The sequence below is a fragment of the Kribbella sp. VKM Ac-2569 genome (assembly GCF_004216905.1).
Taxonomy (GTDB): Bacteria; Actinomycetota; Actinomycetes; order Propionibacteriales; family Kribbellaceae; genus Kribbella.
The window spans coordinates 1-115343 of record NZ_SGXJ01000005.1 but is presented as its reverse complement, the minus strand read 5'-3'; the positions used below and the strand labels follow the sequence as shown (position 1 = coordinate 115343).

General features: G+C 68.5%; 110 protein-coding genes, 1 tRNA gene and 1 pseudogene (1 of these 112 running past the window's edge). 39 read left to right on the top strand and 73 right to left on the bottom strand.

Going from position 1 to position 115343, the window contains the following annotated elements; genetic code table 11:
* On the top strand, positions 1-848 hold the 3' portion of the coding sequence (locus EV649_RS31580; protein ID WP_241998920.1) for a hypothetical protein. Its footprint begins 73 nt before the window's first position; the window shows 848 of its 921 coding nt (coding positions 74-921); its start codon lies beyond the left edge, outside the window; its stop codon occupies positions 846-848.
* Entirely contained in the window at positions 845-1750 is a 906-nt protein-coding gene (locus tag EV649_RS31575) for an endonuclease/exonuclease/phosphatase family protein (protein WP_130387313.1), read from the top strand. The genes EV649_RS31580 and EV649_RS31575 overlap by 4 nt, the downstream gene beginning before the upstream one ends.
* On the opposite strand, the gene prmC is transcribed toward EV649_RS31575, so the two are convergent.
* The 13 genes from prmC to EV649_RS31510 form a co-directional block, all read right to left on the bottom strand.
* Positions 1683-2510, bottom strand: coding sequence for a peptide chain release factor N(5)-glutamine methyltransferase (gene prmC / locus EV649_RS31570; RefSeq protein WP_130387312.1), 828 nt, complete (start codon positions 2508-2510; stop codon positions 1683-1685). The genes EV649_RS31575 and prmC overlap by 68 nt on opposite strands.
* On the bottom strand, positions 2507-3583 hold the full coding sequence (gene prfA, locus EV649_RS31565; protein WP_130387311.1) for a peptide chain release factor 1: 1077 nt from the start codon (positions 3581-3583) through the stop codon (positions 2507-2509). The genes prmC and prfA overlap by 4 nt, the downstream gene beginning before the upstream one ends.
* Before the next feature lie 90 nt (positions 3584-3673).
* The gene (gene rpmE, locus EV649_RS31560) at positions 3674-3880 is read right to left on the bottom strand and encodes a 50S ribosomal protein L31 (protein ID WP_130387310.1); all 207 of its coding nucleotides are present in this window, start codon (positions 3878-3880) and stop codon (positions 3674-3676) included.
* Positions 3881-4003: 123 nt separating this feature from the next.
* Positions 4004-6166, bottom strand: a complete 2163-nt coding sequence (gene rho / locus EV649_RS31555) for a transcription termination factor Rho (protein WP_198682800.1) — start codon at positions 6164-6166, stop codon at positions 4004-4006.
* Between the two features lie 324 nt (positions 6167-6490).
* Positions 6491-7435 (bottom strand): homoserine kinase, encoded by a 945-nt coding sequence (gene thrB, locus EV649_RS31550; protein ID WP_130387308.1) that lies wholly within the window; start codon positions 7433-7435, stop codon positions 6491-6493.
* Positions 7436-7440: 5 nt separating this feature from the next.
* Positions 7441-8517 (bottom strand): threonine synthase, encoded by a 1077-nt coding sequence (thrC, locus tag EV649_RS31545; RefSeq protein ID WP_130387307.1) that lies wholly within the window; start codon positions 8515-8517, stop codon positions 7441-7443.
* Positions 8518-8523: 6 nt separating this feature from the next.
* Entirely contained in the window at positions 8524-9831 is a 1308-nt protein-coding gene (locus EV649_RS31540; protein WP_130387306.1) for a homoserine dehydrogenase, read from the bottom strand.
* Complete coding sequence (gene lysA / locus EV649_RS31535; protein WP_130387305.1) at positions 9828-11234, bottom strand: diaminopimelate decarboxylase; 1407 nt, start codon at positions 11232-11234, stop codon at positions 9828-9830. Before lysA ends, EV649_RS31540 begins: the two co-directional genes overlap by 4 nt.
* Entirely contained in the window at positions 11231-12889 is a 1659-nt protein-coding gene (argS, locus tag EV649_RS31530) for an arginine--tRNA ligase (protein ID WP_130387304.1), read from the bottom strand. The genes lysA and argS overlap by 4 nt, the downstream gene beginning before the upstream one ends.
* Before the next feature lie 63 nt (positions 12890-12952).
* Positions 12953-13366 (bottom strand): type II toxin-antitoxin system VapC family toxin, encoded by a 414-nt coding sequence (locus tag EV649_RS31525; protein ID WP_130387303.1) that lies wholly within the window; start codon positions 13364-13366, stop codon positions 12953-12955.
* Positions 13366-13611 (bottom strand): plasmid stabilization protein, encoded by a 246-nt coding sequence (locus tag EV649_RS31520; protein ID WP_241998918.1) that lies wholly within the window; start codon positions 13609-13611, stop codon positions 13366-13368. Before EV649_RS31520 ends, EV649_RS31525 begins: the two co-directional genes overlap by 1 nt.
* A 41-nt stretch (positions 13612-13652) precedes the next feature.
* On the bottom strand, positions 13653-14183 hold the full coding sequence (locus EV649_RS31515) for a hypothetical protein (RefSeq protein ID WP_130387301.1): 531 nt from the start codon (positions 14181-14183) through the stop codon (positions 13653-13655).
* Positions 14184-14228: 45 nt separating this feature from the next.
* Positions 14229-14414, bottom strand: coding sequence for a PspC domain-containing protein (locus EV649_RS31510; protein WP_130387300.1), 186 nt, complete (start codon positions 14412-14414; stop codon positions 14229-14231).
* A 195-nt stretch (positions 14415-14609) separates the two neighbouring features.
* Here EV649_RS31510 and EV649_RS31505 point away from each other — a divergent pair.
* Positions 14610-14681 (top strand) — tRNA-Arg (locus tag EV649_RS31505).
* A gap of 861 nt (positions 14682-15542) precedes the next feature.
* Here EV649_RS31505 and EV649_RS31500 read toward each other — a convergent pair.
* Positions 15543-16076 (bottom strand): helix-turn-helix domain-containing protein, encoded by a 534-nt coding sequence (locus EV649_RS31500; RefSeq protein ID WP_130387299.1) that lies wholly within the window; start codon positions 16074-16076, stop codon positions 15543-15545.
* A 99-nt stretch (positions 16077-16175) separates the two neighbouring features.
* On the opposite strand from EV649_RS31500, the gene EV649_RS31495 reads away from it, so the two are divergent.
* From EV649_RS31495 to EV649_RS31485, 3 genes are read left to right on the top strand one after another with little or no spacing between them, the layout of a single operon-like run.
* A complete protein-coding gene (locus tag EV649_RS31495; protein WP_198682799.1) occupies positions 16176-17687 on the top strand; it encodes a serine hydrolase domain-containing protein in 1512 nt (503 codons plus the stop codon).
* 43 nt (positions 17688-17730) lie between these two features.
* Positions 17731-19095, top strand: coding sequence for a hypothetical protein (locus EV649_RS31490; RefSeq protein ID WP_130387297.1), 1365 nt, complete (start codon positions 17731-17733; stop codon positions 19093-19095).
* Positions 19092-23015, top strand: coding sequence for a hypothetical protein (locus EV649_RS31485; protein ID WP_130387296.1), 3924 nt, complete (start codon positions 19092-19094; stop codon positions 23013-23015). The genes EV649_RS31490 and EV649_RS31485 overlap by 4 nt, the downstream gene beginning before the upstream one ends.
* On the opposite strand, the gene EV649_RS31480 is transcribed toward EV649_RS31485, so the two are convergent.
* The 12 genes from EV649_RS31480 to EV649_RS31425 all read right to left on the bottom strand — a co-directional run bounded on the left by EV649_RS31480 (position 23002) and on the right by EV649_RS31425 (position 35234).
* Positions 23002-23385: a VOC family protein gene (locus EV649_RS31480; RefSeq protein ID WP_130387295.1), complete on the bottom strand. Its 384-nt coding sequence runs from the start codon at positions 23383-23385 to the stop codon at positions 23002-23004. The two genes, EV649_RS31485 and EV649_RS31480, sit on opposite strands and share 14 nt — an antisense overlap.
* A complete protein-coding gene (locus EV649_RS31475; RefSeq protein WP_130387294.1) occupies positions 23382-24011 on the bottom strand; it encodes a maleylpyruvate isomerase family mycothiol-dependent enzyme in 630 nt (209 codons plus the stop codon). The genes EV649_RS31480 and EV649_RS31475 overlap by 4 nt, the downstream gene beginning before the upstream one ends.
* Positions 24012-24029: 18 nt before the next feature.
* Positions 24030-25217: a sigma-70 family RNA polymerase sigma factor gene (locus EV649_RS31470; RefSeq protein WP_130387293.1), complete on the bottom strand. Its 1188-nt coding sequence runs from the start codon at positions 25215-25217 to the stop codon at positions 24030-24032.
* Positions 25214-25558 carry a YciI family protein gene (locus EV649_RS31465; RefSeq protein ID WP_130387292.1) on the bottom strand — a complete coding sequence of 115 codons (345 nt, stop codon included), beginning with the start codon at positions 25556-25558 and terminating at the stop codon, positions 25214-25216. The genes EV649_RS31470 and EV649_RS31465 overlap by 4 nt, the downstream gene beginning before the upstream one ends.
* A 76-nt stretch (positions 25559-25634) precedes the next feature.
* Complete coding sequence (locus tag EV649_RS31460) at positions 25635-26564, bottom strand: DUF1177 domain-containing protein (protein WP_130387291.1); 930 nt, start codon at positions 26562-26564, stop codon at positions 25635-25637.
* Between the two features lie 44 nt (positions 26565-26608).
* Positions 26609-28210, bottom strand: coding sequence for an OPT/YSL family transporter (locus EV649_RS31455; RefSeq protein WP_130387290.1), 1602 nt, complete (start codon positions 28208-28210; stop codon positions 26609-26611).
* Complete coding sequence (locus tag EV649_RS31450; protein WP_130387289.1) at positions 28207-28875, bottom strand: AroM family protein; 669 nt, start codon at positions 28873-28875, stop codon at positions 28207-28209. The genes EV649_RS31455 and EV649_RS31450 overlap by 4 nt, the downstream gene beginning before the upstream one ends.
* Positions 28872-30536 (bottom strand): ABC transporter ATP-binding protein, encoded by a 1665-nt coding sequence (locus EV649_RS31445; protein ID WP_130387288.1) that lies wholly within the window; start codon positions 30534-30536, stop codon positions 28872-28874. The genes EV649_RS31450 and EV649_RS31445 overlap by 4 nt, the downstream gene beginning before the upstream one ends.
* The gene (locus tag EV649_RS31440; protein WP_130387287.1) at positions 30529-31794 is read right to left on the bottom strand and encodes a M20 family metallopeptidase; all 1266 of its coding nucleotides are present in this window, start codon (positions 31792-31794) and stop codon (positions 30529-30531) included. The genes EV649_RS31445 and EV649_RS31440 overlap by 8 nt, the downstream gene beginning before the upstream one ends.
* Complete coding sequence (locus EV649_RS31435) at positions 31791-33362, bottom strand: ABC transporter substrate-binding protein (RefSeq protein ID WP_130387286.1); 1572 nt, start codon at positions 33360-33362, stop codon at positions 31791-31793. Before EV649_RS31435 ends, EV649_RS31440 begins: the two co-directional genes overlap by 4 nt.
* Before the next feature lie 14 nt (positions 33363-33376).
* Positions 33377-34234, bottom strand: a complete 858-nt coding sequence (locus EV649_RS31430; protein ID WP_130387285.1) for an ABC transporter permease — start codon at positions 34232-34234, stop codon at positions 33377-33379.
* Positions 34227-35234 (bottom strand): ABC transporter permease, encoded by a 1008-nt coding sequence (locus tag EV649_RS31425; RefSeq protein WP_130387284.1) that lies wholly within the window; start codon positions 35232-35234, stop codon positions 34227-34229. The genes EV649_RS31430 and EV649_RS31425 overlap by 8 nt, the downstream gene beginning before the upstream one ends.
* Before the next feature lie 98 nt (positions 35235-35332).
* Here EV649_RS31425 and EV649_RS31420 point away from each other — a divergent pair, with 98 nt between their 5' ends.
* The 11 genes from EV649_RS31420 to EV649_RS31370 all read left to right on the top strand — a co-directional run bounded on the left by EV649_RS31420 (position 35333) and on the right by EV649_RS31370 (position 45119).
* Positions 35333-36139, top strand: a complete 807-nt coding sequence (locus tag EV649_RS31420; protein ID WP_198682798.1) for an IclR family transcriptional regulator — start codon at positions 35333-35335, stop codon at positions 36137-36139.
* Positions 36140-36156: 17 nt separating this feature from the next.
* Positions 36157-36870, top strand: coding sequence for a dipeptidase PepE (pepE, locus tag EV649_RS31415; RefSeq protein ID WP_130387283.1), 714 nt, complete (start codon positions 36157-36159; stop codon positions 36868-36870).
* Between the two features lie 73 nt (positions 36871-36943).
* Positions 36944-37321 (top strand): VOC family protein, encoded by a 378-nt coding sequence (locus tag EV649_RS31410; RefSeq protein ID WP_130387282.1) that lies wholly within the window; start codon positions 36944-36946, stop codon positions 37319-37321.
* A gap of 69 nt (positions 37322-37390) precedes the next feature.
* Complete coding sequence (gene zwf / locus EV649_RS31405) at positions 37391-38887, top strand: glucose-6-phosphate dehydrogenase (RefSeq protein WP_130387281.1); 1497 nt, start codon at positions 37391-37393, stop codon at positions 38885-38887.
* Positions 38888-38970: 83 nt separating this feature from the next.
* On the top strand, positions 38971-39204 hold the full coding sequence (locus tag EV649_RS31400) for a hypothetical protein (RefSeq protein ID WP_130387280.1): 234 nt from the start codon (positions 38971-38973) through the stop codon (positions 39202-39204).
* Between the two features lie 2 nt (positions 39205-39206).
* On the top strand, positions 39207-40949 hold the full coding sequence (gene frdA / locus EV649_RS31395) for a fumarate reductase (quinol) flavoprotein subunit (RefSeq protein ID WP_130387279.1): 1743 nt from the start codon (positions 39207-39209) through the stop codon (positions 40947-40949).
* A 2-nt stretch (positions 40950-40951) separates the two neighbouring features.
* On the top strand, positions 40952-41713 hold the full coding sequence (locus EV649_RS31390; protein ID WP_130387278.1) for a succinate dehydrogenase/fumarate reductase iron-sulfur subunit: 762 nt from the start codon (positions 40952-40954) through the stop codon (positions 41711-41713).
* The gene (locus EV649_RS31385) at positions 41710-42090 is read left to right on the top strand and encodes a fumarate reductase subunit C (protein WP_130387277.1); all 381 of its coding nucleotides are present in this window, start codon (positions 41710-41712) and stop codon (positions 42088-42090) included. Before EV649_RS31390 ends, EV649_RS31385 begins: the two co-directional genes overlap by 4 nt.
* Positions 42087-42440, top strand: a complete 354-nt coding sequence (gene frdD / locus EV649_RS31380; protein WP_130387276.1) for a fumarate reductase subunit FrdD — start codon at positions 42087-42089, stop codon at positions 42438-42440. The genes EV649_RS31385 and frdD overlap by 4 nt, the downstream gene beginning before the upstream one ends.
* A 15-nt stretch (positions 42441-42455) precedes the next feature.
* A complete protein-coding gene (gene cobF / locus EV649_RS31375; protein ID WP_130387275.1) occupies positions 42456-43223 on the top strand; it encodes a precorrin-6A synthase (deacetylating) in 768 nt (255 codons plus the stop codon).
* Positions 43224-43559: 336 nt separating this feature from the next.
* On the top strand, positions 43560-45119 hold the full coding sequence (locus EV649_RS31370) for a carboxylesterase family protein (protein WP_198682797.1): 1560 nt from the start codon (positions 43560-43562) through the stop codon (positions 45117-45119).
* On the opposite strand, the gene EV649_RS31365 is transcribed toward EV649_RS31370, so the two are convergent.
* From EV649_RS31365 to EV649_RS31355, 3 genes are all read right to left on the bottom strand, one after another.
* The gene (locus tag EV649_RS31365; RefSeq protein ID WP_241999019.1) at positions 45061-45687 is read right to left on the bottom strand and encodes a TMEM175 family protein; all 627 of its coding nucleotides are present in this window, start codon (positions 45685-45687) and stop codon (positions 45061-45063) included. The two genes, EV649_RS31370 and EV649_RS31365, sit on opposite strands and share 59 nt — an antisense overlap.
* A 23-nt stretch (positions 45688-45710) precedes the next feature.
* Positions 45711-47126: an MFS transporter gene (locus tag EV649_RS31360; RefSeq protein WP_241998917.1), complete on the bottom strand. Its 1416-nt coding sequence runs from the start codon at positions 47124-47126 to the stop codon at positions 45711-45713.
* Positions 47127-47233: 107 nt separating this feature from the next.
* Entirely contained in the window at positions 47234-47716 is a 483-nt protein-coding gene (locus tag EV649_RS31355; RefSeq protein ID WP_130387273.1) for a MarR family transcriptional regulator, read from the bottom strand.
* A gap of 149 nt (positions 47717-47865) precedes the next feature.
* On the opposite strand from EV649_RS31355, the gene EV649_RS31350 reads away from it, so the two are divergent.
* The 9 genes from EV649_RS31350 (at position 47866) to EV649_RS31310 (ending at position 56215) form a co-directional block, all read left to right on the top strand.
* Positions 47866-49038 carry an MFS transporter gene (locus EV649_RS31350; protein WP_130387272.1) on the top strand — a complete coding sequence of 391 codons (1173 nt, stop codon included), beginning with the start codon at positions 47866-47868 and terminating at the stop codon, positions 49036-49038.
* 10 nt (positions 49039-49048) lie between these two features.
* Complete coding sequence (locus tag EV649_RS42075; protein ID WP_277875718.1) at positions 49049-50146, top strand: precorrin-3B synthase; 1098 nt, start codon at positions 49049-49051, stop codon at positions 50144-50146.
* Positions 50143-50772 (top strand): precorrin-8X methylmutase, encoded by a 630-nt coding sequence (locus EV649_RS31340; protein WP_130387270.1) that lies wholly within the window; start codon positions 50143-50145, stop codon positions 50770-50772. Before EV649_RS42075 ends, EV649_RS31340 begins: the two co-directional genes overlap by 4 nt.
* On the top strand, positions 50769-52295 hold the full coding sequence (locus EV649_RS31335) for a precorrin-2 C(20)-methyltransferase (RefSeq protein ID WP_130387269.1): 1527 nt from the start codon (positions 50769-50771) through the stop codon (positions 52293-52295). The genes EV649_RS31340 and EV649_RS31335 overlap by 4 nt, the downstream gene beginning before the upstream one ends.
* A 78-nt stretch (positions 52296-52373) precedes the next feature.
* Complete coding sequence (locus EV649_RS31330; protein ID WP_130387268.1) at positions 52374-53063, top strand: hypothetical protein; 690 nt, start codon at positions 52374-52376, stop codon at positions 53061-53063.
* Positions 53064-53135: 72 nt separating this feature from the next.
* Positions 53136-53765: a hypothetical protein gene (locus tag EV649_RS31325; RefSeq protein ID WP_130387267.1), complete on the top strand. Its 630-nt coding sequence runs from the start codon at positions 53136-53138 to the stop codon at positions 53763-53765.
* A 52-nt stretch (positions 53766-53817) separates the two neighbouring features.
* A complete protein-coding gene (locus EV649_RS31320) occupies positions 53818-55008 on the top strand; it encodes a N(5)-(carboxyethyl)ornithine synthase (RefSeq protein ID WP_130387266.1) in 1191 nt (396 codons plus the stop codon).
* A gap of 39 nt (positions 55009-55047) precedes the next feature.
* On the top strand, positions 55048-55722 hold the full coding sequence (locus tag EV649_RS31315) for an SDR family oxidoreductase (protein WP_130387265.1): 675 nt from the start codon (positions 55048-55050) through the stop codon (positions 55720-55722).
* 10 nt (positions 55723-55732) lie between these two features.
* Positions 55733-56215, top strand: coding sequence for a 2,4'-dihydroxyacetophenone dioxygenase family protein (locus EV649_RS31310; protein ID WP_130387264.1), 483 nt, complete (start codon positions 55733-55735; stop codon positions 56213-56215).
* Here the strand turns inward: EV649_RS31310 and EV649_RS31305 are convergent.
* Positions 56205-57083 (bottom strand): LysR family transcriptional regulator, encoded by an 879-nt coding sequence (locus EV649_RS31305; protein ID WP_130387263.1) that lies wholly within the window; start codon positions 57081-57083, stop codon positions 56205-56207. The two genes, EV649_RS31310 and EV649_RS31305, sit on opposite strands and share 11 nt — an antisense overlap.
* A gap of 53 nt (positions 57084-57136) precedes the next feature.
* Here EV649_RS31305 and EV649_RS31300 point away from each other — a divergent pair, with 53 nt between their 5' ends.
* On the top strand, positions 57137-58189 hold the full coding sequence (locus EV649_RS31300; protein WP_130387262.1) for an FAD-dependent oxidoreductase: 1053 nt from the start codon (positions 57137-57139) through the stop codon (positions 58187-58189).
* Here the strand turns inward: EV649_RS31300 and EV649_RS31295 are convergent.
* From EV649_RS31295 to EV649_RS31285, 3 genes are all read right to left on the bottom strand, one after another.
* Positions 58170-59372, bottom strand: coding sequence for an MFS transporter (locus EV649_RS31295; protein ID WP_130387261.1), 1203 nt, complete (start codon positions 59370-59372; stop codon positions 58170-58172). The genes EV649_RS31300 and EV649_RS31295 overlap by 20 nt on opposite strands.
* 63 nt (positions 59373-59435) lie before the next feature.
* A complete protein-coding gene (locus tag EV649_RS31290; RefSeq protein WP_130387260.1) occupies positions 59436-60491 on the bottom strand; it encodes a DUF5937 family protein in 1056 nt (351 codons plus the stop codon).
* On the bottom strand, positions 60492-60965 hold the full coding sequence (locus tag EV649_RS31285) for a GyrI-like domain-containing protein (protein WP_130387259.1): 474 nt from the start codon (positions 60963-60965) through the stop codon (positions 60492-60494). It abuts the gene before it with no gap.
* Positions 60966-61049: 84 nt separating this feature from the next.
* Between EV649_RS31285 and EV649_RS31280 the strand changes: the two genes are divergently transcribed.
* On the top strand, positions 61050-62330 hold the full coding sequence (locus tag EV649_RS31280) for a glycoside hydrolase domain-containing protein (protein ID WP_130387258.1): 1281 nt from the start codon (positions 61050-61052) through the stop codon (positions 62328-62330).
* Positions 62331-62333: 3 nt separating this feature from the next.
* Here EV649_RS31280 and EV649_RS31275 read toward each other — a convergent pair whose 3' ends face one another.
* A complete protein-coding gene (locus EV649_RS31275; RefSeq protein WP_157996356.1) occupies positions 62334-62705 on the bottom strand; it encodes a cupin domain-containing protein in 372 nt (123 codons plus the stop codon).
* Positions 62706-62767: 62 nt separating this feature from the next.
* On the opposite strand from EV649_RS31275, the gene EV649_RS31270 reads away from it, so the two are divergent.
* Positions 62768-63232 (top strand): MarR family transcriptional regulator, encoded by a 465-nt coding sequence (locus tag EV649_RS31270; protein WP_130387256.1) that lies wholly within the window; start codon positions 62768-62770, stop codon positions 63230-63232.
* Here EV649_RS31270 and EV649_RS31265 read toward each other — a convergent pair whose 3' ends face one another.
* The 8 genes from EV649_RS31265 to EV649_RS31230 all read right to left on the bottom strand — a co-directional run bounded on the left by EV649_RS31265 (position 63233) and on the right by EV649_RS31230 (position 71740).
* Entirely contained in the window at positions 63233-64501 is a 1269-nt protein-coding gene (locus tag EV649_RS31265; RefSeq protein ID WP_206751594.1) for a serine hydrolase domain-containing protein, read from the bottom strand.
* A gap of 73 nt (positions 64502-64574) precedes the next feature.
* Positions 64575-67391 (bottom strand): DEAD/DEAH box helicase, encoded by a 2817-nt coding sequence (locus EV649_RS31260; protein WP_130387255.1) that lies wholly within the window; start codon positions 67389-67391, stop codon positions 64575-64577.
* A gap of 10 nt (positions 67392-67401) precedes the next feature.
* Positions 67402-68295 carry an alpha/beta hydrolase gene (locus EV649_RS31255; protein WP_130387254.1) on the bottom strand — a complete coding sequence of 298 codons (894 nt, stop codon included), beginning with the start codon at positions 68293-68295 and terminating at the stop codon, positions 67402-67404.
* Between the two features lie 111 nt (positions 68296-68406).
* The gene (locus EV649_RS31250; RefSeq protein WP_130387253.1) at positions 68407-69246 is read right to left on the bottom strand and encodes a chitosanase; all 840 of its coding nucleotides are present in this window, start codon (positions 69244-69246) and stop codon (positions 68407-68409) included.
* Between the two features lie 99 nt (positions 69247-69345).
* Entirely contained in the window at positions 69346-70218 is an 873-nt protein-coding gene (locus EV649_RS31245) for a YegS/Rv2252/BmrU family lipid kinase (protein ID WP_130387252.1), read from the bottom strand.
* Between the two features lie 118 nt (positions 70219-70336).
* Positions 70337-71161 carry a twin-arginine translocase subunit TatC gene (gene tatC / locus EV649_RS31240; RefSeq protein WP_241998916.1) on the bottom strand — a complete coding sequence of 275 codons (825 nt, stop codon included), beginning with the start codon at positions 71159-71161 and terminating at the stop codon, positions 70337-70339.
* A gap of 22 nt (positions 71162-71183) precedes the next feature.
* Positions 71184-71486 (bottom strand): twin-arginine translocase TatA/TatE family subunit, encoded by a 303-nt coding sequence (locus tag EV649_RS31235; RefSeq protein WP_130387251.1) that lies wholly within the window; start codon positions 71484-71486, stop codon positions 71184-71186.
* Positions 71487-71548: 62 nt separating this feature from the next.
* A complete protein-coding gene (locus EV649_RS31230; protein ID WP_130387250.1) occupies positions 71549-71740 on the bottom strand; it encodes a hypothetical protein in 192 nt (63 codons plus the stop codon).
* A 197-nt stretch (positions 71741-71937) separates the two neighbouring features.
* On the opposite strand from EV649_RS31230, the gene EV649_RS31225 reads away from it, so the two are divergent.
* Positions 71938-73128, top strand: coding sequence for a winged helix DNA-binding domain-containing protein (locus tag EV649_RS31225; protein WP_130387249.1), 1191 nt, complete (start codon positions 71938-71940; stop codon positions 73126-73128).
* Here the strand turns inward: EV649_RS31225 and EV649_RS31220 are convergent.
* Together EV649_RS31220 and EV649_RS31215 are read right to left on the bottom strand one after the other, a co-directional pair.
* The gene (locus tag EV649_RS31220; RefSeq protein ID WP_130387248.1) at positions 73125-74096 is read right to left on the bottom strand and encodes a WYL domain-containing protein; all 972 of its coding nucleotides are present in this window, start codon (positions 74094-74096) and stop codon (positions 73125-73127) included. The two genes, EV649_RS31225 and EV649_RS31220, sit on opposite strands and share 4 nt — an antisense overlap.
* Positions 74093-75049 (bottom strand): WYL domain-containing protein, encoded by a 957-nt coding sequence (locus tag EV649_RS31215; RefSeq protein WP_130387247.1) that lies wholly within the window; start codon positions 75047-75049, stop codon positions 74093-74095. Before EV649_RS31215 ends, EV649_RS31220 begins: the two co-directional genes overlap by 4 nt.
* 87 nt (positions 75050-75136) lie before the next feature.
* Here EV649_RS31215 and EV649_RS31210 point away from each other — a divergent pair, with 87 nt between their 5' ends.
* Positions 75137-76237 carry a DUF3866 family protein gene (locus EV649_RS31210; RefSeq protein ID WP_130387246.1) on the top strand — a complete coding sequence of 367 codons (1101 nt, stop codon included), beginning with the start codon at positions 75137-75139 and terminating at the stop codon, positions 76235-76237.
* 31 nt (positions 76238-76268) lie between these two features.
* Positions 76269-76766: a hypothetical protein gene (locus EV649_RS31205; RefSeq protein ID WP_130387245.1), complete on the top strand. Its 498-nt coding sequence runs from the start codon at positions 76269-76271 to the stop codon at positions 76764-76766.
* 59 nt (positions 76767-76825) lie between these two features.
* Here the strand turns inward: EV649_RS31205 and EV649_RS31200 are convergent, their stop codons facing one another.
* From EV649_RS31200 to pafA, 3 genes are all read right to left on the bottom strand, one after another.
* Positions 76826-77788, bottom strand: a complete 963-nt coding sequence (locus tag EV649_RS31200) for an FKBP-type peptidyl-prolyl cis-trans isomerase (protein WP_130387244.1) — start codon at positions 77786-77788, stop codon at positions 76826-76828.
* 143 nt (positions 77789-77931) lie between these two features.
* Complete coding sequence (locus EV649_RS31195) at positions 77932-79218, bottom strand: GNAT family N-acetyltransferase (RefSeq protein ID WP_130387243.1); 1287 nt, start codon at positions 79216-79218, stop codon at positions 77932-77934.
* 51 nt (positions 79219-79269) lie between these two features.
* Positions 79270-80631 (bottom strand): Pup--protein ligase, encoded by a 1362-nt coding sequence (pafA, locus tag EV649_RS31190; RefSeq protein WP_130387242.1) that lies wholly within the window; start codon positions 80629-80631, stop codon positions 79270-79272.
* 131 nt (positions 80632-80762) lie between these two features.
* Here pafA and EV649_RS31185 point away from each other — a divergent pair, with 131 nt between their 5' ends.
* The 3 genes from EV649_RS31185 to EV649_RS31175 all read left to right on the top strand — a co-directional run bounded on the left by EV649_RS31185 (position 80763) and on the right by EV649_RS31175 (position 83841).
* Positions 80763-81677, top strand: a complete 915-nt coding sequence (locus EV649_RS31185) for a hypothetical protein (RefSeq protein ID WP_241998914.1) — start codon at positions 80763-80765, stop codon at positions 81675-81677.
* 94 nt (positions 81678-81771) lie between these two features.
* Positions 81772-82875, top strand: coding sequence for an alpha/beta hydrolase (locus tag EV649_RS31180; RefSeq protein ID WP_198682794.1), 1104 nt, complete (start codon positions 81772-81774; stop codon positions 82873-82875).
* A 42-nt stretch (positions 82876-82917) separates the two neighbouring features.
* Positions 82918-83841: a hypothetical protein gene (locus EV649_RS31175; protein WP_130387241.1), complete on the top strand. Its 924-nt coding sequence runs from the start codon at positions 82918-82920 to the stop codon at positions 83839-83841.
* Between the two features lie 4 nt (positions 83842-83845).
* Here the strand turns inward: EV649_RS31175 and EV649_RS31170 are convergent, their stop codons facing one another.
* The 7 genes from EV649_RS31170 to ald all read right to left on the bottom strand — a co-directional run bounded on the left by EV649_RS31170 (position 83846) and on the right by ald (position 90300).
* Positions 83846-84580 carry a pseudouridine synthase gene (locus EV649_RS31170; protein WP_130387240.1) on the bottom strand — a complete coding sequence of 245 codons (735 nt, stop codon included), beginning with the start codon at positions 84578-84580 and terminating at the stop codon, positions 83846-83848.
* Positions 84570-85505, bottom strand: coding sequence for an SMC-Scp complex subunit ScpB (gene scpB / locus EV649_RS42155; protein WP_347233160.1), 936 nt, complete (start codon positions 85503-85505; stop codon positions 84570-84572). The genes EV649_RS31170 and scpB overlap by 11 nt, the downstream gene beginning before the upstream one ends.
* 149 nt (positions 85506-85654) lie before the next feature.
* Positions 85655-86641 (bottom strand): segregation/condensation protein A, encoded by a 987-nt coding sequence (locus tag EV649_RS31160; RefSeq protein ID WP_130387239.1) that lies wholly within the window; start codon positions 86639-86641, stop codon positions 85655-85657.
* A complete protein-coding gene (locus EV649_RS31155; protein WP_130387238.1) occupies positions 86638-87000 on the bottom strand; it encodes a hypothetical protein in 363 nt (120 codons plus the stop codon). The genes EV649_RS31160 and EV649_RS31155 overlap by 4 nt, the downstream gene beginning before the upstream one ends.
* Positions 86985-88052, bottom strand: a complete 1068-nt coding sequence (locus EV649_RS31150) for a ParA family protein (protein ID WP_241998907.1) — start codon at positions 88050-88052, stop codon at positions 86985-86987. Before EV649_RS31150 ends, EV649_RS31155 begins: the two co-directional genes overlap by 16 nt.
* A gap of 200 nt (positions 88053-88252) precedes the next feature.
* Positions 88253-89188, bottom strand: a complete 936-nt coding sequence (gene xerD, locus EV649_RS31145) for a site-specific tyrosine recombinase XerD (RefSeq protein ID WP_130387753.1) — start codon at positions 89186-89188, stop codon at positions 88253-88255.
* The gene (gene ald, locus EV649_RS31140) at positions 89185-90300 is read right to left on the bottom strand and encodes an alanine dehydrogenase (RefSeq protein WP_130387237.1); all 1116 of its coding nucleotides are present in this window, start codon (positions 90298-90300) and stop codon (positions 89185-89187) included. The genes xerD and ald overlap by 4 nt, the downstream gene beginning before the upstream one ends.
* Before the next feature lie 480 nt (positions 90301-90780).
* Between ald and EV649_RS31135 the strand changes: the two genes are divergently transcribed.
* Both EV649_RS31135 and EV649_RS31130 read left to right on the top strand, forming a co-directional pair.
* Positions 90781-91605, top strand: coding sequence for an LLM class F420-dependent oxidoreductase (locus EV649_RS31135; RefSeq protein ID WP_130387236.1), 825 nt, complete (start codon positions 90781-90783; stop codon positions 91603-91605).
* Between the two features lie 95 nt (positions 91606-91700).
* Positions 91701-92396, top strand: a complete 696-nt coding sequence (locus EV649_RS31130) for a DUF4386 family protein (RefSeq protein WP_130387235.1) — start codon at positions 91701-91703, stop codon at positions 92394-92396.
* Positions 92397-92405: 9 nt separating this feature from the next.
* Here EV649_RS31130 and EV649_RS31125 read toward each other — a convergent pair whose 3' ends face one another.
* Entirely contained in the window at positions 92406-92810 is a 405-nt protein-coding gene (locus tag EV649_RS31125) for a cupin domain-containing protein (RefSeq protein ID WP_130387234.1), read from the bottom strand.
* Between the two features lie 28 nt (positions 92811-92838).
* Between EV649_RS31125 and EV649_RS31120 the strand changes: the two genes are divergently transcribed.
* The gene (locus EV649_RS31120; protein ID WP_130387233.1) at positions 92839-93447 is read left to right on the top strand and encodes a hypothetical protein; all 609 of its coding nucleotides are present in this window, start codon (positions 92839-92841) and stop codon (positions 93445-93447) included.
* Between the two features lie 218 nt (positions 93448-93665).
* On the opposite strand, the pseudogene EV649_RS41825 reads toward EV649_RS31120, so the two are convergent.
* From EV649_RS41825 to EV649_RS31045, 15 genes and pseudogenes are all read right to left on the bottom strand, one after another.
* Positions 93666-93926, bottom strand: a pseudogene (locus EV649_RS41825) (peptidylprolyl isomerase); the annotation flags it as partial.
* Between the two features lie 221 nt (positions 93927-94147).
* On the bottom strand, positions 94148-97495 hold the full coding sequence (locus EV649_RS31110) for a GH92 family glycosyl hydrolase (RefSeq protein WP_198682792.1): 3348 nt from the start codon (positions 97493-97495) through the stop codon (positions 94148-94150).
* Positions 97496-97600: 105 nt separating this feature from the next.
* The gene (locus EV649_RS31105) at positions 97601-98251 is read right to left on the bottom strand and encodes an NUDIX hydrolase (protein ID WP_130387232.1); all 651 of its coding nucleotides are present in this window, start codon (positions 98249-98251) and stop codon (positions 97601-97603) included.
* Positions 98248-99990, bottom strand: a complete 1743-nt coding sequence (locus EV649_RS31100; protein ID WP_198682791.1) for a CTP synthase — start codon at positions 99988-99990, stop codon at positions 98248-98250. The genes EV649_RS31105 and EV649_RS31100 overlap by 4 nt, the downstream gene beginning before the upstream one ends.
* A 21-nt stretch (positions 99991-100011) precedes the next feature.
* Positions 100012-101037, bottom strand: coding sequence for a glycosyltransferase family 4 protein (locus EV649_RS31095; protein ID WP_130387231.1), 1026 nt, complete (start codon positions 101035-101037; stop codon positions 100012-100014).
* Positions 101034-102611 (bottom strand): lipid II flippase MurJ, encoded by a 1578-nt coding sequence (locus EV649_RS31090; protein WP_241998906.1) that lies wholly within the window; start codon positions 102609-102611, stop codon positions 101034-101036. Before EV649_RS31090 ends, EV649_RS31095 begins: the two co-directional genes overlap by 4 nt.
* Positions 102590-103399: a hypothetical protein gene (locus EV649_RS31085; protein ID WP_130387230.1), complete on the bottom strand. Its 810-nt coding sequence runs from the start codon at positions 103397-103399 to the stop codon at positions 102590-102592. Before EV649_RS31085 ends, EV649_RS31090 begins: the two co-directional genes overlap by 22 nt.
* A gap of 1 nt (position 103400) precedes the next feature.
* On the bottom strand, positions 103401-104348 hold the full coding sequence (locus tag EV649_RS31080) for a copper transporter (RefSeq protein ID WP_130387229.1): 948 nt from the start codon (positions 104346-104348) through the stop codon (positions 103401-103403).
* A complete protein-coding gene (steA, locus tag EV649_RS31075) occupies positions 104345-105526 on the bottom strand; it encodes a putative cytokinetic ring protein SteA (protein ID WP_130387228.1) in 1182 nt (393 codons plus the stop codon). The genes EV649_RS31080 and steA overlap by 4 nt, the downstream gene beginning before the upstream one ends.
* A gap of 109 nt (positions 105527-105635) precedes the next feature.
* A complete protein-coding gene (gene recN, locus EV649_RS31070) occupies positions 105636-107366 on the bottom strand; it encodes a DNA repair protein RecN (RefSeq protein ID WP_130387227.1) in 1731 nt (576 codons plus the stop codon).
* A 2-nt stretch (positions 107367-107368) separates the two neighbouring features.
* On the bottom strand, positions 107369-108295 hold the full coding sequence (locus EV649_RS31065) for an NAD kinase (RefSeq protein ID WP_130387226.1): 927 nt from the start codon (positions 108293-108295) through the stop codon (positions 107369-107371).
* A 12-nt stretch (positions 108296-108307) separates the two neighbouring features.
* Complete coding sequence (locus EV649_RS31060) at positions 108308-109123, bottom strand: TlyA family RNA methyltransferase (RefSeq protein WP_130387225.1); 816 nt, start codon at positions 109121-109123, stop codon at positions 108308-108310.
* A gap of 12 nt (positions 109124-109135) precedes the next feature.
* Positions 109136-109576, bottom strand: coding sequence for a hypothetical protein (locus EV649_RS31055; protein ID WP_130387224.1), 441 nt, complete (start codon positions 109574-109576; stop codon positions 109136-109138).
* A 1-nt stretch (position 109577) separates the two neighbouring features.
* A complete protein-coding gene (locus EV649_RS31050) occupies positions 109578-110045 on the bottom strand; it encodes a phasin family protein (protein ID WP_130387223.1) in 468 nt (155 codons plus the stop codon).
* An 87-nt stretch (positions 110046-110132) separates the two neighbouring features.
* On the bottom strand, positions 110133-111239 hold the full coding sequence (locus EV649_RS31045; protein ID WP_130387222.1) for an HAD-IIA family hydrolase: 1107 nt from the start codon (positions 111237-111239) through the stop codon (positions 110133-110135).
* Positions 111240-111263: 24 nt separating this feature from the next.
* On the opposite strand from EV649_RS31045, the gene EV649_RS31040 reads away from it, so the two are divergent.
* Complete coding sequence (locus EV649_RS31040; RefSeq protein ID WP_130387221.1) at positions 111264-112415, top strand: DUF1015 domain-containing protein; 1152 nt, start codon at positions 111264-111266, stop codon at positions 112413-112415.
* Position 112416: 1 nt separating this feature from the next.
* Here the strand turns inward: EV649_RS31040 and EV649_RS31035 are convergent, their stop codons facing one another.
* Genes EV649_RS31035 through EV649_RS41305 form a run of 3 tightly spaced genes read right to left on the bottom strand, consistent with a single transcriptional unit; the run spans position 112417 to position 114527 of the window.
* Positions 112417-113271, bottom strand: coding sequence for a CHAD domain-containing protein (locus EV649_RS31035; RefSeq protein ID WP_130387220.1), 855 nt, complete (start codon positions 113269-113271; stop codon positions 112417-112419).
* Positions 113272-113274: 3 nt separating this feature from the next.
* The gene (locus tag EV649_RS31030) at positions 113275-114000 is read right to left on the bottom strand and encodes a hypothetical protein (RefSeq protein ID WP_241998904.1); all 726 of its coding nucleotides are present in this window, start codon (positions 113998-114000) and stop codon (positions 113275-113277) included.
* On the bottom strand, positions 113997-114527 hold the full coding sequence (locus EV649_RS41305) for a hypothetical protein (protein WP_206751593.1): 531 nt from the start codon (positions 114525-114527) through the stop codon (positions 113997-113999). The genes EV649_RS31030 and EV649_RS41305 overlap by 4 nt, the downstream gene beginning before the upstream one ends.
* Positions 114528-115343: the final 816 nt, after the last annotated feature.

Genomic DNA, 115343 nt, shown 5'->3' with positions numbered 1-115343 from the left:
CGGCCGCGCCACCTCCGACGACTGCGCATTCCACACCCGCGCTCCCACCAGCACCGGACGGACTGCCACGCGGCGGGCGAGTGATCTTCCCGAAGTACCAGCTGGTCGCGTACGTCGGACTGCCGGGCTCGCCCGCGCTGGGGCCGCTGGACAAGGACCTGGACGCGAAGGCGGCCAAGCTGGACAGGCTGTCGCGCGCTTACGCAGCAGGGCGGACGCCGCTGCCGGTGATGGAGCTGATCGCCGTTGTCGCGAGAGGATCGCGCGGCAAGGACGGGCTGTACCGCGGGCGGCTGGACGACGCGAAGATCGAGCAGTACCTGACGGTCGCGCGGAAGCACAAGATGCTGTTGCTGCTCGACATCCAGCCCGGGCGCGCGAAGATCCTGCCCGAGGTGCAGCGGCTCGAGCGATGGCTGAAGGAACCGGACGTCGGGCTCGCGTTCGACCCCGAGTGGGCGGTCGGCCCGACTCAGGTGCCTGGCCGGGTGTTCGGGCACACCACCGGCGCGGAGCTCGACAGCATCGCGGCGTACCTCTCGGGGCTGGTGCAGGCGAACGGCCTGCCGGAGAAGGTGTTCGTGTTCCACCAACTGTCGCCGCGGATCGTCACCGGCGAGAAGGCACTGAAGCCGCATCCCGGAGTCGTGACGATCAAGTCGGTCGACGGGATCGGCGCGCACACGGACAAGCTCAAGACGTGGACCAAACTCACCACGGCTCTCCCACCGTCGGTCCACGTCGGCTTCAAGCTCTTCTACACCGAGGACACCCGCCACGGTCCCCTGATGACCCCCACCCAGGTGCTGGCCTTGAAGCCCCGCCCAGAACTGGTGGTCTACGAATGATCTCGATCGCCTTCGCCAATATCGCCGGTGGTCGGTTGGTCGGCCCCGACGGCTACGACGACGCCGACCGTACGGCGGACTTCGGCCAGGCGCTCGCGGGGCTGCAGCCGGATGTGCTGATCGTGACCGAGCTGGACCCGGACGGCGATCAGCTCGAACGGCTGACCGCGGCAGCCATGCCGGGGCGGAAGACGTACGGCCTGCAGCACGGGTTCTCGGACTCGCACATCCCTGGCGTGGAGCGGCTGGGGGTGGGGATCGCGTCGACGTACCCGCTGACCGAACTGGAGCGGATCGACCTGCCGAATCCGTCGATCGACTTCCTGCACTGGCGGACCGGTGAGCCGATGGACCCGCATCCGAAGGGTTTCCTGGTCGCGCGGGGTGACTTCGGGGCGCTCGGTGAGGTCGACCTCGTCGGCGGACAGGTGTGTCCGATCCACATGTTCCGGAGCGCCTCAGCGGTCGAGTACACGTATCGCGAGGGCCCTGGGCGAGAGTTCGGTGCGCAGATGACGGCGTACCTGCGGGACGAGCTGGCGGCGCGCGGTGTTCGTCGGGCGGTTGTGGCGGGTGATCTGAACATGCCGAACCCGCGGGAGTTCTTCGGCGAGACGCTCGGTCTGGTCGACGCGTTCGGCGACCCGCCACCTGTCACCACCCCGGACGGCCGTTCGATCGACCGGCTGTTCTCCACACCGGATCTGGTCGCGCGCGAGGTCGAGGTCGTGCAGGTACCTGGCGCGGATCACTTCCCGGTCGTCTGCCGGCTCACGCGCCGGCAACCCGAGGCACCGGCGATCGGCCGGATCCGCGAACAGGACCTGGCCAGGCCTAGATCCGGCGGCCAGTTGCGAAGCGGGGGCGGGCGGAGAGGTCCAGTTGGTCGCGGACCTCGGTGAAGAGGCCGGTCGCGGCGAAGACCGCGGGGGCTGACTCGCCCTGGACGTCGGCGTGCTCGCAGGCGAACCAGCCGCCCGGCTTGAGCAACCGGCCTGCGGTCGCGGCGACCACCTTGATCTCGTCAAGACCGTCATCACCGGACCAGAGCGCAAGGGCCGGGTCGTGGTCGCGCACCTCGGCCGTCACGGATTCCCACGCGGTCAACGGAATGTACGGCGGGTTGGAGATCACCGCGTCCACCTGACCGTCGAGCTCCGGGAGGCACCCGTCGATGTCGCCCTCGTGCAGGACCGCGCCTGTGCCCTCCAAGTTGCGGCGAGCCCAAACGACCGCGTCCGATGAGAGTTCGACCGCGTGCACCGTGCTGTCGGGACGCTCGGTCGCGACCGCGCCCGCGATCGCCCCCGATCCGCTACACAGATCGACAACCAACGGATCGCGAACGCCGGCGATCCGCTCGAGGATCCAGCCGACCATGACCTCGGTCTCCGGGCGGGGCACGAACGCCCCAGGCCCGATCGCCAACTCCCGATACCGGAACGCCGCCGTACCCGTCAGATGCTGCAACGGCTCCCGCGCGGCCCGTCGCGCGATCAAGGCGTCGTACTGAACCTGCTGGTCAGGCGTCGGTTCACGCAGGTGCAGCCGGCTGGAACCGGTGACGAAGGCGAGCAGTTCCGCGGCGTCGAAATCGGGCGAGGCAACCCCCGCCTCCCGCAGCCGCGCCGCCGCCTCGGAGACCAGAGCTTTGGCGCTCACTGCGAATCGACGGCCTCGAGCCGGGCGGTCAGGTCGGCCTCGGTCAGGGCCTGGATCACCGGCGCCAGTTCGCCGCCGAGGACCTGGTCGAGGTTGTGCGCCTTGTAGCCGACGCGGTGGTCGGAGAACCGGTTCTCCGGGAAGTTGTAGGTACGGACCCGCTCCGAACGGTCGACGGTCCGGATCTGCGACCGCCGGGCGTCCGACGCCTCCTGGTCGGCCGCCTCCTGCGCGGCGGCCAGCAGGCGGGAACGCAGGACCCGCATCGCCTGCTCACGGTTCTGCAGCTGGGACTTCTCGTTCTGCATCGAGACCACGATGCCGGTCGGGACGTGGGTGATCCGGACCGCGGAGTCGGTCGTGTTCACGCTCTGCCCACCCGGACCGGACGACCGGAACACGTCGATCCGCAGGTCGTTCTGGTCGATCTCGACGTCGACGTCCTCGGCCTCCGGCAGCACCAGCACGCCGGCCGCGGACGTGTGGATCCGCCCCTGCGACTCGGTCACCGGCACCCGCTGGACGCGGTGCACGCCGCCCTCGAACTTCAGCTTCGCGTACGGCGCCTCGCCCGGCTCCGGCGTACCTTTCGCCTTCACCGCGACCGTGATCGACTTGTACCCGCCCAGGTCGGACTCGGCCGAGTCGAGCACCTCGGTCTTCCAGTTCTGCGACTCGGCGTACTTCAGGTACATCTTCAGCAGGTCGCCGGCGAACAGCGCGGACTCGTCGCCGCCCTCACCCGCCTTGATCTCGAGGATCGCGTCCTTGTCGTCGTTGGGGTCCCGCGGAACCAGCAGCGTCTGCAGCCGCTCGGCGAGCTCCTCACGCCGGGCGGTCAGCCGGACCGCCTCCTCGGCGAACGCCGGGTCCTCGTGGGCCAGCTCGCGCGCGGCCTCGATGTCGTCCCCGGTCTGCAACCACTCGTGGTACGTCCGGACGACCGGGGCCAGCGCGGCGTACCGCTTGCCGACCCGGCGGGCGTTGGCCTGGTCGGAGTGCAGCTCCGGCTCCGACATCTGCCGCTCCAGCTCGGCGTACTCCGCCTTCAGCGTCTCGACTGCCTCGAACATGCCGCACTCCTCCTCTCGGGAACCTGCTGACAACACAAACCGCGCGCCGGTCCCGCCCATGACAGGCGAGACCGGCGCGCGGCAGGAAAGCTACTTCTTGGCGTACCGCTTCTCGAAGCGGGCCACCCGGCCACCGGTGTCGAGAATCTTCTGCTTGCCGGTGTAGAAGGGGTGGCACTGCGAGCACACGTCGGCGTGGATCACGCCGTTCTCCGCGGTCGAGCGCGTCGTGAACGTGGCGCCACAGGTACAGGTCACCGTGGTGTCGACGTACGTCGGGTGGATGTCGCTCTTCAAGACAGTCTCCTAGGTTTCAGGTGCCCCGGGTCGCCCGCACGGTGCGAGTGTGAACCGGAACCGACATACCAGTTTGCCACCCGAGGGCGGCAAACCGGTAATCGAGGGTCGTTCAGTCGCCTATCAGTCGCCGTTGGTGGTGCTGTGGCTGGTGCCCGTCGACGGGGTGGTCTTGTTGACCTGGAGCAGGAACTCGATGTTCGACTTGCTCTCCTTGAGCTTGCCGATCAGGAGCTCCAGCGCGGCCTGCCCGTCGAGCGCGGACAGCACCCGGCGCAGCTTCCAGACCACCTGGGTCTCGTCCTTGGACATCAGCAGCTCCTCGCGGCGGGTGCCGGAGGCGACCACGTCGATGGCCGGGAAGATCCGCCGGTCGGCGAACTCGCGGCGCAGCCGGAGCTCCATGTTGCCGGTGCCCTTGAACTCCTCGAAGATCACCTCGTCCATCTTCGAGCCGGTCTCGATCAGCGCGGTCGCGAGGATGGTCAGCGAGCCGCCGTCCTCGATATTGCGGGCCGCACCGAAGAACCGCTTCGGCGGGTACAGCGCGGACGAGTCGACACCACCGGACAGGATCCGGCCGCTGGCCGGCGCCGCGATGTTGTACGCGCGGCCGAGCCGGGTGATCGAGTCCAGCAGTACGACGACGTCGTGGCCGAGCTCCACCAGCCGCTTCGCGCGCTCGATCGCCAGCTCCGCGACCGTGGTGTGGTCGTCGGCCGGGCGGTCGAAGGTCGAGGCGATGACCTCACCCTTGACCGTGCGCTGCATGTCGGTGACCTCTTCGGGCCGCTCGTCCACCAGCACGACCATCAGGTGTACTTCGGGGTTGTTCGTGGTGATCGCGTTCGCGAGCGCCTGCAGCACCATCGTCTTACCGGCCTTCGGCGGCGAGACGATCAGGCCACGCTGCCCCTTGCCGATCGGGCTGACGATGTCGACGATCCGGGTGGTCAGCACGCCCGGCTCGGTCTCCAGGCGGAGCCGCTCGGTCGCGTACAGCGGGGTGAGCTTGTTGAAGTCCTGCCGCTGCTTGGCGATCTCCGGGTCAGCGCCGTTCACGGTGTCGATCCGCACCAGCGGGTTGAACTTCTCCTTGCGCTCGCCCTCCTGCGGCTGCTTCACCGCACCGGTGATCGCGTCGCCCTTGCGCAGGCCGTAGCGCTTCACCATCGAGAGCGCGACGTACACGTCGTTCGGGCCCGGCAGGTAGCCGCTGGTCCGGACGAACGCGTAGTTGTCGAGTACGTCGAGGATGCCGGCGGCCGGGACGAGTACGTCGTCCTCGCTGATCGTCGGCTCGGTGTCGTACCGCTCGCCGCGGCCGCGGGTGCGGCTGGTGTCGCGACCGCTGTCCCGACCGCCGTCACGGCCGCCGGTCGGCTGGCCGTCGCGGGTGCGTTCCCGGTCGCGACCCCGGCGGCGCCGGCGACGGCCCTCGCCTTCCTCGCCCCGGTCGTCCTGCCGGTCCTGCCGGTCCTGACGGTCTTGCCGGTTCCGCGGGTTGTCACCGCGGTTGTCCCGGTTGGTGTCACGGTTCCCGTCACGGTTGCCGTCCCGGTTGCCGTCGCGCTGGCCGTCCCGGTTGTTGTCCCGGTTCTGCTCGCGGTTCTGCTCCCGGTTCTGGCTGCCGTCGCGGTTGCGGTCGCGGCCCTGGCTACCGTCGCGGCTGTCCCGGTTGTTGTCCCGGTTCTGCTCGCGGGCGTTGTCGCGGTTCCGCTCGCGGGTGCGGCCCTGGCTCTCGCCGCGGTCCTCAGCACGCTCCTCGGTGCGGGTCTCCACCCGCTCGACGGCACCACTCTGGGCACCGTTCGGGGCAGCCGTCTCCGGCTGCACGACCTTCGCGGCCGGCGCTTCGACGGCGGCCTCGGGGGCAGCACCGTTCGGCGCGGCGTCGGTGGTCGCGTCCTTCTGCGGGTCCTTCTGGGCGGCGGCGCGGGTCCGGCGGCTGCCGCCCTCGCGCTTCGCGGGCGCCGCGGTCTTCGCCGCCGGCGCCTCTGCGGCCTCGTCGAGCGTCGGCTGCGTCGACCGCGGTGCCTTCGCCTTCGAGCCACTCGTCGAGCCGCCCGCAGAAGAACCGGCGGACCCGCCGGTCTGGGCGGCCTTGATCGCCTCGATCAGCTGGCCCTTGCGCAGTGCGCCGGTGCCCTTGATGCCAAGCGTCCCGGCGAGCTGCTTGAGCTCGGGGAGCAGCATGCCCTCGAGGCCGCCTCCGGCTTTCCGGCGACGCGTCGCGGCGGTCGCCGCGGCGTCAGCTCCACTGGAGGCTTCAACAGTTTCTGTCACGTGAGGTCCTTCCCACACGGATCGTCGATGTCCGACACGGCTCATCGACCAATTTCATTCCACCCACGGCCGCACAACGGGCACGTGGTGTACAAGAGTCTCTCGCTCGATCTGAGTCCCCCGGACATCTCCGACGCAGGCGGCGCAAGGTCACATCCACAGGGGGGTCGCCACACAACACAGGGTGCCGGGAGCACAGCCCGGATCGTGGCGAGAGCACGCCGATCACCTGGAGGGGATCGGGTGAGTCGAGACTAGCACCACTACAGGTCCTTCTGCCGACTCGAGGCCTACAACGCGTGTCAGCGGCCCGGCATTCCCGGATCAGCCGGCTTCCATCGACCAGACCTGTACGCCGACTGGATCGATCTCCAGCTCGTACTTCGTCCAGCCGTCCGGCGCATCCGGCGTACCGCGGAAAAACAGGTCCTGACCTGCGCTCTTCCCGTCCTGACTGCCGAGTACGGCGACCGTCGGACCGGCACCGCTGACGAGCGCGGCGAGTCCGCTGCCGCGCAGTTTGTGCACCAGCGCGAGGCTCTCCGGCATGGCCGGCTCGCGGTACTCCTGGTGCAGGCGATCCTCGGTCGCGGTGAGCAGCAACTCCGGCCGCCCTGTCATCGCCGCGACAAGGAGAGCAGCCTTCCCTGCATTGGCCGCCGCATCACTGTGGGAAACAACGCTCGGCAGGAGTCCGCGCGCCTCCTTGGTCAGCACGCGATTGTCCGGTACGTAAGCAACTACAGCCGTTCCGGCCGCCGGTTCCAACCTGACCGCGCGGCCACGCTCTTCAAACGACGCTGTGCCTTCCGTCCAAGCGATCGTGAAGCCGCCGAAGGCGGCCGCTGCCACGTTGTCGGGGTGTCCCTCGAGCTCGTTCGCCAGTACGACGAGACGCTCGCGGTCGACCGGTTCGCCGGCCAGTGCGTACGCCGCCGCGAGCCCGCCGACGATCGCGGCCGACGACGACCCCAGACCGCGTCCGTGCGGGATCCGGTTCTCGCACCGCAGGGTGAATCCGGGCACCGGAGCACCCAGCGCCTCGAGCCCGGCCCGGATCGACCGCACCACCAGATGCGTCTCGTCCAGCGGTACTTCGCCTTCGCCGCACCCCGTCACCTCGACGGTTACTCCGGAGCCGCACGGGGTGACGACAAGGTCGTCGTACAAGGTCAGCGCGAGACCGAACGCGTCGAAGCCGGGGCCGAGGTTCGCGCTCGTGGCTGGAACGCGAACCCGGACCTGGTCACATGGCTTGTGCTCGCCCATGGCGGTCAGGCGAGGCCGGCGATGCGGGCAACGGCGTCGGTGTCCGCTGGTGTGATGGGGGGTTCTTCGAAGGTCGCGTGGCCGAGCGCGGTGTCGATGTCCTTCAGGCCGTGACCAGTGACGGTGATCACGACCGTCGAACCGCCCGGCAACCAGCCCTGCGCCTTGGCGTGCAGCAGCCCGGCGACGCCCGCCGCCGAAGCCGGCTCCACGAAGACACCTTCGCGGGCGGCAAGGTCACGCTGCGCGGTCAGGATCTGCTCGTCGGTGACCAGTTCGATCCGGCCGCCGGACTCGTCCCGCGCGGCCTCGGCCAGCGTCCATGACGCCGGGTTCCCGACCCGGATCGCGGTCGCGGCGGTCTCCGGCTTCTCCACGATGGAGCCGCGCACGATCGGCGCCGCGCCCTCGGCCTGGAAACCCCACATCTTCGGCGTCCGGGTGGCGAGCTTGTCCTTGGCGTACTCCTGGTAGCCCTTCCAGTAGGCCGCGATGTTGCCCGCGTTACCGACCGGCAGCAGGTGCAGGTCCGGCGCGTCACCGAGCGCGTCGCAGACCTCGAAGGCCGCGGTCTTCTGCCCTTCCAGGCGGACCGGGTTGACCGAGTTCACCAGCGCGACCGGGTAGTTCTTGCCGAGTTCGCGGACGATCCGCAGGCAGTCGTCGAACCCACCGTCGATCTGCACCAGCTTCGCGCCGTGCACGACCGCCTGGGCGAGCTTGCCCTTCGCGATCCGGCCGGCCGGGATCACCACCAGCGGCAGCATCCCGGCGCGAACGGCGTACGCCGCCGCCGACGCCGAGGTGTTGCCGGTGGAGGCGCAGACGACCGCCTTGTCACCAGCCTGTGCGGCCAGCGAGATCGCCACCGTCATCCCGCGGTCCTTGAACGAGCCGGTCGGGTTGTTGCCCTCGACCTTGAGCCAGACCTCGCAGCCGGTCTGCTCGCTCAGCCACTGCGCGGCCACCAGCGGCGTCCCGCCCTCGCCGAGCGTGACGACCGGGGTATCGGTCGAGACCGGCAGCCGGTCACGGTATTCCTCGATCACGCCTAGCCATTGATGACGACGCTGCTGAACCATGTGGTGTTACTCGCCTTCTACCCGCATCACACTGCTGACTTCACGGACGATGTCCATGTCCCGCAAGGACTCCACGGTCGCGGACAACGCGGCGTCGGTCGCGGTGTGGGTGACCACCACCAGTTGCGCGTCACTGCCCCGGCCCTCCTGGCGGACGGTCTGGATGGACACGTCGTGCTCCGAGAAGGCATGGGCCACCGCCGCCAGCACACCGGCCTTGTCGGCCACGTCCAGCGACACGTGGTAGCGGGTCATCGCGTCGCCCATCGGCCGCACGGCCCGCTGGGTGTACGACGACTCGCCGACCCCCGGCACGCCCTTGAGCCGGTTGCGCGCGGCGGACACCAGATCCCCGAGGACTGCACTGGCCGTCGGGGCGCCGCCGGCACCACGACCATAGAACATCAGCCGTCCGGCTGCCTTACTCTCCACGAAAACGGCGTTGTACGCGTCCCGAACACTGGCCAACGGGTGGGTGAGCGGGATCATCGCCGGGTACACCCGGGCGCTCACCGAGTCGGTCGCCTCGTCCAGCTCGCAGATCGCCAGCGACTTCACCACGCAGCCCATCTCGCGGGCCGAAGCGATATCGGTCGCGGTCACCTCGGTGATGCCCTCGCGGTGCACGTCGGCGATCGAGACCCGGGTGTGGAACGCCAGGCTGGCCAGCAGTGCGGCCTTCGCGGCGGCGTCGAAGCCCTCGATGTCGGCAGTCGGGTCAGCCTCGGCGTACCCGAGCGCCTGGGCCTCTTCGAGCGCCTCGTCGAAACCGGCGCCGGTGCTGTCCATCTTGTCGAGGATGAAGTTCGTGGTGCCGTTGACGATGCCCATCACCCGGGTCACGTCGTCACCGGCGAGCGACTCACGCAGCGGCCGCAGGATCGGGATCGCGCCGGCGACGGCGGCCTCGAAGTACAGGTCGCGCTGGTACTTCTCCGCGGCGGCGAACAGTGTCGGGCCGTCCTCGGCGAGCAGCGCCTTGTTCGCCGTGACGACCGAGGCACCGTGCTCGAGCGCGGTCAGGATCAGGCTGCGGGCGGGTTCGAGACCGCCGATCACCTCGATCACCAGGTCCAGGTCGCCGCGGGACACCAGCGCGTGGGCGTCAGTGGTGATGAGGGCCGGGTCGACGGCGATGTCGCGGGCGCGGCCGGGACGTCGTACGGCGATGCCCGCGATCTCCAGCGGGGCGCCGACGCGGGCCGCGAGATGGTCCGCCTGCTCGGTCAGGATCCGCACCACCTCGGTGCCGACCACTCCGCAACCGAGCAGGCCTACCTTGAGAGGTTTGTCGTCGTTCACGGTGTCGTTCATTCGGCGGCCCCCATGTCGAGGAGAAGCAGGTCGTCTTCGGTCTCACGGCGTACGACGACGCGCATGTGGCCGTCCTTGACCGCGATCACCGGTGGCCGCGGTACGTGGTTGTAGTTGCTCGCCATCGACCGGCAGTACGCGCCGGTGCCGGGGACGGCGATCAGGTCGCCCGGCTGGACGTCGGAGGGCAGGAACTCGTCCTTCACGACGATGTCCCCGGACTCACAGTGCTTGCCGACCACCCGAGCCAGCGTCGGCGGGGTGTCGGAGTACCGGTTGGCGAGCGTGCACGAGTAGTCGGCGTCGTACAGCGCGGTGCGGATGTTGTCGCTCATGCCGCCGTCGACAGACACGTACGTCCGGGCGGCGCCGGCGTCCAGCTCGACCTCCTTGACCGTGCCGACCAGGTAGACCGTGCACATCGCCGGGCCGACGATCGCGCGGCCGGGCTCGATCGACACCTTCGGCATCTCGACCTCGAACGCACGGCACTCGTGCTCGACGATCTTGCCCATCTCGGTGGCCAGCTGCGCCGGGTCGGACGGGTCGTCCTGGGTGGTGTACGCGATCCCGAAGCCGCCGCCCAGGTCGAGCTCCGGCATGTCGACACCGAGCTCGTCGGAAACCCTTGCGTGCAAGGCGATCACGCGCTTCGCGGCGACCTCGAAACCGGACGAGTCGAAGATCTGCGAGCCGATGTGCGAGTGCAGTCCGAGCAACTCCAGCTCCGAGGATTCGTTGACCCGGGCAACGGCTTCGAAGGCGGCGCCGGAGGTGATCGAGAACCCGAACTTCTGGTCCTCGTGCGCGGTCGCGATGTACTCGTGGGTGTGCGCCTCGACGCCCGCGGTGACCCGGACCATCACCGGGGCGACCACGTTGCGTTCGGCGGCGAGCTCGATCAGCCGGGTGATCTCGTACTGCGAGTCGACGATGATCCGGCCGACGCCCGCGTCCAGCGCCCGGGCCAGCTCGGACTCGGACTTGTTGTTGCCATGGAACCCCAACCGCTTGGGGTCGGCGCCGGCCCGCAGCGCGACGGCGAGCTCTCCCCCGCTGCAGATATCGAGGTTCAGGCCCTCTTCCATCACCCAGCGGACGACCGTCGTACACAGGAACGCCTTGCCGGCGTAGTAGACGTCGAAGTCCTTGAAGGCGTGCTTGAACGCGCGCGCCCGGGAACGGAAGTCGTCCTCGTCCAGCACGTACGCCGGGCTGCCGTGCTCGGCGACCAATTCCCGGACGTCGACGCCGCCGACCTCGAGGGCGCCTTCACCGTTCTTCTTGGCCGTGTGCGACCAGAGCGCGGCGACCAGGTCGTTGGGGTCACGCGGTGCGCGCAGCCACTGCGGAGCCTTGTGACCGATGTCGGCGTGCAGCGCGCCCGCCTCGTGCGCCCTCACATCCGCTCCGGTGCGGAGACGCCGAGCAGGTCGAGCCCGTTGGCGAGCACGGTCCGCGTCGCGGAGACCAGGGTCAGGCGAGCCTTGTGCACCGGCTCCACCTCCTCGTCGCCGCGCGGCAGCACGCGGCAGCTGTCGTAGAACTTGTGGAAAGCGGACGCGGTGTCCTCGAGGTACCGCGCGATACGGTGCGGCTCGCGCAGCTCCGCGGCAGTCGCAACGACCCGCGGGAACTCGGCCAGCGCGCGGAGCAGGTCGCCCTCACGCTCGTGGCTGAGCAGGCCCGGGTCGAACTCGTCGAGCTTGATACCGAGCTCGTCGGCGTTCCGGACGATCGAGGCCAGGCGGGCGTGTGCGTACTGGACGTAGTACACCGGGTTCTCGCTGGCCTGCCGGGTCATCTCCTCGATGTCCAGGGTCAGCGGGGAGTCGGTCGGGTAGCGGCACAGCGTGTAGCGCAGCGCGTCGACGCCGCCCTCCTCGACCAGCTCCGCGAGCGTGACGATGGTGCCGGCCCGCTTGGACAGCTTCATCTCCTCGCCACCCTTGAGGATCTTCACCAGCTGGCCGATCAGGACCTCGATGTTGTGCTCGGGGTCGTCGCCGGCGCAGGCCGCGATCGCCTTCAGCCGGTTCACGTACCCATGGTGGTCGGCGCCGAGCATGTAGATACACGTCTCGAAACCACGCTCGCGCTTGTTCACGTAGTACGCCGCGTCGGAGGCGAAGTACGTCGGCTCGCCGTTCGACCGGATCAGCACGCGGTCCTTGTCGTCGGTGAAGTCCGTGGTCCGCATCCAGAGCGCGTCGTCCGCCTCGTACAGATGCCCCTGGTCGCGGAGCTTCTGGATCGCGTGCGGTACGCCGTCCTGCTCGTGCAGGCTGCGCTCGGAGAACCAGACGTCGAACTTGGTCCGGAAGTGCTCGAGCTGGTCCTGCTGCTCCTTGAGCTGCCGCTCGTACCCCGCCTCGCGGAACGCGATCACCTGCTCGTCCTCGGGCAACGTCAGGATGTCCGGGACCTCTTCGGCGATCTGCTTCGCCAGGTCGAGGATGTACTCGCCGTGGTACCCGTCCTCGGGGATCTTGTGCCCGTGCGCGGCAGCCTGCAGGCTGGCGCCGAACTTGTCCATCTGGTTGCCGCGGTCGTTGATGTAGAACTCGCGGCTGACGCTCGCGCCCGCGGCGGCCAGCACCCGGCCGAGCGCGTCACCGACGGCGGCCCAGCGGGTGTGGCCGAGGTGCAGCGGGCCGGTCGGGTTCGCCGAGATGAACTCGAGGTTGATCGCCCGCCCCTGGAGGCTGTCGCTGGTGCCGTACTTCGGGCCCGCGTCGAGGATCGCCTGCGCGACCTTGCCCTGGGCATCGGCCGCGACCCGGAGGTTGATGAAACCGGGCCCGGCGATCTCCACCGCGGTGATGGCTTCGTCGCCCTGCAGCTTGGCGGCGAGCAGCTCGGCGAACGCGCGCGGATTCATCCCGGCCCGCTTGCCCAGCTGCATGGCGACGTTCGTCGCGTAGTCCCCGTGCTCGGGGTTCTTGGGTCGCTCGACCTTCAGCTCGCGCGGCAGCCCGCCCTCGACGGTGATGGCGCCGTCGGCGGCGAGCGCGGCCAGGGCCTGCAGGATCTTCTCAGCGAGCTGTTCCGGGGTCACCGGATCAGCCTAATGGCCAGTCCCCCAAACCCTTGACTCACCATCCACAGCCCGGTACGCCGCTCACTCCCAGGGATTGATCAGCTCTACGCCGGTCCCCTGAAAGTCCTTGGTGTTGCGGGTCGCAAGTGTGGCGTCCGCGACCCGGCAGATCGCCGCAATCTGAGCATCCGGGTGCTCGATCGGCAGGCCTGCACGCTCACGTCCGATCACGACCTCCGGATACAGCGCGGCAGCCGAGCCATCGAACGACAGGATCGAGTCGGCGAACTCGGCGAAGATCTCGTCGGCGGCCGCCGACAGCACCGTCCTCCGGCGTCCGGACGGCATTCGCTCGAGCCCGTACCGGATCTCGGCAACGGTGATCGCCGTTGTGCAGAGACCCTTCGAGCGCTCAGCCGCGTACCAGTCGACGACAGCTTTGTCCGGTGCGGGTTTCATCAACTCGGACCCGACGTTGGTGTCGAACACGATCATCAGTCGAAGTCCACGACCCGGGGTTTGCTGCTCCGCGGAGGGATGTCCAGCTCGACGCCGCCGAGCTCGGCGAACCGCTCGTGGAGCCGCTGCAGGATGTTCGGTTCCTCTTCGTCCCCGCCGACGGCTTCGACGATGATCGCGCGAGCCTCCGCCTCCATCGAGCGGCCGTGACTCGCTGCTCGGACCCGCAGCCGGTGCTTTACCTTGTCGTCGAGATTGCGCACTGTGATTGCCGCCATCATGACCACCTCCCTGTCAGCAATGATAGCAGTGATTTCAATGCTCAATGACCGACTGCGACGACGATGTGACTGTTGCGGGTGAGAGGGGTGTTCCAGGGGGCGGGTTTGCCGTCGACGGTGACTTTCAGGTCCGTGCAGGCGTCGGCGAGGCAGTTGGCGTCGTACCGGAGGCCCCAGAGAGTGAAGAACTGGGCGAGGGTGGGACGTTCGGAGGCGGTCTTGGCCTCGACCCAGACCTGTCCGTCGGTGGTGTGGGTATGGACCGCAGCCTGTTCGGCGCGGAGCTTGTCGACGCCGATCCCGGCCGGGACCTGCACCGGCTTGCCGTCGACCGTGACCGCGATGTTCAGCGTGTACGGCGAAGGGCCGGAGAAGTCGAGCGGGAGCCGTTCGAACCCGGCCTTGTCGATGTACGAGACCGCGTCCCGGGGAGCGTCCCAGGGCGGTGCGCCGGTCCGGAGGTCAGCAACTGCCGGCGGCGCGGGGCCGACCTGACAACCACCCACCACGCTGCTCGCAAGGAGCAGCGCCGCCGCCGTACCGACCGCCCGGCGCCACCTGCCTGCTCTCATGGAGAGTCAGGTTGCCAGGTACGCCGTGACGGTCGGTGAGCGGGGTCAGTCCTCCGACGGCAGCAGGATCCAGAGCGCGATGTAGATCAGGAACTGCGGGCCGGGCAGGAGGCAACTGATCACGAAGATCAGGCGCATCGTGTTGGCCGAGATACCGAACCGGCGAGCCAGACCGGCGCAGACACCGCCGATCCAGCGATCGTGTGACGGGCGGACCAGAGAGCTTGCCATGATGAGTACCGTTTTCCTTTCCACCGTTGGGCTTACGTCCACTATGACGGTGCCCACGACGGATCTGATCCCACCCGGCCGGTGTTCCAGGGTCCGCTCAGGGTCCCCCGTACGACGATCGACAGGGCTCGCAGTACACCGGCCTCCAATTCGGGATTTCGGTGAACTTCCTGCTACTGTTCTGCACGTTCCTGAGCCCCCGTAGCTCAGGGGATAGAGCACCGCCCTCCGGAGGCGGGTGCGCAGGTTCGAATCCTGCCGGGGGCGCGAACAATCTGGGCGATCTGTGCCGACGGAAAGCGTCGACCTGGATCGCCCGTCGTGCTTTCTGGGGTGCATGCTCACCACCGACGGGGCCCGAGCAGTGGACTGGCCCGGCGCGCACAGGACCCGCTCGCACGTCGCGGAACGGGAACGGACAACCCCGGCTCTCTTGTCCGATGTGGGGGTGGTGACCAGCCCGATCCGGGCTCGTGCGACAGGCAATGGTGGGTCGGCACCTGGTATTGCCTATCCCCAGTCACCAGCGCCTGTCCCCACTCCCGGCCGTCGCGCCGCCCACGGACGTACTGCCCGCGCGTCGAGCAGACGACGGGTTATCCCCGCGCGTTCTGGGTTCTCTATCGATACGCGAGGGGAGAACCCTGCACGCGAGGGGATATCCGGCTCTGTGACTGATGTGTGGTGGGTGGTTGAGGTGGTGCGTGAAGGGCGGGGTGTGCATTTTGGACAGGACGTGTCGGGTGGCTGGGTAGTGCACCTGAGCGTGATTGTGGTCGTGCGTACGGTGTCTCGCTGGTGCTCTACCTGTCGAACTTGCACACCGTCGGCCGACTGGCGGAGCGGCCGTTCGGGGTCAACGGGAGGATTCCTGGCCGATCCGGGCCAAATCCAAAGAGCGGGGAAAGAAAGTTGCATATGGCGACGATTCCTTTCCCCGCCATGACAGCTCACGCGGGCCGACGCGACAGCTCAGCCTCCGGGGCACCGCCAAACCCCACGACTCGACGGACACCGGCACCTGCGACACCTTCGCTCGAGGAGCCGCTGGATCGATCGGCCCAGCTCCTCGCGCCGCGCGGCTCGCAACTCCTGCACCGGCACCTGGAGCTGCGGAACGGAGTGGGGTCAGCTGTCGGGTAGCGAGAACATCGACAGGACTACGCGGTCCTTGCCTGGGGATTCTGCCAGGTAAGGGGTGATCAGTTCTTCGAAGGCTGACCGGAACGCTGTCATGTCCTCTGGGCTGAGGTAGAGGGCTAGTTGTGAGTAGCCCAACTGGTGTAGGCGGGGGTAGAGGTCGCCGCTCTCGACCACACGGTCGAAGTCGGCGGCTAGGCGGGTCAGGAGCATGAGGAAGGCCTGGCGGTGCTGGTCCGGGGTCATCGCGCGGGCTTCGCGCTCGTCGATCCGGCCCACCTTGGTTTGGTCCAGGGTGAGGGTGCGTTCTGTGGTGCCGCGGATCTTTCGTTCGCGAACCACCGTCAGGTAGCCGGCGTCGATCAGCGCGGCGACATGCCGGTAGAGCGTCGTGGTGGAGACGTCGGGGAGGTCGCGTTTCAGGTCCGTGGTGGTGACCTCGCGGCCCAGCACCCGCTGCACGATGCGCCAGCGGATCGGGTGCAGCAGAACGTCCAGCACCGGGGTCGGCGACTCCTCCATCGGCTCTCCATCAGGGATCTTTCAGGGTATCCATTGATACCAATGTTGGTAATAATAGCGGAATCGGAAGCATTCCTACTCGCCCGAGGAGACGTTGACGTGTCGCTCACCCGTCGTACCGTGCTCAAGTCCGCGGCCGCTGCCGTTCCGGTTGCTGCGTTGACCACTCTGCCCTCATCGGCCACCACAAGCAGGGAACCGGCCGCGATCGGGCGGCTGGCCGAGAAGATCGAGGCCGGGATGGCGAAGTACGCGATCCCCGGCGCCGGTCTCGGCGTCTGGTACCGCGGCCGGGAGTACGTCCGCGGCTTCGGGGTCACGAGCGTGGACACCGGCGCACCAGTCTCCGGCGACACCGTGTTCCGGATCGGTTCGACGTCCAAGACGTTCACCGCGACCGCGATCATGCGGCTCGTCGAGCGCGGCCGGATCAGCCTGGACCGGCCGGTCCGCGCGTACCTGCCGGACTTCGCGACGCAGGACCCGTCGGTCGCGGCACGCGTCACTGTCCGGCAGTTGCTGAACCACACGGCCGGCTGGCAGGGCGACTACTTCGAGGACACCGGACAGGGCGACGAAGCGCTCGCACGGTACGTCGCCGGTATGACGAAGGTCCCGCAGCTCACGCCGCTCGGGAAGGTGTTCTCGTACAACAACGCGGCGATCGGCGTGGCCGGGCGGATCATCGAGGTGGTGACCGGGAAGCCGTACGAGACCGCCACCCGCGAGCTGGTCGTCGATCCGCTCGGACTCGCGCACAGCCGGTTCTTCCGCAGCGAGCTCGACGGTTTCAGCGTCGCCGCGTCGCACAACATCGTCGACGGCAAGCCGGTCGTCGAGCCCTCGTTCGACGCGATGCCACGTGCGCTGCACTCGGTCGGTGGCCTGATCTCGAGCGCACGGGACCAGCTCCGGTACGCGCGGTACCACCTGGGGCACCGGGACCTCCCCCAGCTGCTCAGCGACCGCAGCAGGCTCGCTATGCAGTCGCACCCGGGACCGGGCGGCACGCTGTTCGTGGAGCTGAACGGGGTGGGTGTCACCTGGATGCTGCGGCCGACTGCTCAGGGTCCGAAGGTGGTGCAGCACGGCGGGGACTGGTCAGGTCAGCACTCCGGCTTCCTGTTCGTACCGCAGCGGGACTTCGCCATCACTTTGCTCACCAACTCCGAGAGCGGGCCGTCTCTGGTGGCAGAGCTGTTCGCAGACGACTGGGCACTTCAGGAGTTCGCCGGCGTCACCAACCTGCCCGCCGTACCGCAGGAGCTGCCGCCTCGGAAGTTGGCTGCTTACGAGGGCACGTACGTGTCTCAGCAGATCGGTTTCGACGGTAAGCCGGAGGAGCTCGGTCTCGACCTCACCGCTGACAGCGGTGAGTTGGTCGCCGGCGTGGGCGGACAGGCTCTGTTCCGATTCGCCTTCTACCGCAAGGATTACGTGCTCGCGCAGAACCCGGACGGCACGCCTACGCACGTCCGCGCCAACTTCGTCCGCGGCAGCGACGGACAGGTCGAGTGGCTGCGGTACGGCGGCCGCCTGTTCCGCCGTCAATCAGCCACCAAGAAGGCGTTCCGGGCGGCCAAGCTTCGCCACCCCGCCACGGTCTGGTAATTCGCCCGGCCCGGATCGAGACTGAGTCCGGGGGTGGGTTCGGATGGACGCAGTGGGGGCCGTGTTCCGGGATGCCGTCATCGTGATCCCGGGAATCATGGGGAGTTCGCTGGTCGACGTCGAGTCGGGTGATGTCCTGTGGGGCCTCGACGATGCGAGTTGGTGGGTCAGCGCGTGGACGACGGGAAGAGCGCTCAAACGCTTGGCCGTCACTGATGACGAACGGGCCGGCCGGACCGGCCGCGTCCGTGCCACCGGGCTGTTGCGCTTCCCGGCGTTCGCGCCGGTGCTGAAGGGCTTCGAGCCGTACACGAAGTTGCTGACCGGGATCGGACGGGTGCTCGCACATCCAGATGCGTTGTGCGAGTTCCCGTACGACTGGCGGCTGTCCGTGGAACACAACGCGCACGAACTCGAGCGACTGGTCGACCGGCACCTGTCCCAGTGGCGGGCGCATCCGTCGGGCAGCGCCGACGCGAAGGTCGTCCTGGTCGCACACTCGATGGGCGGCCTGGTCGCCCGCTACTACCTGCACGTGCTCGGCGGTGCGTCCGACGTCCGTACGACGGTCACCCTCGGCACGCCGTACTACGGCTCCGTGAAGTCGGCGTACATCCTGAGCTCGGGAGACGGACTTCCGATTCCCCGCAAGCGGCTGCGCAAGCTGGTCCAGCACATGCCCGGGCTGTACGACCTACTGCCCTTCTACCGGTGCGTCGACGAGGGCGCGACCGCCCGCCGGCTCGAACCCAGTGACATCGCGAGTCTCGACGGCGACCGCGAACTTGCCGAGGAATCCCTTCTGCGGCACGACAAACTCATGCAGGGGGATGCCGGCGGTCTGCGGCTGCTCATCGGCGTCGAACAGCCGACGATGCAGAGTCTGTCGATGCGCGACGGCGTACTGACGCCCCTCATGCACACGTGCATCACCGATCCGGCCGGAGTGATCCGGGAGCGGCTGGATCTGCGCGGCGACGGCACGGTGTTCCGCCGGTCGGCCGCCGGGTTCGGCCTGTCCCCCGGCACGCTCCCGCAGTCCCATGGCGCCGTTGCCGCGACCGAGGAAGCCATCTCGCATGTGCGCGACGTCCTGACCAACGACACCGCCGGTCCCCCACTCGGCCCCGGTGAGATCGGGATCGACGTACCCGATGTCGTGTCGGTCGACGAGCCGCTCACGATCACGGTGTCCGGCGCGGACGCGACCGGTACGTCGTGCCGGGTCGTCGACGCCTTCAGCCGCTGGCAGGTCGCGGTGCCGCCGTTGGAGCGTCGCGCCGGGGTGCTGACCGCATCGGTCGTCCTCCGGGAGCCGGGCGTCTACCGGGTCGAGGTGAAGGGCGGCGGCGCGTCGGCCGTCACCGAACAGGTGCTGGCGGTCCCACCCGAGGAGGCGGGCCAATGAGCGAGCCGACTTTCACCATCTATCCCATCCCGATCGCTGCCTACAGCCCCGACGTACGGCGGCCGTTCGCGTCGATCCCGGCCGAGGACGACGCCAAGGCGATCGCCGACCTGCTCACGCCGTACGGCGGGGTTGTGCATCCCTGGACCGACGGCCGGCCGGATGCCGCCTGGGTGCAGCAGGAGCTGGGCGCCTGGGCGGATCGGGACGGGCCGCGGAGTTCGGTCCTGGTCTGGGTGGGCCATGGCGAGTCGGACACGGAGGATGCCTGGCTGGCCTCGTACAACAGCACGCAGCACATGAAGGGCTCCGGCCACCACGCGGAGGAACTGGCGACTCACCTGGCGGACGAATGGGCCGGCCGCAGCGATGACCCCGGGGCGTGGACGTTGGTCGTCATCGAGGCCTGCGGCGCCGAGCGGTTCGTCCAACTGCTCGCGGCGAAGATCCTGTCCACGACGAATCCGGCCAAACGCTTCGCGCTGCTCGGTGGCGGCGGCACCGGATCGGGCTTCCTCGAGGCGGTGCCGAAGGCTCTGGACCTGGTGTTGAAGTCCTTCACGGCCAACGACGAGGTGATCCGGGTGGCCGACCTGGTCGGCCGGCTGGAGGACCAGTTGGCGTTCGGCTTCGCGATCCCGATCGGGCTAGGCCAGGCCCGGCCGCTGACCCCGCCGGCGCGGCCGCTCGGTGCGGGTGTCACCGCCACCCAGGACGTCTATCTCGAACTGGAGGCGTTCCTCGCCGGTCTGCCGAAGGATCAGCGCAAGTTCTTCGTGCCCAAGGCGCAGGGGGCGGAGCTCGGTGAGCCGACCTGGTACTTCGAGGGGCGCAGCCGGGAACATCGCGAGATCACCGAGTGGCTACGCACGACCAGCTCCGGACTGCTCGCCGTCACCGGGCCGGCCGGCTCAGGCAAGTCCGCCGTCCTGGGCAACCTCGTCGTACACAGCAACCCTTCACTGCGCGAGCTGCTGATCCGCACCGACCGGGTTAAGCGGCTGGCCGCGCCGGAGCAGCCACCGGACGACGTCTTCAATGCCACAGTCCTGCTCACCGGTCTGACGACCACCGAGGTGATCAACCGGCTGGCGGCAGACCTTGAAGGCGAGCCAGACGTCTCCACCACGCTCGAAGGTCTGCGGACGGTGGTCGAGGGCAGCACGGTCATGGTCGACGCGCTGGACGAGGCCCAGGATCCGCCGGCGGTGGCCGCCGTACTGCGGCAACTGTCCGAGGTCCCCGGCTGCCGGGTCGTCGTCGGCACTCGCCGTTCGACCAACGAAGGACTCGACCGCCTGGAGCCGGTCGACACCAACCTGCTGGACGCGCTCGAACCGATCGCGACCGTGACGGTGGACCTCGATCCCGAAGCGGTGACGAGGTACGTCGAGCATCGGTTGAGTGCACTGCCGATCGACCCAGGTACCGCGGCCGCGGCCGCACGCAGCGTCGGCGCGCACAACCGGCACTTCCTCTACGCCCGGCTGGCCGTGCACGAGATCCTCGCCCGGCCCGAGTTGCTGACCGCTGACGCCCAGCCCGAGCTCGCAGAGTTGCTGCAGCAGGACAACCGCGGCCTGTTCGCGACCGCTGTGGACCGGCTGACGGTTGCCAACCGCAACTTCCGTCCGCTGCTCGAGGCTCTTGGCCATGCCCGTGGCCGGGGACTCCCGCGCGCCGACGGCACCTGGGCGACCGCCGCCGGCGCGTTCACGGACGGCCGGCCCGGCGAGGCCGACCTCGACAACCTGCTGGTCGCGGCGGCGCCGTACGTCATGCTCGACGGGGAGCACGGCCAGAGCACCTACCGGCTCGCCCACCAGACGTTCGTGGAGCACTTCCACGCGCAGCCGTCGTACGCCGCCGGCCACCGACGGATCGCGCGAGCGCTGGCCACGCGGCAGCGGGCGGCCCTGGACGGTTGGGCGGACGCGAACTTCTACGCGGTTCGCTACCTGGCCGAGCATCTGGTGGCCGACGCGGACCGGATCGCACCGGCTTCCGCGGCGGTCGTCGACCTGGTGACCGATGCCGGCTGGCTGACCCGCGCGGTCGACCTGCTCGGCGTCGACCAGACCGATGCGGTCATCACCGCGGCCAAACTCGTGATGGAACAGGACGCGTCCCGCAACGACGTCGATGCGACGGTCCGGTGGATGACGACGTTCCAGCCCGTCGACGTGGTCGAACGGACCCTCCGCCGCAGCCGGACCACTCTCACTCGCGACCCCACCCAGCTCCCGGGGCAGCTGCACGCCCGGTTGAAGGAGTACCCCGGCGCCTCGATGACCGGGCTGGGGGATGCGGTCGGCCGGCTCTCGACCACACCTTGGCTGCGGATGGTCGAGGGCAGCCTCGACTGGAGGGCAGATCTGGAGTCGACCTACGGCACGACCGGCAAGGTCCGTGGACTTGGCTTCGGCCACGTCGACGACCTTCCCGTGGTCGCCATCGCGGTCGACACCCGGATCGAGTTGTGGGATCCGCGGACCGGCGTACCCGATCCCCTGTCGATGATCGTGCTCGACCACCGGGCGACCGCTGTCGCGATGGCTGTCATCAATGGTCGGTCGGTCGTGGTGACCTCGGCCGGGTACGACCGGATCGTCGAGGTGTGGGACGCCCGTACCAAGGAACGGATCGCCGCGGCGGACGTCGGCCTCGGTCACGCCATCGGGGTCGGCCGGGTCGACGGGCGGCAGGTCATCGCCGGCGTCGACTTCGGCCGCTCGCTGAAGATGGTCGACGCGGTGACCCTGCGGTCCTTCGACCTTCCGCCGGCGCTCGAAGCCCTCGACGTACGAGGCTTCGGGATCGAGGACGACGGCGCGTTGGTGCTCCTGGCGGTGCAGGACGAGCCTCCTCCGGACCGCGCCCATCGCATTCTGCTGATCAATCCCGTCGACGGTCGTGAGGGGTGGCGGACCGATCCGATCCAGTTCGACAGCGGCAGCGACCTGGACGTCATGGCCGGCGCCCCGATCGGGGCGCCGTTCGTGGTCGCCGCGGGGATCGGGAGGAGTCTGTTCTGGTTCACCGAAGGGCACGCACACGTCGAGAAGTCGCCGTACGACGAGCGTGCCCGGGCCATCGCGATCGGCGTGGTCGGCGGACATCCGATCGTCGCGGCGGCGCCCGACCTCGACGGCACCGCGCTGGTGCAGTTGCAGCAACTCGAGTACGTCGCGAACCGTGACGGTGTTACGCTCTCGCGGCTTGGCAGTGCCTCAACGGGACAGTGGCGCTACGACCGGTTCATGCCGACGAAGGTCCCGGAGGAGCTAGGCAATGAGCCGTCGCGCACCGCGTTTCGCCCTCGGCCACTCGACCCTGACCGGCCGGAGGGCTGGCCGCAGTCGGTCGCGGCGGCCGGTGAACTGGACGGAGTGCCGGTCATCGCGACGGGATCGGTCGACGGCGCCGTCTGGGTCTGGGACCGGCGAACCCTGTCCCCCGCCAGTCGGGAAGGCGAGCGTCCCCGCGCGATCGCCGGTCCGTTCGTCGAGCTGCCGTCGTACGTGCTCGAGCAGGGCTGGGACCTGCTGTACGTCAAGCCGAACCTGGAGCAGGCGACCTCTGTGGCCTTGGGCAACGTTCCCGGGTACGGCGCGATCGTCGCTGTGGCGTGCGGCGGGCGGGCGCGGGTGTACACGATCACGGACGGGAAGCGGATCGAGAACCCGGCGGACCGCGCCTCAGCGGTCCAGTGTGTGGCCATCGGGTCGCTCAACACGCGGACCGTGCTGGTCACCGGTTCGACCGGCGGCAACGTCGCGGTGTGGGATCCGGCGGCGGGCACCCGGATCGCCGGGTTGTACGTCGACGACCCGATCACGCATCTGGCCGTCGATTCCGGCCGGATCCTGCTCCGGACCGCGACCCACGGCGACTACGCCCTCGAGCTCAAGGAGCCGTGACCATCCACAGGTGCCCGTCGGGGTCGGTGAATGTGGCCATGTAGGTCCACGGCTTGCGAGTCGGCGCCGTCACCTGCACTGCCCCGGCGGCGACCGCCTTGGCAGCCAGCGCGTCGGCAGCCTCCTCGCTGTCGACCTCCACGCTGAGGATGCACTCGCTCTGGCCATGAGGTGCGGCCGGCTGATCACCCAGGACCCAGCCGAAGCCCTCGGTCGGGATCAGCATCATCCTGACGTCGTCGGCCAGCTGGAACTGCAGCGGTTCGGGGATGCCGTCCTCGGCCGGCTCACCGACCGGCGTCAGGCCGAGCGCCTCCTGGTAGAACGCGTACGAGCGCGGCCGGTCCTCGATCGGGAGACAGATGATCATCGGGTCACTCCAGCGGTGAAGCGGTCGGCGTCGCGACCGGAGAGGTGGTTGGGTGGGAGGCTACGGCCGCTGAGGACCAGCAGGAGGTCCTGTGCCGTGCTGGTGAGCGGTGTGCCGCTGCCGTAGGTCCAGGTGAGGTCGGTTGCCTGCAGTTGTACGCCGGTCAGGTCGACGCCGAAGTACTTGGCGTGGCGTGGCCTCATCGCGTCGAAGACGATCCGCAGCCGCTCGGACGGCACCTGCCGACCGATGCCCAGTGCAACGGTCACGTCGAGGCCGTGGATCACGTCGTGCGACAGCGCGCCCTCATAGCCGCCACCGGGTGGTTTCCACGGGTGGTTGATGTTCTGCCGCAGACACTCGACCAGCTGCGCCGACGTCAGCTCCGCCGCATCCTGTCGCGCCTGCCGGTCGGCATACCGGTTGAACTTGCCACCGGCCCGGACCATCCCGGCCAGGAACCGCGGCACCGAGATCCGGTACGGCATGGTGATGTGGGCGACCACCTCCCGCACCCGCCACCCGGCACACAACGTCGGCTTGTCCCAGTCCTCTTCCCGCAGCCCGGCCAGCACCTCCGCCAACTCGGCCCGCTCTCCCGCTACAGCACTCCTGATATCCGTCATACCTCACCGACGAACGGCTCAGCCCCGGACAGACACCTCTCGCAGCCGCCTCTCCAGGTACCGGCGTTCGGCGTCTGTGGTGGCCAGGGCCAAGGCCTCGCGGTAGGCGGTGGCGGCTTCGGTGCGGCGGTTCAGGCGGCGGAGGAAGTCGGCTCGGGTGGCGGGGAGGAGGTGGTAGCCGAGCAGCGGTCCGGCGGCTAGCTCTTCGACCAGGCGTAGACCGACGGCTGGGCCGTCTGCCATGCCGATCGCCACAGCGCGGTTGAGGGCGACCACAGGCGTCTGCGGGAGCTGGGCGTAGAGGGCGGCGATCTGCGGCCAGTCGGTGTCGGCTGCGGTCCGGGCGGTGGCGTGGCAGGCCGCGATCGCGGCCTGGACCTGGTACGGGCCGGGCTCGCCGCGGCGCAGTGCGGAGTCGAGGAGGTCCACGCCTTCGGTGATGCGCGTGTTGTCCCACTGGGTGCGGTCCTGCTCGTCCAGCGTGACCAGTGCGCCGTCCGGTGCCAGGCGCGTGTCGCGGCGCGCATCGTGCAGCAGCATCAGTGCGAGCAGTCCAGCGGCCTCAGGTTCGTCCGGCATGAGTTGCACGAGCAGTCTGGCCAGTCGGACCGCTTCACCACTCAGGTTGCTCCGGACAACGTCGGAGTACCCCTCATTGAAGAGGAGGTACAGGACAGCCAGTACGGCGGGTGTCCGCTCCGGCAGGAGGTGTGCGGGCGGGACGCGGTACGGGATGCCCGCGTGCTGGATCTTCTGCTTCGCGCGGGTCAGCCGTTTCGACATGGTCGTCTCCGGCACCAGGAACGCTCGCGCGATCTCCGTCGTACTCAGACCGGCCAGTGTCCGCAGCGTCAACGCCACCCGGGCCTCCATCGCCAGTGCGGGATGGCAACAGGTGAACATCAACCGCAGCCGGTCATCCGGTACGTCGTACGGCGGCTCTGAGTCATGCGTCATCGCAGCCACCTCCTGCAGCTTCTGTGCACCCACTGCCTCGCGACGCAGCCAGTCGATCGCACGGTTGCGTGCAGTCGTGGTGAGCCACGCACCAGGCCGATCCGGTACGCCGTCGCTCGGCCACCGCTCCAAAGCCGCGGCGAACGCCTCCTGCGCGCACTCCTCGGCCAGCTCCCAGTTGCCGGTGACCCGGATGAGAGTGGCGACCACCTGACCCCACTCCTGCCGGTAGATCTCCTCGAACGTCACACCGGCGGTTCCAGCACCGGCGGTTCGAAGACCGGCCGGATCTCGATCGTGCCGTAGCCGGCCGCAGGGTGCTTCGACGCGATCTCGATCGCCTCGTCCAGGTCCGCGCAGTCGATCAGCACGAACCCGCCGATCTGCTCCTTCGTCTCCGCGAACGGCCCGTCCGTCAGCAGCAGCTCACCCTCCCGCACCCGCACCGTGGTCGCCTCGTCCGGCGGCCGCAGCCCGGCGCCACCGGCCACGACCCCGCGAGACTCCATCTCCTCCGTCCAGCCACCGCACCCGTCGTTGGCATGCGCAGCAGCCGACTCGTCGCCACAGATCATCAGCAAGTACTTCACGGTCCTCCTCCAGGGGTGTCTTCACTCCACCGACGAACGGCTCGAGCGAGAACAGACACCCCTACGGTAGAACGACTCAGCCCATGCCCTGGAGGTGGTGCATGGTGCCGTAGCGACCGGTGAGGCGGGTGAAGTCGGCCTCGTCGTAGAACGACGCCGTGCCATCGCCGTACGTCTTGGCGGTTTCGACGCAGAAGCGGGCGGCCGACTCGACGCTGGTGAGATCGGTCGCGCCGGTGCCGCATCCCGGTACGGCGGTCTCGGTGGTGATCGCGACACCGACCACCGGCGCGGACGTCGCAGTACAGGGCTGGAGGATCGAGTTGATGTGGTAGACGTCGTTCCCGTACGGCGTGATGTCCTGCATGGTGAGCGGCAGTACGACGGGCAGCCGGCCGGACACCTGGGACGCGAGGTCGAGCAGGTCCTCGCTGACGCGCAGGATCCACCCTTCCTTGACCGTCGGCGAGATCGCGAAGCCCCGGTGGTTGACGACCCGGTTGCCCTTGGTGGTGTCGACCGACAGGATCGCTTCCATCGCGTCTTCGACCTCGTGCCGGTTCATCGCGTCGACGTCGACCGGCGAGTCCATGAACGGCACCGGGTCGTGCGGGCGGGTCGGCGCGTCGGGGCAGACATGCGTCGCGACGATCACGTCACCCGGCAACTGGTCGCCACGCTGGCGCATCGTGCCGAGCTTGCCGGCCACCGCGAGCGCGACCAGCGCGCCGTCGCCGTCGGAGACGAACCCGATCCGCTCCGGCCGGGCGCCGAGTCCGCCGAGGCGGCCGATGACGCCGAGCGTTGGCGCGTCGCCGCCGGCCAGCCGGCCGCGGCTGCCGGGGATGACCGCCCGGACGAAGTCGGTGCTGCCCTTGTCACCCGTCACCGTGGTCACCTGGACGTCGGCGACGCCGTTCTTGCGCAACCAGGCCGCGACTGCCTCGCCGGACGCGGACGCGTCGTCGAGCAGGTCGTACAGGTCGAGCACTTCACGCCATGGCATATCTGCTGTGTCTCCTTGATTTGATGGCTCAGAGATTTGATGGTTCAGAACTTGGTCTTGACGAGGCTGTTGCCGAAGCCGTACAGCGCGTCGCCCGCGATGAAACCGGCCGCAGCGATGGTCATCTGCGACTCCGCCTCGGGGCCCTTCCAGCGGCGGTACGCGACCCGCAGCACGATCCCCGCCAGCACCGTCCACCCGGCGATCGGATTGACGATCAGCGTGCCGGTGGCGAGCAGAATGCCCATCTGGCGTTTGGCGCCGCCGAGCGCCTGGATGATCGCGCCGGGCACGGCCCAGAGCAGCAGCTTGCCGATCAGCCCCTGGTCGGCACCGGCCTGGATGGTCTTGGCGTAGACCTGCACGATCGGCGGGAACAGGTCGCGGTCGAAGTACACGTGGTAGGTCAGCGCGACGACCACGCCCGCGACCGCCATCCCGATGACGCCCGCGAACAGCTGCTGCCGCCGCCCCGCCAGCTCGAACGCCGGGTCGCTTCCCCGGCCGCGCAGCAGCCAGCCCGCCTTGAAGTCGTACCCGGCGTCCGCGAACGCCGGCCCGCCGGCCGCGATGAACCCGACGAGCAGGGCGAGCGCGATCGGCGGGAACCCGAGCAGCATGCCGATCGTGAGGAAGATCAGCGAGGTCGCGAACGACGGGAACCAGCCGGAGTGCATCGCCGACAGTCCGACGATGAACTCGGCGATGATGCACGACACTGCGGCGTACAGCACCCACAGCACGAGCTCCCCGAACCCCAGGTCGCCGATCAGTCCGCCGGTGATCGCGAGCAGGATCGCCGCCCCGACGTACAGGACGAAGCCGCGGGCGAGACCGCGGCCGGCGGTGGAGTCGTCGCGGGTGTACGTCGTGCGCTCCACAGCCGACTCGGCCGGCTCCGGCGTACGACGACCGCGGAAGACGACCACGAGGGCCTGGATCAACGCGACGAGACCGGCGCCGACCATCAGCCCGTGCGGGATGTAGTGCGCCGCGATGTCCACGCCGAACAGGTCCGCGCTGTAGCCCCGTGCCAACAGCCCGACCCCGAACATCGTGAGCGCGACCACGTTCCCGATGAACGCGACGCCGAACGCCGACATCGGTACGCCGAGCCAGGACCCGAGCAGGCCGACCGCCGTACCGGCGCCGAGCAGCGCGGCCCGCTTGCCGCCTTCGTCACCGGCCTTGATCGCCTCGGCCGCGGCGACCCCTGGCGGCCAGGCGCCCGATCCGGGGAAGACCTTCGAGTCGAAGAGCCAGTACAGCATCACGAAGTCGATCAGCATCGCCAGTCCGGCGCCGATCAGCATCGGCCAGACCAGGCCGGGCCGGCCGAGGACGACCGGGATCGCGATCGGCAGCAGCAACGAGTTCGCGGCCGCGAAGGTCGCGGTGGAGATCGTCGACTGGACCAGGTTCTGCCGGTGCACCGACCGGAAAGGACGCAGTACGGCGAGTGGCACCCGGCTGAGCGCGACCGCGACCAGGACACCGATCAGGGCGGTGTTCGGCGTGACGCCCAGCGTGGTGATGATCTGCAGGCCGATGACCGAGCCGACGGCCGCGCAGATAACTAGCAGCGCTAGCGTCGCGGGCTCGAACGCCCGCGGGTGCTTGGTCTGTGGCTTCGTAGGAATGGTCATGTCAGCTCCGCGGTTAGACGTGCGACGACGGACCGTGACAGGACCACAGGAAGCCCGGACGCGGTCGCGGCTGCTTGACGATGTTCCTGCGTATACCCCATGCAGTCGAGCACCAGCAGTTGCGCGCCCTCCGCAGCCAGCGAGCGAGCGGCGTCCTCCAACTCGGTCAGACCAGGCTGGTACGGCGTCGCCCACGCGACCTTGATCTTCTGCTCCAGGTGCCCGAACTTCTCGTACGACTGCTGCTCCTGCTCCGCCAACGGACACACCACCCCGACCAGCGCGTCACCTGCCAGCGCGGAGAGACCCGCGGTCAGCAATGGACCCGCAAGCAGCAGCGGGCGGCTGTGGCGGAACGGTGGGAAGTCACCGGTGCAGACGATCAGTACGACGTCCGCTCCCCCCGACTCCAGGATGTCGATCGCGTTCTGCAGCCGGGACAGAATCCCGGCCCGGCCGATCGCCACCGACGAGCCGTCGCGCAACCGGGTGGTCAGCGTCTCGTCACCCGGCTGCGGAGCCAGCGCCTTCAGGTCCGCCGCGGACAGCCCGTCCAGAGCCCCGCGCTCGCGGACCTCGACCGACGCCGGCAACCACTGCAGCATCTCCGGGAACATGTCGCTCCGCGGCGACTGCCCGATGGTCACAACACCCAGAACGGTCATGCGACGGCCTCCTTTGTTCCGGCTTCGACGAGTTCGCGGCGCTGGGCGCGGTCCAGGCGCGCCCGCGGGTCGGGCGAAGGCACCGCGGCCAGCAACGCCTTGGTGTACGGGTGTTTCGGCGCGGCGAAGACCTCGTCGACCGTGCCGTGCTCGACGACCTTGCCGCGGCTCATCACGAGTACGTCGTCGGCGATCAGCCGCACCACCGACAGGTCGTGCGAGATGAAGACGTAGGCCAGACCGAGCCGATCCTGCAGGTCCTTGAGCAGCTCCAGCACCTGCGCCTGCACCGACACGTCGAGCGCGGACACCGGCTCGTCGCAGACCACCAGCGACGGGTTGAGCAGCAACGCCCGGGCGATGCCGATCCGCTGCCGCTGACCACCGGAGAACTCGTGCGGGAACCGCTCCAGATGCTCGGCCTCCAGCCCGACGAGCTCCATCACCTCGACCAGGCGCTCCCGGATCCCCGCCGCGTCCAGGTCGGTGTGCATTCGCAGCGGCTCGGCCAACGTGCGTTCGATCGTCCACCGCGGATCCAGCGACGCATACGTGTCCTGGAAGACGATCTGCATCCGGGACCGCATCGCCCGCAGCTCCGCGGCGGACAGCCCGAGCAGGTCGACGCCGTCGAACGTCACGGCTCCGGAGGTCGGCTCGTGCAACCGGAGCAGCGCCCGACCGGTCGTCGACTTGCCCGACCCGGACTCACCCACGATCGCCAGCGTCCGGCCCGGCGCGACACTGAAGCTCACCCCGTCAACAGCGGTCACAGGCTCGGTACGACGACGTCGGCCGGGGAACACCTTGACGAGATCCGACACCTCCAGCAGCGGCGCCTCGTCCGTCGGCCGGGACTCCCGCGTTCGCGGCCGGCTGGACGGCAGGAAGCTCAGCAACCGTTTCGTGTAGTCCGCCTGCGGTGCCTCGAAGATCTGCTCGACCGGTGCAGTCTCCTGCACCTGGCCGTCGTGCATCACCGTGACCTCGTCACAGGTCTGCGCGACCACTCCGAGATCGTGGGTGATCAGCAAGACCGACGTACCGTGCTTCTGCTGCAGGTCCATCACGAGTTCGAGGATCTGCAGTTGAGTGGTGACGTCGAGCGCGGTCGTCGGCTCGTCCGCGATCAGCAGTTTCGGCTCGCACGACATCGCCATCGCGATCATCACGCGTTGCCGCATGCCGCCGGACAGCTGGTGCGGGTAGTCCCGCAGTACCCGGGCGGTGTCGCGGATGCCGACCATGTCGAGCAGCTCGGCCGCACGGTCCGCGGCCTGTCTGCGGGACAGCCCGAGGTGCACGCGCAGCGGCTCCATGATCTGGTCGGCGATGGTCAGCACCGGGTTGAGCGCGGTCATCGGTTCCTGGAAGATCGTCGCGATCTCCTTGCCGCGCACGGCCCGCAGCGACCTGTCGGACAGGTTGGTGAGGTCCCGTCCGTCGAACTCGATCCGCCCGCCGGTCACGTGCACGGACCGCCTCGGCAGCAGCCGCGTGATCGTCATCGCGGTCACGCTCTTACCGCTGCCGGATTCCCCCACCAGCCCGAGCATCTTCCCGCGGGGGATGCGCAGACTGACGTCGCGCACCGGCGTGATCGGCCCGCGCGAGGTATCGATCCGTACCGTCAGATTGTCGACGGTCAACAAATCACTCATCGGTCACGCCCAGATAGCAAAGTGTGGTCAGCGCGTACGTCTTCGCAGCCAGTACGACGTCCGCGACCGGCGCGCGCTCGTCGAAGCCGTGGATTGTCGACAACTCAGCCGGGCCGTACTGCAGCACCGGTATGCCGTGGCTGCGGAACGTCCGCGCATCGGAGGACGCCCACTGCAGCACGCCCTCCGCGGGCTCCCCGGTGAGCTCGCGCAGTGCACTGACCAGCTCGACCACGATCGGGTCGTCGGGCAGCGTCCAGTTCGGCTCGCTGCGGAACCCGAGCGGCTCCACGGTCGCCTCGACGCCTGCCTCCGTCAGCAGCTCGTCGACCCGCTTGAGCACCTGGGCGCGGCTCAGTCCGATCGGGACCCGGGTGTCGATCTCGACGACACACTTGTCCGCGACGACGTTGGTCGCCGACCCGCCGGTGATCTTCCCGACGTTGATCGTCACGTGGTCGAACGCCGCACCGATCCCGGGCGCGTACCCTTCCCGCTCCTCGGCGAACACCTGCGACCGCGCGATCAGCTCCCGTACCTCGGCCGGCGCGTCCGGGACCATCTCCCACAGCGACTGCAACGCGAGAATCGCCTTAGCTGCTTGAAGATTCGCGTTCGTCCCGTGCAACGGCTGCAGGCTTCCGTGCCCAGGCCGGCCGGACACCGTCAGCCGGAACCAGTTGCTGCCCTTCTGCCCGATCGTCGGGTGCGTCCGCTCGGCCGGTTCCGCGATCACGGCACCGGTCGCACCGTCCAGCACGCCCTGGTCGAGCAGCCAGTCCGCACCGAGCGGCCCACCGGCTTCCTCGTCGGGTACCGCCGCGAGCGATAAGCGTCCGCCCAGCGGTACGCCGAGCCGGTGCATCACGACGTACGCGTGGATGATCCCGGCGAGGCCGGCCTTCATGTCGCTGGCCCCGCGGCCGCGCAGGTACCCGTCGACCACGTCACCGGCGAACGGCGGGAAGCTCCAGCGGCTCACGTCACCGACCGGTACGACGTCCGAGTGGCCGGCGAGCACGAGATGCCGGTCGCCTGGTTCGCCTTGGTGGGAGACCACGTTCAGGCGGCCCTGGCCGGCGTCGAGGATCTCCACCTCGACGCCCGCCTTCCGCAGTACGGCGGCGATGAACTCACCGACCGCGGTGCAGTCCCCCGGCGGGTTCTCGCTCGGGATCCGGATCAGGTCACCGGCCAGCTCGATCAGCTCGTCCGCGGTCCGCTCGATCTCCGCGAGGACCGTCTCTTCCCAGCTCATTTGGTGACGCTCAACTGGAAGAAGCGGACGATGCCGTCGGGGTACGACGTGTAGCCGTCGAGGCCGGCGCGGTGTGCGACCACGATGTTGTACTCGTACAGGTACGCCCACGGCGCCTTGGTGTTGATCTCCTGCTGCGCGGCGTCGTACAGCTTGTTGCGCTTGGCAACGTCCGGCTCGGTCGACGCCTGCTGCCAGGCCTTGTCCACCACCGGGTCGGAGAAGTTGGCGTAGTTGCTCGAGCCCTGGCTGGTGAGCAGGAGGCCGAGGTGGTAGCCGGGGTCGTTGACGAACGACGTCCAGCGGGTGATGTACGACTGGACCTTCTTGGTCTCCAGCGCCTCGAGGAACTGCGGCCGCGCCATCTTCTTGATGTTCATCTTCACGCCGATCTTGGCCAGCTCGGCCTGGATCAGCACCGCGTCGTCGTTCCAGTCGTCGAAGCCGGACCCGAGCGTGAAGTCGAAGCTGAAGCCCTGCGGCAGACCGGCCTGGGCGAGCAGCGCGCGGGCCTTGTCCAGGTCGTGGCTGTAGGTGTAGCCGGCGTCGCTGAAGCCCGGCGTGGAGCTGGCCACCGACGACTTCATCGGGGATGCCTGGCCCTTCATCACGTCGTTCAGCAGCTTGTCGTACGGGATCGCGTACGAGACCGCCTGGCGGATCCGCGGGTCGTCGAACGGCTTGATCTGGTTGTTCATCGCGAAGAACAGGATCTTGTTGCCGGCCCGCGAGTCGATCGTCACGCCGTCGGCGGCCTTCAGCGACTGCACGTCCTTCGGCGGTACTTCGAGTGCGAGGCCGACCTCACCCTTCTTGAGCAGCTGGACCCGGTTCGACGCCTCGGCGATGAACTTCACGTTCACCTGACGCAGCTTGGGCTTGTCACCCCAGTACGAGTCGTTGCGGGCCATCGCTGCCTCGGTCGAGGGGTCCCACTTGGTGATCTTGTACGGGCCGGAGCCGGCCGTGTTCGTAGCCAGCCACTTGGGTCCGCCGTTCTGCGCCACCTTGTCCATGTCGATGATCGAGAACGAGTACATCGGCAGGATCTGCAGGAAGAGGTGGTTCGGCGCGGTCAGATCGATCTTCACGTTCTGCTCGTCGACCTTCGTGACCTTCGCGATGCCGGCCATCTTGTAGAGGAAGCTCGCCGAGCTGGACGCCTTGATGTGGTCGAACGACTTCACCACCGCGTCCGCCGTGACCGGCGCCCCGTCCTGGAACTTCGCGTCGGCCCGCAGCTTGAAGGTGTACGACGTGTTGTTCGCACTCGCCTTCCACGACTCGGCCAGCATCGGCACGATCTGGTCGGTCTTCGCCTTCGGCTTCCCGCCGTCCTCGGTCCGGGCGTAGGTGACGAGCTGGTCGTACGCCGCCACCACGAACGTGTCCGAGGTGACGTCGTTCGCCTCGGCCGGGTCGAGCGTCTTGCCGCCTTCGGAGTACGCCGCGACCAGGGTGTCGCCGGCGTCCTCCGCGCCGCTGTTGCTGTTGCTGTTCGCGTTCGCGGCACAGCCGGAAACCGCGAGTGCCGCCGCCGCGGCGAGGGCGAGAACTGTCCGCTTCATGCGCGGTCTCCTTGTCATTTGCTGGTCCGCAGGCGCGGGTCGAGGACGTCCCGGAGGCCGTCGCCGAGCAGGTTGAAGCCGAGGATCGAGGTGGCGATCGCCAGGCCGGGGAACGTGGTCATCCACCACTCGCCGCTGATGATGTAGCCGCGGCCGTCCGAGATCAGCACGCCCCACTCCGGGTCGGGCGGCTGGGCGCCGAGGCCGATGAAGCTCAGCGAGGCGGCGGTGAGAATCGCGTAGCCCATGCCGAGCGTGGCCCGGACCAGGATCGGCGCCAGGGCGTTCGGCACGATGTGCCGGATCAGGATGCTGCTCCCGGGCAGGCCGATCGCGTGCCCGGCCTCGACGAAGTCGCGCTCCCGCAGCGACAGCACCTGGCCGTGCACGATCCGGGCGAACTCCGGGATCCCGACGATGCCGACGGCAACCATCGCGCTGACCATGCCGGGGCCGAGCGCGGCCGCGATCGCCATCGCGAGCACCAGCGACGGGAACGCGAGCAGCATGTCCATCAACCGCATCACCAGACCGCCGGCACGACCGCGGACGAAGCCCGCGAATGCGCCCAGCGGTACGCCGATCAGCAGCGAGATCGCGATCGCGATCAGGCCGGTCCACAACGAGATGCGGCCGCCGGCCAGCACCCGCGTGAGCAGGTCACGACCGAAGTTGTCGGTGCCGAACGGGTGCGCCAGAGACGGCCCCGCGAGCAGATCACCCGCGCCGGGCTCCGACGCGCCGTACGGCGAGAGACCGGACAGGAGAGCGCCGAGCGTCCACAGGGCGATGAAGACGAGACCGACGACGGCCAGACGGTTGCGCAGCAGCAAGCTGAGGGTGGTGGTCGGGCGGGACTTGAGATCAGGCATCGGCGATCCTCGGGTCCAGGCGGGCGTTGACGAGGTCGACGACGAGGTTCGCCGCCAGGTAGACGACCGCGGCGACCAGCGTGAAGGCCTGCACCGGCGCGTAGTCGGTGGCCAGCACGGACTGCACGACGTACGAGCCGATGCCCGGCCAGGTGAAGACGGTCTCGGTGATGACCGCGCCGCCCATCAGCTGGCCGAACTGCAGGCCGGAGATCGTGACGATCACCGGGGCCGCGTTCCGCAGCGCGTGTTTGAGGGTCACGACCGACGGCTTGAGGCCTTTGGAGACCGCCGTCCGGACGTAGTCCTGACCGATCACCTCGAGCATCGCGGACCGGGTCATCCGCGCGATGATCGCCGTACTGCCGGTCGCCAGGCAGAGCGCGGGCCAGATGATGTGGGACAGCGCCGAGCGGAACGCCACGAAGTCGCCGGTGAGCAGCGAGTCGACGAGGTAGAGCCCGGTGATGCCGGTCGGTGGGTTGATGCCCTCGGCCACCCGGCCGAGCGGCGCCGGCGCCCAGCCGAGCTTGTTGTAGAAGACGACGATCACCATCAGACCGAGCCAGAACAGCGGCATCGACGCACCGAGCAGCGAGAACACCCGACCGGCGTGGTCGACGGGGCGGTCGCGGCGCGTCGCACTGATCACCCCGAGCGGGATGCCGGCGAGCAGCGCGATCAGGAGCGCCACCAGGGCGAGCTCCACGGTCGCGGGCAGCCGGGACGCGAAGTCGGAGGCCACGCTGTGACCGGTGTGCCAGGCGAAGCCGAGGTTGCCGTGCAGAAGGTCCGTGAAGTACCGGACCAGCTGGAGGTGCAGCGGCTGGTCGAGGCCCATGTCGGTGCGGATCTTCGCCACCACGCTCGGGTCCGCCTGGTCGCCGGCCAGCGTCCGGGCCGGATCGCCGGGCAGCACCCGGGTGAGCACGAAGATGCACACCACGACGCCGATCAGCGCGGGCAGCATCGCGGCCACGCGGCGCAGGACGAGGTTCATGCGGAAGAGATTCGAGGAGAACGCGCGACATCTGCAACGACTTCCCGTTATATGAGAGACCAATTCGATAATCGGGTCAGTGCGCTACCGTTCTCACCGTGGATTCTCTGGATGACGACGTACGGTCACCGCTGCAGACCGTCGACCGGGCGCTGCAGATCCTGATCTCGTTCTCCGAGCAGCGCCGCGACTGGGGTGTGATGGAGCTCGCCGACGAACTCGGGATCGACAAGTCGTCGGCCCAGCGGCTGCTCGCGGCGCTGGCGTTCCGTGGATTCCTCCGCCCGGACCCGATCAGTCGCCGGTACAGCCTCGGCCCGACGATGTGGCGGATGGCCGCGCTGTGGGAGCGCACCGGCGGGCTGGCCGCGCTCGCCGATGCGGTGCTCGAGCGGCTGGCCCAGGACACCGAGCGGACGGCGACCTTCACGATCCCGGACGGTTTCCACGTGCGCTGTATCGCGGCGGTCGACGGCGGCGGCGGTCCGCTGCGCAGTCACCCGCTGGTCGGGGACTTGTACCCGGCGCATGCCGGCGCGACCTCCCGTGCGTACTTCGCCTTCCTGGACCGCAACGAACGCCGCGCACTGCTGTCCGGGCGGCCGTTCGCGCGGTTCACCGATCTCACCGAGGTCGACGAGGCCGCGCTGGAGCGGGTGTTCGAGGACACCGTGCAGACCGGCTGGGCGTTCTCGGACGGCGAGTACGACGCCGCGACCCGCGCGATCGCGGCACCCGTCCGGCTCGGCCGCCGCCCGATCGGCTCGCTGACCGTGGTCGAAGGCAAGTCCGAGGAACTGCCCGGCGACATCCGGGACCACGTCCCACGGTTGCTGGAGGCAACCGAAGAACTGAGCAACCTGCTCGCGCACCGTACGCCGGCGGCCCGCACCCGCCGTCGCTGACCAGTATCGGAGAACCTGTGGAACTGCTCCTGCTCTCGAACTCCGCCACCCACGGCCGGCCGTTCCTCGAGCACGCCCTGGACGCGTTGCGCGACATCCTGCGCGACGTCCGCGAGGTGGTGTTCGTCCCGTACGCGCTCGCCGACCACGACGGCTACACCGCGAAGGTACGGACCGCCCTGGAACCGCTCGGGGTGTCCGTCGTCGGCGCCCACACCGATACCGACGTCCTCCGGTCGGCGGCTGCGATCTTCGTCGGCGGCGGGAACACCTTCCGGCTGGTGAAGACGTTGCAGGAGAGTGGACAGCTGGACGTGATCCGGGATCGCGTCCGCAACGGGACGCCGTACCTCGGATCGAGTGCGGGGACGAACCTGGCCGGGCCATCGTTGCGGACCAGCAACGACATGCCGATCGTGCAACCGCCGTCGTTCGAGACGCTCGGGCTGGTGCCGTTCCAGCTCAACCCGCACTACCTCGATCCGGACCCGGAGTCCACGCACCAGGGCGAGACGCGGGAGCTACGGATCACCGAATTCCTCGAGGAGAACGACGTACCGGTGCTTGGTCTTCGGGAGGGGACGTGGCTGCGGCGGCACGCGGACACGCTCACCCTCGGCGGCATCCCGGCCGGCGCCCGGCTGTTCCGGCGCGGCGCCGATCCTGAGGAGATCGCGTCCGGCAGCGACGTGTCCGAACTCCTGAAGATCACCGCGGCGTACGACGTGTAGTGCAAGCCCTGGCCGGTACGGCGTACCGGGTCTAGCGTCGGGCCGTAGTGGCGTACCAACGGGAGGGGCTGCGATGACAGGGCGGATCGTGCACTTCGAGGTTCCGTACGACGACGGCGACCGGGCGCGGGCGTTCTACCGCGAAGCGTTCGGGTGGAACCTGATGGAGATGCCCGGAATGGACTACACGATGGCGTCGACCGGACCGGTGGACGAGCAGTCCATGCCGGCCGAGCCGGGCTTCATCAACGGCGGGATGTTCCAGCGCACCGACGATCTCAAGGGGCCGATGCTGACGGTCGACGTACCGGACATCGACGCGGCCTGGAAGACGATCGAGAGCCTCGGCGGCGAACGGGTCGGCGAGAAGCTGCCTGTCGGCGACATGGGTTTCGCGGGGTACTTCAAGGACCCGGAGGGCAACATTCTCGGTCTCTGGCAATCAGCCTGACCCTTGGGCGTCACCGGAGGCACCTAGACTTCGAAGGGTTGGCTCCGGTGGCGTCCTCGGGAGGACTGAATGCCTGACCGTACTCAGACCATTGCGTATCCGGCACTCGGGTCGCGGCCGTCACGGCGGGACCCGGAGCCGTTGGCGCCGCACGTGATCGTGCTGTTCGGGGCCACCGGCGATCTCGCCAAGCGCAAGCTGCTGCCCGGCCTGGCGTACCTGCAGCAGTCCAAGTTCACACCGGATGTCCGGGTCATCGGGACCGCCACAGAGGACCTGACCAGCGACGAGTTCCGCGAGCGCGCGCGGAAGGCGGTCGAGACGTTCGGCACCCACAAGATGAGCGACCAGGAGTGGGCGCAGTTCGCCGACCGGCTCGAGTATGTGCCGGTCACCGCCGGGCCAGACGCACTGGCGTCCGCGGTGAAGGCCGCCGAGGAGCTGCTAGGCCCGGATGCCCGGCGTCTGCACTACCTGTCGGTGCCCCCGAAGGCGGCGCAGGCGGTGATCGCGATGCTTCGCGACGCCGGCCTGGTCGAACGCGCCCGGGTGGTGATGGAGAAACCGTTCGGCGACGACCTGGCGACCGCGATCGATCTGAATGACTTCGTCCACGAGACGTTCGACGAGTCGCAGATCTTCCGGATCGACCACTTCCTCGGCAAGGAAGCCGCGCTGAACATCCTCGCGTTCCGGTTCGCGAACGGCCTGTTCGAGCCGATCTGGAACCGGAACTTCATCGACCACGTGCAGATCGACATCCCCGAGTCGCTCGGCTTGGACCAGCGCGCCACCTTCTACGAGCCGACCGGCGCGTTCAAGGACATGGTCGTCACGCACCTGATGCAGGTGATGTCGTTCGTCGCGATGGAGCCGCCGACCGCCCTGGAGCCGCGGGCGATCTCGGAGGAGAAAAACAAGGTCTTCCGGTCGATGCTGCCGATCAACCCGGGCGACGTGGTCCGCGGGCAGTACTCCGGTTACCGCAGCGAGGAGGGTGTCGCGCCGGACTCGGACACCGAGACATTCATCGCGCTGAAGGTGGAGATCGACAACTGGCGCTGGGCCGGCGTGCCGTTCTACCTGCGCACCGGCAAGAAGATGGCCGAGGGCCAGCGGATCATCTCGATCGCCTTCAAGGAGGCGCCGAAGACCATGTTCCCGGCCGGCTCCGGCGTCGGCTCGGAAGGCCCGGACCATCTGACCTTCGACCTGGCCGACTCGTCGCGGGTGTCGCTGTCGTTCTACGGCAAGCGTCCCGGTCCGGGGATGCGGCTGGAGAAGCTGTCGATGCAGTTCTCCACCCAGGAGACCGGGAGCGCAGGCGACGTACTGGAGGCGTACGAGCGGCTGATCCTGGACGCGATGCGCGGCGACCACACGCTGTTCACGACGGCCGAGGGCATCGAGTCGCTGTGGGACCGGTCGGCGCCGCTGCTCGAAGACCCGCCGCCGGTCAAGCCGTACCAACCCGGCACCTGGGGACCGAACGCGATCCACCAGCTGATCGCCCCGCGCGCCTGGCGGCTGCCCTTCGAACGCGAGTGGCGCCAGGCCAAGCAGTAACCCATTGCCGTCCTCGCCCGGCAGGCGCACTATCGAGGTGTGATGTAAGTCACGAACACCTCGGAGGGCGAGGAGGTGGGCGAATGACGGGGACCAAGACGCATCTCACTGGGGAGCGGGCGCCCTGTGGGCGGCTCGGAGATGCCGATCGAAGCCAGGAAGACGACTTCGAGGGCTTCCGGCTCGACGACGTGCGGTTTGCCTGTGGGTGCCGGCAGATGCGGCACGAGTTCCACGACGGGAGCGTCCGGATCCGGACTGTGCGGCACGACGGCAAAGTGCTGATGGACGAGCACAGCGGCGATCACGAAGCCTGACCATGGCTGACTATCACGATGTGGTCGTGGTCGGAGGTGGCGGTGCCGGGTTGAGAGCTGCCATAGCGGTGGCCGAGACCAACCCGGCACTGCGCGTTGCGGTGATCTCGAAGGTCTACCCGATGCGCAGCCACACGGTGTCCGCCGAGGGCGGTGCCGCGGCCGTGGCCGCGCCCGACGACACGCTGGACGAGCACGCGTACGACACCGTGTCCGGCAGCGACTGGCTGTGTGACCAGGACGCCGTCGAGGCGTTCGTCGCCGAGGCCCCTCGGGAGCTTCTGCGGCTCGAGCACTGGGGCTGCCCGTGGAGCCGGCAACCGGACGGGAAGATCGCCGTCCGCGCGTTCGGCGGCATGAAGAAGAAGCGCACCTGGTTCGCCGCCGACCGGACAGGGTTCCACCTGCTGCACACGCTCTTCCAGACCGCGCTCTCCTACTCGGACATCGTCCGGTACGACGAGTGGTACGTCACCAAGATCCTGGTCGACGACGGACGCGCGTACGGCGTGGTCGCGATCGAACTCGCGACCGGGCGGATCGAGACCATCACGGCGAACGCGGTGATCCTCTGCACCGGCGGCTGCGGACGGGTCTTCCCGTTCACGACGAACGCCAACATCAAGACCGGCGACGGGATGGCTCTCGCCTATCGTGCCGGCGCCCCGCTCAAGGACATGGAGTTCGTCCAGTACCACCCGACCGGCCTGCCGTTCACCGGGATCCTGATCACCGAGGCGGCCCGGGCCGAAGGCGGGTGGCTGATCAACAAGGAGGGCTACCGCTACCTGCAGGACTACGACCTCGGTACTCCGACGCCGGAACCGGTCCTGCGCAATATGGAACTCGGGCCACGCGACCGGTTGTCGCAGGCGTTCGTCCACGAAGTGGAGAAGGGTCGCACGATCCAGACGCCGTACGGACCGGTCGTCCTTCTGGATCTGCGGCACCTGGGAGCGAAGCTGATCGACGCCAAGCTGCCGTTCGTCCGGGAGTTGTGCTCGAAGTACCAGAACATCGATCCGGTGACTGAGCTCGTCCCGGTGCGCCCGGTCGTGCACTACATGATGGGCGGGGTTCACACGGACATTCGCGGCGCGACCCCGCTCGACGGCCTGTACGCCGCCGGTGAGGTGGCCTGCGTCAGCATCAACGGCGCCAATCGGCTGGGGTCGAACTCGTTGCCGGAGTGCCTGGTCTTCGGTAACCGTGCCGGCCGTGCTGCCGCGGTGTTCGCGGCTCGGTATCACCGCGAAGTGCCGGCGTCGATCATCGCGCAGGGCCGGGACGAGGAGCGCCGGCTGGCGGCCGAGCTGGGCCGGCGCGTCGAGGGGCATCAGCGGATCGCGGACATCCGGACCGAGATGCAGGCCGCGATGGAGAACGGGGCCGGGATCTACCGGGACGGCGACTCGCTGACCAAGGCCGCCCACGAGCTGGCGGAGCTCCGGCTGCGCTTCCAGCACGCGGGGATCGACGACCACAGCACCAACTTCAACACCGAGCTGATCGCGTGGCTCGAACTCGGGTTCATGCTGGATGTTGCCGAGTGCATCATCGACAGCGCAGCGCTTCGGGAGGAGTCGCGCGGCGCGCACCAGCGGACCGACTTCCCGGCGCGCGACGACGACCGTTTCCTGGCGCATTCGCTGGTACGACGCCAACCGGACGGAACCAGCCGCGTCGGGTACCTCCCGGTGACGATCACCCGCTGGCCGCCGGGCGAACGGATCTACGGGAGATAGCGATGGCAGCAACCGAGATCACGCTGGAGGTCGCCCGCTACCGGCCAGGAGTCGACAGCGAGCCTGTGCTGCAGTCGTACCAGGTCCCACTGCGGGAGCACTGGGCGATCCTTGACGGTCTCACCTACGTGAAGGACCACCTGGACGGCACGCTGTCGTTCCGGTGGTCGTGCCGGATGGGCATCTGCGGCAGTTGCGGCATGACGGTGAACGGCGAACCCCAGTTGAGTTGTGCGACCTTCCTCACCGACTACGCCCCCGGTCCGATCCGGGTCGAGCCGCTGCACAATTTCCCGGTCGTCCGCGACCTGGTCGTGGACATCGACGACTTCATGACCAAGCTGCCGAAGGTCAAGCCGTGGGTGATTCGAGAGGTGCAGAGTCCGATCGAGGAGGGCGAGTACCTGCAGACGCCGGAGGAAATGGACGAGTGCCAGCAGTTCAGCATGTGCATCAACTGCATGCTGTGCTACTCGGCCTGCCCGGTCTACAGCCTCGAACCGGACTTCCTCGGCCCGGCGGCGATCGCCCTGGCGCAGCGCTACAACCTCGACTCGCGCGACGAGGGCGCCGACGAGCGTCGCGACGTACTGTCTTCGCCAGAAGGGATCTGGGCCTGCACGTTCGTGGGTGAATGCAGTGCCGTCTGCCCGAAGGGCGTGGATCCGGCTGGGGCGATCCAGCGCTACAAACTGACGGCCGCGACGCAGTCGATCAAGGAACTGCTGATGCCGCGGAGTCTGATTCCCCGGAGCAAGGGGTGAGCGTGTACCAGCGGCCGGTGCACCTGTTCTGGTGGCTCGAACGCCGTGCGTATGTGCTGTTCGTACTGCGTGAGCTCAGCAGCGTCTTCGTCGCGTGGTTCGTGGTGTTCCTGCTGTTGCTGGTGAATGCGATCAGCGACGGCGCCGCGTCGTACCAGCGCTTCCTCGACTGGAGTGGGCAGTGGTGGATGGTCGCGATCAACGTGCTCGCGATGCTGTTCGTACTGCTGCATGTGGTGACGTGGTTCGGTCTGGCACCGCGGGCGATGGCGATCAAGGTGCGCGGGAGCCGGGTACCGGCGAAGCAGATCGTTGCCGCGCACTACCTGGCCTGGTTGGTGTTGTCGGCAGCCGTCGCGTGGCTGGTAGTGCGATGAACCGCCGCCGCTCCCCCGAACCCCTGCTGTGGATGCTGTTCAGCTCGGGCGGCATGGTGGCCGCACTGATGGTGCCGATCCTGCTGTTCCTGTTCGGCATCGTGTTCCCCCTCGGCCTGTTGTCGACGCCATCCCATGCCCACCTGTACGCCGTACTGCACAACCCACTGACCCGGCTGGTGCTCTTCGGCCTGTGTGCGCTGGCGCTGTTCCACTGGGCCCACCGCTTCCGTTACACCTTGTACGACGGGTTACAGCTGAAGCGGTACGCCGTACCGATCGTGGTGCTGTGCTACGGCGGCGCCGTTGTGGGATGTGTCATCGCAGCCGGACTGCTACTGACTGTCTGACATAGGCTGCCGCGCATGCGGGAGATTGTGGTTGTCGGGGTCGGTGCGGGTGATCCGGAGCAGGTGACGATGCAGGCCGTGTCGGCGCTGAACCGGGTCGACGTGTTCTTCGTGCTGGACAAGGGCGAGGTCAAGCAGGAGCTGGTGGATCTCCGGTCGGAGATCCTGCGGCGGTACGCGACGTCGAAGGAGTTCCGGGTTGTCGTCGGGCGGGACCCGGAGCGGGATCGTACGACGTCGGCGTACGTCGAGGCGGTCGACGACTGGCGGCGGCGGCGGGCCGACGTGTGCGCGGACCTGATCGCGACCGAGCTGGGCGAGGACCAGGTCGGGGCGTTCCTGGTGTGGGGCGACCCGTCGCTGTACGACAGCACGCTGGCGATCCTGGACGACATCCTGGCGCGGGGCGAGCTCGCGTTCTCGGTCGAGGTGATTCCCGGGATCAGCAGCGTGTCGACACTCGCCGCGCGGCATCGGGTCGGGCTGAACCAGGTCGGGCGCCCGATCCAGATCACCACCGGCAGGCGGCTCGCGAAGGAGTGGCCGGAGGGCGTGGACGACCTCGTGGTGATGCTCGACGCCCAGACCGCGTTCACCGAGCATGTCGACCAGGACGCTGATATCTACTGGGGCGCGTACCTCGGCACGCCGGACGAGCTCCTGATTTCGGGTCCGCTGCGCGAGGTCGCCCCCGAGATCGAGAAGGTCCGCGCCGAGGCGCGGGAAAGGAAAGGCTGGATCATGGACACGTATCTGCTGCGGAGACAACGCCCGGAAGCTTAGTTCCATGCTGCCAGGACCGCGCCGGAGATTCGTGCGATCAGTCCGCGGTCAGCTGGACGCCCGCCCCTGAACTCCGGCCCCCAAACCGGTTTGGGGAGGCCTACCCGCCCGAATCGGGCAGTAGCGCTCCCCGGTCGGAGGCCCGAGCCTCCCCAAACCGGTTTGGGGGGCTTGTGGAGCGCGAGGTCCGGCCTGGGCGGGCTGGGCGCGGAGAGCCGCGATCGCACCGGGCCGGACTGACGACGCGAACTCGCGGCGCAGGACTAGACCAAAGTCTTAACAGTTTTGGCCGCTGGGCCGAAGTCGCGGGCGCGTCTGCTGGCGGAGGGTGCCGGTATGACGAAGAAGAGACTGTTGGCGATGATTGCGGCCGTGGTGGCTCCGGCTGGGTTGTTGGTGGCGTTTGCCGGGGTGGGTGAGGCCGCTGAACCGGGTGCCGTGCGGACCGACAAAGGGTTGGTTGCGGCCAAGAGCGTTGGGGATGCGCTGGTGTACGACGGGATTCCGTACGCTGCTCCGCCCGTTGGGGCGTTGCGGTGGAAGGCGCCGCAGCCGGTGCAGGCGTGGAGCGGCGTACGGGCGTCCAAGCCGGGCAGCGTGTGTGCGCAGCAGGCGAACTCCGAGGCTCCGGACGGCTCGACAGCCGAGGACTGCCTGTATCTGAACGTGACGACTCCCGCCAAGCCGTCCACGAAACCACGGGCCGTCGTGGTGTGGATCCCCGGCGGCGGGTTCTTCTCCGGCGCCGGCAGCAGCTACGAGGCGTCGAAGTTCGCCGCCCGCGGTGACGTGGTCGTTGTCACGGTCAACTACCGCCTCGGCATCTTCGGCTTCTTCGGGTACCCGGGCCTGCCGGGCTCCGGCACGTTCGGCCTGCAGGACCAGCAGGCCGCCCTGCGCTGGGTGCAGCGCAACGCCGGCGCGTTCGGCGGCGACTCGCGCAACGTCACGGTGGCGGGAGAGTCCGCCGGCGGGATGAGCGTGTGCGCACAGCTGACCTCACCGACGGCCATCGGGCTGTTCGCTAAGGCGATCATGCAGAGCGGCTCGTGTGCCTTCAACTGGGCCGACAACAGCCAGTACCCGGGTCAGGCCGCTGACTCGCCCTGGGTCCCGGTCAGCCGGGTGCAGGCGAACGGCAAGGAGTGGGCCGACAGCAAGCACTGCACGACGCTCGACTGTCTGCGCGACGTGAAGGCCGACGTACTGGTGGACGACACACTCCAGTTCACGCAGGTCGGGTACGGCGGGACTCCCGTCGTACCGTTCAGCCCGGCGAAGGCGATGAAGGCCGGGCTGTTCCACCAGGTGCCGATCATCTCCGGGAACAACCACGATGAGGCGAACGGCTGGCTGGCCGCGTTCGGGGACATCAAGGACTACCCGGCGCTGGTGAAGACCATGGTCGGTGCGTCGAAGGCGGCTGAGGTACTACGGCAGTACCCGCAGTCGCGCTACGAGTCACCAGCTGCAGCGTGGGGTGCTGTGACGACGGACCGGATCTGGTCGTGCACACAGGTCGCGACGGATCAGCAGGCGGCGCGCAAGGTCCCGGTGTACGCGTACGAGTTCGCCGACAAGCACTCCCCGATCGCGGCACCCGGGCTGGGAGCCGCACACGCTATGGAGCTCCCGTACCTGTTCCGGCTCGGCGGGTACGACTTCCCGATGTCGCAGACGCAGCAGAGGCTGTCGAACCAGATGATCGACTACTGGACAGCGTTCGCGCGGACGGGCAACCCGAACGGACCGAACCGGCCGCACTGGTCGCCGACCGGCGTACAGGGCGTCAACGGGCTCTCACTCGCACCGACGGACCAGGGCGGCATCCAGCGAGTCAATCTGACTGCTGAGCACCAGTGCGGGTTCTGGAGCGGCCTTTCCACACCCGCATGAAGATCGGCGACAGCAGCAGCAGGAACATCGCGTAGAAGTGCACGCCTGGCACCAGCGACGCCAGGAGGTAGGCGAGCACGGTCAACCCGGTCAGCAGCAGGGAGCCGACAAGCTCCTGCTGCCCGATCGGGTTGTCCGGGCTCTCCAACTCCTTGTGACCACGGACCATCCATGTGAGCGCGGACTGGCACACACTGAGCGCCAGGATCGTGCCGATGTAGAGACCGGCGGTGAACCGGTCGCTCTCGAATGCACCGACGATCTCGGTCGGGAACGGCAGTACGACGATGGTGAGCAACCACAGCAGATTCACCCGCATCATGGCTGGGGTGTACGCGCGGACGTGTTCGAACAGCCGGTGATGCCCCAGCCAGAAGCTCGCGATCACCACGAAGCTCAGCAGGAACGTGAAGATCTCCTGGCGGTGCTCGCTGATCACGCTGACCGCGTCACCGCCCTCCGCTTTCACCTCGGGTACGAGGTCGACCAGCGGCAGCACCAGCAACGTGATGGCGATCGCCACGACCGCATCGGTGAACAGAACCAGGCGGTCGGGGTCTCTCGACATACTCACGGCCGCCACAGTAGCGGTCAGCGGTGTCCGATCCGGAGCAGACTGATCGACAGCAGGAGGGCTGCCAGTACGAATCCGGCCGCTGCGAGCCACGCGGCGCCATAGCCGTCACGTAGTGCCAGCAGGTCGCCGGCACCTTCGGTGAGGCGGTGTGAGGTGGTGGATGCGGCCAGCGTGGCCAGTACGGCGGTGCCGACGGCTGCACCAGCTTGCTGAGCGGTGTTGTTGAGTCCTGAGGCGAGTCCGGCGTCGCTGGCGTCCGCACCGGACATCGCGAGCATGATCGACGCTGGGATCGCCACACCGATGCCGGCACCCATCACTGCGAGCACTGGTCCGACGTTGACGACGTACGAGCCGTCTACTGGTGCACGGCTGATCCAGAGCAGCGCCAGCAGGAAGACGACCAGTCCGGCGATCAGCATCTTGCGTGGGCCGAAGCGGACGGTGAGGCGTGGTGCGAGGGACAGGGACATCAGCCCGTTCATGAGCGGCGCGGGCAGGAACGCGAGGCCGGTGGTGAGCGAGTCGTAGCCGAGTACGCGCTGTACGTACAGCGCAGTGGTGAATTGGAAGCCGAAACCGGCTGCGAAGAGCAGTACGACCACACCGTTGGCCACGGTGAGTTGACGGCGCCTGAAGATGCGCAGGGCAAGCAGTGGGTGCTTGATGCGCGCCTGGCGTACGACGAAGGCGGTCAGCAGCAGTAGCGACGCCGCGGCCAGCACCAGCGTGCGAGTCAGCGTCGCCTGTGGTTCTGCGGTCTGGACGATCGTGTAGACGGCCAGCGAGAGACCTGCGGTCACCAGTACGGCGCCCAGTACGTCAGCACCGTTGGCGAGGCCGAGTCCCGGCTGGTGCGCGAGGAGCCGTACGGCGAACACGAGCGCGAGCACACCGATCGGGACGTTGATCAGGAACGCCCAGTGCCAGCCGACGGTCTGGGTGATCACACCACCGAAGATGAGCCCGATCGACGCACCGCTGGCGGCCGTGAAGCTGTAGACACCCATGGCGCGCGCCTGCTCACCGGGAGCCGGGTAGAGGCTCACGATCATGCCCAGGATCACTGCCGAGGCCAGCGCCCCGCCGACGCCCTGCAGGAATCTGCCGGCGATCAGCACCTCCGCACTGCCCGCCACCCCGCACAACAACGACGCCGCGGTGAACAACCCGAGCCCTGCGACGAAGACTCGTTTGCTCCCGATCAGATCCCCGATCCGCCCCGCCAGCAGAAGCAAGCCGGCGAACGCGATCAGGTACGAGTTCATCACCCACGCCAGCCCTGCCTGCGAAAACCCCAACTCCGCCTGAACAGTCGGCAACGCGACCGTCACCACGGTCCCGTCCAAGATGATCATCAACTGCATCACGCACAGGACAACGAGCGCCTTTCCCCGCGCCCGTACCCCCACCGACTCCACCACAGCCACAGCTCTCTCCCATCACGTAGCCCGATGAGAGAGACCATAACAGATAGTCCTGTAACAGACGATCTCTTATTGGATGACTCCTGAAATGAGCTGCCCGCCTGGTTGATTCAGCTCGTGCGCTGGCGGGAGCGGCGTACGGGTTGCGCCGTGGTCGGGGTGGCCAGCGGGCCGTCCACCAGGGTGGTGATGGAGTCCACGAAGGTCTTGCGGTGCGGGGCGGTGAGGGCTTCGAGGGCCTCGGCGTGGACGCGGTCGACGATCTGCTGGCCGGCTGCGGCGATCTCGGCGCCGGCGTCGGTGACGGCGATGATGCGGGCGCGGCGGTCGGTCGCGGAGGGCCGGCGTTCGGCGTACCCGGCCTTCTCGAGTGCGTCGACGGTGACCACCATCGTGGTCTTGTCCATGTAGGACAGTTCGGCGATCTGGATCTGCGTGCGTTCGGCCTCGAGTGCGTGGCGCAGTACGCACTGCATCCGCAGCGTCAGGCCGATCTCCGCCAGCGCCGCGGACAGCTGGGTCTCCAGGACATGGCCGGCGTGCGTGAGGTAGCCGGTGAGGTCGGGGACGGTACGTTCCGGAAGCTGCGCCATACCTTCGAGACTAGCTCGGATCATCTGTCCGGAGATCATCCCGAGCCGGATCATTCCCCGTGCGCGGAAATGCGACGGCTTGGTGGCTCTCGAGCGGGCTGTCGCAAAACCGCGAGCCGGTCGGCGTCACGGACAGTTGCCTGGAATGCATGACTGTTCTGACAACCCAGACTGCACCACGGGCCGTCCAGTGGTTCGGGGTCGGCGCGGTGACGCTGGGGATCTTCGCGATCGTCACCACCGAGATCCTCCCGATCGGCCTCCTCAGCCCGATCGGCGCCGACTTCGCGCTCACCCCGGGCCGCACCGGCTGGCTGATGACGATGCCCGGTCTGGTCGCCGCTGTCGCCGCACCGGTCGTCACACTCGCGACAGCTCGGCTGGACCGACGCCTCATGCTCTGTGCCCTCATGGTCCTGCTGGCCGTGGCCGGCTTCCTCGCAGCAGCCGCACCGGTCTTCTGGCTCGAACTGGTCGCCCGATTCCTCGTCGGCCTGACTATCGGCGGCTTCTGGTCCATCGGCGCCGGTCTCGCCGGACGACTCGTACCGAAGCGATGGGCGCCGCGAGCGACAGCTGTCATCTTCTCGGCAGTCCCGCTCGGCTCAGTGCTCGGCGTACCTGCAGGAACGTTCGTCGGTGAGCTCGCCGGCTGGCGTACGTCGTTCGCAGCGCTCGGCGTACTCGCCCTACTCGCACTGGTCACACTTCGCACCACCGTGTCGCCACTGCCGCCGTTGCAGGTCACCCACGCCGCGGTACTCCGCAAGGCCTTCCGCAGCAGTCGGACCGCCCTCATCGTCACCTGCCTGATCGTCACGGCACACTTCGCGACCTACACCTACGTCACGCCGTTCCTGCGCGAGGTGGTGCGTCCAGAGCTCATCGGCCTGTTCCTGCTCGTCTACGGCGCCGCAGGTCTGATCGGCAACGTCGTCGCGGGCCTGTGGGCAGCCCGCAACCTCCTCATCACCTTCGCCACCTGTGCCGCACTGATAGCCGCAGCGACGCTCCTCATGCCGGTGGCTGGCCGCAGTACGGCGGGAGCGTTGCTGATTCTCGTGGTCTGGGGACTCGGGTACGGCGGCGTACCGGTCTGCTCCATGAGCATGTTCGCGCAGGCCGTGCCCGAGTCGCCGGAGGCGGCGACCGTGTGGTTCACCTCCTCGTTCCAGGCGGTGCTGTCGGCCGGGGCGCTACTCGGTGGGCTCGTGGTGGATGCGTGGTCGGTGCCGATGGCGATGGTGGCCGGAGGCGGGTGTGCGCTGCTGGCGGTCGGGTTCCTGCTGTGGGCCAGAACACACCAGGTTCCGGGGACGTAGCATCACGGCTGTGGCGAGGACTGAAGTCGATCGATGCCCTGGTGTGCTGGCAGTGCACCAAGCGGCAGACGGCGGTCTCGCACGCGTACGGGTCCCCGGTGGACGGCTGACGACGACGCAGCTTGACGTACTCCGTCTTGCTGCCGCTGAACTGGGTGACGGGCGACTGGAGCTCACGTCGCGGGGCAACGTACAACTCCGCGGACTGCAGGCCGACGGGCCGCAGGACCTGTCGGACCGCCTCTTTACGGCCGGTCTGCTGCCGTCGATCGCACATGAACGCGTCCGCAACATCCTGGCGTCACCGCTCTCCGGTCTGGACCAACAGTCGAGGTACGACGTACTTCCTGTGGCCACTGCGCTGGATCGGGCGCTGTGCGACCGCCCTGCGTTGGCTGACCTGCCGGGACGGTTCCTGTTCGCGCTGGACGATGGACGCGGGGACCTGGCCGAACTAGCACCAGATGTTGCTGTGCGAACCCTGGACGAGCGGACTGCCTTGCTGAGCCTCGGGACCCGCGGTGTGCGGGTTCAGTGGGACATGGTGCCGGAGCTGATGCTGGCTGCGGCGGAGGCGTTCCTGGCGGTGCGCGACCAGGAGTGGCGGATCGCTGAGGTCGCTCGTGGTGAGGAGCTGGTCCTGGAGCGGCTTGGGCTGCGGGCGACTGAGATGCTGCCGGCTGAGACGGAGCGGGTCGTTGCTGGTGTGCATGGGACGGCGCTGGTTGTCACGGTTCCGCTGGGAAGTTTGACGCAGGAGCAGGCTGCCGCGTTGGTGCGGGTTGGCGATGAGGTTCGGGTCACGCCGTGGCGCTCTGTTGTGGTGCCGGCGGGTAGCACCGGCCTGGAAGAGGTCGGACTGGTGACCACGCCCGATTCCGTCTGGGAAGGTGTCACGGCTTGCGCAGGCCAGCCCGGATGTGCGAAGGCACTGGCCGATGTGCGCGCAGACGCGACCAGGATGCTAGGTGAGTTGGCGCGAGTGGTTGGGCCTGGGCGGCGGGTGCACTGGTCGGGTTGTGAGCGGCGGTGCGGGAAGCCGGGCGCCGGGTTCGTCGATGTTCTTGCGATAGGCAACGGTTATCTGGTGGACGGGGAACGGGTGTGAGTTACGAGTACGAGCGGGACGGCGCGGAGATCTACCGGCGGTCGTTCGCGACGATCCGGGCCGAGGCGGCGCTCGACGGGCTGCCGGCCGACGTGGCACAGGTCGCCGTACGGATGATTCACGCGTGCGGGATGACCGACCTGGTCGCCGACCTCGCCTGGTCGCCGAACGTGGTGAAGAACGCCCGCGCCGCGCTCCAGAACGGTGCACCGATCCTGTGCGACGCGCAGATGGTCGCGGCCGGCATCACCCGGCGACGGCTCCCGGCCGACAACGAGGTGATCTGCACGTTGCAGGACCCGCGCACGGTCGAGCTGGCGCAGCAACTGGAAACCACCAGGAGTGCAGCGGCCGTCGACCTCTGGCTGGATCATCTGGAAGGCGCAGTTGTTGCTATCGGAAACGCGCCGACCACACTGTTCCGCTTGCTGGAGGTGATCGCGGGCGGCGGTCCGCGTCCGGCAGCGGTGCTGGGCATTCCGGTCGGGTTCATCGGCGCGGCAGAGTCCAAGGAAGCGCTGGCGGCGAACGAGCTCGGACTGGAGTACTTCGTCGTCCGAGGACGCCGGGGTGGCAGCGCGATCACCGCTGCCGCCATCAACGCGATTGCGAGTGAGGCAGAGTGACCGGGCGGTTGTGGGGGGTCGGGCTCGGGCCTGGGGATCCTGAGCTGGTGACGGTGAAGGCGGCTCGGTTGATCGGGGCTGCGGACGTGATCGCGTTCCACAGTGCGCGGCACGGGCGGAGCATCGCGCGGTCGGTCGCCGCGCCGTACCTGACGCCCGGGCAGCTCGAGGAGCACCTCGTCTACCCGCTCACCACGGAGACGACCGACCATCCGGGCGGGTACCAGGGCGCGATGGACGACTTCTACGCCGACTGCGCCGCCCGGCTCGCCGCGCATCTCGACGCGGGCCGGGACGTGATCGTCCTCGCGGAGGGCGATCCGCTGTTCTACGGCTCGTACATGCACATGCACAAGCGCCTCGCGGACCGCTACCCGTGCGAGGTGGTCCCTGGCGTCACCTCTGTGAGCGCCGCAGCCGCCGTACTCGGCCGCCCGCTCTGCGAGCGCGACGAGATCCTCACCGTCCTGCCCGGCACCTTGCCACCCGACGTACTGGCGGACCGCCTCCGCTCGACCGACGCAGCCGCCGTGATGAAGCTCGGCCGCACGTTCGCCGGAGTCCGCGAAGCCTTCGAGCTCGCAGGTCGCGCCGACGAGGCCTGGTACGTCGAACGCGCGACAACCGACGCTCAGCGCACAGCACCGCTCAACGAGGTCGACCCGGACGAGGTCCCGTACTTCTCCCTCGCCCTCCTCCCGAGCCCCATCAACAACACCTTCGCCGCACCCGTGACCAAGACCGCCACCGAAGGCTCAGTCACCGTCGTCGGCCTCGGTCCGGCCGGCCCGGAGTGGATGACGCCGGAGGTGCGCGCCGCGATCGCCAGTGCGGACGACGTGATCGGCTACACGACGTACGTCGACCGCTTGCCGGACCGGGCCCGTCAGCGCAAGCACGGCTCGGACAACCGCGTTGAGTCGGAGCGGGCCGCGTTCGCCCTCGATCTGGCTCGTAAGGGCTCCACGGTGGTTGTGGTCTCGTCCGGTGACCCAGGGGTGTTCGCCATGGCCAGTGCGGTCACAGAGATCGCGGCGGAGCCGGAGTACGCCGACATCGTCGTACGGGTGCTGCCTGGCATGACGGCCGCACAGGCGGTCGCCAGCCGGGTCGGTGCGCCGCTCGGACACGACTACTGCGTGTTGTCGCTATCGGACCGGCTCAAGCCGTGGGACGTGATCGCCCAGCGCCTGACCGCGGCAGCGCAGGCAGACCTGGCGATAGCGATCTACAACCCCGCCTCCAGGTCCCGGACCTGGCAGGTCGAGGCGACCCGGGACCTGCTCCTGGAGCACCGCTCCCCCGGTACGCCGGTCGTGGTCGGACGCGACGTGGGCGGGCCGGAGGAGTCGATCACTGTGACAACACTGGCGGAACTGGATCCTCAAACGGTTGACATGCGGTGCCTGCTCCTGGTCGGCTCGTCACAGACCCGTACTGTGCCCCGGCCGGCCGGCTCGCTGGTGTTCACTCCACGCCGATACCCGGCGACGGTGAGTGAAGCCACCCCAGGAGTCGGTTAAATTCAGCACTCCGGCCGTGTCAGGCGCAGTGCGGACGGGTAGGGACCGCCCCGAAGCCGACCTGAGGAGCCAGCGGAGATGAGTCAGCAGTACCCCGGCGACACCGCCACGATCACCACGCCCGCCGGCGACGCCAGCACGCAGAAGTACGAGGAGGCGCGCGCGGCCGCGAGCCGGGCGATGAGCACGATTTCGATCCCGGACCAGCCGCTGCGGACGCCTCCGGCGGCGGCCGAGCAGGACCTCGATCCGGACCTGCTGTCGTACCGCGGGTTCAAGTTCGGTGCGGCGTTCTTCGGGTGGCTGATCGCGATCTCGATGTCGGTGCTGCTGATGGCCGCCGTGTCCGCCGCCGCGCTCGGCACCGCCGAGATCCTGGACTACACCACCAGCGACGCGAAGGCGCAGCCCGGCGCGGCCTCGCTCACCGCGGCAGGTGTCACGATCTTCATGCTGACGCTGGCGTTCTACATCGGCGGGTACGTCGCCGGCCGGCTCGCACGCTTCGACGGCGGACGGCAGGGCTTCGGCGTCTGGATGATCGCTCTGCTCGTCGGAGCGCTCGCCGGCGGTGCCGGTTGGGTGCTGGACAGCCAGTACGGCCTGGTCGACGAGATCAACCGGCCGAACGTGGCGCTCGCCGACAACACCCTCCTGCTCGGCAGCATCGCAGCAGCGGCCACCTTGCTGGTCCTGACGCTCCTGGCCGCGATCCTCGGCGGCAAATCCGGCAGGCGCTACCACGACCGCATCGACCAGTTGCTCTGAGTAAACGGTCTGTCGGTTTCTGGCCGGGTACCGGGGAGGTACACGGGGCTTGTCCGATGAGGAGAAGCTGACATGACCCAGCAGCAGCATCAGGAAGACACACGCGTCGACCGGCTCGGCCCGTCCGAGCTGTACGAGGAGGAGCGGAGCGCCGCTCCGGTCCGGGTCCGGGTCCGGGACCGGGTACACAGGCGCCCTACAGGTGGCGGCGGGACGTTCTACGGCTGGCTGGTCGCGATGGGGCTGACCGCACTGCTGACCGGGATCGCCGGCGCGATCGCGGCAGCGGTCGACTATTCGGGCACCTTCGACTGGTACGACGCCATGAACAGCGCGAACACGGCCGGCACCATCGGGATCGTCTCCGGTGCGCTCCTGCTCCTGATCCTGGGGTTCGCGTACTACCACGGCGGATACGTCGCCGGACGGCTGGCCGGCTCCGCAGGCGCCCTGCACGGGCTCGGTGTCTGGCTGATCGGGATCGTCGTGACCGCGATCGTCACCTTGCTCGCGGCGACGGCAGGTTCGCAGTACGACGTACTGGACCGGATGAAACTGCCGTCGGTGCCGATCGCGGACCAGACACTGACCTTGGGCGGTCTGATCGCGGTGGGCGCCGCCGCGCTGATCACGCTGGTCGCGGCAGTGCTCGGCGGCAAGGCCGGCCGACGCTACCACCGCGTCGATACCAGCGCAGACTGAACCGCTCCGCAAGCCCCCTGTGCTACAACGGGGAGTAACCAAAGGGGCCCACGTGGACCAGTTAACGCTCGGTGTCGTCGGTCGTTCCCGCAAGGAGAACGAGCATCGGCTACCGATTCATCCGCACCATTTCGAGCGGATCGACGAGGATCTGCGCCAGCACATCTTCCTCGAGACCGGGTACGGCGAGCAGTTCGGGATCTCCGACGAGGACCTGGCGAAATCGGTCGCCGGCGTCGTCGGCCGGGACGAACTGATCGCCGTCGCCGATGTCGTGGTGCTGCCCAAGCCGCAGCCCGAGGATCTCGCCGGGCTGCGGGACGGGCAGACACTCTGGGGCTGGCCGCACTGCGTCCAGGACGACGAGGTCACCCAGCTCGCGATCGACCGCCGACTCACGCTGATCGCGTTCGAGGCGATGAACCACTGGACCTCCGACGGCCGGTTCAGTCTGCACGTCTTCCACAAGAACAACGAGCTCGCCGGGTACTGCTCCGTACTGCAGGCGCTCGAGCTGATCGGCTCGACAGGCGACTACGGGCGCCGGTTGCGGGCGGTGGTGATCGGGTTCGGCGCGACCGCCCGAGGAGCCGTCACCGCGCTGAACGCGCACGGCATCCACGACGTCGACGTACTCACCGGCCGTGACGTGGCCGCGGTCGCGTCACCGATCCACTCGGCGCGGATGGTCCAGTACGACCAGGACGAGGTCGAGCCCGGCGCCGCCCTCGATCCGCGCCGCAGTCACGCGCTGACCGACGATGGCCGGGTGCCGCTGGCCGGGTTCCTGGCCGAGCACGACGTGATCGTGAACTGTGTGCTGCAGGACCCGGATGCGCCGCTGACGTTCCTGATCGAGGAGGATCTCGCGCACTTCGCGCCGGGCAGCCTGATCGTCGACGTCTCCTGCGACCTGGGCATGGGGTTCAGCTGGGCGCGACCGACCGGGTTCGACGACCCGACGTTCGTGGTCGGCGACAACATCACGTACTACGGCGTCGACCACAGCCCGTCGTACCTGTGGAACTCGGCGACCTGGGAGATCAGCGAGGCCCTGCTGCCGTTCATCCGCACCGTGCTCGAAGGTCCCGCCGCCTGGCACGCCGACCCGACCATCAGCCGGGCGATCGAGATCGAGGCCGGCACCATCCGCAATCCCGGCATCCTCTCCTTCCAGCACCGCTCCCCCGAGCACCCGTACCCATATCTCGCTGCGGATCGGTCCGATCCGGCTTCCGGGTGACGCTGGCCGCACGCACGAGCGACCGTCAAGCTGAGCGGCATGACACGGACCGCGCTGGTCGTCGGAGGAACGAGCGGGATCGGTGCGGCCGCGGTACGGCGGCTCGCCGCGGACGGACTGCGCGTCGTCGCGGCGGGCCTCGGCGCGGGTCCTGAGCAGGTCGAGCTGGATCTGCGGGACGACGGCTCGGTGGAGGAGTTGATCAGGTCGCTCGAGCGTCTCGACGTACTGGTCAACGCTGCCGGGATCATCCGGAGGGGTGACGAGCACCGGCCGGACGTGTTCCGGGACGTGGTCGAGATCAACCTGACCGGAGCCATGCGGGCGGCCGAGGCTGCGCACGACCTGCTCGCCGGGAGCGGGGGCTGCATCGTCAACGTGGCGTCCATGCTGAGCTACTTCGGTGGACCGCTCGTTCCGGCGTACAGCGCGTCCAAGGGCGGGATCGTGCAGCTCACCAAGTCGCTGGCGGTCGCGTGGGCGGCGGACGGGATCCGGGTGAACGCGGTCGCGCCCGGCTGGATCGCCACCGACCTCACCGCCGCGCTGCAGTCCGACCCGGTCGCCTCCGACCGGATCCTGTCCCGTACGCCGATGGCGCGGTGGGGCACGCCCGACGAGGTCGCGGGCGTGATCGCGTTCCTGGCCGGCCCGGACGCAGGCTTCGTCACCGGCACCGTCGTACCCGTCGACGGCGGCTATCTGAGCATGTGAGGAGAACGCGATGATCCCGGTATCCGCAGGTGTGCCGGCGGAGATCGCCGTCCAGGCGGTCCCCGACGACGAGCGGCTCTGGGTGCCGCAGGCCCCGGACGTGTGGTTCCGGCCGCTGATGCTGAACACGGTCACCGGTCAGTGGTGCAATCTGCTCAAGGTCACCCGGGCAGGCATCGTCTCCCGGCACCGGCATCCGAGCGCGGTCTTCGGCTACGTCATCAAGGGCAAGTGGCAGTACGACGAACACGACTGGGTCGCCGATGCCGGCTCGTTCGTGTACGAACCGCCCGGCGAGATCCACACGCTCCGCGTCCCGGAGGAGTGCACGGAGATGATCACGTTCTTCAACATCTCCGGCGCGATGATCTACGTCGACGATGCGGGCAACCAGATCGGGTACGAGGACACCTTCACCAAGATCCAGCTCTGCCGGGACCACTACGGTGCCAACGGCCTGGGCACCGATTACGTGGACCAGTTCATCCGCTGACTTTCCGGACCGCCTCGATCACGGCGTCGAGGGCAGGTGACGCGGGGCGGTCGCGCCTGGTGAACAGGGCCACCTGACGTTCCACGCCGGCGTCGTGGATGGGGACGAGGCGGACGCCGTCCAGGTTGGCGGTACTGACCGCGAGCTCGTTGGTCACGCCGACACCGAGACCGTGGCGGACCAGTGACAGCAGGGTCTGCGGCTGGTTCGTGCGGAAGGCGGACTCGGGGCTGAGTCCCTTCGAGGCGAATGCCAGGTGCGATTCGAACTGTCGCGGACCGTCGCTCTCCCCAATCGAGATCAGCGGCAGCTCAGCAAGCTGCCCTAGAGCGACTGACTCGTGGGCGGCGAGTGGATGGTGCTCCGGAAAGACTGCGGTGAGCGGCTCGCGCCAGAGGATCTCGTGGACCAGGGACTCGTCAGCAACGAGCGGGTGCACTGGACGGATGGCGAGATCGATGTCACCGCGGACCAGTGCGGCCTCCAGGTCCACACTCGGCCCTTCGACCAGGAGCAGGCGGATGCTGTCCGGGAGGCGTCGTACGACCTGCGGGAACAGCCACGCCGCAGCACTCGGGTAGGCGCCGAAGCGGACGGCTCCCCCGGCGGACAGGTTCTGCACGCGGCGCAGGATCTCCTCTGCCTGCGGGAGCAGCACGCGGCCCTCGGGAGTGAGGCGCGGCGGGTGGGCCGTGCGGTCGAAGAGCTGTACGTCGAGCGCGCGTTCGAGCTCCGCGACATGCTCGCTGATCCGGGACTGGCCTCGGTACACCGCCTTCGCGGCGGCGGAGAACCCGCCGTAGCGCGCGACTGCGACGAAGCTGACGATCCAGTCCAACTTTACGCCGTACATCGCGCCGAGATCCATGGTCGTCCACGGTAGCCGGGAAGACCCGGACCGGGTCCGGCGTTGCTCCTGGTGTGCTGGAAGTAGCAGTGATCGGAGCGGGACAGGCGGGACTGTCCGCGGCGTACCACCTGGTGCGGATGGGGTTCACGCCGCACGACGAGGTCGTCGTACTGGATCGGAACGCGGAGCCCGGTGGCGCTTGGCAGCACCGGTGGGACTCATTGACGATGCACGACGTCCACGGGATCGCGAACCTGCCCGGTGTACCAGTGCCGTCCAGTGCCGGCGCGGAACGAGCCAACGAGTTCGTGCCGGCGTACTTCGCGGACTACGAGAAGCAGTTCGACCTGCCGGTACTGCGTCCTGTTGCGGTCGAGAGCGTCCGCTCGGTGGACGACGGGTTCGAGCTGGACACGTCCAAGGGCCTCTATCGCGCCGCCTCGATCGTGAACGCGAGCGGGACGTGGGACCGGCCGTTCATCCCGTGGTACCCGGGGATCGAGACCTTCCAGGGGCGTCAGCTGCACACCGCCGACTACCGCGGTGCTGCTGAGCTGGCTGGACAGCAGGTCCTGGTTGTCGGTGGTGGAGCGTCAGCTGTGCAGGTGCTCGCGGAGATCTCCGAGGTCGCGACTACGACCTGGGTGACGCGTCGACCGCCGGAGTGGCGTACCGATGAGGACTTCACCCCCGAGTACGGACGCCAGGTCGTGGCCCGTGTCGAGGAACGCGTCCGCGCCGGCCTGCCGCCTCGGAGCGTTGTCAGCGTCACTGGCCTGCACCTGCGACCACAGGAGCAGGCTGCGTGGGCACGTGGTGTCTACACCCGCCTGCCGATGTTCTCGCGCATCACACCGGACGGTGTCGAGTGGACCGACGGGAGCAGCCTGCACGTCGACACCATCCTCTGGGCGACCGGCTTCCGCGCCGACCTCGCCCACCTCGCGCCACTGCATCTCCGCGAGGCGTCCGGCGGCATCCGCATGAACGGCACCGCCACCGTCGCCGACCCGCGCATCCAACTCGTCGGCTACGGCCCCTCAGCCAGCACCATCGGCGCCAACCGCGCCGGCTTCACCGCCGCCCGCTCACTGCGAGACCTCCTCAGACCGCTGGCTGCATAACGGGCTCCGGCTCCTGCACCACGACCGGTACGAACAGCCCGGCGACCAGGAAGACACCTGCCGTCAGCAACCAACCCGGCCAGCCCCACGACACGGCGACCGTCGTAATGAGCAGCGGTGCCACAAGGTCGCCGATCTGATGCCCCATCGCATAGGCGCCCTGGTACTGCCCCTGGGCACCAGGTGGCGCCAACTCGAAGCTGATCCCCCACCCGCCGGCGGACTGCAGCATCTCGCCGAGGACATGCGCGAGCGCCGCTGCGATCAGCAGACCGATGGTCACCGCACCGGATGTCGCGTCGCTCAGCGCCAGCACGAGACAGGTGATCGCCAAGAGCACTCCTGCTCGTCGCCCAGCCCGGGCGGCGCCGGTGAGACGCTCTGTGCCGCGCGAGATGCGTACCTGCAACAGGATCACCGCAGCGGAGTTGAGCACCAGCAGCACGGAGATCATCCACCGCGGCGCATCGGTCGCAGTGGCCACCCACAGTGGAATGCCGATCTGCGCGAGCGCACCATGCATGCTCAGTACGCCGTCCAACCCGACGAACACCAGGAACCGGCGATCCCGCACCGCAGTCAGCCCCGACGGCCCCGCCGCGGCCGACACTCGCGCGACGGCCGGCATTCCGAACCGCACCAAGCCGGCCGTGACCACGTACGTCGCTGCGTTCGCTAGTAGTGCTACGACGTACACCTCGCGCCGGTCGATCGCGAGCACCACACCAGCGGCTGCCATTCCCACGGCCATGCCGATGTTCGTGACGACCCGGAGGATCGCCCGCGTCCGCACGCGCTGGTCAGCCGGTGCGACTCCGGCGATCAGCGCCCCCTTCGCGCCACGCTGGCCCGAGTCCGCGATCGCAGTCACCGCCGCTACAGCGACGTACCACCCGAACGACTGCACCTGGGTCAGGGCGGTCATGGTGATGGCCTGGAGCAACAGGAACCCGACGTACGCCCGGTTGGGCCCCAGCCGGTCAGCGACGACGCCGAGCGGCGTACTCGCCACCAAGCCGACCATCGCGGCGATGGTCAGCCCAATGCCGACGTGACCAACCGACAGCCCCACGGCGCGGGTCAGGTAGAGCGCCCCGACTGCTGCATAGACGCCGTTTCCCAGAGTGTTGACGAGCGTCGCGGCGATCAGCCGCCGTACGGCAGGCGAAAGAGATGAGGTCACAGCTGCTCATCCAACAAGCGGTTTCCTGGCGTCGCTGTTGGACTGCGGACTTCCGTCAGTCCATCAGCGCATGATCAGCGTCAGTAGGTCGGCGCCGAGGGTGGTGAGAGCGTCGTTGTTCAGGCGGTAGGCGACGAAGCGGCCCTGGCGTTCGGCGGTGACCAGACCGGCTCGGGTCAGGGCTCGGAGGTGGCGGGTGACCTGGGTCGGGTGCAGGCCCCAGAGGGCAGCGATCTCGCCGGCGGTGCGTGGCTCGCTGGCCACGGCGCGGCAGACCTGCAGGCGGTCGGGGGACGCCAGCGCATCCAGACGGGCACGGATCTGCTGCGCGGTCGGTACGGCGGCCGCGCGGCCTGTGGCCGGGTAGAGGATCGTGACGGGCTCTCCAGGGACCTCACCCACGAACAGGTGCGGTGCGATGTAGTTGCTCGGGACAAGCAACAGCGAACGGCTGCTGATGTCGATGCGCTTGCTCTGCACCTTCTGTACAACAACGCTGTCCGCGTCCCGCAGGTCGATCGCACTGTCCAGCGAGCGCAGCATGGTCCCCACACCGTCCCGGATTGCCAGGTCCCGGTCGTGCCGTCCACGGGCAGCCAGCGAATCCCGGGACTCCTCCCAGAGCGCACCGAACCACTCGTGCCAGCAGGCATCCAGTACGTCGAGGAAACGGCGTACCGGCCCAGCGGGTGCTGTCAGGAGGGCCTCGACCAGTTCGGCGACGGAGCGGCCGCGGCTGCGAGCCCAGTGCTGTACGGCGTCCGTGTCGACGGAGCGGCTGCTCAGCGGGCGACCACGCAACGGCCTGACGAGCTCCGTGGCCACCTCCTCGGGCAGGCGTTCGCGGAGGGCGGAGAGCTCGTCGGACCAGGTGGGTACGCCAGTGGCGGCGCTGGTGGCGAAGAAGCGAGCCCGTACGGCGCGCACAGTCCAGCTCCACTGCGCCAGCTCTTCACGGAGCTCAGCGGACAGCGGGAGCGCAGCCGCCCAGTCCACGCGGTCATGGTGGGCAGGCTCGGCCAGCACATGAAGTGCACAGCCGAGCTCGATCAGCGGCGAGGCGACATGACGAATCCGCTCGGGCTCGAGCCGGCCAACGCCTGCGAGAACTGTCGGCACTCAATCCTTCAGTTTGAACTGGAGGTCGGTGTCCCAGTCGTTCATGTCCGGGACCTCGCGGGGGTCGGAGCGGTAGATCTCCAGGCGGGCGGTCCAGTGGGCGCCGTCGGCGTCCCATTCGAGGCCCTGTTCCTCGGCCCAGGCGAGCAGATCGCCGGTGGCTCCCAGCAGGCCGTCGGGGTGACCGTGGTAGGTGGCGGTCGCGTAGCGCCCGGCCGGCAGTACGCCGGTGACGATCTCGCCCTCGCCGGAGCGCAGGTCGTCGACCGGGAACCCGATCTCGAGCACCAGCCCGGCCTCCATGTCGACCACGTCGTACTTGAAGAACGGCGCGTCGTTCGGCGCGATCTCCTTGGCGGCGAGCCAGTCGATCACCTCGCCCATCCGGTCCGCGAACGCCCCGATCCCGTCCATCGCGACCTTGCCTCGCAGAGCGACGTACGGCCGCTCCCCAACCTCAACGATCTCCGGCATCACGACAGCCCTCCCGAAACTCGATACTGGCCACAACCTACCGGAGGGCCCGCGCCGGGCGTCTACTAAGAGCAGGGGGACATCATGCTGAAACTCAAGGTCCTGGTCGCGGCTCTCGCACTCATGCTCGTCGGACTACCCGCCGCGGCTGAGCCGACTACGCCGATCACCTACAACGCCGGTACGACGGCCACGCGGTTCACCGGTCTCGCGTTCGACACCTGTACGGCGCCGACACTCGCTCAGATGACCGCGTGGAAGGCCTCGCCGTACAAGGCGATCGGTATCTACTTCGGTGGCGTCAACCGGTCGTGTGCCCAGCCACAGCTGACCCCAGCATGGGTCGCGTCCGTCACCGCGATGGGATGGCGGCTCGTCCCGATCTATCTAGGACTTCAAGCACCCTGTGGCACCCGGACGTACAAGATGTCGACAGCCTCGTCGAACCGCGACGCCGTCCGGGACGCGACCGACGCGGTCGCGAAGGCCAAGGCACTAGGCCTCCTGCCTGGCAGTGCGCTCTACAACGACATGGAGAACTACAACCGCGCCGACGCGGTCTGCCGCTCCGCCGTCCTGCACTATCTGTCCGCCTGGACGAAGGAACTGCACCTGCAGCGCTACATGTCCGGCGTGTATGCCAACCTGAGTTCAGGGGCCCTCGACCTCGCTGCGGCGTACAACTCCTCGTCGTACGCCCGGCCGGACGCGCTGTGGATCGCACGCTGGGACAACAGCAGCCTGCTCACAGGGTGGGCTGGTATCCCCAATACGTTCTGGGCGGTCGGGCAGCGCGGCAAGCAGTACCAGGGCGACCACAACGAGACGTACGGGGGCGTGACGCTCAACATCGACAGCGACCGCTTCGACGCACCGGTGGCGAGTGTTGCCTACAGATACACCGTCCGTACGTCGGTCCACTCGTACAGCGGCCCGTCGACCGCCTACCCGATCCGCTCGACCATCGCGGCGAACACCTCGCTCCGCATCGTCTGCCAGACCTTCGGACCGAAGATCGGTACCACCACGGTGTGGGACAAGCTGATCGACGGCACCTACGTGACCGACTACTACGTGCGGACCCCGAACAAGACCGGGTACAGCGCGCCGCTGCCCGGCTGCAGCTTCCCGTTCCAGACCACGATCAACAATCTGACCCGGCGGCACGGCCCGGGTACGGCCTACTCGACGTACCCGAGCACTCTGCCGATCGGCTCGCTGGCGTGGGTCACCTGTCAGGCGCCCGGCTCGAAGGTCGGTACTACGGCAGTCTGGGACCGGCTGAGTGACGGCAGCTGGGTCACCGACTACTACGTCGCCACAGCGAGCAAGACGACGTACACCGTCCCGATCCGGCGCTGCTGACGGCTACTTGGACCAGGGCGGCTGGACCGTGGTGCCGTCGGCCATGTAGCCGGTGAAGCCGGCCGTGATGATGACGATCAGCTCCGCCTTGTCCTCGCCGAGATTGGTCAGCGAGATCGGCTCACCCGCAGGGACCACGACGGAGTCGCCAGGACCGAGCTTGTCGCCGTCCGGGCCGAACTGCACCGAGCCGCTCAGCACCGTGAAGATCTCGTCGCGGTCGAGCGTGTGCGGCGCGTCGCCGCCGTGCCCCACGTCGACGGTGAGCCGCCACGCGCACAGCCCCGCCGACCCGAGACTCGGCGCGGCGAACACGGTGAACTCGACACCCGGAAGCTGGAACCGCGGCGCCTCGGCCTCGTGAATGACGTGCATGTGTTCCCCCATTCATTTAGTCAAGCTGACTTGACCAAGTCAGCTTGACTATCATGACGGGTATGACGCGTTCGGGCAAGCCTGATATCGGAATCCTCCTGCTCCTCGCCGAGCAGGAGTTCGTCCGCGAGCTCCGCGAGCAGGTGGCCGCCCAGGGGTACGACGACCAGGGCCGGTCGGACGGCTTCGTCTTCCGGACGCTGCACGACGGCCCGACCACGATCACCGGCCTGGCCGAGCGGCTCGACATCACCAAGCAGGGCGCCAGCCAGATCGTCGACGACATGGAGCGCCGCGGGTACGTCGAACGCCGCCCCGACCCGACCGACGCGCGCGCCCGCCTGCTGCACCTCACCGAGCGCGGCAAGGGCGCCCTCGCCGCCGCCCGGAAGTTCCACCAGGCCTACGAGCGGCGGCTCCGCAAACGCCTCGGCGACGAAGCAGTCGACACCCTGCGCGACGTACTCACCGACATGGCCGGCGAAACCCAGATCAGCACGCCGCACTTCCGCGCGCTGATGTTCTGATCAGCTGAAGTACTGGGGGAAGAGGTCGTGGGTGGGCCAGGACTTCACGCCGTTGGCGGCGGTCCACATGGCCGCGTCGATATCGCCGTACGACTTGCCGCTGGCGTCGTCGCGACGGTTGAAGAGCGCGGCCCAGCTCAGCCCGCCGGACGTGCGGACGAGCAGCGTGTACGTGCCGGGCATGCTGCCCGTGTGCCACGTGTTGCGACCCGTGCCGCCGGTGACCGGGCGGATCTGCCAACCGAGACCGTAGTACCAGCCGTCGGCGTTCACACCGGTGGACGGTTTCGCCCACACATGGCCGAGCGACGTGCTGTTCAGCACGCTCGACGGTGCGTCGAACATCCTTGCCCAGCGCACCAGGTCCGGCGCGCTCGCGATCCAGCCGCCGTTCGCGTCCTGGATCCGCATGCTGAACGAGCCGTACGGCGCGGCCACGGTCTTGCCGGTCATGTCGAGCACGGTCGGTCCGGAGTACTGCGACTCGTACGACGTCTCGCCGCTGTGCTTCGCGATCGAGTAGCCGAGCGACATCCGCTTGATCTTCAACGGGGCCAGCAGCTTCTGCTTCACGTAGCTCTCGTAGCTCAGGCCGCTGACCTTCTCGATCACGCGGCCGGCCAGCAGGTACCCGAAGTTCGAGTACGCGTACTTCGTGCCCGGGTCGACGTCGAGCTTCTGCCCGGCCATGTACTTGATCACGTCCGCGTGCTGCAGCTCCAGCGGTACGCCGAGGGTGCGCGAGATGACCGCGTCCTTGAAGTTCGGGTCACCGGACACGTCCCGGTCCCACCCGCCGAGGTGCTGCAGCAGCTTCCACAACGTGATCGTCGACCAGCGCGCGTCGCGGGTCAGCCCGCTCGCCGGCGTGATGTCGAGGATGTTCGCGACCGGCGTGGACAGGCTGAGCTTGCCGTCCTGCACGAGCTTCACGATCGCGGCCGCGGTGAACGACTTGGACAGGCTCGCGATCCGGAACAGCGAGGTCGGCTGCACGGTCAGCGCGGTCGACGTACTGTAGCCGCGGGCAAGCACCAGGCGCCCCTTGTACGTGACGGCGACCTGCCCGGCCGTCACTCCGCGCGCCTGCATGAACGCCTTCATCTGGGTGTCGAAACCGGCCAACGCCGACACCGCGGTCCCGGTCGTCTTCCAGGTCGCGGCAGCATCAGCAGGCCGCCCGATCAGATAGCCGGCACCGGTACCCACCGCAGCGGTAGCACCAGTCGCAACAGCCAACTTCCCGAGATTCCGGCGCGACAACTCCACGGACGATTCCTCCTACAGGGCAGGGGTTTACAACTGCGTACTGTGCAGAAGGAAGTCTTTCACCCGAAGAGGTCTACTCGACCATCGATGCGTAAGAGATCACGCCGCGACGGATCTGGTCGACGACCGAGCGCGCTGTCTTGCGCAGCGCAGTGTCACCGGCGGCGTCCGCGATCTGTTCGGTGAGGTCGATGAGCTGCTTGACCCAGCGGACGAAGTCGCCGGCTGCCAGGTCGGACTCGTACAGGACCTCGGCCAGGGACGCGCCCGACGCCCAGCGGAACGCGGGCCAGCAGAAGTTCAGGTCCATCGACCGCAGGAAGTCCACTCGCATGTCCCGCTCCAGCGCGGACAGGTCCCGCCAGATCGACCCCATCCGCTCGATCGCTTCCTGTACGTCGCCACGCGGCAACCGCGGTGAGGTCGGGTCGTCCTTCGACCGCGACTCGTAGACCAGCGCAGCGAGGCACGCGGCCAGCTCCGGCACGGTGAGGTCGTCGAAAACTCCTTGCCGCAGGCACTCAGCCGCGACCAGGTCGAGCTCGGTGTAGATCCGCGCCAGCCGGTCGCCGGCCTCGGTCGTCTTGTCGCCGTCGAGGTAGTGCAACGCGTCCAGCACCTGGCAGACCCGGTCGAACTGGCGGGCGATCGTGTTCGTCCGCTGCTCGATCTTCCGCTGCACGTCACGGTTCTCCCGGTCGAGCCGGAAGTACCGCTCCGCCCAACGGGCATGGTCCTCACGGTCCGAGCAGCCGTGGCACGGGTGCGCGCGCAGCTCCGCCCGCATCTCCTGCAGCTCCGGGTCGTCCGCGTGGCTGACGGCATCCTTGCCGCGGGACCGTGACGGCGGCCCGTCCTCACCGAGCAGGTCGGTCCGCGTCCGCAGCACCTGGGCGAGCTCACGGCGCTGCTGCGGGTTGCGCGGGTTGAACTTCCGCGGGATCCGCAACGTGCCGATCGCCTCGACCGGCGTCGGGAAGTCCACCATCGACAGCTTCCGCACCTGCCGGTCCAGCGTCAGCACGGTCGGCCGCGGCCCTTCCCGCTCCGACCGCATCCCCGGGTCGAGCACCAGGGCCCAGCCCGCGCTCCGGCCGGCCGGGATCCGGATGATGTCACCGGTCTTCAGCTTCTCGATCGACTCCTGTGCCTCGACCCGGCGGTCGAGCTTGCGCCGCTTCGAGCCGGACGCCTCGCGATCGCCGATCCGCCGGCGCAGCGCGGCGTACTCGAGGAAGTCGCCGAGGTGGCACTCGATCGACTCCTTGTACCCCTCCAGCGCCTCGGTGTTGCGCTGCACCTGCCGCGCCAGCCCGACCACCGCCTGGTCGGACTGGAACTGCGCGAACGACAGCTCGAGCATGTCCCGCGCCCGCATCCGCCCGACCTGACGCACCAGGTTGACGGCCATGTTGTACGACGGGGAGAACGACGACCGCAGCGGATACGTACGCGTGCTGGCCAGACCTGCGACCTCCCGCGGGTCGAACCCGGGCTGCCAGAGCACGACCGCGTGCCCCTCGACGTCGATCCCGCGCCGCCCGGCGCGCCCGGTGAGCTGCGTGTACTCCCCCGGCGTGATGTCGACGTGCGCCTCACCGTTCCACTTGGACAGCTTCTCCAGTACGACGGTGCGCGCCGGCATGTTGATGCCCAGGGCAAGCGTCTCGGTGGCGAACACGACCTTGATCAGGCCGCGCGCGAACAGCTCCTCGACGACCTCCTTGAACGCCGCCAGCATGCCCGCGTGGTGCGCGGCGATGCCGCGGCTGAGCGCCTCCGCGAAGTCGTGGTACCCGAGCACGCCGAGGTCCTCGTCCGGGAGGTCCGCCGTACGCTCGGCCACCACCCGCTTGATCTCGTCGCGTTCCGACGGCTTGGTCAGCCGCAGGCCGGACCGCAGGCACTGCACGACCGCGTCCTCACAGCCCTTGCGGGAGAAGATGAAGAAGATCGCGGGCAGCAGCGCGCCGGCGTCCAGCTCCTCCACCACATCCGAGCGGTACGGCGTGAAGTGGCTCCGAGCCGGCCGCCCCTTCGGCAGGTCACGACGCCGGCGTGGTTTGCGTGAATCGTCGCGGAAGATCCGGTTGTCGTCCCGCGCGATCCGGACCAGCTGCGGGTTCACCAGATCCCTGAGATCGGCCTTGACCTCCTTCGCCGGGTTGCCCGACTTGGACGCCTTCGCGGGAGCGCCGACCCTCGCGGTCGGCGCTTCACCGGCGAACAGGTCGTGCAGCCGCTTGCCCACCATGACGTGCTGGAACAGCGGCACCGGCCGCTTCTCCTCCAGCACGACGACGGTGTTGCCGCGGACGGTCTCCAGCCAGTCGCCGAACTCCTCCGCGTTGCTCACGGTCGCGGACAGCGAGACCACCGACACCGAGTCGGCCAGGTGGATCAGCACCTCTTCCCAGACCGCGCCACGGGCCCGGTCGGCCAGGTAGTGCACCTCGTCCATCACGACGTACGACAGACCGAGCAGGGTCTGCGATCCGGCGTACAGCATGTTCCGGAGGACCTCGGTGGTCATCACAACGATGGGGGCGTCGGAGTTGACCGAGTTGTCACCGGTGAGCAGGCCGACCTTGTCCGCGCCGTACCGGCTCACCAGGTCGCCGTACTTCTGGTTGCTCAGGGCCTTGATCGGGGTGGTGTAGAAGCACTTCTGGCCGCGCTCCAGGGCCAGGTGGACGGCGAACTCGCCGACCAGCGTCTTGCCGGAGCCGGTGGGCGCCGCGACCAGCACCTGGTGACCGTCCTCGAGGGCGGCGCAGGCACGCAGCTGGAACTCGTCCAGCGCGAAGTCGTAGAGCCCCCGGAAGTCCTTCACGGCGGGATGCTCCTGGTCCGAGCGGAACGTGGCGTACTTCTCGGACGGAGTGCTCATGCCCCCCAATCTATGCGACGCCACCCACAGATTTGTCGCGGAGCCGGTTCTTGATGAAGGTGGCGGCGTGGTCGAGGGCCTCGTCGGCCTCCGGCATCAGGCCGGCGAAGTACTGGTACACGTGCGGCGCACCGGCGACCACGTCGAGGCTGACGTCCACCTCCTGCTCCGCGGCACGCGCAACCAGGCGGAGCGCGTCGTCGAGCAGGACCTCCGCCGAACCGACCTGCACGAGCAGCGGCGAGAGACCCTTCAGGTCCGCGAACACCGGACTGGCGAGCTCGTTGTGCGGGTCCGCGCCACCCAGGTAGAGGTCGGCGGTCTCAACCATGTTCGCGCGACTGAACAGCGGGTCATAGTCGCCTCGCGCGTCGATGCTGGGCCCGGTCAGCGTCAGGTCGGTCCACGGCGAGAACAACACCGTCCCGGCCGGCTGCGGCAACCCCTCCGCGCGGGCCGCGAGCAGCACCGCCAACGCGAGCCCACCACCGGCCGAGTCCCCAACAATCACGACGTTCTGACCCGCCAGCTCCCGGTACGCCGCCAGCCCGTCGTGGACTCCGGCCGGGAACGGATGCTCAGGCGCCAGGCGGTACTCCAGTGAGACCGCCGAAACGCCACTGCGGCGGGCCAATTGCGCGGCCAGGTTCGCGCCGGTCCGCGCCGAACCGATGACGTACCCGCCACCGTGCAGGTAGAGGATGATCCCGTCCCCGTCCGCCCCCTCGACGCGGAGATCGAGCGCCGGCACACCGCCCAGCGTGCGCTCGGCGAGCGTCACGTCGTCGCCGAGCGGGAGGCTGCCGAACCGCTCGTCGAACTCGGCCCGTTGCTCCTCCGGCTTCCGGCCCAGCTCGCCCTTCTCCATCATGCTGCGTGCTGCTGCGCGTTCTTCAGCGCTCATCGCCGTCTCCTCGAGTCCGTGACTGATATCACAACACGTTCACGGACCTGACGCAGCCGGGTTCTCGTCCCTGGTGGTCCGGTGAGAGCCCGGCTGCGCGCCTCTTGGTGACTAGCCGATGTGGTACGGGTCGCCGTACACCTTCCAGTCCAGTGGGGTGTTCAGGGTGAAGTTGCCGTTGCGGAGGAAGACCCGCTGCGCGGTGTCGACCCGGCTGGTGTCGCTGTGCGCCTCCTCCTGCTTCATCGCCCAGACCCGCGCATCCAGGAACGCGTTCAGGTACGTCGTCTCGTTGCCGCCCTGCGCCGGCGGCTTCGCCTTGGCGAGCGCGCGCTTGCGGATGCCGCCGAAGCTGGTCGCGTCGTCGCCGTCGCCGTGCATGACGATCGCGTCGTAGTAGCAGAACTGCCCGAGGGTCCGCAGCCCGTCGGACTTGCCACGGCTCACCGCCGGCTTGAAGTACACCCGGTCGCGCTCGTCGTTCTGGCACTGCTGGAACACCGAGTCCTTGGCCGCGGTCTTCCAGTCCTTGGTGTAGTTCGGGTCGAGACCCGCGTGCGAGTCGCTGCCGTCCACCTTGCGCAGCGCCGGCAGGTACTTCTGCAGCACGTTGTTCGGCTTCCGGTCGGCGTACAGCTCGACCAGTTCGAGCATGTCGTGGGTCCCGGAGCAGAACCCGATGATGCCCGCGGTGTACCCGCGGCCGTCGTCGATGTCCTCGATGTACTTGTACTGCGCCTTCCAGTCCAGCGACGAGTTCTCCGCGCTGCAGACGATCTGCATCGCGATCTCCTTCTTCGCCGGGTCGTCGAGCCCGGTCGCCTGCACCGTCGAGCGCACCGCCGCATCGGCGTGCGGTGCGTAGCGGGAGACGGCGAACCCGGTGGCCGGCACGGCGGCGAGCGACAGGCCGAGCAGCAGTGTGGTCCGGCGCGTGGGGCGGTACTCCATGTGGTCCTCCGAGGGGCGTCCGAGGAATGAACTGTTAGGAAGCTTTCCTATCAGACGGAGGACAGTCATGAGAACAGTTCAGCTCATGTCAGTTGTGTCTCAGGCGAACACGGTCAGGGCACCCGGGGCGATGCCGATGTCGACCGGCAGCGGGCCGAGCACCTCGCCGTCGCCGTACGCCGTGATGCCGGGCGACTCGATCCGGACCGACCTGCCGCGCAGCGTCCGCACCGCCGGATGGCCGACGTGGGTGCCCTTGGAGAGCTTCGGGAACATCTGTAGGAGCATCAACCGGGACACCGGCTGGATGATCGTGATGTCCAGCTGCCCGTCGTCGAGCTCGGCGCCGGCGCAGATCTGCAGGCCCCCGCCGTACGTCGGTCCGGTGCCGACGGCGACCAGCATGGCCTTGGTCTCGATCACCTCGTCGTCGACCGCCACGACGTACTCGAGGGGCTTGAAGGTGCGTAGCTCGGCGAACGTCGCGACCGTGTAGCGCGCGTTGCCCTTCGGCCAGCGCATCGCGTTCGCGCGCTTGTTGACGAGCGAGTCGAATCCGCCCGCCACGACCGTGGTGATGAACTCGTCCTTGGCCACCGCGAGGTCGATCCGCCGGGTCCGGCCGGCCACCACGAGGTCGGCGGCCGCGGCCGGATCCTTCAGCGGTACGCCGATACCGCGGGCGAAGTCGTTACCGGTGCCGGCCGGGATCACACCGAACGGCATCCCGGAGTTCGCCAGCACCTGGGCGCCGAGGTGGATCGTGCCGTCGCCACCGATCAGCACGACCGCATCCGCCCCGGAGGCGACCACCTCGGCGGCGATCTTCCCGACATCCTCGGCGCAGGTGGTGGTGTGCACGTCGACGGTCAGACCGGCGGCGGCGAGCCGCTCACGAACCGCCGGCGCGATCCGCGCACCACGTCCGCGACCGCTGGTGGGATTGACCACCAGCGCAATCCTCCCGGTCATGGCGCCGCCCGGCCTGGACTGAGGAGCGCAGGGAGCGAAGCGACCGGAGCGACGAGGGAAGGCCGGGCGCACAAGCGCCATGACCCGCCGCGACGGAGTCGCGGCCATGACACTGTCATCAGTCGGCCAGGATCTCTTCGGTACGGCGGGCCCGGCGGCGGTCGTTGAACCGCGAGATGATCTCGGCGACGAAGAACAGTACGCACATCGGGATCGCCAGCAGGCACATCGTGAACGGGTCGCCGGACGGCGTCGCGACGGCGGCGAACACGAAGATCACCAGGATGATGTACGGCCGGAACTTGCCGAGCGCGGCGGCCGGCACCACGCCGACCATGTTCAGCAGCACGACCACCAGCGGGATCAGGAACGCGACACCGAAGACCAGCATCGTGCGGAGCACGAAGTCCAGGTAGTCGGGCAGCTCGACCAGGTTCTGGATGTCGAGCGGGGTGAAGCCCAGCAGGATCTCGATGCCCTTCGGCAGCGTCCAGTACGAGACCGCGATACCGGCCGCGAACAGCGGGGTAGCGATCGCCGAGAAGATGTAGGCCCACTTGCGCTCGCTGCGGTGCAGTCCGGGCGCGACGAACGCCCACAACTGGTACAGCCAGACCGGCGCGGCCAGCACCAGGCCGAACAGCGCCGAGATCTTGATCCGGAACGTCAGCGCGTTGCCGACGCCCGGGAAGGTCAGCTGCGGCGTCTTGCTCTGACCGGCGTCCTTGGCCATCTCGGCCACGCTGGTCACGAACGGCTTGGTCAGGAACTCGAAGGCGTGGTTGTAGAAGATCCAGCCGACGACCGTTCCGAGCACGATCGCGAGCACACTGATGAGCAGCCGGTTACGGAGCTCGACAATGTGCTCGCGCAGGGTCATCCGACCCTCTGGGTCCTTCGGGAGGCTGTCCTTCTTCTCTTTCCGCCGCCCGAACCTCACCATCGACACAAGTGGCGCGTTCGGCTCAGTTGGCCGTGTGCGTCGGCGGCAGGCCGTCGCCCGGCGCCTGGCCGTTCACCTGGTTCGGCTGCTGAGCCGGCTGGGCCTGCGTCTGCTGCGCGGCCTGCTGCGCCGGGGGCTGCGAGGCTTCCTCGGTCAGCTCCGCGTCCTTCTTCTTCGGGCCGACCTCTTCCTCCCAGATCTTCTTCGACTTGCCGAGCTGCTTCACCAGCGCCGGCAGCTTGGCCGATCCGAACAGCAGCACGACGATCGCGAGGATGACGAGCCACTCGGCGCCTTGGGGCATACCGATGAGCGGTGCTGCCATGTCGATCTCCCTTTCACCATCAACATCAACTCGGGACTCGAGCCTGAGTTCGTGGCCGAATACTACGCCGGAGCGCGCACATCCTCACGGGTCTGTCCAGACCCGGCCTCGGACTGTGCGGCGTCCAGCTTGGACTGGGCGGCGACCAACTCACGCGTCAGTGCCTTGACCTGGCGCCACAACTTCAGCGCGAGCAGGGCGAGGACCAGGAGCCACACCGCCACCACCGCGAGGAAGAGCAGAAACCAGAACATACCCAGGAGCCTAGCCGGTTCCGGCCCGGCGCCCACGTCCCGCGGTGGGTCTCGGCGGACAACGGTGTCGGAACGTGATGGTAAAACCGAGTGTCCCGCAGGGTGGTACGGCGGGGCTCAGGAGCTGGTTCACTGCTGGTTCAGAGTGGGTGCACAGCGGATGCACAGGTGGTTCGGGGCGAGGCTAGGGGTCGTGGATGGTGCGGATCGGGGTCGAGGAGCGGCGGACGCGGCTCGGGCGGCGGCATCGCCTCGGAGCGGGCTGCCAGGCGGCCGATCCGGTCGAGGCGGCCGCGTCGATGGTGGCGCTGCACGCGACCGATCCGGCCACGGTGCATCTGAGCGTCGCCGCTCGAGTACCAGGGAGTGATGTCGCGAGCACGGAGCGTGCACTGTACGAGGATCGTTCGCTGATCCGGATGCTGGGCATGCGGCGCACGGTGTTCGTCGTACCGACGCCGTTCGCGCCTGTGATCCAGGCGGCGTGCACGGACGACATCGCCGTGAAGCAGCGGAAGTTGCTCGTCAAGCATCTGTCCGAGTCGGGGATCGCGGACGGTGTCGAGTCCTGCGGGCAGTGGCTGGCGGCGGTCGAGGAGTCGACGGCGACCGCACTGGCGCTGCGGGGGTCCGCGACGGCGCAGGAGCTGTCTGCTGACGAGCCGCGGTTGCGGACGCGGCTCAACATGGCGCTCGGGAAGGCATACGCCGCGCAGCCGTACGTGACGAGCCGGGTGTTGTTCCAGCTGGCAGCTGAGGGACGGATCGTGCGGGGGCGCCCGCTGGGCACGTGGCTGAGCGGACAGCACCAGTGGTCACCTGCTGTGGACTGGCTGCCCGGTGGGCTCGGCGACAAGCCGGCTGCGGAGGAGGCGCGGGTGACGCTCGCGCGGGCGTGGCTGGCATCGTTCGGCCCAGGTACGACGGCTGATCTGCAGTGGTGGGCCGGGTGGACATTGGGCCAGACGCGGAAGGCGCTGACGGCTGTCGAAGCGGTCGAGGTGGAGCTGGACGGTCAGGTCGGGTACGTGCTCCCGGGCGACGAGGCGCCGGAGAGCCCCGTCGACCCGTGGGTGGCGTTCCTGCCGGGTCTCGACGCGACGCCCATGGGCTGGAAAGAACGCGAGTGGTTCCTGGGCCCGCACAAGTCGAAGCTCTTCGACAACACCGGCAACATCGGCCCCAGCGTCTGGTCCGACGGCCGGATCATCGGCGCCTGGGGCCAACCCGAGTCCGGCGAGGTCCGCTACCAGCTACTGGAAGACGTAGGCGCGGACACCACGGCCCTCGTCGAGTCCGAAGCCGCCCGCTGGACCACCTGGCTAGCAGGAGTCCGCGTCACCCCCCGCTTCCGCTCCCCCCTCGAAAAGCAACTCAGCCAGGGTTAGTCGTCGTACGCCGAGAGGGCGTCGCGGGCTGTGGCTGCGATTTGGGTGGTGAGGTCTGGCGGGTTCAGGACCGTGGCGGCTCCGCCGAGGCGGAGGACGAGGCGCTGGAGCCAGGCGGTGTCGGCAACGCGGAGTTTCACGATGAGGGAGTTCTCGGGGCCCTCTTCAACGGACTCGTTCGGGTAGTACTCGGCGACCCAGCGGGCTGGCGGAGCGAGTCTCAGGGTCGCCAGCAGGTCGAACTCCGACGGCTGGAACATGCCGTTGGACAGGTCCCGCGGCGTCGCCTCCGGCGGCGGCTCGCTCGGGAGGTCGAGCAGCTTGACCGCGGCGATCCGGTCCAGGCGGAACAGCCGGACGTCCTCGGCCAGGCGGCACCAGGCTTCCAGGTACGTGCGCCCCTCCGACACGACGAGCCGCATCGGGTCGACGTCGCGCTCGGTCGTCTCGTCCCGCGACGGTACGTCGTAGGTCAGATGCAACCGCCGTTTCGTGGCCAGCCCGCGGTTCACGATCTCGGCGATCTCCGGTGCGGCCGGCTCGACGTGAACGTGCGCGGCCGCACCCTCACTCGCCGCCGCTGCCTCGCCGGCGGCTCGCTCGAGCTTCGCGATCGCGCGGTCGACGGCGTCCCGGTCCGGACCACCCGTCACCTCGCGCAGCGTCCGCAGCGCGGTCAGCAGCGCCAGCGCCTCCGCCGCGGCCAGCCGCAGCGGTCGCGCGAGGTAGTCCGCGTTGTTGATGTGGATGACCCCGTCACCCTCGGCCGCCTCGATGTCGATCTCGATCAGATCGCCCATCTGCGCACCCGGCAGCCCGCAGAACCACAGCACCTTCAGGTCCGCGATGATCTGCTTCGGCCGTACGCCGAACTCCTTGGCGACGTCGTCGACGCGAGCACCGTCGTTCTCACGCAGGTACGGCACCAGTGCCAGCAACCGCTGCACCTGGTCACGTGCATTGCTCATGCGCCGGCCACCGTCCGCAGCCGCCAGAGCACCCCGTCCAGCACGTCGCCGGGTCCCTCGACGACCGCGTCAGGTCCGTACGACGCGATCTCCTCGGCCAGCACCGACGAGTCGGCGTACGGGACGTGCAGCAGGTCCCAGCCCTCCTCGTACGGCTCGATTGCGTTCGCGCGGCGCCGCAGGCTCACACACGACCCGGTCCGCGCCCGCACCTTCGCCTCCGAGGTCGGCCGCGGCGGGGCCAGTTCGGTCACCAGCGACCGCAGGTCCGTCCCCTCCGGCACCGTGTACGCGGCCGGCTCCCCCACCGTCTTCACGTCCCCGCCGATCCGGGACATCCGGAACATCCGGGTCGCCTCGCGATCGCGGTCCCGCCCGACGACGTACCAGCGGCCGTGCCAGGAGACGATCCCCCACGGCTCGAGCGTCCGCCTCATCGGCTCGGACGCGCCGCTGCGCAGGTGCTGGAACCGCACAGCCTGCCGCGCCACGACAGCGGCCCACAGCGGGTCGAAGGCCGGCTCCGATGCGCCAACATGCGGCTCGATCGCGCTGAGCGCCGACTGGTCGGTCTGGATCCCGGCCGCCTTCAGCTTCAGCACTGCCGAGGTGGTCGCCTCGGACAGACCGGCGTGCTGCCAGACCCGTGCGGCGACGCCGAGCACGGCGGCCTCGTCCGGCTCCAGGTGCACCTCGGGCAGCTCGAAGACGTCCCGGCGGATCCGGTAGCCGACGTCGTCGGAGAAGAACTTGTCGATCGTGCCCATCTCGATCGGGATGCCGAGGTCGCGCAGCTCGTCCTTGTCGCGCTCGAACATCTTCTCGAAGGCGTCGTCGGTCTGTCCCGCGTACCCCTCGACGACCTCGCGGATCCGCTCCTTGGTCACATAGGTGCGCGCGACCAGGAGGCAGATGACCACGTTGAGCAGTCGCTCACTCTTCCGCGCCGACACCCGACCACCTTACGGCCTCGGGGCGTCCAAAACCCGCCTTTCCGCACCAGAACTTCGAACACCTCTTCGACCAGCTAGTGTCACCCTGTGATTCGGTGGCGGGACGGTGTGGTGGCACAGGTCGGGCGGAGCTGGGCCGGTGCGCTGGAACTGACAGTGATGGTCGGCGAGCAGCCTGTGCGCGCGCTGGCCTACCCGGACCTGGTCGGTACGCCGGTGGCCGGTGACCGCGTGCTGCTCAACGTGGGCGCGCTGGACCGCGGTCTCGGCACAGGTGGGTACGCGCTGGTGGTCGCCGTACCGGACAGGTTGCCGGAGGACCCGCCGGAGCGCGGGCACCTGGTGAAGGCGCGGTACACGCCGCTGCAGGCGATGGTGCTGGGTGCGGACGAGCAGGACTCCCCCGACCACGACGTACTGCGGGACGCGGACGACCTCTTCGGTACGCCGGTAGTGGTCGCGGACCTGCACTCCGCCCTCCCGGCCGTGCTGGCAGGTGTCTACGAGGCGCGGCCGACCACACGGGTCGTCTACGTGATGACAGACGGCGGTGCGCTGCCGCTGGCGTTCTCGCGGAGTGTCGCGACCCTGCGCGACGCCGGTTGGCTCAGCGGCACCGTGACGGTCGGCCAGGCGTACGGCGGTGACCGCGAGGCGGTGACTGTCCACACCGGGCTGTTGACCGCCGTACAGGTCCTGGCCGCGGAGCTGGTCGTCATCACTCAGGGCCCGGGCAACCTGGGCACAGGCACTCGCTGGGGGTTCTCCGGCGTGCAGTCAGGTGAGGCGGTCAACGCGATCGGCACACTGGGCGGCCGTGCCGTCGCCTCTCTCCGGATCTCGGAGGCGGACCCGCGTCCACGCCACCGCGGCATCTCCCACCACAGCCTCACCGCGTACGGCCGCGTGGCACTCCAGCCGGCCGATGTCGTCGTACCGGATCTTTCCGGCGACTTCGGTGACGCCATACGGGACGCTGCCGAGCCGCTGAAGGCACGGCACCGCGTGGTGCGTGTGGGGGTCGACGGGCTGTACGACGCTTTGCAGGCGGCCCCCATCAAGCTGTCGACCATGGGCCGCGCCCTCGACGAGGACCGCGCCTACTTCGAGGCCGCCGCCGCCGCAGGCCGGCACGCCGCGCGCCTGGTGGATGTACCACCACCTGCAGTGGGGTCGCAGTACTCCTGACCGGACGGGCTCCCGCGGCCACAGTGGTGGTATGAACAGCACCAAGCACCGCGATCTCACGATTCACGACGTCGCCCGTCCTCAGCCGCCGCTGGCTGTCCGGGGCGCGACGACCCTGTGGTTCGCAGCCGTCGGTGCCGGTGTCGCCGAGTCCGTGCTCGGAGTTGCCGGCGCAATCGCCGACGGCTCCTCCGTCCTCGGCCTGCTCGTCCAGGTCGCCTTCCGCGCGATCGTGTACGGCGGCCTGTTCGTGGTCATCGACCGCTACTTCCGCCCTGGTGTCCGCTGGTCCCGCTGGCTGCTCACCGTCCTGCTCGGCACCGTCGGCATCGCCTCGCTGGCGGTCGGCCCGGTCGACTGGTTCTTCCGCGACGGAGACTTCGGCGCGCTCGACTGGTCCGCGTCGTTCATCGCCTTCGGCGCGATCCGCTGCGTTCACGTCACCGCGGTAATCACAGCGATCGTCCTCAGTTTCCACGCCGACGCGAACCGATGGTTCAGCGGCCGACCGGTCCGGCGTACCCGCTGAAACGTCGAAGGACCGGCCTCCCGAGGTGGGAGCCGGTCCTTCGACGTTTCAGGCTGCGACTACTGGCCGGTCTGCTTCGCGGCCGGGAAGGCGTTCAGGACGTCGATCACGGCGAACGCGTTGACGGCCTTGCCGGCCTGGTCCTTGGAGGCCGGGAGCTCGACCAGAACGCGGCTGCCGATCGTGATTCCGGCGAAGCCGTCGAGCGGACCTGCCTGGCCGTTGGTCGGACCGACCGGCGGGAGCTGGTCGGTGGGCGCGGCAGGCTGCGCGGGGCTTTGCTGGGTCGCGGGCTGGGCGTCCCAGGTGCTGGCCTGCTTCTTGCCGGTGTAGTCGTAGATGACGAACCGGCCGACCAGCTGGTCGCCCTTCTCGATCGGCTTGCCCTTGCCCACGGCGAACACGACCGGCTTACCCGGCTTAGCCGGCGGCTTGGTGCCGGCCGGGACCGTCACCGTCGGTGCGGCGTTCAGCGGGCCGGAGATCTTGATCTTGCTCGGCGTCGACGGGGTGACCGCGTCGGCGTCCAGCGGGGTGTCGTTGCCGGCCGCGGCGACCAGGTCGACGACGAAGATCAGGGTGTCGTCGCCCTTGATGCCCGCTTCCTGCTTGCCGTCGGCCTTGTATCCCTTGTCGGACGGGACCGAGAGCAGCACGCGGCTGCCGACCTTCTTGCCGACCAGGCCCTCGTCCCAGCCGCCGATGACGCTGCCCGTCCCGATCGGGAACGACGACGGCGCGCCGCGGTCGTAGGAGTTGTCGAAGACCTTGCCGTCGCGCCAGATCTGGCCGAGGTAGTTCGCGGTGAGCAGCTCGCCCTTCTTGACCTCGGGGCCGTCGCCCTCCTTGAGGACCTCGGTCACCAGCTGCTTCTCCGGGTCACCTTCGCGGTGGGTGATGGTCGGCTTCTGCCCGAAGTCCGAGGTCACCTTGATACCGCCGGCCCCGAACCCGTTATCGCCACACGCCACCAGGGACGCCCCCAGCGCCGCGACTACGACGAAACTCAACAACTTGCGCACGAAACCAGCACCTCGAACCATCCCGGCGCCGAGCGCGCCGATTGCCTCCGGTCAACAACGCGGACCACCCTAGCTTGCGGACTCAACTGGGGGATCGGGTGCGTGCGTCACCGTTGCGTCACACCACGTACGGTCACAGCGGCTCAGAAACCGACGGCGTTGTGCGGGGCGCGGTCCGGGCGCAGCAGCGCGTCCAGACGGGACACTGCGCCGGGTGTGCGCTCTACGATGCGTCCGGCGTACGACAGCTCGCTTGCGCGGACTCCGCCGAGGTACAGCGAGCCCAGCTCGTTCACGCTCAGGCTGAGGTCCGCCTCTGCGTTGACTGCAGTGCAGATGGCCCCGTCGGGTGCTGCGTCCAGCCGCCAACGACCCGCGCCGTACAGGTCGTCGGACACGTCCAGCACGAGTGAATCGGTTGCTGCGTAGGTGCGGGCTTCGAGAGCACGCCGTACGTCGAGAACGCGCAGCCAGAGGTTGTCCCGGGTACGGGTCAGCTTGAGCGCTCGCGGGTTGGTCAGCATCCACCGCAGCGGCTCGTCGACCGGTCGCCTCGCGGCCACGACGCGCTTCGTGAGGTCGAAGTCCAGCAGCAATCCCCACAAGGCACGGTACGCATCCGACGTCAGCGCCTCGAACGCCTCGACCTGCAGTACGCCGGCCTGCTCCGGATCCGGCGACCACGGCAACCGGAAGATCGCGGCACCGTCCACCGCGCCGGTCGCGTCGCGATGCAGCAGGTGATGCGCCGGTCCAGACCCGTCGGCGGGCAACGCACCGCCCGCGAGCCCGTCCCACTTGCCCGGCAGCGGGCTGATCTCTCCGACCCGCTCGGCCCGCACCTGCTCGTGCAAGACCGGCCACGCCTTCGCGGCCTCCGCTCCGTCCACCAGGTCGAGCGCACCCGGATCCGTGAACTCGGAGCGGAAGGCGACGTCGGTACGCCGTACTTCCCACCGGTGCTGGAACGTCGCGGGCGAGAACCCGTACCGCCCGTAGATGGTTCCTTCGCTCGCACTCAGCCCGGCCAGGAACTCACCGCGCTCGCGGCAGTCGTCCAGCATCGCCGACATGATCTTCCGCAGCAGTCCACGCCGCCGGTACGTCGGCAGCACACCGGTCGCCGTCACGCCACCAAGGGCTACCTGGTGTCCGCCCGGGACGGTGACCTGCACCGACACGATCGCTGACGCACCTGCGATCTTGCCGTCCACGAACGCCGCCTGTGGCCGGAACCAGTCCGTCAGCAACTCCTGGGCGTCCCGCCCCAGCTCCTCCGCCGTCTTCTGGACCTGTGGTGGCCAGGCCGCGCTACCGGCGTACCAGGCCGACGGCTCGGGCTCCTCCTGCGGGAACCCGTTCGCGTACGGCAGGACGCGCAAGTACTCCTTCGTCTCGGCCGGAGATACGGGCCGGATCTCGATCGCCATGTGCCCTTTGTAAGCAGCACAAGGCAACCAAGCACCCCATTTAGCCAGGAGCTACATGCTGGCGATGAGTTTTTCGACGCGCTCGTCGTGGGACTTGAACGGGTCTTTGCAGAGCACCGTCCGCTGCGCCTGGTCGTTGAGCTTCAGGTGCACCCAGTCGACGGTGAAGTCCCGGCGCCGCTCCTGAGCGCGCTTGATGAACTCGCCGCGCAGCCGCGCCCGCGTGGTCTGCGGCGGCACCGACTTGGCCTCGAAGACCCGCAGGTCGTCGACGACACGGGTGACCGCACCCCGGCGCTCGAGCAGGTAGTACAACCCGCGCGGCCGGTGGATGTCGTGGTACGCCAGGTCGAGCTGCGCCACCCGCGGACTCGCCAGACCGAGGTTGTTCTGCGACCGGTACCGCTCGATCAGCCGGTACTTGATCACCCAGTCGATCTCGCGCTCGATCCCGGACAGGTCGCCGGACTCGATCGCCTTCAGCGTCCGCTCCCACAGCGACAGCGCCCGCTCGACGGCCGGCGTCCCCAGCTCGCGGCGGTCGACGAAGTCGCGCGCCTTGGTCAGGTACTCCGTCTGGATGTCGAGGGCGCTCGCCTCGCGGCCGTTCGCCAGCCGCACCTCGCGGCGTCCGGACATGTCGTGGCTGATCTCGCGGATCGCCCGGATCGGGTTGTCCAGGGTCAGGTCGCGCATCACGATGCCGGCTTCGATCATCCGCAGCACCAGGTCGGTGCTGGCCACCTTGAGCAGCATCGTGGTCTCGGACATGTTCGAGTCGCCGACGATCACGTGCAGCCGGCGGAACCGCTCGGCGTCAGCGTGCGGCTCGTCGCGGGTGTTGATGATCGGCCGGGACCGGGTGGTCGCGCTGGAGACGCCTTCCCAGATGTGCTCGGCGCGCTGCGACACGGAGTACACCGCGCCGCGCGGCGTCTGCAGCACCTTGCCGGCGCCGCAGATCAGCTGCCGGGTGACCAGGAACGGGATCAGCACGTCGGCCAGCTTGGCGAAGTCGCCGTGCCTGCTGACCAGGTAGTTCTCGTGGCAGCCGTAGCTGTTGCCGGCCGAGTCGGTGTTGTTCTTGAACAGGTAGACGTCGCCGAAGATGCCCTCGTCGTGCAGCCGCTTCTGCGCGTCCACCAGCAGGCCTTCGAGGATCCGCTCGCCGGCCTTGTCGTGTGCGATCAGGTCGGTGACCGAATCGCACTCCCCGGTCGCGTACTCCGGGTGGGAGCCCACGTCGAGGTAGAGCCGCGCCCCGTTGCGGAGGAAGACGTTGCTGCTCCGCCCCCAGGACACGACCCGCCGAAACAGGTACCGCGCCACCTCGTCCGGGGTCAGTCGCCGCTGCCCGCGGAACGTACAGGTGACGCCGTACTCGTTCTCCAGACCGAAGATTCGCCGGTTCACATCACCCACACTACGGCGCACTTCCGACAACCGGGTGCTGTCCCAGGCGCGCCGTCGTACGGCGTTATCCCTTTGATGCCCGCAACAATGGGGCGTCCGCCCGCATCTGGCCACTGACGAAGGGATTTCAGATGATCAAATACGGGCGAGTCCTCGCCATCGGGGTCCTGCTCGCAGCAGGCTTCGTGGCTGCACCTGCAGGTGCAGCACCGGCCTCCTCCTCCGCTTCCTGCTCGCTGCGGCTGGGCTCGGTCACCCCTGGTGGTGACCACACCTTGCAGACCATTACCGCGGCCCCCTCCGCCAGTGTCCGGCGGCTGGGGCCGATGAACCTATATCCGGACGGCCAGGCCCACCTGCCCACTGCAGTGCGCACAGAACTGGTGGCACCGGCCGGCGAGCAGCGCACCGGCCTGGTAGCTCTCGGGCCGCGTATGTACGGCACCAGCTACATCACCGACGGCACCGGAGTCTCCGTCGTACCGGGCACCGTCAAGCAGACCCTGGTCGGTGGCGGCTGGGACGAGCTGCACAAGTACGTCGAGCTCAGCCAGTACTCCGTGGCGGGCTTCAGCCGGTCCAACGTCTACTCGCTGATCAACCAGTTCACCGACGGCCTGATCGCTCGCTGGACGGTCACCCCGAGCGGCTGGAAGTACTACACCACCTTCGGCGGGTTCAAGGCGGTCAAGACGATGACGCTGATCGGTCAGGGTCGTGCGTACGACACGTTCCTGGCGACGACGAACGGTGGCGCGCTCTACACAGTCCAGGTGCCCACGGGCTCCGGTAAGCCGGTGGTGACGAAGATCCGCACCTCCACCTGGCAGGGCTTCGAGACGCTCATCGCGGAGAAGTGCGGCATCTACGGCACCCTGCTGCTCGGCATCGACAAGGACACCGGTGCGGGGTACCTGTACGCCGTCAGCCACGCCAATGGCACCGCCACCGTCATCAAGGGCCTCGGCAAGGTCCCGACCACCTTCCCGGCCGAGGACTCGTACTTCCGCTACTACACAGCCGGCACCCAGCTGACCGGCGCCTGACCACCACCGGCGTCTCCACCCGGAGCTGGATGTCCGGGTGGAGACGCTTTTGATTCAGCTGACCGGTGGTTTACAACGTGCCAACGTCGTCGGCATGAGACGACGAACCTTCCTCACCGCCACCGCCGCCTCCGCTATGACAGGTGCTCTCCCGCTCTCAGCGTCCGCGGCAACCGACCTGACACTCCGACTGCCCGCTCCCACCGGCCGCTGGCCCGTCGGTACGACGACCCGCGCACTGGTCGACTCTCAGCGTCCGGACCCTTGGAACGGCGCACCCACCCGTGAGCTCGCGCTGACGGTCTTCTACCCCGCCACCGTCGTACGCGGGTACCAACGCGCACCACAGCTCGCACCAGCCGCAGCAGCGGTCTTCAAGGGCCTGGACGCCGGCGTACTCCATCCGGAGCTGCCGACCAGCGGAGTGAACTGGGCCGGCACCCTGACCCACTCGTACGTCGACGCACCGGCACTGCCCGGACGGCGGCCCACGCTCCTCTACAGCCCAGGTGGTGCAGACCCACGCACCATCGGCACCTCCGTGGCGGAGGAGCTGGCGAGCCACGGGTACGTCGTACTCACGCTGGACCACCCGGGTGAGGCGAGTGAGGTGGTGTTCCCGGACGGACGGCTACGGGTCATCGAGATCGGACCGGACGTGCAGACGGACCCGGTGCGGTCGCGGCTGATGATGGACACGCGTTTCGCCGACATGCGGTTCGTGCTGGACCACCTGTCGGGTCTGCATGAGTCGATCGACCTGCGTCGTGTTGGCGTCTACGGGCACTCAGCTGGTGGTGCGACCGCCGCAGTGTCGCTGGAGCACCCCCATGTCCGCGCAGCCGCCAATCTGGAGGGCTACCTGGACACGCTGGACGGTGAGCTCTACCCGGTCGCCCAGCACGGCACCCGCAAGCCACTCCTGCTCGCTGGAACGGACGGGTTCCGCGACGAGCGCTTCGACCGCACGTGGTCAGCCGTGCTCTCACACGGCGGTCCGGTACGGCGGGTGCAGTTGTCCGACGCGAACCACTGGATCTGGACGGACTACGCCGCGTTCGCACCGCAACTGCAGTCCGCCGGCCTGATGACGGCGGCCGCGCGGGCCAGGCTCGTCGGTGCGTCGCGCTGCGGCGTACCCGCCGTACGGCGATTGGTTCGGGAGTTCTTCGATCGGTCCCTAACCTTTTCGGGATAGTCGGCATCGAGGTGGATGACACGACTCCTCGAAGGGGGCTGCATGACCAGATGGCGGATCGCCGCGGGTGCGCTGGGCGCGGCGATGACGGCGGCAGCGCTGGTGCCGGTACCGGTGCAGGCTGCGGCCGGGCAGGCGAGCGCGGCCTGTTCGATGACGCTGGGCACGGTGACCGTGCAGGGCGATCACAAGTTCCAGCGGATCACCGCGACCGCGCCCGTGACGGCATCGCCGCCGAGCGTCGGGCCGAAAGCGTTGTTCCCGGTGGACCAGGTGCGGCTCGCGACCTCCGTCGGCTGGGAGCCGGATCCGCCGTCGGGCATGGCGCATCAGGGCTACGTGACGATCGGGACCGACCTGTACCGGTTCCGGTACGTGACCGATACGACGTCTGGTCAGCTCGACCCTGACTCGGTCCAGAAGACGAAGGTGGGCGGCGGCTGGATCCACCAGACGTACCTGGAGCAGTCGACGTACTACGGGACTACAACTCGCACCAATGCGTATGCGTTGCAGCGTGACGTCGTCACGCGCTGGACCGTGGAGGGGTCCGTCTGGCGCAGCAAATCGACGTACACCGGGTTCTCGGCGGTGAAGACGATGACACTGATCAGTCAGACCGCGACGTACGACACGTTCCTCGCCAACACGCGCGGCGGGGCGCTGTACACGATCCGCATCCCGCTCTCCGGCAAGCCCGTGGTGAAGAAGGTGCGTGGGTCGACGTGGCAGGGGTTCGAGACACTCATCGCCGAGAAGTGCGGCAACCAGAGCACGCTGCTGCTCGCCATCGACAAGGACACGCGGCGCGGCTACCTGTACGCCGTCAGCCACGCCAACGGCACCGCCACGGTCATCAAGGGCCTGGGCAGGGTGGGCGACCAGCTGGCCGCACCCGAGGACAAGACGTACTTCCGCCACTACCCCGGCAGCTCAGAAGCGGAGTGGCTCCTCTACGGCGAGTAACCGTTCAGAGGTCTACGAGGTCGAGGAGTTGGCCTAGTTCGGGTGGGTCGAGTTCGCGGAGTTCTCCGGTGTGGAGGTTGCCGCGGCGGACCGGGCCGATCGCGGTACGGGTCAGCCGCTTCACCGGGTGACCGACCGCGTCGAACATCCGGCGGACGATCCGGTTGCGGCCCTCGTGGAGGGACATCTCCACGAGGGTGCGGCCGGGCACCGTGGAGACGATCTTCACCGTGTCCGCGCGGGCCGGGCCGTCGTCGAGCTCGACACCGTCCAGGAGCGCGCGCAGTACCGCCGGTTTGACGTTGCCCTCGACCTCGGCGACGTACGTCTTGGAGACCTCGTACGACGGATGCGCGAGGCGATGCGCGAACTCGCCGTGGTTCGTGAGCAGCAGCAGACCCTCGGTGTCGGTGTCGAGCCGGCCGATGTGGAACAGCCGCTCCGGCCGGTCCTCCACGAAGTCGGTGATGCACGGGCGCCCTTGCGGGTCGGACATCGTGGTCACGACGCCGCGCGGCTTGTTCAGGACGAGGTACACGTTCGCGCTGACCGGCGGAATCCGCGCACCGTCGACCCGGATGACCGCCGTCTCAGGATCCACCCGAACCCCGAACTCAGTCACCACCCGCCCGTCGACCTCGACGCGCCCCTCCTCGATCAGAATCTCCGCACTCCGCCGAGAAGCCACCCCCGCCCGAGCCAAAACCTTCTGCAACCGAACCCCGCCGTCATCCCCCATCCCGCACCCCCGCCTCCACACCCAACGCCGCATCCTCGACGTCCACGTCTACTTCATCCTCGACGTCCACGTCCTCGGTCACCTCGACCTCAGCCGCTTCCTCGACCTCAGCCGCTTCCTCGGCGTCAGCCGCTTCCTCGGCGTCAGCCGCTTCCTCGGCGTCAGCCGCTTCCTCGACCTCAGCTGCTTCCTCGGCGTCCGTGGCTTCCTCGGTGGAGGTGCTGTCCAGCGCGGGTGCTGTCTCAGCCTCACCGGACTCTGCATCTGGCGACGGCTGCGGGTCGGGGGTGGGGGCTGGTGGGAGGGTTTGGGCGGCTAGTTCGTCCTCGATGTCGTCCATGTCGGGGAGGTACGGGGCCAGCTCGGGGAGGTCGTCGAGGGACTGCATGCCCATGCGTTCCAAGAAGTACGTCGTCGTGCGGTACAAAGTCGCCTGCGACTCCGTGTCCGAGCCGGCCTCCTCCACCAGACCGCGAGCGACGAGCGTACGCATCACGCCGTCCACGTTCACCCCACGAATCGCGGAGACGCGAGCCCGGCTGACAGGTTGCTTGTAAGCGACCACGGCAAGGGTTTCGAGCGCAGCCTGCGTGAGGCGCGCCTGCTGACCGTCGAGGACGAAGCGTTCGACGTACGGCGCGGCTTCGGCGCGGGTGTAGTACCGCCAGCCGCCGCCCACCTCACGCAGGTCGAATCCACGCCCCTGCTCGGTGTACTCCGCCGCCAGCTCCTCGAGCGCCGCAGCCACATCACCCGTCGGCCGGCCGACCGAACGAGCCATCGTCAGTACCGGCAACGGCTCGTCCGTCACCATCAGGATCGCCTCGAGCGCCCGCCGCATCGTCTCGTCGTCGACAACAACCTCGTCCCCCACCGGCACCGCAGTCTGCCCCGGCGGCAAATGCTCCTCGTCCTCCCCGCCCACCTCATCGGGTTGGGGAGGATTACCTGCCGATTCGGGTGCAAAACCCTCCCCAACCACCTCGTCAGACGCCGCCGACTCCTCCACGGCATCGGGAGTGGTGGTTGCGTCGGGGGTGGTGTCCTCCGGGGTGGAGGGGTGGTGGGAGTTGGTCACTGGTTTGCCGTCTCGGATTCGTCTGGGGCGGGTTCGTGGATGTCGGATTCGTCGGTGAGACTCTCACCGGGTTCGAGGAAGTGCGTTTCCTCTTCGACGACCGGTGCCTCGCCGGTCTCGTCGGCGGGTTTCTGTTCCTCGTCGAACTCGTCGCTGACCGCGATCTCACCTTCATCCGTCCCGGTCCACCGAATGGTCAGTTCCCCCAACGGCGTGACCTGATCAAACGTCACAGCCGCCTCGCGGAACAGCTCCAGCAACGCCAGGAACCGGCACACCGTAGTGACCGTGTCAGGCGAATCAGCCACCAACGACCGGAACGTGGTGCTCCGCTGCCGCCGCAGCCGGTCGATGATCACCTCCGCCTGCTCCCGCACAGTGACGGCCGGCGCGTGCAAGTGCGCAAGCGAAACCCCAGGAGGTACGTCGTCCTTGGGCGCCATCGCCTTCGCAGCCAACGCCGCCAACCCAGCCGGGTCGAGGCCCAGCAACACCTCAGGCAGCAGCTCCGCGAACCGCGGCTCCACCCCCACGGCCCGCGGGAACCGACGCGACTCGACCGCCATCCGCTCCTGTATCAACGCCGCGATCTGCTTGAACGCCCGGTACTGCAACAACCGCGCGAACAACAGATCCCGAGCCTCCAGCAGCGCGAGATCCTCGTCGTCCTCGACCTCGCCCTTCGGCAGCAGCCGCGCCGCCTTCAAATCCAAAAGCGTCGCCGCGATCAGCAGGAACTCCGACGTCTGGTCGAGGTCCCACTCCGACCCCAGCGCCTTGATGTGCGCGATGAAGTCGTCGGTGATCACCGACAGCGCGATCTCGGTGATGTCCAGCTTGTGCTTCGAGATCAGCTGCAGGAGCAGGTCGAACGGCCCCTCGAAGTTCACCAGGTGAACACTGAACCCCTTGCCCTCGGCAACAGCCGGGGCAGCGTCGGTTCCGAGGTCCAAAGGCAACGAGTCCGAGGAGGACACGGTCACTCCGACGCCTTCAGCCGCCGTACCAGCACCGAGTCCGGCCCGTGGTCGACGAAGTCGGCGAGCAGGACGTCGATCGCCTCGCGGACGATCCGGCCCCGGTCGGCCGTCAGGCCGTGCTCCGCGCGCAGCGCGAGTCTGGTCTGTTCCAGGCCGAGCAGCTCTTCCTCCGTCACGTACACGGTGATCTTCGTGTCGTGACGGATCCGACCACTCGACTTCCGGTCGTCGACGACCGCGGTACTGGACCGCACAGTCGAAGACGGTCCGTCGGTGGTGGTGCGCTTCTCGGGTCTGGTCTGCTTCGGTGCCGCACCCCCGAAGAGTTCACTGGCACCTGGCAGGCTCACCCGGCGGGACAACGCGCCAGCACCTCCTTGGCAAGGTCGCGGTACTGCGTAGCCGCTTGGGACGAAGGCGCGTACGTCGTGATCGGTTCGCCGACGACCGTGGTCTCGGGGAACTTGACGGTACGCCGGATGACGGTGTGGAAGACGCGCTCGTCGAAGGCCTGGACCACGCGGTCGAGGACCTCCCGGGCGTGCGTCGTACGCCCGTCGAACATGGTGCCGAGGATCCCGACGATCTCCAGCTTGGGGTTCAGCCGGTCCTGCACCTTGGCGATCGTGTCGGTGAGCATCGCCAGGCCGCGGAGCGCGAAGAACTCGCACTCGAGCGGTACGACGATACCGTTCGACGCGGTCAGCGCGTTCACGGTGAGCAGACCGAGCGACGGGGCGCAGTCGATCAGGATCACGTCGTACAGCGGGATGATCGGGTCCAGCACCCGCTGCAGCGTGTACTCGCGAGCGACCTCCTGGACCAGCTGGACCTCGGCCGCGGACAGGTCGATGTTGGCCGGCATCAGGTCGAGGTTCTCCACCCGGGTCGGCTGGATCACCTCGTCCGGGGTGATGTCGCGCTGCATCAGCAGGTTGTAGACCGACAGCTCGAGGTCGTGCGGCTGGACGCCGAGACCGATCGAGGCGGACCCCTGCGGGTCGAAGTCGATCAGCAGCACCTTGCGACCGGTCTCGGCGATCGCCGCGCCGAGGTTGATCGTGGTCGTGGTCTTGCCCACGCCGCCCTTCTGGTTGCACATCGCGATCACCTGCGCCGGGCCGGTCTTGGTCGGTGGCTGCGGCACCGGCAGGTCCGGCTGCGGCCGGCCGGTCGGCCCGATCTTGTGACGCGGACCGTTCGGGTCGTTCACGGGTGCAAGGTCCTCCGCGGTGAGCTTGGCCGTCGGCTTCGGCATCTCCGCATAGTTGTCGGGCAGGCCCCGCGGCGGCGTAACCGGCCGGGGTGGGCTGCTGGGTGGCGTGCTGATCGGCTGGGCCGGCTCCGGGGCCGAATGGCGGTCCTGGAGGTGGCCCATCACGTGCTCGGTGCCCGGGAATGTCGACTCGTTCATGACTCGTCAAACCTTTCAACCGATACGGGCGATCCCAGCGACTGTAAGCGTGCATTCAAGCACTCTCAACCAGCCACTCCGCACCGGGGTGGGGCTGTTTGTCGACAAAGCTCCGAACTCGGCCGATCACCCTCCCCGGATCACCGACCGTGACGAGATGATCGCACACCGTCCACGCACTCGACCCACCGGGGTAGCTCTCAGGAGGAGAGCGCCCGCGGGTGTGAGGTGGCGTAGACCTCGCGGAGCTTGTCGACCGTCACCAGTGTGTAGACCTGTGTCGTCGTGACGGACGCATGTCCCAGCAACTCCTGGACCACACGTACGTCGGCTCCGCCGTCGAGCAGATGTGTCGCGTACGAGTGCCGCAGCGTGTGCGGGGAGATCTCCTTCGAGATCCCGGCCCGCTGGGCAGCACGACGCAGTACCGTCCAAGCGCTCTGCCGGGACAGGCGGCCGCCGCGGGCGTTCAGGAAGAGCGCAGGGGTTCCGCGACCGCGTGACACCAGCTCAGGGCGCCCACGGACCAGGTACGCCGACAGCGCTTCACGGGCGTAGGTGCCGACAGGTACTACCCGCTCTTTGCTGCCCTTGCCTCGCAGCAGTACCGCGCCGGCGTCCAGGTCGATGTCGTCGACGTCCAGACCGACGGCCTCCGAGATACGGGCGCCAGTGCCGTACAGGAACTCCAGCAACGCCGCATCCCGCGTTGCCAGCACGGCAGGCTCCGCCTCTGCCCCAGCGGCCGCTGAGAGGATCCTGGTCACCTCGTCGACAGACAGGGCCTTCGGCAGCCGCTGCGGCGGCACAGGTGGCTTCACAGCCGCCGCAGGGTCGACCGCGGTCAGTCCCTCGCGCACACAGAACTTGTGGAAGCCACGGACCGCGACCACGGTCCGCCCCGCACTGGACGCGGTCAGTGGCGGGTGATCGGCGTCGCCCTCGCGCAACCGCATCAGGAAGTCGCTGACCACGGCCTCCGTGATCCGGCCGAGGTCGTCGATCTCCGTGGTCGCGAGGTAGCCGCCGTACCGGCGCAGGTCGCGCCGGTACGACGCCAACGTGTTGGCGGCCAGGCCGCGCTCGACCGTGAGGTGGTCGAGGTACGCGCTGACCGCCCGTGCGATGTTGCTCAGACCAGCACCTCGTCGAGCTTCAGCTGCGACAGGTCGTGCGCGTCCGCGACCGGACCGTACGTGACGTGCCCGTCGAACGTGTTCAGGCCGAGCGCCAGGCTGTGGTCCTGCTTCAGCGCCTCCCGCCACCCGAGGTTCGCCAGCTCGATCGCGTACGGCAGCGTCACGTTGGTGAGCGCGTACGTCGACGTGTTCGGCACCGCACCGGGCATGTTCGCGACGCAGTAGAACAGCGAGTTGTGGATGTTGTAGACGGGGTCGGCGTGCGTGGTCGGACGCGAGTCCTCGAAGCAGCCGCCCTGGTCGATCGCGATGTCGACCAGCACACTGCCCGGCTTCATCCGGCTGACCATGTCGTTGGTGACCAGCTTCGGCGCCTTGGCGCCGACGACCAGCACCGCACCGATGACCAGGTCGGCTTCGAGGACAGCCTTCTCGATCTCGAACGCGTTCGACGCGATCGTCAGCAGGTGGCCCTGGTAGATCTGGTCGGCCTGCCGCAGCCGTGCGATGTTGCGGTCGAACAGCTGCACCTGTGCCTGCATACCGAGCGCGATCGCGGCCGCGTTCATCCCGGAGACACCAGCACCGAGGATGACCACTCGGGCCGGGTGTACGCCGGACACACCGCCGAGCAGCACGCCACGGCCGCCGCCCTGCGCCATCAGGTGGTACGCACCGGACTGCGGCGCCAGTCGGCCGGCAACCTCGCTCATCGGCGCCAGCAACGGCAGAGTGCCGTCCGGCAGCTGCACGGTCTCGTAGGCGATTCCGGTGATACCCGACTTCAGTAGCGCGTCGGTGCAGTCCTGGCTGGCGGCAAGGTGCAGGTAGGTGAACAGCACCTGCTCCTTACGCATCCGGTGGTACTCCTCCGCCACCGGCTCCTTCACCTTGAGCACCAGCTCCGCGTCGGCCCAGACATCGTCCGCCTCTGGCACGATCCGCGCCCCGGCGGCGACGAACTCGTCGTCCGGGATCAGCGAACCGGCGCCCGCCCCCTGCTCGATCAGAACCTCGTGCCCGCTGCGCACGAACTCGTGCACACCGGACGGGGTGATCGCCACCCGGTACTCGTGGTTCTTGACTTCTTTCGGTACTCCGACCTTCACAACTCGCCCTTCTTTCACGCTCCAGGTGTGCGGCTCACGTCGTTGTGTCCGCGGCCCGGCGGTTGAGGGGTGTGCCGCTAGGTCGCTGCCGAGTGTAAGCCCGCGGGGTTCATACCAGCCGATCGGATGGTCTGATCGTCACGCGACACTCTGCGAGTGCCCCGGCATTAATCCAATGGAAGCATTCCGGCAAAAATCGTCCGGCCGTTCATGCACCTCTCAACTACTTGGCCGAACTCGCTGCGGACCAGATCATCTGCATCCACGACTACGGGTACTGCAACTGGATCAGCACCGCGAACGGCGGCTGGCCGACCTTCGCGACCGTATTCCTGAGATCGCCGCGCACCTCTGAGTCAGGCTGACGTGGCAACGATCATTGACGGGCATTCGTAGGCGTCAGGGATGCTGTGGAATGGCGCCCGCCCGCCCCGGGTTGCACGTTGAGGGACGTCCGACGAGAAGGAGTACGGAGTGGCGATGGAACTGGGACGGTACGGGATCTGGCACGGCGGCCAGCATTACGGCCCGGAGCTCGCGGCGGGACTGGAGCAGGCGGGGTACGGCACGCTGTGGCTGGGCGGCTCGCCGGAATCCGATCTGCGCGACGCCGAGGTGTTGCTGGCCGCAACGAGTTCGGTTGCCGTCGGCACCAGCATCGTCAACATGTGGAAATCCCCGGCGGCCGACGTCGCGGCGTCGTACCACCGGTTGGAGGAGGAGCACCCGGGACGGTTCCTGCTCGGGGTCGGGATCGGGCACCGGGAGGCCACCGGCGAGTACAGGTCGCCGTACCAGACGATCGTCGGATACCTCGACGAACTGGACGATGCGAAGGTGCCGACCGAGCGGCGGGCGCTGGCCGCGCTCGGCCCGAAAGTGCTGCAGTTGTCCGGCGCGCGGACGGCCGGGGCGCTCCCCTACCTGACCACTCCGGAGCACACCCGGGAAGCACGCCGCACCCTCGGCGGCGGGGTGCTGCTCGCTCCAGAGCAGATGGTCGTGCTCGAAACCGATCCCGACATCGCGCGTGCGACGGCCCGCGACCGGTTGGCGCCGTACCTGCAGTTGAGCAACTACACGACGAACTTCGAGCGACTCGGGTTCACCGACGACGACTTCGCCGACGGCGGCAGCGACCGGCTCGTCGACGCGATGGTGCTGCACGGCTCCGCGGTCGAGATCGCGACGGGCCTGAAAGCTCACCTGGACGCCGGCGCGGACCACGTCGCGATCCAGCAACTGGGCCACGAAGGCATCGACCTGCTGCCCGGATACGAGGCGTTGGCAACCGTTCTCCAGTAGTGGTGTGCGCACCCTCTTGACGGCCGCCCAGAGCGGAGGAATATCAGCAGTAGACGCACCATATTTCGTGGTGCGCACACTGGAGGTGTTTCCCCATGACTGAGCGACACGAGTTGCGTTGGGGCGGCTTCGCCGGGTTGGCCTTCGTCGTCCTGGCACTCCTGGGCAGGTTCCTGCCCGGCAATCCACCGACCGTCGACGATTCACAGAGCACGATCACGGCGTGGCTGAGCGACAACCGCGGCATGATCCTGACCAGCGCGCTGATGTGGGCCGCAGCGGGCGGGTTGGTGATCTGGTTCGCGTCCGCGTTCGCCGAGGCGATGCGCGAGCGCGACGAGCGCAGTGATGTGCACCTGGCGCTGCTCGCCGGGTCGGTGCTGGTGGGTGGTGCGATCTTCGTGAACGCAACCATCACCGGTGCGACCGCCTTCGCCATCGACGGCCGGGACGCCGGGTTGACGATGGCGATGTACGAGCTCAGCGCAGTGATGACCACGATGATCGGCTTCGCCGCGGCGCTGCCGTTGGCCGCGGCCGGCCTCGGTGTGCTGCGCACGCACCTGATGCCGAACTGGCTCGGCTATCTGGCACTGCTGGCCGCAGTGGTGTCGTTCGCCGGTTCGTTCGGTGTGTTCGCCTCCGACGGCGCGTTCGTTGCCGGCGGCTTCCTGATGACCGGTATCCCGTTGCTGCTCTCGGCTGTGTGGATCGCCTGCGCCGGCGGCTACATGGTCCGCGAACACCTCCCGGAGGTCACAGCAGGCGAGGGCATCGTCCCGCAGATGTAGAGCCAGGGTCTAACGCATCGTGAAGTCGGCGAAGTCGAAGCCCGGCGACACGATGCACGACACCAGCACCGCCTCGTCACCCACGGGCCGGGCTGCTTGCCACGCGCCCGCAGGTATGACCACCTGCGGCCGCTGCCCGGCACGCACGTCCGGCCCGAGGGTGACCGTCTGATCGTCGTACTCCAACGTCAACGGCCCGCCCGAGTGCCACAGCCAAAGCTCCGTCGACCGCACCCGGTGCGATCGCGACTCCTCCCCCGGCGCAAGCAGGAAGTAGATCGCGGTCGCGCTGGCCCGAGTCCCGTCGTACCCCTCGGGCTCGAACTCGACCGGCGAGCGCCACGTCTGCCGGTACCAGCCGCCCTCCGGGTGCGGTTCGAGATCCAGCAGTGCGGCCAACTCCGGCTTCTCCATGCCCCGATTCTCGGGCAGAGTGCGGTCCATGACCGAGCTGCCCTCCGAGTACCACCGCCGTCTGCCGTACGGCGAACGCATGTCAGCCGAACCGTTGCTCGAATCGCCGTTCTTCCCGTTCGAGGGCGATCTGCAGGTCGTGCCGCTGGCCGATCCGGTACTGCCCGAACCGCCGCGACGCGGTGAGGACGGCGGTCAGCCGTGCCCGAAGTGTGCGGATCCGGACGGGTCCGTGATCTGGCGCGACGAGCAGTGGTCACTGAAGGCGTTCGAGCCGACCGGCCTGCCGCTCGTGGCGATCCTCGAGCCGCGCGAGCACTACCGCCTCGACAATCTGCCACCTGAGCTGACCGCCACCCTCGGCTCGGTGATCCAACGCGTGGCGAAAGCGATCCAGAGCATCGACAGCGTGGGCCGGACGCACTTCAACCGCTGGGGTGACGGCAGCCAGCACTTCCACCTGTGGTTCCTCGCCCGCCCCCTCGGCATGATGCAACTCCGCGGCGCGATGATCGCCGCCTGGGACGACATGCTCCCGAAGATCCCCGCCGCCGAGTTCACCGCGAATATCCGCCTGGTCGCCGCCGCCCTCGCGGAGGGCGGCGGCGAAGCCGTTGGATCAGGGGGAGCCGAGTGACCGCGCGACGATGATGTCAGTCTTGAGCACCGGCGCGCCGTCGACCGGCGCCGGGTTGTCGGGCGTCGGTGCGATGCCTCCGGCGGCCACCCGGTCGAGCGTGGCGAGTCCGAGGCGGTCGACGGAGCCGAAGACGGTGTAGTCCGCCGCAGCCGCGAGTCCCCGAAGACCAGGAAGAACTGCGAGCCGTTGGTGTTCGGGCCGGCGTTCGCCATCGCCAGGGTTCCGCGGGCATACACCTTCCGCGTCCCGGTCGGGTCGTCCGGCCAGTTCGGCAGGTCGGTGGGCAGCTCATCCTTGTACGAGTAGCCCGGCCCGCCCTCGCCCGTACCACTCGGATCACCGCACTGCAGCACCTTCAGCGTCGGGTACAGGGTGAGCCGGTGACAGGTGGTGAAGTCGTAGAACCGGCTCTTCGCCAGGTGCAGGAAGCTCTGCACCGTGCACGGCGCCTTCGCCCGGTCCAGCGACAGCAGCATCGGCCCCTGGCTGGTCGCGACGACGACCCTGACGATCCCCTTGTCCGGTGTGTGTTCCGGGTCGGGTGGTAGCGACACCGGACGGGCAGGCGGCTCGTCCGGCGTCGATGTGTAGCCACATGGTCCGTTGGTGCTGGTTGGCGTTCCGGCAGCGTCGGCCGGTGCTGTGGCGACCAGCAGGCCGGCCACTGTCAGTGCCGCGATCACGATGGTCTTCCTCATCAAGAATTCCCTCCCGCAACGGTGAAGAGCCGTAGGTCACGGTTCTTGGGCAGCGTGATGCTGACCGGGGTCTGCGTCAACGTCACAGGTGCCGTGGCGAAGATGTGAGTGGTGACGTTGTCCTTACCACCGCCGGATTCGTTGCGGTACGGCGTGGTTGCGACGATCACGTTGCCGTAGTGGAGGGTGTCGCCGCCACCGCCCAGGGTCCAGTCGCTGAAGGACAGATCGACCTGCGACGTCGTACCGTCCGCGTAGTTGAGCGTTGCGGTCGTCTGCTGGTTGCCGTTGACCGCACTGCCGATGAAGGACAGCTTCGTCGTACCGGCGGGCAGGTTCAGGTTGAGCAACTGTCCGTCGGCCGGCACGTTGTCGGGGTCGCCGGCTGGTACGTCGGGCCACGTGAAGCTGAGGCCCTGGACAGTACCTGTGCCTCCTGCAGTCAGACCGGCCGCGGCCAGTGCCTGACGTGAGTAGCTGACACCGCCGCCGTCGTAGTCCGCCTCGGTGTGGTCGCTGTTGTCGTCAGAGATGCCCACACCTTCACGTAGTACGAAGAACGAGTTCGGCTGACCCACGACCACAGTGAAACCGACCTGTGGCAAGGCGGTTACGTCAGCGGCCTTCATCTCCACTGTGACGGGGTAGCGGCCGTCCGGCGTACCAGCGGCGGCTGTGATCGTCACCGACGCGCTACCGACCTTGTCGACGTGGAACGTGCCAGTAGTAGGAGTCGCTGTGAGACCAGCAGGTGTCTTCAGCGTGTAGCTGACGTCCTGCGCCGTACCACTCAGTCGGTGGGCCTGCAGGGCTACGGGTGCACTAGTAGTGCCAGGAGCGATGACTACGCGGCTGGTGTCGGTAGAGGTCTGGAACGGGATCTCGCCGGTCCGCCACGACGGCGGTGCGTCCTTCGCACCCCAGGCCTTGTTGGGCGTCGTACCGAGTGTGAAGTCCAACGTCCCACCACTCTGTACGAACGACTCCGGCAGCCAGGGCTTCGTTGAGGTCTTCCCGTTCACCTTCAACGACTGCACGTACTGCGCATCCGCGCCCGGAGCGTTGATCCGGATGGTCTTGCCGTCGCGGTGGATCACCGCCCGCGGGAACAGCGGTGCCGCGACCTGGAGCTCCGCACGGCTCGGTACGTCCGGGTAGAGACCCAGTGCGGTCCACACGTACCAGGACGACATCGCACCGAGGTCGTCGTTCCCCGGGATCCCACCGGTGCTCGTGTTCCACAGCTGGTTCATTGCCTGCCGCAACGTCTCCTGCGTCTGGTACGGGCGGCCGGTGTAGTTGTAGATCCAGGGCGTGTTGATCGACGGCTCGTTGTCCATCTCGGCGTGCAGTTCACCCGCACCGGTCAGCGCCCAGGTCCCGTCCGGGTTCTTGAAGAACGCATCCAGCCGCTGGTTCACAGCGTCCGTGCCGCCCATCGCGTCGACCAGACCGGCCCGGTTGTGCGGCACCATCCAGCTGTACTGCGCACTACTGCCCTCAGCGAACCCGTCGTACGTCGACGGCGTGAAAGCAGGCCAGGCACCGTTGTCGTCCCGGTTCTGGATGTAGCCGCCGTTGGCCGGGTTGAACACGTTCTGCCAGTACTGCGACCTGGTGAGGAACTTCTGGTACGTCGACGTGTCGCCGGTCCGTTGCGCGAGCTGAGCCAATGCAAAGTCGTCAGTCACGTCCTCGAGCGTTTCGACCGCACCACCCCAGGCGTTGGACTTCGTGGGGATGTAGTGGAGTGCCAGGTACTTGTCCAGCGACGGCCGCTGCCCGATCGACATGACCGGTTTGCCGGCCGAGCTGAGGTCCTTCGCGGTCGGTACGGTCGCTGCCTTCACCAGCGAGCGCAGTGCGCCGCGGGCGTCGAAGTTCGTACCACCGAACGCGTAGATGCCGGCCACAGCTGGTGCGGACGGGTCTCCGGTCATCACCGCCGTGCTGCCGGACGCGTGCGTCCACCGGTCCCAGATGCCGTCGTTCTGCGTGGCCTGGTTGAACAACGACTGCGCGATGTCTCCGGCCCGCTCGGGCTCGAGCAATGTAACTAGTTGCAGTTGCGACCGGTAGACGTCCCAACCGGAGAACGTTGCGTACTGCGCCTGCTGCCCGGGCGAGAGGTAGTGCGGCTTCTGGTCGAAACCCCAGTACTGACGGTTGACGTCGCTGAACACGTTCGGGTGCAGCAGGGCGTGGTACAGCGCGGTGTAGAACATGGTGCGCTGGTCCGTCGTACCGCCGGTGATCTCGATCCGGTCGAGCTGCTTTCGCCACGTCTGCTTGGCTTTCGCGGCCGTGACGGCGACCGACGTACCGCGCGGGTTCTCGGCGCGCAGGTTCGCCAGCGCGTTGGCAGTGCTCACGTAGGAGATGCCGATCCGCATCGTCACCTTGTCGCTGTCGAAGCCGACGTACCCACCGGACCCCTTGTTCGGCGGCATCCACCCGTCGGCGCCGTACGTCGTACCACCAGTCGCCTGAGTGCTCCCGGGGGTGACGGTGCTGTCGGTCCACGTGCCCTGGCTCTTGAACGGCTGGTCGAACTCGGCGACGAAGTGCAGCGTGTAGTAGCTGCGCTGCCCGACGCTCGCTAGGTAGCCGCAGAAGTTCCCGCTCGTCACCGACCCGCTGACCGTGCGGTGCGCCGCGTCGATACTGACCTGCGCGTCGCTGGATCCGACCTCGGAGTTCGACGTACGGAACATCAGGGTCTTGGCCTTGTCCGCCGGGAACGTGAACGCCGCCGACCCGGTCCGCGTGGTCGCACTCAGCTCCGCAGTCACGCCGGAGTCGAGACCGACCTTGTAGGAGCCCGGCTTCGCGACCTCGTTCGCATGGCTGTACGTCGACGCGTAGAGCTCGTCCTTCGCATCACTCTGCGGCGAGCTCGTCACCTCACCCGCCAACGGGAAGACCGGGATGTCCCCCGACCCACCCGCACACCCGGTACCACTCATGTGCGTCAGGCTGAACCCACGAATCTTGCTGGCCGAGTACAAGTACCCACCCGGAGCAGCAGTCCGGTATGCATTTCCCCGACTCGTCTCCGGACTGAACGAAAACATCCCGAACGGCACGACGGCCCCCGGAAACACGTTCCCCGCATTCGACGTACCCACCAACGGATCCACCTGCTCAGTTGGATCCAAGGAACTACTGGTGATCCGACTACTCCCGACCACCTCCGGCGTACGCAAACCCCCAACCACCGGATCAGCCGGCGTCGCCGTCGTCGGATGATCACCGGATCCGGGCGGCCCCGGCGTGGGCACGGCCTGAGCAGTGGTAGGCGCGATCGCGGCGATCAGAGCAGCAGCAAGTACGGCGGACAAGCGCATGGGCGGCCAACCTTCGACGTCGGAACGGGGCGGAGTGACATCGTTGTCAGCAACAAATACCCCGCTACCGAACGCACGTCAAGCACTACGCGAAGTTCCGGAACCTCAGCTGTCCTTCGCCGGCCACGGGGAGTCGGCGGGGCGGAGGGTGTCGAAGCCGGGGCCGTTGAGGGCGGTCCAGGCGGCGAGGGCGCCCATGATGAGGATCGGGTTCTGGAGGTGGCCGGCGAGGGCGGCGCCGACGACGTCGATGAGAGGCGCCCAGACGGTTTCCATGTCGGCCTCCTCGTGGAGGCGTTCGAAGGTCTCGTCGGCGGGTGACAGGTCGCGGGCCAGGAAGATCCGGACCGCCTCGTTCGTCAGGCCGGGTGAGGTGAAAGCGTCGACCAGGATCCGCCAGTCGGCGGCCTTGGTCGCGGTCTCCTCCCACAGCTCGCGCTCGGCGCCCAGGCGGTACTGCTCCCCTTGGACGTCGAGCAGTCCGGCCGGAGCCTCGAGCAGCTTGTAGCCGACCGGGTGCCGGTACTGGCGTACGAGCAGCATCCGGTTGTTCTCGTCGAGCGCGACCACGCCGACGGCTCCGGGATGTACGACGACATCGCGGACGAACGACTCACCGCCGGGCGGTTCGATGGTGTCCCGGCGTACCGAGATCACCCGGCCGGTCTCGTGCACGGTCTCCGAGGCGGAGACCGGCCAGCGCTCGGGCTGATCCGCCAGCCCGGCGCCGAACCGGAGCTCCGGGTAGTCGGTCATCGAGCCTTGACCGTCTCGGCCTTGGCCTTCTCGGCACCAGGCTTCTCAGCGGTCTTCTTGGCCACCGGCTTCGGGTCCTCGACCGGGAGCCGGGACTCGCGCTGCCGCTCAATCGCGGCCGCAACCAGACCGGAGAACAGCGGGTGCGGCTTGGTCGGCCGCGACCGCAGCTCCGGGTGCGCCTGCGTGGCCACGAAGTACGGGTGCACCGAGCGGTCCAGCTCGATGAACTCGACCAGCTCGTTGTCCGGCGACAGGCCGCTGAACACCAACCCGGCGGTCTCCAGCTTGTCCCGGTACGCGTTGTTGACCTCGTAGCGGTGCCGGTGCCGCTCCTGCACCGACGGGGCGCCGTACAGCGAGCGGACGATCGAGCCGTCGGCCAGGTTCGCCGGGTACAGACCGAGGCGCATTGTGCCGCCCAGGTCGCCGGCGCCGTCGACGATGTGCTTCTGCTCCTCCATCGTCGCGATCACCGGCTGCTCCGCGTCCGGGTCGAACTCGCTGGAGTTCGCCTGGTCGAGACCGGCGAGGTCACGCGCCACCTCGATCACCATGCACTGCAGGCCGAGGCACAGTCCGAGGATCGGGACGCCCTGCTCGCGGGCGTACCGGATCGCGCCGATCTTGCCCTCGATCCCGCGCACCCCGAACCCGCCGGGGATGCAGATCGCGTCGACGTCACCGAGCAACCGGGCCGCGGCCTCGGGCGTGGCGCACTCGTCGGAGGCGATCCAGCGCAGGTTCACCCGGGCGTCGTTGTCGAATCCGCCCGCGCGCAGCGCCTCGGCGACCGACAGGTATGCGTCCGGCAGGTCGATGTACTTGCCGACCAGCGCGACCGTGACCTCGTCCTTCGGGTGGTGCACGACCCGCAGCAGCTCGTCCCAGCGGGTCCAGTCGACGTCGCGGAACTGCAGGTTCAGCCGGCGTACGACGTACGCGTCGAGGCCCTCGGCGTGCACGACCTTCGGGATGTCGTAGATCGACGGCGCGTCCACCGCGGCCACGACCGCTTCGACGTCCACGTCGCACATCAGCGAGATCTTGCGCTTCACGCTGTCCGGGATCGGCCGGTCGGCGCGGCACACGATCGCGTCGGGCTGGATACCGATCGACCGCAGCGCGGCGACCGAGTGCTGAGTCGGCTTGGTCTTCAGCTCACCGCTGGGCGCCATGTATGGCACCAGCGAGATGTGCAGGAAGAACACGTTGTCGCGGCCGACGTCGTGCCGGACCTGCCGGGCCGCCTCGAGGAACGGCAGCGACTCGATGTCGCCGACCGTGCCGCCGATCTCGTGCAGTACGACGTCGACGTCCGGGCCCGCCATCGCGAGCATCCGTTCCTTGATCTCGTTCGTGATGTGCGGGATCACCTGGACGGTGTCGCCGAGGTACTCGCCGCGGCGCTCCTTGGCGATCACGCTCGAGTAGATCTGGCCAGTGGTGACGTTCGCGACCTGGGAGAGGTCCCGGTCGAGGAAACGCTCGTAATGCCCGATGTCCAGGTCGGTCTCGGCGCCGTCGTTGGTGACGAACACCTCGCCGTGCTGGAACGGGTTCATGGTGCCGGGATCCACGTTGAGATACGGATCCAGCTTCTGCATCGTGACGCGGATGCCCCGTGCCGTCAGCAGACTGCCGAGGCTGGACGCTGTCAGTCCCTTACCGAGACTGGATGCCACGCCACCGGTGACGAATACGTGCTTGGTCTGCTGCGAATTGGAAGCCCTGTCCACGGGTCTCCAGCCTACCTCTTGTCAACCACCGGTCGCGACGAGACCCGCGTAGATGTCGAGGAGATTCTTCGCCACCGCGTCTTCGTCCATCCATCTGGACGCCAACTCCCGGCCGCGTGTCCGCATAGCGTTCGCGGTCTCGGGCTCCGCCAGGACGGCCCGTACCCCGTCCGCCAGCCCGTCCGCGTCAGCGGGAAACGCCAGTACGGCGCTGTCCCCGACCAACTCGGGTACGCCGCCGACCGCGGTCGCAACCACCGGTACGCCGACCTGCATCGCCTCCTGCAGGACGAGGGCGCGCGCCTCCCAGTGCGATGTGAGCAGAAACACATCGGCCGCACCGAGCAGATCGGCCACGTCGTTGCGGTGACCGAGCAACCGGACCGGCAGCTTCTCCGCGTCGATCCGCGCCTGCAGGTTGTCCCGCAGCGGACCGTCACCGACGACCACGAACACCGCGTCCGGAGTCGACTCGTGTACGCGGGCTGCGACGGACAGCAAGGTCGGGTAGTCCTTCTGCGGCGCCAGGCGCCCCACGGTGAGCACCATGGGCTGGTCACCGAGTCCCAGTTCCCGCCGTACGGCGGCGCGCCGTGAACGGATCCGTGGCATCGCCGGAGCGGCCACAGGTGCCAGTTGCGCGTTGCGGGCGCCGAGGCTCTTGGCCAGGTCCACGAGGTCGCTGGACGCCCCCAGGGTCAGGTCGGCGCCTCTGGCAACCAGCCGCTGCCCCATCCGCATCACGAGACCACGTGGTCCTGGCGCGATCACCGCGTTGTGCCAGGTGACGACCAGCGGGCGCAGCCGGGACCTGTCCCGTAGCGCGGTCATGCCGGCGCGGTAGCCGTGCGCGTGGATGACGTCGCACTCACGGAGCCCGGCGGCCTGGGAGACGACGGTCGCCGGGGCGAACTCGAAGTGCTCGGCCGTGCCCGGTGGAGCACACACCACCACCTCGTGCCCCGCACTCACGAACCGTGGCACCAGCGAGGCAACGTGCTGCCCGATGCCGCCCCGCGACTCCGCGAGCAGCAGCCCGATCCTCATGGTTTCTCCCGTCGAACGAGTGCGCGAGCGTCCGCGCGATCCAATGCAAGCACGACCACGGCGTACACGACGACGGCGGCCAGCCCGGAGAGGACGGAGAACGCCACTGCCTTGCCGATTCCACCGTCCCCTGCCGGCAGTGCGACCGCCCAGCCAGCCGCACCGGCCAGCACAGCGCCCGCTAGTGCAGTGAGGTGGGCACGTGGTACTCCGGCCAGTACAGCTGGTCCTGCCTCACGACGCAGGACCAGCAGCAGTACGACGGCGCCTGCGACCATGCCGACAGACATCGCGGCAGCCAGCGCGGGTACTGCGTCCCAACGGGCTGTGAGCACCACACCGGCTACAGCCACGAGTATCCAGGCCGCAGATGTCACCACGGCCACCTCACGTCCGGAGTGTCGGGCGTAGAGCACTCGGCCGACATGCATGAGTACGGCGAACCCGATGGCAGCTGGGGCGAACGCGAGGAGCCCGTTGGCCAGTGAGGTCGCCTTGGACTCCTGCACCACGCCGTCGTCGTACGCGAAGATCCTGGCCACCGGTACCGCCGTACCGACGAGCAGTGCGGCACCGGCGCCACCTGCCAGCATCACGGCGCGGGTGGACGCCGCGGCGTAGCGGTCGAAGCCCTCCCCCGCCTCGAACGCTGCTGCCAGCCGCGGGAACACAGCTGTGGTGATCGGCACGGCCAGCACCGCGTACGGCAGCAGGTAGACCGCGTTGGCCCACGTGTAGACAGCAATGCTGCCTGCTACGCCACGGTGGTTGGCCAGGTACGTCGTGACGACGAAGGTGAGCTGTTGCGCGACCAGTACCGCGAGGCCGGCGAGTGCGAGCTTCCGCAGTACCGGTCCGACGCCCGGGTCCAGGCGGAGGGTCGGTCTGATCGGCAGGCGGAGCAGGAGCATCGGTACGAGCACTGTGAGGGCAAGGGCGAGGACGCCGGCCGTAGTACCCCAGGCCAGTAGATCGGTGGAGCCTTGCGAGGCCGAGTCCGCGTCAGGTGCGGTGCCGGCGAACAGGAAGTACGTGCCGACGACCACCAGGCTCGAGATCAGCGGAGCCCATGCACCGGCTGCGAAACGCTTGTGGGACTGGAGAACCGCGGTCGCGACCACTGCCACGGCGTACCCGAAGACCTGCGGCACGAAGATCGCCAGCATCCGGGTCGCGGTCGCCGTGGAGCTCGCGCAGTCCGCGCCGGGGTCGAGCATCACGTCGGTGTACTGCCCCGCCAGAACCCAGGCCAGCAAGGCGACCGGTGCCAGCAGCACGAACGACCAGGACAGCAACGCCCCGATGATCCGCCCCTGCGCCACCCGGTCGCCACGGGCGACAGGCCCGGCCAGCACGGGAATGACCGCACCCGCCAGCGCACCACCGGCAACCACTTCGAACAGAATGTTGGGCAGCTGATTAGCCGTCGTATACGCCTCAGCCAAACAGCCCGCACCGACAGTTTTCGAGAACACCAACCACCGGCCGAAGCCAACAACCCGCGCCAGAACGGTGACGGCCGCAACAAGCAGGGCCGCGCGGGCGAGCCTGCTCACCTGGGTCGACGGCCCCACTGGTCGATCTTGTCGAGGACCGGGGTGTCGGCGATGACCTTGGTGAAGCTGACCTTCTCGCTGGCCAGGTTCAGGCCGACAACAGCCGCCAGTACGAGCGTCTTCAACGGACGCGGGAGCGATGCGGCAAGCGCCGTACCGGTGATCGCGCCGAGGCCGTTCGCGCCGCAGTCGCCCAGCATCGAGCGTTCGCCGAGGTCCGACGGGGCGGACGCCGCGGCAGCGCCGACGACGGCACCGGCCGGACCGTTCACGACGGCCAGCGGTGCGTTCAGGGCAGTCACGGCCTTGAGCGCGCGGCCCGGCCGCAGGTCGAGGAGGTTGGTGAGGTTCGCCGTACCGGCGATCAAGGCGCCGTCGGCAACGACCCCGGCGACGGCCTTCACGCCACGCGACTTCCGCGGCAGCAACGCCGCGGCCGCGAGACCGGCTGCGCCAACACCGAGGATCTTCACCGCACCGCTCGTCACCTCGCCGCGCTTCAACGCGCTCAGGTGACCGCGGAAGCCCTTCGCCTGCGTGGTTCCGCGCAGATCGTCGTACGCACCGACCGCACCCGACACCGTGCCGGCCACCAGCGCGGCCGCCTTCACCTTGCCGCTGCCACGGGACGCCGCGATGCCGGCCAGCGCACCAAGCACCGCCACGGGACCCTCGAGCAGCGTCACCGGCTCACCGCGGTGATTGGTCCGCTCGAACGGCTCCCGCGTCTCCTTCGGCAGCTTCTCCGCCGCACGCTCGAGCGCGGCAGTAGCGGCCGCCGCGATGGCGGCGCTCAGAATTCCCACGTCAGTTGTCCTTCGTCTGTACGGCCGACGGCGCGACGCCGTTCTTCGCGTTGATCGCGCCGTACTGCCCCGCCTTGCCCTCCGCCTGCTCGACCAGCGAGAAGACGACCGTCGCCTGTCCGGCGGGGATGTCGGCCACGTCCACCGAAGAAACGATCTTGGTGGCCTCGGAGTCACTCCGCAAGGCCTTGATGATTCCGCCGTCGGCCGCGGTCAGCGGCGTCCCCGCGACCACGACGCCGGCGCTGCCGGTGTCCAGGCCCTCGAGGAAGTCGACACTGTCGTTGTACGTCGAGTTGTCCGGCACCGGCGTCGGCGGCTTGGCCGCGATCACCAGGACCAGCGTCGCCCGGTCCTTGATCTGCGACGGCTTCAGCGACAGCAGCTTCGCGCCGGTCATCCCGCTGATCACCTTGGTCGAGTCCGCGTCGCCGGTCTTGCCGTCCTCCTTGGCGGCGATCCCGCGCGCCAGCAGCAGCCCGGCCCGCTGGTACGTCGTACTGTCCGTCGGGATCTGCATGTCCGCGGTGACCAGCTGGTTGACCAGCGACTCGACCAGCTGCCGCTGACCGGTGTCGAACAGCTTCGCGTCCAGCGCGACCTTCGTGGTGACGACGGCGCCGGCCTTCTCCACCTCGTCCTGCACGCTGTTGGTCAGGTCGTTGTCCGCGTTCGGCATCGTGACGATCGCGATCTTCTTGTTCGTCAGCTTGCCGGCGGTCATCCCGGCGGTCACCTTGGCGACGTAGTCGTCGCGGTACTTGTCGAGCGCCTTCACCTGCACCAGTTCGGCGCGGGCGTCGGCCAGCTGCTGACGGTCCTTCTCGGCCTGGCTGGCGACGAAATCCTTGCCGGTGCTCTTCAGCGGGCCGGCGCCGAGCACCACACCGGCGCCCAGGGCGAAGAAGATCGCCACGATCGAGACGATGTGGTAGCGAAAGTCGATCACGTGAAAAGCTCCCGGATCCAGTAGACGAAGTCGCCCCAGCGCGCCCGCAGGATCGACCAGACGACGTCGTCGGCCCCGATGGCGACCATCGCCACCCCGACCGCGAACAGGCCGGCCGCCATCAAGGCGACCACCTGGAACGTCGAGACCCGGCTGCGGTACAGCCGGGAGACGCCCTTGGCGTCGACCAGCTTGGCACCGACCCGCAACCGGGTGATGAACGTACTCGCCATGCCGGGGCGCCCCTTGTCGAGGAACTCCACCAGCGAGTTGTGGGTGCCGACCGCGACGATCAGCGAGGCGCCCTTGGAGTCGGCCAGCAGCATCGCGATGTCCTCGCTGGTGCCGGTGGCCGGAAACTCGATCGATTCCACGCCGAGCCGCTCGAGCCGCTCGGCCCCGGGCGCGCGGCCGTCGCGGTACGCGTGCACGACCACCTCCGCGCCGCACTTCAGGGTCTCGTCCTTCACCGAGTCCATGTCGCCGAGGATCAGGTCCGGCACGAATCCGTTCTCGACCAGCGCGTCCGCACCGCCGTCGACACCGATCAGCACCGGCCGGTACTCGCGGATGTAGGGCTTCAGCGCGACCAGGTCTTCGCGGTAGTCGTACCCGCGGACCACGATCAGGACGTGCTTGCCCTCCATCGGCGTGTGGATCGCCGGTACGCCGACACCGTCGAGCAGCAGGTCCTTCTCGCGACGCAGGTACTCGAGCGTGTTCGCGGTGAACGCCTCGAGCTGGGTGGACAGGCCGGCGCGGGCGTCGTCCATCAGCTCCGCGACCGACTTGCTGTCCTGGGTCATGCCCTTCGCGACGGCCTCGTGGCCGCGGTACAGCGTGCCGTCGTCGAGCCGGACCTGCTCGCCCTCGTGCAGGACCGAGAAGACCTCGCGGCCGACGCCGTCGACGAGCGGGATGCCGGCCTCGACGAGGATCTCCGGACCGAGGTTCGGGTACCGCCCGCTGATCGAGTCGGCCACGTTCACCACCGCGGCGACCCGGCAGTCGACGAGCGCCTCGGCGCTCACCCGGTCCAGGTCGACATGGTCGATGACGGCGATCTCACCCGGCTTGAGCCGTTTGGTGAGATTCTTGGTACGTCGATCCAGCCGGACCACTCCGGTGACGCCGGGTAGTTCAGTGGGTCGTGCTCTCCGCAGGCTGGGCAGTTTCATCGCACCCTCATCCTGCCATGTCAAGAGCCCCTTCCCGGGTCATTTACCCGGCCCGGCCCTTGTTCACGCACCGAATTAACAGTGACTATGCGTGTTTCGAGGCGTTAAATCATCCTTTGGAACGACTCTTCCGGCGCGGTTTGTGACGTTCGGCGGCGAGTGCGAGCAGTTCCTCGGCGTGCGCCTGCGCGGCATCGGAGTTCTCCAGGCCGGCCATCATCCGGGAGAGTTCCTTCAGCCGGGCGTCGTCGTCGAGAGCGACCAGGCCGCTGGTGGTGACCGATCCGTCGTCGCTCTTCAGTACGACGGCATGACGGTCCGCGAACGCGGCGACCTGCGGAAGGTGCGTCACCACGATCACCTGAGCCTTCTCCGCCAGCCGGGCCAGCCGCTTGCCGACCTCGACCGCCGCGCGGCCGCCGATCCCGGCGTCGATCTCGTCGAACACCAACGTGGGCACGGGGTGCGTGTCCGACAGGATCACCTCGAGCGCGAGCATCACCCGGGACAACTCACCACCCGACGCAGCCTTCTGCAGCGGGCGCGCCGGGCTCCCAGGGTTCGCCGCGAAGCAGAACTCGACCTCGTCGATGCCGAACGGTCCGGCAGTGGTCTCGTGCACCTCGACCGAGAGCTTCGCGTGCGGCATCGCCAGCCCGGTCAGCTCCTCGGACACCGCGACGCCGAGCCGTGCCGCCGCTTCGATCCGGGCGTCCCGCATCTGCTGACCAAGGTCCGCGAGCTTCGCGTCCAACTCGGCCAGCTCGCCAGTCAGTTGCTCGACGCGCTCGTCGCTACCGTCGAGCTCGGCGAGCCGCTCGGCCGACCGTTTGGTCCATTCGATGACCTCGTCGACAGTGCCGTTCTCAGCGCCGTACTTGCGAACCAGGTTGGTGAGCAACGAACGTCGCTCGCTCACCACAGCCAGCCGTGCCGGATCGGTGTCGACATCGGCGGCGTACGACGAGAGCTCCTGAGCCAGATCAGCCGCCAGGTACCCGAGTTCGCCCGCCCGGTCGGCCAGCTCGGCGAGCTTCGCGTCGTGCTCGCGCTCACCGTCCAGGACCTGTTTCGTCAACGCCAGCAGGCCGAGTACGTCGTTCGGCCGCGTGGAGTCGAGGTCCTCCGATGCGAGCGCGTCCGACGCGTTCGTGGCCGCCGTGCGCAGACCGTCCGCGTACGCGAGGCGATCTTCCTCGGCCGCGAGCTCGACGTCCTCGCCGGGCAACGGCTCCGCCTTCGCGACCTCGTCCAGACCGAACCGCAGCAAGTCCGCCTCAGCGAGGCGATCACGCTCGCGAGTGGTCAGCTCGGTCAGCTCGGCCTCGACCTCGCGATGCCGCTTGTACGCGGCGGCGTACTCCTGCAGCGGCACCAGAACCGGCTTGCCCGCAAAGGTGTCCAGCGTCTCGCGCTGCCGCGCCGGCTGCAGCAACCGCCACTGATCCGCCTGGCCGTGGATCGCGACGAGATCTCCGGAGATCTCGCCCAGCACGGACACCGGAACGGACGCGCCGCCGAGAAACGCCCGTGACCGGCCCTCCGACGAAAGCTCGCGCGCGATCAGCAACTCGTCGTCGTCCAGCTCGCCACCACGGTCCTCGGCCTGCTGCACGATCGCCCGCGGTACGTTGCTCGCGCGACCCTCCACCCGCGCCCGCCGCGTCCCGTGCCGCACCAGACCGCTGTCGGCACGGCCGCCGAGCAGCATGTTCACCCCGGTCACAACCATCGTCTTGCCGGCACCGGTCTCACCCGTGACCGCGGTGAAACCCGGGTCGAGGTCCAACGTCGCGTCCTCGATCACGCCCAGCCCAGTGATGCGGATCTCCGAAAGCATTGTCAGTGTCCGTTTCCGTTGCGTTTGCGCTCGGCGGCGCCACGCCAGCCGAGCACCGGGAGGTCGAACTTCGCCACCAGCCGGTCGGTGAACGGCGCCTCATGGGCGCGGGCCAGCCGGACCGGCGTCGAACCCCGCCGTACCTGGATCTCGGCGCCGGGCGGCACCTCGACCATCCGCCGGCCGTCGCACCACAACACGCCGCGCCCGTGCCAGGACGGGACCAGCTCGATCGACAGCCGCGACGTCGGCGCCACCACGATCGGCCGGGAAAAGAGCGCGTGCGCGCTCAGGGGCACCATCAGGATCGCCTCGACCTCGGGCCAGACGATCGGTCCGCCGGCCGAGAAGGAGTACGCCGTACTCCCGGTCGGCGTCGCAACCACGACGCCGTCACAGCCGTAGCGGGACAACGGGCGGTCGTCGACCTCGACCAGGACCTCGAGCATCTTCTCCCGGGCCGCCTTCTCGACACTCGCCTCGTTCAGCGCCCAGGTCTCGAAGATCAGGTCGTCGTCCAGCCGTACGTCGACGGCCAGCGTCATCCGCTCCTCGACCGTGTAGCTGCGGTCCACGACCACCTGGACGATCCGCTCCAGGTCGTCGACCTCGGCCTCGGCCAGGAACCCGACGTGGCCCAGGTTCACCCCGAGCACCGGCGTACCGTGCGGGCGGGCCAGTTCGGCGCCGCGCAGAATCGAGCCGTCGCCGCCGAGCACCATGATCAGCTCGACGTCGTTCGCCGCCTTCTCCGGGTCGTCGACGGTCTCCACCGGGTCGAGCTTGAGCTCCTCGGCCTCACCTCCGAGCAGCCGGACCAGCATCCCGGCATCGGTCAGCAACCGGTGCGCGTCCCGGGCGACCTCGACCGCCTGCTCCCGGCCGGTGTGCGTCACCAGCAGCACGCGCCGCGGCTCCTGTTCAGCCACCCTGCCCCCTCGTCACTGTGGACCGGTCTCGATTGCTGTTTGGAGCATCGTCTCATCGAGGGCCGGTGCTTCCCGGCGTATCCACAGGAAGTATTCGACATTTCCTGACGGGCCAGGTAACGGGCTGGCCGCTACGCCTTCGATTCCCCAGCCCAGAGCGTGTGCCTTGGCGGCGACATTCCGGACCGCCTCAGCCCGCAACTCGGGGTCCCGGACCACGCCGCCCTTGCCCAGCCGCTCCTTGCCGACCTCGAACTGCGGCTTCACCATCAGCACCAGCTCGCCGTCCGGCTTCACCACCCCGAGCAGCGCCGGCAGCACGAGCGTGAGCGAGATGAAGCTCAGATCGCTGACCACGAGATCGACCGGTTCACCGCCGATGTCCTCGAGCGTCAGCGTCCGGACGTTGGTCCGGTCCATCACCGTGACCCGCTCGTCGGTCTGCAACGCCCACACCAACTGGCCGTACCCGACGTCGACGGCAATCACGTGCGCCGCCTCGTTGCGCAGCAGTACGTCGGTGAATCCCCCGGTGGACGCACCGGCGTCGAGCGTACGGCGACCTTTCACCTGGACAGCTGGGAACGCTTCGAGGGCGCCGATCAGCTTGTGCGCGCCGCGGCTCGCGTAGCCGGGGTCCTCGTGCTCGGAGGTGTCGACGACGATCGGGGCGTCCGCACCGACCCCGGTCGCGGCCTTGCCGGCCACGGTCCCGGAAACCTTCACCTTGCCGGCCGCGATCAGCTCGCTCGCGTGCTCACGGGAGCGCGCGAGCCCGCGCCGTACCAGCTCGGCATCGAGCCGCGACCGCTTGACTCCCTTGGCCACTCGGCTCTTCCGCTAGGTCCGGTCGCCAGGCTCGGCGTCGGCTTCGACCAAGGCGGTCTGCAGCCGCTCGTGCAGGTCGGCATACACCTCACCGTGCTCACTGACCGGCTTCTCCCGCAACTCGTCCAGCCGAGCCATCGTCTCCTCGACCAACGGATGCCCGCCCTCCTCGGTCGACTCGTCGATCGCCGGGTCCTCGTACGCCGGGTCCTCGGCGGAGCCGGCTTCGAAGGAGTGCTCGTACTCCTGGCCGGGGGCGCGCGCGAACTCCGGGCCGAACTCGACCGCAGCGGGATCCACATGCTCCACTGTCTCTTGGGCCGCGTCCTGCGCACCGGGCTCGGTGTCGTAGTCGGGGTGGGACGGCGTCTCCTCGGACTGGTACGGGTCGAAAGCAGGCTCGACGTCCGGGTCCACGTCCGGTGGGAACTGCTCGCCGGGATGCTCGGTCATGTCAGACCTTCTTCGCCGTCTTCTTCGCCGGAGCCTTCTTGGCCGCCTTCTTCGCCACAGCCTTCTTGGCCGGCGCAGTCTTCTTGGCAGCCGCCTTCTTCGCCGCCTTCTTGGCAGGCACCGGGACGTCCACGACCGGAGCCGGCCCCGCCGCGGCCGCCTGCGCCTCGGCGAGCTCGGTCTCGAGCGCCTTCACCCGGCGGGTCAGCGCCGCGACCTCCTCGGAGCGAACAAACCCGAGCCGCGCCACCGCACCCTCGACCTCGTTCGACACGATCGCCTGCAGCAGCTGACGGTTACTCTTGCTGGTGGCAACGATCTCGTCGGCCAGGTCACTCGCCCTGGTCGTCAGCGCGTCCGCCCCGGTCTGCTGCAGCAACGCCTTCGCAGCCGCCTGGGCCTTGTGCTTGGTGACCTCGGTCAACCCGTTCGCCAGTTGTACGTAGCCGCGCACAGCGTCCATCACCATGACTGCCTCCTCGCATCGTTCCCAGCAACGGTATCGCCTCCCCGCCCCAACACCACCCCGCCCCACGCTCGCGAGGCCTGAGGCTCGCTACTTGTCGAGTCCGATGCGGTGGAGGGCGGCGTCCAGGGCGATGGTTTCGGCGGTCGGCGCGGGCTTGGGGCGGGGGCGGCGGCCACGGGAGGTGGCCTTGGCGGGCTTGGCGGGTTCGGCCGGGGCGTCGACGGCGGTCCAGACCGCGGACAGGATCGCGCGCAATCCGTCGTACGGCGCTCCCTCGCCCTTCACCGTGACCGCGTTGTTCACGACTTCGGCGGTCCACCCGGCCGACGTGTGCTTCGAGCCGCTGACGGTCACGCCGGCCTGCTTCTCGGCCAGCGCCCCGAGGCCGGCGGCGATGTACGTCGGCCGCTGGTGCTTCGGCGCCCGCGCCAGGTCGTACGCGTCGTTGACGCCGGTCGCGACCCACAGACTCGGGATCCCGACCGCGTTCGCGCCCTCGATGTCGGAGTCCAGCCGGTCCCCGATCATCAACGGGCGCTTGGCTTCCAGCCGTTCGATGCTCGTCTCCAGCAGCGGCGGCTCGGGTTTCCCGGCAACAACCGGGTCCACGTCGACCGCGGCCCGGACCGCCTGCACCAGCGTGCCGTTCCCCGGCGCCTTGCCGGCTGCGGTGGGGATGGTCAGATCGAGATTGGTCGCGAACCACTTCGCGCCCTCGTGGATCGCGTGCGCGCCGTCGGCGAGCATCACCCAGTTCACATCCGGGTGGAACCCCTGAACGACGGCGACCGGCCGCGCGTCGCTGGTCCGCACCGGCGTCAGCCCGTACTCCTCGAGCGCAACGATCAGCCCCTCGCCACCCACCACGAGCACCGGAGACCCCTTCGGGAACTCGCTCGCGATCAGCTTCGCCGCCGCCTGCGCGGACGTCACCACGTCCTCGGCGGTCACGTCCAGCCCGAACGACGCGAGGTGCTCGGCAACGATCCCCGCCGGCCGGCTCGCGTTGTTCGTGATGTACCCGATCCGCATGCCTTCCTTGGCGGCCTTGCGGAGGTTCTCCGGCGCGTCCGGGACCGGATCCGGCCCGACGTACACGACGCCGTCGAGGTCCAGCAGCGCCACGTCGTACCGGGTCGCGAGCGGTTCGTCACACGCCGAGAGCGGCTGCGGCGCTGTACGTTCCGCGCTCACGCTTCACCCCGTACGATTCCGCGCATGCTGGATCCTCGGGGGGTGCTGAGACTCGACCCACTGCGTGCCTGGCGGTTCGTGGCGGGCAAGGTCAGCGCGCTCGGCGCCGTCACCTCACCGCCGTACGACGTGCTGGAACCCGCCATCGTCCGGCGGCTGACTGACTCTGATCTGCACAACATGGTGAGGCTCATCCTTCCACGCGATCCGGACCTCGGTCGCGGCCGGTACGACGAACCCGCGCACCGGCTCGCCGGGTGGCAGCGGGACGGTGTGGTGATCCAGGACGAGCGGCCCGCGCTGTACGTGTACGAGCAGCGTCTGGGCAGCGCCGTACTGTGCGGACTGGTCGGCTCACTGCGGCTGGACCCGACACGGCAAGTTGTGCTCCCGCACGAAGAGGTGATGCCGCACTGGGTCAACGACCGGCTGCAGCTGATGGAGGCAACAGACGCCGACCTGGAGCCGATTCTGCTCGCCTACGCCGACGGTGGCGCGGCAAGTGATGCTGTGGACGCGGCACGGTCCGGTGAACCGTGGGTGGAGGCCGAGACGTACAACGGCGCCGAGCACCGCATCTGGCGGATCGACGACCCAGAGGTGCTGGCGACGATCGAGCGGGAGCTGGCCAAACACGAGGCGGTCATCGCGGACGGTCATCACCGGTATGCGGCGTACCTGGAGCGTCAGCTGCGCGAGCCGTACCGGCCGACCGCGGAGGCCGGTCTGGCGATGCTGGTCGACTACATCCGGCACCCGTTGACGCTGGACCCGATTCACCGCGTCGTACCGGGTCTGGACCTGATGACTGTGCAGTCACGTACGCCGGCTGGCTGGCAGATGCAGCCTGGTCGAGTGGAGGGCGACCCGGACCGCATCTCGATCACGGACGGTTCCAGCTGGCTGACTCTCCACACTGATTCCGAGACACCTACGGTCGCGATACTGCATGAGGTGCTGTTTCCGGCCTGGGGTGTGGTCGAGCAGGACCTCAGCTTCCACCACACGCTGTCAGACGCACTGGCGTTGGCCGGCCCTCAGCAGGTCGCTGTGGAGCTCGCAGCGCCCAGGATGGACCAGGTACTGCGTTCAGCCGCGCAGGGCGTCGTACTGCCACAGAAGGCCACGTCGTTCGGGCCGAAGCCGCGAGTGGGGCTGCTGTTCCGGACGCTCTGAGTCAGGGGCGGTGGTAGAGGCTGAGGAACTGCTCGCGTAGGGGCTTGCGAGCGGCCCGGTGGCGCTCTGTGAGCCGTCCGAGGGTGAAGGAGAGCTCCGGGTCGTCCTGAGCTGCCGCATCGACAGCCATGGCAGTCAGAGCATCAGCCGCGGCGCAGTGGTCCTGATGCTGCCCCAGGAGCTCTTGGTACGTCGCTGCGTGCGCTGCGGTCGTCCGTGCTTCGTCACCGAGTACGGCGGCGCTGGTGTCGGCGGTGTACCGGACTCGCTTCGCCAGCAGCCGTACCTCGTGCCAGTCGTCGTCTGAGGTCCAGGGCTTGAGCTTGTCGGCTGCCTGGGTGAACCTCTCGGTGGCGGACCGCAGGAGCTGCGGTAGTACCTCGCTGCAGGGCTTTTCTGCCTTGGCGTTGAGGTCGGGGGCTGCTGCGACTGCCTCGATGGTGGTGAGCAGGTCCTTGGTGGACTCGCCCAGGACCACCTCGGCGGAGCGGGCCGCGGCGCGTTCCAGGCCGAGGGTGAGCGTGGTGAGGATCGTGTCGACGTGTTCCTGGTTGTCCTCGCTGGTGGCGGTTTCACGGACGAGCGCCGCGATCACCTCGAGGTCCCGGGCCTCACCACAGGCCTGCGCGAGTGCGGCCAGGTCGGCTCGCAGTTCGGTCGCCCAGTCGCCGGCCAGCAGTTTGCGGAACAGCTTCAGATCGCTCCGCAACCGCCGGCAGGACACCCGTACCTGGTGGATCGCGTCGTCCTCGGACTTCTCCACCATCCCGACAGACTTCTCGAGCCGCCGCGCACCCTTGGCCAGCGCGCCTCCCACCAGCACCCCAACCGGCTGGTCGCCCGCCGCGCCCTCCACGCCCTACTCCCCGTCGCCCTTGGACTCCCCGCCAACCTCGGACTCCTCGGAATCCTCCGCGTCGAGATCCTCTGCGTCCTCGTCGTCCAGGTCCTCGTCGTCGAGGTCGGTGAACTCGAGGCCTTCGAGCTCCGCAGCCCGCTCGGCCGCACCGGTCACACCGTCGCCGTCGACGCCGGCCGCACGGTGGAACCAGACGAGCGCGTCATCGGTCCGCCCAGCCTCCGCCAGCGCATCGGCGTACGCGTACCGCAGCCGCGGCAGCCACTCAGCCCGAGTCCGCTTCGTCAGCTCCGGCACGTCGAGCATCTGGACCGCCACCGCGGTCTGACCCTTGTCGCGCCGCGCCCCGGCCGCCACGATCAGCAGCTCGATCTGCGTCGCCTCCGACACGTCGTGAACGTGCTTGTCCTTGGTCAGCGCCAGCGCCTTGTCCGGCCGCCCGAGCGCCCGCTCACAGTCGGCCATCATCGCGATGACCTCGTGGTTACCCGTCATCCGCCGTACAGCACGGAACTCGGTGAGCGCCTCGTCGTAGTGCTCAGCCAGGTACGCCGTGATCGCCACAGCCTCCCGCACACCACCAAGCCGAGCCGCCAACCGCCGCGCGGTCCGGGCATGCTGGTACGCGAGCTCCGGGTCGTCGTCGAGGAAACGCCCCGACGCCACCAGATGCTGCGCCACCAGGTCCGCCAACGTCCGCGGCAAGGACCGCAGCTCAGCCTTCACCCCACGATCGAGCTCAGCACCCGTGATCCCTTCCGGAATCTTCGGATCATCGCGCCGCGGACCGACCCTCTCCTCACGATCCTCCCGACGAGGCCCACCCCGCCGGTCATCACGCCGATCGTCACGCCCGCCGGACCCACCGCGCTCGTCCCGACCTCCAGAACGCCCACGCGAATCCCCAGCCCCCGAACGCCCACGCGAGTCTCCCCGCTCATCCCGCCGGAACGGACCACGCTCTCCCCGCCCAGGCCCACCGGCCCGAGCAGGTCCACGCCCCCGAGAATCCCCACGCTCATCCCGCCGAGCCCCACGGTCATCCCCCGACCGCTCATCCCGCCGGAACCCACCGCGGTCGTCACTTGCACGCTCATCACGCCGGTATCCACCACCGCCAGCGCCGCCACGGTCATCCCGACGGTATCCACCGCTGCTAGCGCCACCGCGTTCGTCCCGGCGGTATCCACCGCGGTCATCGCCCCCGCGATCGTCGCGGCGGTATCCGCCACGGTCGTCGCGGCCACGGTCATCACGTCCGCCGCGGTCGTCCCGCCGGGAGCCGGCTACGCCGCGTCCCGCACCGGGCCCGCGCCCCGAACCACCCCGATCGTCGCGCCGGTATCCACCAGACCGATCGTCCCGCCCACCCTGGCCGGACATCTGCCCACCGAACGGGTCGCGCGCAGACTTGTCATCACCTCGAGAACCGGCAAACCCACGCCTGTTCTCGGAAGAACTCTCATCCCGATCCCGGTACGACGAATTACCCGAGCCACCCGAACGCCCACCGGCAATCCCGCCCCGTCGGCTCGGCGCCCCACCGCTACGACCCGCAGAACCTCCACGACTACCGCCACCTCCAGCTCCAGATCCGCCACGACCCGCACCGGAACCAGACCCAGAACGACCAGCTCCAGAGCCACCACGACCAGTTCCGGAGCCGGACCAACCGGATCCAGAACCCGAACGACCGCCATCCGAGCCCGAGCGACCCGCTCCAGAGCCCGAACGGCCGGCGCCCGAGCCTGAGCGGCCGGACGAGTTCGAACGACCGGAGTCTGAGCGTCCACCACCGGACCCGCCTGAGCGGCCGGCGCCTCCGGACGAACCGCGACGGTCCCCTGAACCGGACCGAGGATTGCGAGGTGGCGTCGCCACGGTGACTCCTAACGATGCTGAAGAGCAGTAATCGGACAAACGTTACCGCGCCCGCAGCGGGAGGTGACGTCCTGGTCGGCGACCGCCGACCCTCCACAAATGTTAAGGGCCACCCCTAGTGGGGTGGCCCTTAACAGTGTGAATGTCCGGCGGCGTCCTACTCTCCCACGACCTCCCGGTCGCAGTAC

Bases quoted from the DNA above. Each gene is read 5' to 3' on its own strand.
- EV649_RS31205 (WP_130387245.1), top strand. From the start codon at position 76,269: ATGAACAGCACCAAGCACCGCGATCTCACGATTCACGACGTCGCCCGT.
- EV649_RS31355 (WP_130387273.1), bottom strand. From the start codon at position 47,716: ATGGCGCAGCTTCCGGAACGTACCGTCCCCGACCTCACCGGCTACCTC.
- EV649_RS31450 (WP_130387289.1), bottom strand. From the start codon at position 28,875: ATGACCGTTCTGGGTGTTGTGACCATCGGGCAGTCGCCGCGGAGCGAC.
- EV649_RS31315 (WP_130387265.1), top strand. From the start codon at position 55,048: ATGACACGGACCGCGCTGGTCGTCGGAGGAACGAGCGGGATCGGTGCG.
- EV649_RS31500 (WP_130387299.1), bottom strand. From the start codon at position 16,076: ATGGAGGAGTCGCCGACCCCGGTGCTGGACGTTCTGCTGCACCCGATC.
- EV649_RS31270 (WP_130387256.1), top strand. From the start codon at position 62,768: ATGACGCGTTCGGGCAAGCCTGATATCGGAATCCTCCTGCTCCTCGCC.
- EV649_RS31325 (WP_130387267.1), top strand. From the start codon at position 53,136: ATGACCCAGCAGCAGCATCAGGAAGACACACGCGTCGACCGGCTCGGC.
- EV649_RS31365 (WP_241999019.1), bottom strand. From the start codon at position 45,687: ATGTCGAGAGACCCCGACCGCCTGGTTCTGTTCACCGATGCGGTCGTG.
- EV649_RS31575 (WP_130387313.1), top strand. From the start codon at position 845: ATGATCTCGATCGCCTTCGCCAATATCGCCGGTGGTCGGTTGGTCGGC.
- EV649_RS31430 (WP_130387285.1), bottom strand. From the start codon at position 34,234: ATGCCTGATCTCAAGTCCCGCCCGACCACCACCCTCAGCTTGCTGCTG.
- EV649_RS31250 (WP_130387253.1), bottom strand. From the start codon at position 69,246: ATGGAGTACCGCCCCACGCGCCGGACCACACTGCTGCTCGGCCTGTCG.
- EV649_RS31455 (WP_130387290.1), bottom strand. From the start codon at position 28,210: ATGACCATTCCTACGAAGCCACAGACCAAGCACCCGCGGGCGTTCGAG.
- EV649_RS31540 (WP_130387306.1), bottom strand. From the start codon at position 9,831: ATGAACGACACCGTGAACGACGACAAACCTCTCAAGGTAGGCCTGCTC.
- steA (WP_130387228.1), bottom strand. From the start codon at position 105,526: ATGAAACTGCCCAGCCTGCGGAGAGCACGACCCACTGAACTACCCGGC.
- EV649_RS31490 (WP_130387297.1), top strand. From the start codon at position 17,731: ATGGACGCAGTGGGGGCCGTGTTCCGGGATGCCGTCATCGTGATCCCG.
- EV649_RS31055 (WP_130387224.1), bottom strand. From the start codon at position 109,576: ATGACCGAGCATCCCGGCGAGCAGTTCCCACCGGACGTGGACCCGGAC.
- EV649_RS31105 (WP_130387232.1), bottom strand. From the start codon at position 98,251: ATGACCGACTACCCGGAGCTCCGGTTCGGCGCCGGGCTGGCGGATCAG.
- EV649_RS31225 (WP_130387249.1), top strand. From the start codon at position 71,938: ATGGTGCGGATCGGGGTCGAGGAGCGGCGGACGCGGCTCGGGCGGCGG.
- EV649_RS31275 (WP_157996356.1), bottom strand. From the start codon at position 62,705: ATGCACGTCATTCACGAGGCCGAGGCGCCGCGGTTCCAGCTTCCGGGT.
- cobF (WP_130387275.1), top strand. From the start codon at position 42,456: ATGCGGGAGATTGTGGTTGTCGGGGTCGGTGCGGGTGATCCGGAGCAG.
- EV649_RS31480 (WP_130387295.1), bottom strand. From the start codon at position 23,385: ATGATCATCTGTCTCCCGATCGAGGACCGGCCGCGCTCGTACGCGTTC.
- tatC (WP_241998916.1), bottom strand. From the start codon at position 71,161: ATGGTGAGGTTCGGGCGGCGGAAAGAGAAGAAGGACAGCCTCCCGAAG.
- EV649_RS31510 (WP_130387300.1), bottom strand. From the start codon at position 14,414: ATGGCAAGCTCTCTGGTCCGCCCGTCACACGATCGCTGGATCGGCGGT.
- EV649_RS31255 (WP_130387254.1), bottom strand. From the start codon at position 68,295: ATGAGCGCTGAAGAACGCGCAGCAGCACGCAGCATGATGGAGAAGGGC.
- EV649_RS31390 (WP_130387278.1), top strand. From the start codon at position 40,952: ATGGCAGCAACCGAGATCACGCTGGAGGTCGCCCGCTACCGGCCAGGA.
- prfA (WP_130387311.1), bottom strand. From the start codon at position 3,583: ATGTTCGAGGCAGTCGAGACGCTGAAGGCGGAGTACGCCGAGCTGGAG.
- zwf (WP_130387281.1), top strand. From the start codon at position 37,391: ATGCCTGACCGTACTCAGACCATTGCGTATCCGGCACTCGGGTCGCGG.
- EV649_RS31110 (WP_198682792.1), bottom strand. From the start codon at position 97,495: ATGCGCTTGTCCGCCGTACTTGCTGCTGCTCTGATCGCCGCGATCGCG.
- EV649_RS31175 (WP_130387241.1), top strand. From the start codon at position 82,918: ATGACCAGATGGCGGATCGCCGCGGGTGCGCTGGGCGCGGCGATGACG.
- EV649_RS41305 (WP_206751593.1), bottom strand. From the start codon at position 114,527: ATGACCGTGGCCGCGACGACCGTGGCGGATACCGCCGCGACGATCGCG.
- EV649_RS31245 (WP_130387252.1), bottom strand. From the start codon at position 70,218: ATGACCGGGAGGATTGCGCTGGTGGTCAATCCCACCAGCGGTCGCGGA.
- EV649_RS31435 (WP_130387286.1), bottom strand. From the start codon at position 33,362: ATGAAGCGGACAGTTCTCGCCCTCGCCGCGGCGGCGGCACTCGCGGTT.
- EV649_RS31445 (WP_130387288.1), bottom strand. From the start codon at position 30,536: ATGAGTGATTTGTTGACCGTCGACAATCTGACGGTACGGATCGATACC.
- EV649_RS31120 (WP_130387233.1), top strand. From the start codon at position 92,839: ATGACCGAGCTGCCCTCCGAGTACCACCGCCGTCTGCCGTACGGCGAA.
- frdD (WP_130387276.1), top strand. From the start codon at position 42,087: ATGAACCGCCGCCGCTCCCCCGAACCCCTGCTGTGGATGCTGTTCAGC.
- EV649_RS31400 (WP_130387280.1), top strand. From the start codon at position 38,971: ATGACGGGGACCAAGACGCATCTCACTGGGGAGCGGGCGCCCTGTGGG.
- EV649_RS31440 (WP_130387287.1), bottom strand. From the start codon at position 31,794: ATGAGCTGGGAAGAGACGGTCCTCGCGGAGATCGAGCGGACCGCGGAC.
- EV649_RS31135 (WP_130387236.1), top strand. From the start codon at position 90,781: ATGGAACTGGGACGGTACGGGATCTGGCACGGCGGCCAGCATTACGGC.
- EV649_RS31170 (WP_130387240.1), bottom strand. From the start codon at position 84,580: ATGGGGGATGACGGCGGGGTTCGGTTGCAGAAGGTTTTGGCTCGGGCG.
- EV649_RS31410 (WP_130387282.1), top strand. From the start codon at position 36,944: ATGACAGGGCGGATCGTGCACTTCGAGGTTCCGTACGACGACGGCGAC.
- EV649_RS31180 (WP_198682794.1), top strand. From the start codon at position 81,772: ATGAGACGACGAACCTTCCTCACCGCCACCGCCGCCTCCGCTATGACA.
- EV649_RS31460 (WP_130387291.1), bottom strand. From the start codon at position 26,564: ATGCCATGGCGTGAAGTGCTCGACCTGTACGACCTGCTCGACGACGCG.
- EV649_RS31220 (WP_130387248.1), bottom strand. From the start codon at position 74,096: ATGAGCAATGCACGTGACCAGGTGCAGCGGTTGCTGGCACTGGTGCCG.
- EV649_RS31040 (WP_130387221.1), top strand. From the start codon at position 111,264: ATGCTGGATCCTCGGGGGGTGCTGAGACTCGACCCACTGCGTGCCTGG.
- EV649_RS31515 (WP_130387301.1), bottom strand. From the start codon at position 14,183: ATGAGAGCAGGCAGGTGGCGCCGGGCGGTCGGTACGGCGGCGGCGCTG.
- EV649_RS31185 (WP_241998914.1), top strand. From the start codon at position 80,763: ATGATCAAATACGGGCGAGTCCTCGCCATCGGGGTCCTGCTCGCAGCA.
- EV649_RS31130 (WP_130387235.1), top strand. From the start codon at position 91,701: ATGACTGAGCGACACGAGTTGCGTTGGGGCGGCTTCGCCGGGTTGGCC.
- EV649_RS31475 (WP_130387294.1), bottom strand. From the start codon at position 24,011: ATGACGGATATCAGGAGTGCTGTAGCGGGAGAGCGGGCCGAGTTGGCG.
- EV649_RS31260 (WP_130387255.1), bottom strand. From the start codon at position 67,391: ATGAGCACTCCGTCCGAGAAGTACGCCACGTTCCGCTCGGACCAGGAG.
- EV649_RS31095 (WP_130387231.1), bottom strand. From the start codon at position 101,037: ATGAGGATCGGGCTGCTGCTCGCGGAGTCGCGGGGCGGCATCGGGCAG.
- EV649_RS31525 (WP_130387303.1), bottom strand. From the start codon at position 13,366: ATGATCGTGTTCGACACCAACGTCGGGTCCGAGTTGATGAAACCCGCA.
- EV649_RS31280 (WP_130387258.1), top strand. From the start codon at position 61,050: ATGCTGAAACTCAAGGTCCTGGTCGCGGCTCTCGCACTCATGCTCGTC.
- EV649_RS31050 (WP_130387223.1), bottom strand. From the start codon at position 110,045: ATGGTGATGGACGCTGTGCGCGGCTACGTACAACTGGCGAACGGGTTG.
- EV649_RS31195 (WP_130387243.1), bottom strand. From the start codon at position 79,218: ATGGCGATCGAGATCCGGCCCGTATCTCCGGCCGAGACGAAGGAGTAC.
- thrB (WP_130387308.1), bottom strand. From the start codon at position 7,435: ATGGGCGAGCACAAGCCATGTGACCAGGTCCGGGTTCGCGTTCCAGCC.
- EV649_RS31235 (WP_130387251.1), bottom strand. From the start codon at position 71,486: ATGGCAGCACCGCTCATCGGTATGCCCCAAGGCGCCGAGTGGCTCGTC.
- EV649_RS31230 (WP_130387250.1), bottom strand. From the start codon at position 71,740: ATGTTCTGGTTTCTGCTCTTCCTCGCGGTGGTGGCGGTGTGGCTCCTG.
- EV649_RS31370 (WP_198682797.1), top strand. From the start codon at position 43,560: ATGACGAAGAAGAGACTGTTGGCGATGATTGCGGCCGTGGTGGCTCCG.
- EV649_RS31150 (WP_241998907.1), bottom strand. From the start codon at position 88,052: ATGAACGAGTCGACATTCCCGGGCACCGAGCACGTGATGGGCCACCTC.
- EV649_RS31485 (WP_130387296.1), top strand. From the start codon at position 19,092: ATGAGCGAGCCGACTTTCACCATCTATCCCATCCCGATCGCTGCCTAC.
- EV649_RS31330 (WP_130387268.1), top strand. From the start codon at position 52,374: ATGAGTCAGCAGTACCCCGGCGACACCGCCACGATCACCACGCCCGCC.
- EV649_RS31285 (WP_130387259.1), bottom strand. From the start codon at position 60,965: ATGCCGGAGATCGTTGAGGTTGGGGAGCGGCCGTACGTCGCTCTGCGA.
- recN (WP_130387227.1), bottom strand. From the start codon at position 107,366: ATGCTTTCGGAGATCCGCATCACTGGGCTGGGCGTGATCGAGGACGCG.
- EV649_RS31305 (WP_130387263.1), bottom strand. From the start codon at position 57,083: ATGGATCTCGGCGCGATGTACGGCGTAAAGTTGGACTGGATCGTCAGC.
- EV649_RS31125 (WP_130387234.1), bottom strand. From the start codon at position 92,810: ATGGAGAAGCCGGAGTTGGCCGCACTGCTGGATCTCGAACCGCACCCG.
- EV649_RS31310 (WP_130387264.1), top strand. From the start codon at position 55,733: ATGATCCCGGTATCCGCAGGTGTGCCGGCGGAGATCGCCGTCCAGGCG.
- EV649_RS31425 (WP_130387284.1), bottom strand. From the start codon at position 35,234: ATGAACCTCGTCCTGCGCCGCGTGGCCGCGATGCTGCCCGCGCTGATC.
- thrC (WP_130387307.1), bottom strand. From the start codon at position 8,517: ATGGTTCAGCAGCGTCGTCATCAATGGCTAGGCGTGATCGAGGAATAC.
- EV649_RS31350 (WP_130387272.1), top strand. From the start codon at position 47,866: ATGACTGTTCTGACAACCCAGACTGCACCACGGGCCGTCCAGTGGTTC.
- frdA (WP_130387279.1), top strand. From the start codon at position 39,207: ATGGCTGACTATCACGATGTGGTCGTGGTCGGAGGTGGCGGTGCCGGG.
- EV649_RS31520 (WP_241998918.1), bottom strand. From the start codon at position 13,611: ATGATGGCGGCAATCACAGTGCGCAATCTCGACGACAAGGTAAAGCAC.